Annotated in this window: 93 protein-coding genes and 8 pseudogenes (2 of these 101 cut by a window edge); 56 read left to right on the forward strand and 45 right to left on the reverse strand. The window is 57.0% G+C overall.

All coding sequences use genetic code 11. From position 1 onward, the window contains the following. From AC1RPZ_RS10560 to AC1RPZ_RS10595, 8 genes and pseudogenes are all read right to left on the reverse strand, one after another. Positions 1–705, reverse strand: the 5' portion of a protein-coding gene (locus AC1RPZ_RS10560; RefSeq protein WP_493137157.1) for a DEAD/DEAH box helicase. 1,467 nt of this gene lie to the left of the window's left edge; the window shows 705 of its 2,172 coding nt (coding positions 1–705); it begins with the start codon at positions 703–705; its stop codon lies off the left edge, out of view. 43 nt (positions 706–748) lie between these two features. Then, positions 749–2,044, reverse strand: a complete 1,296-nt coding sequence (locus AC1RPZ_RS10565) for an ATP-binding protein (protein WP_493136980.1) — start codon at positions 2,042–2,044, stop codon at positions 749–751. After that, positions 2,041–4,464, reverse strand: coding sequence for a tellurite resistance TerB family protein (locus AC1RPZ_RS10570; protein WP_493136981.1), 2,424 nt, complete (start codon positions 4,462–4,464; stop codon positions 2,041–2,043). Before AC1RPZ_RS10570 ends, AC1RPZ_RS10565 begins: the two co-directional genes overlap by 4 nt. 198 nt (positions 4,465–4,662) lie before the next feature. Further along, entirely contained in the window at positions 4,663–5,103 is a 441-nt protein-coding gene (locus tag AC1RPZ_RS10575; protein WP_493137158.1) for a hypothetical protein, read from the reverse strand. A 1,242-nt stretch (positions 5,104–6,345) separates the two neighbouring features. Further along, positions 6,346–7,131, reverse strand: a pseudogene (locus tag AC1RPZ_RS10580) (UvrD-helicase domain-containing protein); the annotation flags it as partial. Beyond that, a complete protein-coding gene (locus tag AC1RPZ_RS10585) occupies positions 7,083–9,338 on the reverse strand; it encodes an AAA family ATPase (protein WP_493136982.1) in 2,256 nt (751 codons plus the stop codon). The pseudogene AC1RPZ_RS10580 and the gene AC1RPZ_RS10585, both read right to left, overlap by 49 nt. 20 nt (positions 9,339–9,358) lie before the next feature. Next, the gene (locus AC1RPZ_RS10590; RefSeq protein WP_493136983.1) at positions 9,359–11,998 is read right to left on the reverse strand and encodes an AAA family ATPase; all 2,640 of its coding nucleotides are present in this window, start codon (positions 11,996–11,998) and stop codon (positions 9,359–9,361) included. Further along, complete coding sequence (locus tag AC1RPZ_RS10595; protein ID WP_493136984.1) at positions 11,995–13,119, reverse strand: metallophosphoesterase family protein; 1,125 nt, start codon at positions 13,117–13,119, stop codon at positions 11,995–11,997. Before AC1RPZ_RS10595 ends, AC1RPZ_RS10590 begins: the two co-directional genes overlap by 4 nt. Positions 13,120–13,653: 534 nt before the next feature. Between AC1RPZ_RS10595 and AC1RPZ_RS10600 the strand changes: the two are divergent. Further along, positions 13,654–13,884: pseudogene (locus tag AC1RPZ_RS10600) on the forward strand (transposase); the annotation flags it as partial. On the opposite strand, the gene AC1RPZ_RS10605 reads toward AC1RPZ_RS10600, so the two are convergent. Continuing rightward, the gene (locus AC1RPZ_RS10605; RefSeq protein ID WP_493136985.1) at positions 13,855–14,646 is read right to left on the reverse strand and encodes a Wadjet anti-phage system protein JetD domain-containing protein; all 792 of its coding nucleotides are present in this window, start codon (positions 14,644–14,646) and stop codon (positions 13,855–13,857) included. The pseudogene AC1RPZ_RS10600 and the gene AC1RPZ_RS10605 overlap by 30 nt on opposite strands. 201 nt (positions 14,647–14,847) lie before the next feature. Here AC1RPZ_RS10605 and AC1RPZ_RS10610 point away from each other — a divergent pair, with 201 nt between their 5' ends. Then, complete coding sequence (locus AC1RPZ_RS10610) at positions 14,848–18,375, forward strand: NACHT domain-containing protein (protein WP_493136986.1); 3,528 nt, start codon at positions 14,848–14,850, stop codon at positions 18,373–18,375. A gap of 265 nt (positions 18,376–18,640) precedes the next feature. Here AC1RPZ_RS10610 and AC1RPZ_RS10615 read toward each other — a convergent pair whose 3' ends face one another. The 5 genes from AC1RPZ_RS10615 to mblB form a co-directional block, all read right to left on the reverse strand. Continuing rightward, on the reverse strand, positions 18,641–19,546 hold the full coding sequence (locus AC1RPZ_RS10615; protein ID WP_493136987.1) for a hypothetical protein: 906 nt from the start codon (positions 19,544–19,546) through the stop codon (positions 18,641–18,643). Between the two features lie 194 nt (positions 19,547–19,740). Continuing rightward, entirely contained in the window at positions 19,741–19,965 is a 225-nt protein-coding gene (locus tag AC1RPZ_RS10620) for an MbcA/ParS/Xre antitoxin family protein (protein WP_493136988.1), read from the reverse strand. Between the two features lie 46 nt (positions 19,966–20,011). Then, entirely contained in the window at positions 20,012–20,827 is an 816-nt protein-coding gene (locus tag AC1RPZ_RS10625; RefSeq protein WP_493136989.1) for a hypothetical protein, read from the reverse strand. Between the two features lie 237 nt (positions 20,828–21,064). Next, positions 21,065–23,317: an anti-phage 6A-MBL system cap2_3 protein gene (gene cap2-3 / locus AC1RPZ_RS10630; protein ID WP_493136990.1), complete on the reverse strand. Its 2,253-nt coding sequence runs from the start codon at positions 23,315–23,317 to the stop codon at positions 21,065–21,067. Then, a complete protein-coding gene (gene mblB / locus AC1RPZ_RS10635; RefSeq protein WP_493136991.1) occupies positions 23,314–24,486 on the reverse strand; it encodes an anti-phage 6A-MBL system MBL-fold protein in 1,173 nt (390 codons plus the stop codon). Before mblB ends, cap2-3 begins: the two co-directional genes overlap by 4 nt. Before the next feature lie 343 nt (positions 24,487–24,829). Between mblB and AC1RPZ_RS10640 the strand changes: the two genes are divergently transcribed. The 7 genes from AC1RPZ_RS10640 to AC1RPZ_RS10670 all read left to right on the forward strand — a co-directional run bounded on the left by AC1RPZ_RS10640 (position 24,830) and on the right by AC1RPZ_RS10670 (position 38,011). After that, complete coding sequence (locus AC1RPZ_RS10640; protein WP_493136992.1) at positions 24,830–25,723, forward strand: helix-turn-helix transcriptional regulator; 894 nt, start codon at positions 24,830–24,832, stop codon at positions 25,721–25,723. A 6-nt stretch (positions 25,724–25,729) separates the two neighbouring features. Beyond that, entirely contained in the window at positions 25,730–26,515 is a 786-nt protein-coding gene (locus AC1RPZ_RS10645; RefSeq protein ID WP_493136993.1) for a hypothetical protein, read from the forward strand. Between the two features lie 787 nt (positions 26,516–27,302). Next, positions 27,303–28,769: a hypothetical protein gene (locus AC1RPZ_RS10650; RefSeq protein ID WP_493136994.1), complete on the forward strand. Its 1,467-nt coding sequence runs from the start codon at positions 27,303–27,305 to the stop codon at positions 28,767–28,769. Then, entirely contained in the window at positions 28,756–29,604 is an 849-nt protein-coding gene (locus AC1RPZ_RS10655) for a hypothetical protein (RefSeq protein WP_493136995.1), read from the forward strand. Before AC1RPZ_RS10650 ends, AC1RPZ_RS10655 begins: the two co-directional genes overlap by 14 nt. Beyond that, positions 29,582–35,353 carry a coiled-coil domain-containing protein gene (locus AC1RPZ_RS10660; protein ID WP_493136996.1) on the forward strand — a complete coding sequence of 1,924 codons (5,772 nt, stop codon included), beginning with the start codon at positions 29,582–29,584 and terminating at the stop codon, positions 35,351–35,353. Before AC1RPZ_RS10655 ends, AC1RPZ_RS10660 begins: the two co-directional genes overlap by 23 nt. Continuing rightward, complete coding sequence (locus AC1RPZ_RS10665) at positions 35,350–36,459, forward strand: hypothetical protein (RefSeq protein ID WP_493136997.1); 1,110 nt, start codon at positions 35,350–35,352, stop codon at positions 36,457–36,459. Before AC1RPZ_RS10660 ends, AC1RPZ_RS10665 begins: the two co-directional genes overlap by 4 nt. Positions 36,460–37,294: 835 nt before the next feature. Continuing rightward, on the forward strand, positions 37,295–38,011 hold the full coding sequence (locus AC1RPZ_RS10670; protein WP_493136998.1) for a tyrosinase family protein: 717 nt from the start codon (positions 37,295–37,297) through the stop codon (positions 38,009–38,011). Positions 38,012–38,080: 69 nt separating this feature from the next. Here AC1RPZ_RS10670 and AC1RPZ_RS10675 read toward each other — a convergent pair whose 3' ends face one another. The 4 genes from AC1RPZ_RS10675 to AC1RPZ_RS10690 form a co-directional block, all read right to left on the reverse strand. Then, positions 38,081–38,542, reverse strand: a complete 462-nt coding sequence (locus AC1RPZ_RS10675; RefSeq protein ID WP_493136999.1) for a DUF411 domain-containing protein — start codon at positions 38,540–38,542, stop codon at positions 38,081–38,083. Between the two features lie 124 nt (positions 38,543–38,666). Then, entirely contained in the window at positions 38,667–39,602 is a 936-nt protein-coding gene (locus AC1RPZ_RS10680; protein WP_493137000.1) for a copper resistance protein B, read from the reverse strand. Positions 39,603–39,711: 109 nt separating this feature from the next. Continuing rightward, positions 39,712–41,538: a copper resistance system multicopper oxidase gene (locus AC1RPZ_RS10685; RefSeq protein WP_493137001.1), complete on the reverse strand. Its 1,827-nt coding sequence runs from the start codon at positions 41,536–41,538 to the stop codon at positions 39,712–39,714. Positions 41,539–41,757: 219 nt separating this feature from the next. Next, positions 41,758–41,964 carry a co-regulatory protein PtrA N-terminal domain-containing protein gene (locus tag AC1RPZ_RS10690; RefSeq protein ID WP_493064072.1) on the reverse strand — a complete coding sequence of 69 codons (207 nt, stop codon included), beginning with the start codon at positions 41,962–41,964 and terminating at the stop codon, positions 41,758–41,760. 464 nt (positions 41,965–42,428) lie between these two features. On the opposite strand from AC1RPZ_RS10690, the gene copC reads away from it, so the two are divergent. The 4 genes from copC to map all read left to right on the forward strand — a co-directional run bounded on the left by copC (position 42,429) and on the right by map (position 46,551). Then, positions 42,429–42,812 carry a copper homeostasis periplasmic binding protein CopC gene (gene copC, locus AC1RPZ_RS10695; protein ID WP_493137002.1) on the forward strand — a complete coding sequence of 128 codons (384 nt, stop codon included), beginning with the start codon at positions 42,429–42,431 and terminating at the stop codon, positions 42,810–42,812. A gap of 3 nt (positions 42,813–42,815) precedes the next feature. After that, positions 42,816–43,754 (forward strand): copper homeostasis membrane protein CopD, encoded by a 939-nt coding sequence (copD, locus tag AC1RPZ_RS10700; protein ID WP_493137003.1) that lies wholly within the window; start codon positions 42,816–42,818, stop codon positions 43,752–43,754. A 1,389-nt stretch (positions 43,755–45,143) separates the two neighbouring features. Beyond that, the gene (locus tag AC1RPZ_RS10705) at positions 45,144–45,374 is read left to right on the forward strand and encodes a hypothetical protein (RefSeq protein WP_150641276.1); all 231 of its coding nucleotides are present in this window, start codon (positions 45,144–45,146) and stop codon (positions 45,372–45,374) included. A gap of 409 nt (positions 45,375–45,783) precedes the next feature. Then, positions 45,784–46,551: a type I methionyl aminopeptidase gene (gene map, locus AC1RPZ_RS10710; protein ID WP_493137004.1), complete on the forward strand. Its 768-nt coding sequence runs from the start codon at positions 45,784–45,786 to the stop codon at positions 46,549–46,551. Between the two features lie 105 nt (positions 46,552–46,656). Here the strand turns inward: map and AC1RPZ_RS10715 are convergent, their stop codons facing one another. The 6 genes from AC1RPZ_RS10715 to AC1RPZ_RS10740 all read right to left on the reverse strand — a co-directional run bounded on the left by AC1RPZ_RS10715 (position 46,657) and on the right by AC1RPZ_RS10740 (position 52,297). After that, the gene (locus tag AC1RPZ_RS10715) at positions 46,657–47,670 is read right to left on the reverse strand and encodes an isocitrate dehydrogenase (protein WP_493137005.1); all 1,014 of its coding nucleotides are present in this window, start codon (positions 47,668–47,670) and stop codon (positions 46,657–46,659) included. A gap of 368 nt (positions 47,671–48,038) precedes the next feature. Continuing rightward, entirely contained in the window at positions 48,039–48,869 is an 831-nt protein-coding gene (locus tag AC1RPZ_RS10720) for a universal stress protein (RefSeq protein WP_493137006.1), read from the reverse strand. Positions 48,870–49,072: 203 nt separating this feature from the next. After that, on the reverse strand, positions 49,073–49,834 hold the full coding sequence (locus AC1RPZ_RS10725) for a YoaK family protein (RefSeq protein WP_493137007.1): 762 nt from the start codon (positions 49,832–49,834) through the stop codon (positions 49,073–49,075). A gap of 364 nt (positions 49,835–50,198) precedes the next feature. Next, entirely contained in the window at positions 50,199–51,443 is a 1,245-nt protein-coding gene (locus AC1RPZ_RS10730; protein WP_493137008.1) for a malic enzyme-like NAD(P)-binding protein, read from the reverse strand. 413 nt (positions 51,444–51,856) lie between these two features. Further along, entirely contained in the window at positions 51,857–52,042 is a 186-nt protein-coding gene (locus AC1RPZ_RS10735) for a hypothetical protein (RefSeq protein WP_493137009.1), read from the reverse strand. Between the two features lie 24 nt (positions 52,043–52,066). Continuing rightward, positions 52,067–52,297: a hypothetical protein gene (locus AC1RPZ_RS10740; protein ID WP_493137010.1), complete on the reverse strand. Its 231-nt coding sequence runs from the start codon at positions 52,295–52,297 to the stop codon at positions 52,067–52,069. Positions 52,298–52,540: 243 nt separating this feature from the next. On the opposite strand from AC1RPZ_RS10740, the pseudogene AC1RPZ_RS10745 reads away from it, so the two are divergent. Beyond that, positions 52,541–53,451, forward strand: a pseudogene (locus tag AC1RPZ_RS10745) (SulP family inorganic anion transporter); the annotation flags it as partial. Positions 53,452–53,521: 70 nt separating this feature from the next. Here the strand turns inward: AC1RPZ_RS10745 and AC1RPZ_RS10750 are convergent. After that, complete coding sequence (locus tag AC1RPZ_RS10750; protein WP_077185744.1) at positions 53,522–53,707, reverse strand: ribbon-helix-helix protein, CopG family; 186 nt, start codon at positions 53,705–53,707, stop codon at positions 53,522–53,524. A gap of 232 nt (positions 53,708–53,939) precedes the next feature. Between AC1RPZ_RS10750 and AC1RPZ_RS10755 the strand changes: the two genes are divergently transcribed. From AC1RPZ_RS10755 to nahK, 5 genes and pseudogenes are all read left to right on the forward strand, one after another. Further along, the gene (locus tag AC1RPZ_RS10755) at positions 53,940–54,203 is read left to right on the forward strand and encodes a transposase (protein WP_493137011.1); all 264 of its coding nucleotides are present in this window, start codon (positions 53,940–53,942) and stop codon (positions 54,201–54,203) included. After that, positions 54,163–55,056, forward strand: a pseudogene (gene tnpC, locus AC1RPZ_RS10760) (IS66 family transposase); the annotation flags it as partial. The gene AC1RPZ_RS10755 and the pseudogene tnpC, both read left to right, overlap by 41 nt. A 3-nt stretch (positions 55,057–55,059) precedes the next feature. After that, positions 55,060–55,514: pseudogene (locus tag AC1RPZ_RS10765) on the forward strand (plasmid pRiA4b ORF-3 family protein). 157 nt (positions 55,515–55,671) lie between these two features. Then, positions 55,672–56,835, forward strand: a complete 1,164-nt coding sequence (gene nosP / locus AC1RPZ_RS10770; RefSeq protein ID WP_493137012.1) for a nitric oxide-sensing protein NosP — start codon at positions 55,672–55,674, stop codon at positions 56,833–56,835. After that, entirely contained in the window at positions 56,765–59,398 is a 2,634-nt protein-coding gene (gene nahK / locus AC1RPZ_RS10775) for a hybrid sensor histidine kinase/response regulator NahK/ErcS' (protein ID WP_493137013.1), read from the forward strand. The genes nosP and nahK overlap by 71 nt, the downstream gene beginning before the upstream one ends. A 19-nt stretch (positions 59,399–59,417) precedes the next feature. On the opposite strand, the gene AC1RPZ_RS10780 is transcribed toward nahK, so the two are convergent. The 5 genes from AC1RPZ_RS10780 to AC1RPZ_RS10800 form a co-directional block, all read right to left on the reverse strand. Next, positions 59,418–60,083: a response regulator gene (locus AC1RPZ_RS10780; RefSeq protein WP_493137014.1), complete on the reverse strand. Its 666-nt coding sequence runs from the start codon at positions 60,081–60,083 to the stop codon at positions 59,418–59,420. Between the two features lie 201 nt (positions 60,084–60,284). Then, complete coding sequence (locus tag AC1RPZ_RS10785) at positions 60,285–61,076, reverse strand: ABC transporter permease (protein WP_493137015.1); 792 nt, start codon at positions 61,074–61,076, stop codon at positions 60,285–60,287. Next, positions 61,073–61,828 (reverse strand): ABC transporter ATP-binding protein, encoded by a 756-nt coding sequence (locus AC1RPZ_RS10790; RefSeq protein WP_493137016.1) that lies wholly within the window; start codon positions 61,826–61,828, stop codon positions 61,073–61,075. Before AC1RPZ_RS10790 ends, AC1RPZ_RS10785 begins: the two co-directional genes overlap by 4 nt. Beyond that, positions 61,825–62,784, reverse strand: a complete 960-nt coding sequence (locus tag AC1RPZ_RS10795; protein ID WP_493137017.1) for a YVTN family beta-propeller repeat protein — start codon at positions 62,782–62,784, stop codon at positions 61,825–61,827. Before AC1RPZ_RS10795 ends, AC1RPZ_RS10790 begins: the two co-directional genes overlap by 4 nt. Before the next feature lie 30 nt (positions 62,785–62,814). Next, entirely contained in the window at positions 62,815–63,999 is a 1,185-nt protein-coding gene (locus AC1RPZ_RS10800) for an ABC transporter substrate-binding protein (protein ID WP_493137018.1), read from the reverse strand. A 399-nt stretch (positions 64,000–64,398) separates the two neighbouring features. Here AC1RPZ_RS10800 and pedF point away from each other — a divergent pair, with 399 nt between their 5' ends. From pedF to AC1RPZ_RS10910, 22 genes and pseudogenes are all read left to right on the forward strand, one after another. After that, a complete protein-coding gene (gene pedF / locus AC1RPZ_RS10805) occupies positions 64,399–64,860 on the forward strand; it encodes a cytochrome c-550 PedF (RefSeq protein WP_493137019.1) in 462 nt (153 codons plus the stop codon). Positions 64,861–64,863: 3 nt separating this feature from the next. Next, positions 64,864–65,739 (forward strand): substrate-binding periplasmic protein, encoded by an 876-nt coding sequence (locus tag AC1RPZ_RS10810; protein ID WP_493137020.1) that lies wholly within the window; start codon positions 64,864–64,866, stop codon positions 65,737–65,739. 210 nt (positions 65,740–65,949) lie between these two features. Further along, positions 65,950–67,725 (forward strand): PQQ-dependent methanol/ethanol family dehydrogenase, encoded by a 1,776-nt coding sequence (locus AC1RPZ_RS10815; protein WP_493137021.1) that lies wholly within the window; start codon positions 65,950–65,952, stop codon positions 67,723–67,725. Positions 67,726–67,878: 153 nt separating this feature from the next. Beyond that, on the forward strand, positions 67,879–69,399 hold the full coding sequence (exaC, locus tag AC1RPZ_RS10820; RefSeq protein ID WP_493137022.1) for an acetaldehyde dehydrogenase ExaC: 1,521 nt from the start codon (positions 67,879–67,881) through the stop codon (positions 69,397–69,399). Positions 69,400–69,655: 256 nt separating this feature from the next. Further along, complete coding sequence (gene pqqA / locus AC1RPZ_RS10825; RefSeq protein WP_003253598.1) at positions 69,656–69,727, forward strand: pyrroloquinoline quinone precursor peptide PqqA; 72 nt, start codon at positions 69,656–69,658, stop codon at positions 69,725–69,727. 54 nt (positions 69,728–69,781) lie between these two features. Beyond that, positions 69,782–70,696, forward strand: a complete 915-nt coding sequence (pqqB, locus tag AC1RPZ_RS10830) for a pyrroloquinoline quinone biosynthesis protein PqqB (protein ID WP_493137023.1) — start codon at positions 69,782–69,784, stop codon at positions 70,694–70,696. A gap of 154 nt (positions 70,697–70,850) precedes the next feature. Beyond that, positions 70,851–71,603, forward strand: coding sequence for a pyrroloquinoline-quinone synthase PqqC (pqqC, locus tag AC1RPZ_RS10835; protein WP_493137024.1), 753 nt, complete (start codon positions 70,851–70,853; stop codon positions 71,601–71,603). Then, complete coding sequence (gene pqqD, locus AC1RPZ_RS10840; RefSeq protein WP_493137025.1) at positions 71,600–71,872, forward strand: pyrroloquinoline quinone biosynthesis peptide chaperone PqqD; 273 nt, start codon at positions 71,600–71,602, stop codon at positions 71,870–71,872. The genes pqqC and pqqD overlap by 4 nt, the downstream gene beginning before the upstream one ends. Beyond that, a complete protein-coding gene (gene pqqE, locus AC1RPZ_RS10845; RefSeq protein ID WP_493137026.1) occupies positions 71,850–72,992 on the forward strand; it encodes a pyrroloquinoline quinone biosynthesis protein PqqE in 1,143 nt (380 codons plus the stop codon). The genes pqqD and pqqE overlap by 23 nt, the downstream gene beginning before the upstream one ends. Before the next feature lie 90 nt (positions 72,993–73,082). Next, the gene (gene ercA, locus AC1RPZ_RS10850) at positions 73,083–74,246 is read left to right on the forward strand and encodes an alcohol dehydrogenase-like regulatory protein ErcA (protein ID WP_493137027.1); all 1,164 of its coding nucleotides are present in this window, start codon (positions 73,083–73,085) and stop codon (positions 74,244–74,246) included. Next, on the forward strand, positions 74,230–75,957 hold the full coding sequence (locus AC1RPZ_RS10855) for a PAS domain-containing hybrid sensor histidine kinase/response regulator (RefSeq protein ID WP_493137028.1): 1,728 nt from the start codon (positions 74,230–74,232) through the stop codon (positions 75,955–75,957). The genes ercA and AC1RPZ_RS10855 overlap by 17 nt, the downstream gene beginning before the upstream one ends. Before the next feature lie 305 nt (positions 75,958–76,262). Continuing rightward, positions 76,263–76,466, forward strand: a pseudogene (locus tag AC1RPZ_RS10860) (cyclic pyranopterin monophosphate synthase MoaC); the annotation flags it as partial. A gap of 6 nt (positions 76,467–76,472) precedes the next feature. Further along, positions 76,473–76,625, forward strand: coding sequence for a hypothetical protein (locus tag AC1RPZ_RS10865; RefSeq protein ID WP_493137167.1), 153 nt, complete (start codon positions 76,473–76,475; stop codon positions 76,623–76,625). Positions 76,626–76,672: 47 nt separating this feature from the next. Then, on the forward strand, positions 76,673–77,116 hold the full coding sequence (locus AC1RPZ_RS10870) for a CopD family copper resistance protein (protein ID WP_493137029.1): 444 nt from the start codon (positions 76,673–76,675) through the stop codon (positions 77,114–77,116). Positions 77,117–77,233: 117 nt separating this feature from the next. After that, positions 77,234–78,580 carry an oxygen-independent coproporphyrinogen III oxidase gene (locus AC1RPZ_RS10875; RefSeq protein ID WP_493137159.1) on the forward strand — a complete coding sequence of 449 codons (1,347 nt, stop codon included), beginning with the start codon at positions 77,234–77,236 and terminating at the stop codon, positions 78,578–78,580. A 22-nt stretch (positions 78,581–78,602) separates the two neighbouring features. Continuing rightward, on the forward strand, positions 78,603–79,991 hold the full coding sequence (gene hemN / locus AC1RPZ_RS10880; RefSeq protein ID WP_493137030.1) for an oxygen-independent coproporphyrinogen III oxidase: 1,389 nt from the start codon (positions 78,603–78,605) through the stop codon (positions 79,989–79,991). A 159-nt stretch (positions 79,992–80,150) separates the two neighbouring features. Next, positions 80,151–80,954 carry a CbbQ/NirQ/NorQ/GpvN family protein gene (locus AC1RPZ_RS10885; protein WP_493137031.1) on the forward strand — a complete coding sequence of 268 codons (804 nt, stop codon included), beginning with the start codon at positions 80,151–80,153 and terminating at the stop codon, positions 80,952–80,954. Continuing rightward, the gene (locus AC1RPZ_RS10890; RefSeq protein ID WP_493137032.1) at positions 80,938–81,525 is read left to right on the forward strand and encodes a cytochrome c oxidase subunit 3; all 588 of its coding nucleotides are present in this window, start codon (positions 80,938–80,940) and stop codon (positions 81,523–81,525) included. Before AC1RPZ_RS10885 ends, AC1RPZ_RS10890 begins: the two co-directional genes overlap by 17 nt. A gap of 13 nt (positions 81,526–81,538) precedes the next feature. Then, positions 81,539–81,790, forward strand: a complete 252-nt coding sequence (locus AC1RPZ_RS10895; RefSeq protein ID WP_493137033.1) for a cytochrome C oxidase subunit IV family protein — start codon at positions 81,539–81,541, stop codon at positions 81,788–81,790. 119 nt (positions 81,791–81,909) lie between these two features. After that, positions 81,910–82,350 (forward strand): c-type cytochrome, encoded by a 441-nt coding sequence (locus tag AC1RPZ_RS10900; protein WP_493137034.1) that lies wholly within the window; start codon positions 81,910–81,912, stop codon positions 82,348–82,350. 3 nt (positions 82,351–82,353) lie between these two features. Beyond that, positions 82,354–83,781: a cbb3-type cytochrome c oxidase subunit I gene (locus tag AC1RPZ_RS10905; protein ID WP_493137035.1), complete on the forward strand. Its 1,428-nt coding sequence runs from the start codon at positions 82,354–82,356 to the stop codon at positions 83,779–83,781. A 77-nt stretch (positions 83,782–83,858) separates the two neighbouring features. Beyond that, positions 83,859–85,700: a nitric oxide reductase activation protein NorD gene (locus tag AC1RPZ_RS10910; RefSeq protein WP_493137036.1), complete on the forward strand. Its 1,842-nt coding sequence runs from the start codon at positions 83,859–83,861 to the stop codon at positions 85,698–85,700. A gap of 23 nt (positions 85,701–85,723) precedes the next feature. Here the strand turns inward: AC1RPZ_RS10910 and AC1RPZ_RS10915 are convergent, their stop codons facing one another. Both AC1RPZ_RS10915 and AC1RPZ_RS10920 read right to left on the reverse strand, forming a co-directional pair. Beyond that, on the reverse strand, positions 85,724–85,915 hold the full coding sequence (locus AC1RPZ_RS10915) for a protein DnrP (protein ID WP_493137160.1): 192 nt from the start codon (positions 85,913–85,915) through the stop codon (positions 85,724–85,726). A gap of 5 nt (positions 85,916–85,920) precedes the next feature. Beyond that, positions 85,921–86,604 (reverse strand): Crp/Fnr family transcriptional regulator, encoded by a 684-nt coding sequence (locus AC1RPZ_RS10920; RefSeq protein WP_493137037.1) that lies wholly within the window; start codon positions 86,602–86,604, stop codon positions 85,921–85,923. Positions 86,605–87,075: 471 nt separating this feature from the next. Here AC1RPZ_RS10920 and AC1RPZ_RS10925 point away from each other — a divergent pair, with 471 nt between their 5' ends. Then, entirely contained in the window at positions 87,076–88,266 is a 1,191-nt protein-coding gene (locus AC1RPZ_RS10925; protein WP_493137038.1) for an NnrS family protein, read from the forward strand. Positions 88,267–88,294: 28 nt separating this feature from the next. Further along, on the forward strand, positions 88,295–88,732 hold the full coding sequence (locus AC1RPZ_RS10930) for a hypothetical protein (protein ID WP_493137161.1): 438 nt from the start codon (positions 88,295–88,297) through the stop codon (positions 88,730–88,732). Between the two features lie 75 nt (positions 88,733–88,807). Here AC1RPZ_RS10930 and ytfE read toward each other — a convergent pair whose 3' ends face one another. Next, entirely contained in the window at positions 88,808–89,482 is a 675-nt protein-coding gene (gene ytfE, locus AC1RPZ_RS10935) for an iron-sulfur cluster repair protein YtfE (protein WP_493137039.1), read from the reverse strand. A gap of 154 nt (positions 89,483–89,636) precedes the next feature. On the opposite strand from ytfE, the gene norR reads away from it, so the two are divergent. From norR to ubiT, 7 genes are all read left to right on the forward strand, one after another. After that, positions 89,637–91,166 (forward strand): nitric oxide reductase transcriptional regulator NorR, encoded by a 1,530-nt coding sequence (gene norR / locus AC1RPZ_RS10940; protein ID WP_493137040.1) that lies wholly within the window; start codon positions 89,637–89,639, stop codon positions 91,164–91,166. Between the two features lie 97 nt (positions 91,167–91,263). Continuing rightward, entirely contained in the window at positions 91,264–91,911 is a 648-nt protein-coding gene (gene pdxH, locus AC1RPZ_RS10945; protein ID WP_493137041.1) for a pyridoxamine 5'-phosphate oxidase, read from the forward strand. A gap of 99 nt (positions 91,912–92,010) precedes the next feature. Beyond that, positions 92,011–92,565, forward strand: coding sequence for a molybdenum cofactor biosynthesis protein B (moaB, locus tag AC1RPZ_RS10950; protein ID WP_493137042.1), 555 nt, complete (start codon positions 92,011–92,013; stop codon positions 92,563–92,565). Further along, on the forward strand, positions 92,562–93,800 hold the full coding sequence (locus AC1RPZ_RS10955; protein ID WP_493137043.1) for a molybdopterin molybdotransferase MoeA: 1,239 nt from the start codon (positions 92,562–92,564) through the stop codon (positions 93,798–93,800). Before moaB ends, AC1RPZ_RS10955 begins: the two co-directional genes overlap by 4 nt. Before the next feature lie 132 nt (positions 93,801–93,932). Then, entirely contained in the window at positions 93,933–94,928 is a 996-nt protein-coding gene (ubiU, locus tag AC1RPZ_RS10960) for a ubiquinone anaerobic biosynthesis protein UbiU (protein ID WP_493137044.1), read from the forward strand. A gap of 10 nt (positions 94,929–94,938) precedes the next feature. After that, positions 94,939–95,829, forward strand: coding sequence for a U32 family peptidase (locus AC1RPZ_RS10965; protein ID WP_493137045.1), 891 nt, complete (start codon positions 94,939–94,941; stop codon positions 95,827–95,829). After that, positions 95,823–96,293 (forward strand): ubiquinone anaerobic biosynthesis accessory factor UbiT, encoded by a 471-nt coding sequence (ubiT, locus tag AC1RPZ_RS10970; protein ID WP_493137046.1) that lies wholly within the window; start codon positions 95,823–95,825, stop codon positions 96,291–96,293. Before AC1RPZ_RS10965 ends, ubiT begins: the two co-directional genes overlap by 7 nt. Before the next feature lie 259 nt (positions 96,294–96,552). Here ubiT and AC1RPZ_RS10975 read toward each other — a convergent pair. The 8 genes and pseudogenes from AC1RPZ_RS10975 to AC1RPZ_RS11010 all read right to left on the reverse strand — a co-directional run. After that, positions 96,553–96,723, reverse strand: a pseudogene (locus AC1RPZ_RS10975) (hypothetical protein); the annotation flags it as partial. Beyond that, on the reverse strand, positions 96,720–97,916 hold the full coding sequence (locus AC1RPZ_RS10980; protein WP_493137047.1) for a spermidine synthase: 1,197 nt from the start codon (positions 97,914–97,916) through the stop codon (positions 96,720–96,722). The gene AC1RPZ_RS10980 and the pseudogene AC1RPZ_RS10975, both read right to left, overlap by 4 nt. 47 nt (positions 97,917–97,963) lie before the next feature. Beyond that, the gene (locus AC1RPZ_RS10985; protein ID WP_493137048.1) at positions 97,964–99,268 is read right to left on the reverse strand and encodes an MFS transporter; all 1,305 of its coding nucleotides are present in this window, start codon (positions 99,266–99,268) and stop codon (positions 97,964–97,966) included. A 46-nt stretch (positions 99,269–99,314) separates the two neighbouring features. After that, complete coding sequence (locus AC1RPZ_RS10990) at positions 99,315–100,442, reverse strand: ThiF family adenylyltransferase (RefSeq protein WP_493137049.1); 1,128 nt, start codon at positions 100,440–100,442, stop codon at positions 99,315–99,317. 1 nt (position 100,443) lies between these two features. Then, a complete protein-coding gene (locus tag AC1RPZ_RS10995) occupies positions 100,444–100,716 on the reverse strand; it encodes a MoaD/ThiS family protein (protein WP_493137050.1) in 273 nt (90 codons plus the stop codon). 3 nt (positions 100,717–100,719) lie between these two features. Continuing rightward, complete coding sequence (locus AC1RPZ_RS11000; protein ID WP_493137051.1) at positions 100,720–102,165, reverse strand: TfuA-like protein; 1,446 nt, start codon at positions 102,163–102,165, stop codon at positions 100,720–100,722. Further along, positions 102,146–103,363: a YcaO-like family protein gene (locus AC1RPZ_RS11005; RefSeq protein ID WP_493137052.1), complete on the reverse strand. Its 1,218-nt coding sequence runs from the start codon at positions 103,361–103,363 to the stop codon at positions 102,146–102,148. The genes AC1RPZ_RS11000 and AC1RPZ_RS11005 overlap by 20 nt, the downstream gene beginning before the upstream one ends. 90 nt (positions 103,364–103,453) lie before the next feature. Further along, positions 103,454–103,630 (reverse strand): hypothetical protein, encoded by a 177-nt coding sequence (locus tag AC1RPZ_RS11010; protein WP_477766105.1) that lies wholly within the window; start codon positions 103,628–103,630, stop codon positions 103,454–103,456. 412 nt (positions 103,631–104,042) lie between these two features. On the opposite strand from AC1RPZ_RS11010, the gene AC1RPZ_RS11015 reads away from it, so the two are divergent. Together AC1RPZ_RS11015 and AC1RPZ_RS11020 are read left to right on the forward strand one after the other, a co-directional pair. Continuing rightward, a complete protein-coding gene (locus AC1RPZ_RS11015) occupies positions 104,043–104,258 on the forward strand; it encodes a hypothetical protein (protein ID WP_493137053.1) in 216 nt (71 codons plus the stop codon). After that, positions 104,210–104,434: pseudogene (locus AC1RPZ_RS11020) on the forward strand (IS4 family transposase); the annotation flags it as partial. The gene AC1RPZ_RS11015 and the pseudogene AC1RPZ_RS11020, both read left to right, overlap by 49 nt. 239 nt (positions 104,435–104,673) lie before the next feature. Here AC1RPZ_RS11020 and AC1RPZ_RS11025 read toward each other — a convergent pair. The 4 genes from AC1RPZ_RS11025 to AC1RPZ_RS11040 form a co-directional block, all read right to left on the reverse strand. After that, on the reverse strand, positions 104,674–105,081 hold the full coding sequence (locus tag AC1RPZ_RS11025) for a putative zinc-binding protein (RefSeq protein ID WP_493137054.1): 408 nt from the start codon (positions 105,079–105,081) through the stop codon (positions 104,674–104,676). Between the two features lie 85 nt (positions 105,082–105,166). After that, the gene (locus AC1RPZ_RS11030) at positions 105,167–105,844 is read right to left on the reverse strand and encodes a Crp/Fnr family transcriptional regulator (RefSeq protein ID WP_493137055.1); all 678 of its coding nucleotides are present in this window, start codon (positions 105,842–105,844) and stop codon (positions 105,167–105,169) included. An 86-nt stretch (positions 105,845–105,930) separates the two neighbouring features. Then, a complete protein-coding gene (gene narL, locus AC1RPZ_RS11035) occupies positions 105,931–106,578 on the reverse strand; it encodes a two-component system response regulator NarL (RefSeq protein WP_493137056.1) in 648 nt (215 codons plus the stop codon). Continuing rightward, positions 106,575–108,377, reverse strand: a complete 1,803-nt coding sequence (locus AC1RPZ_RS11040; RefSeq protein ID WP_493137057.1) for a HAMP domain-containing protein — start codon at positions 108,375–108,377, stop codon at positions 106,575–106,577. The genes narL and AC1RPZ_RS11040 overlap by 4 nt, the downstream gene beginning before the upstream one ends. Positions 108,378–108,681: 304 nt before the next feature. Between AC1RPZ_RS11040 and AC1RPZ_RS11045 the strand changes: the two genes are divergently transcribed. The 4 genes from AC1RPZ_RS11045 to narH form a co-directional block, all read left to right on the forward strand. Further along, positions 108,682–109,986: an MFS transporter gene (locus AC1RPZ_RS11045; protein WP_493137058.1), complete on the forward strand. Its 1,305-nt coding sequence runs from the start codon at positions 108,682–108,684 to the stop codon at positions 109,984–109,986. After that, positions 109,964–111,361 carry a NarK family nitrate/nitrite MFS transporter gene (locus tag AC1RPZ_RS11050; protein WP_493137059.1) on the forward strand — a complete coding sequence of 466 codons (1,398 nt, stop codon included), beginning with the start codon at positions 109,964–109,966 and terminating at the stop codon, positions 111,359–111,361. The genes AC1RPZ_RS11045 and AC1RPZ_RS11050 overlap by 23 nt, the downstream gene beginning before the upstream one ends. A gap of 69 nt (positions 111,362–111,430) precedes the next feature. After that, positions 111,431–115,204, forward strand: a complete 3,774-nt coding sequence (locus AC1RPZ_RS11055; RefSeq protein ID WP_493137060.1) for a nitrate reductase subunit alpha — start codon at positions 111,431–111,433, stop codon at positions 115,202–115,204. Position 115,205: 1 nt separating this feature from the next. Beyond that, positions 115,206–115,343: the 5' end (the start) of a nitrate reductase subunit beta gene (narH, locus tag AC1RPZ_RS11060; RefSeq protein ID WP_493137061.1), read on the forward strand. The gene runs 1,401 nt beyond the window's last position; only the first 138 of its 1,539 coding nucleotides appear in the window; it begins with the start codon at positions 115,206–115,208; its stop codon lies beyond the right edge, outside the window.

A 115,343-nucleotide genomic window follows, 5' to 3' on the forward strand; every position in this document is an offset into this window, starting at 1 on the left:
CTCCTGATCAGAGAGCTCAACGGGCTTCTTTTTGAGCTCGCTCATTGGCGGCTGGATATAACCGCGAACTTGCACCTGAAGTGTCTGGTTGGAGTTTTTTGACTCAATGACGGTAACCCCATCGGCATTTCCCGGACGCAAAAACTCCGACGCCATCTTCATATCGCCGAGTGTCGCTGACAGCCCTACCCTAGGGAGACGGTGCCCGGTGACAAGTTCTACCCGATGCATCAGTGACTGAAGTTGTTTGCCTCGTTCGCTACCGATGAACGCGTGCAGTTCGTCCACGACGATATAGCGCAGGTGCTGGAATACCCCGCCGAGACTTGAACCGCGGTTGACGAACAGTGCTTCAAGGGATTCAGGGGTGATCAGCAGCACCCCCTCAGATGACTTTAGGAAGCGGTGTTTTTTGCTTGATGAAATATCCCCGTGCCAAGCTACTACGGGAATCTCAAGCTGCTCACAGAGGCGGCTTAACCTGTCCCATTGATCGTTGATTAAGGCCTTGAGAGGGCTGATATACAACACAGCGCCAGGCGGGTCATCGTCGTTAAGCAAATTCGTCAGTATGGGAAGGAAGGCGGCCTCGGTTTTCCCCGCCGCTGTTGCTGCGGCGATGATGACATCCTGATCGGCATCCACCAGAACAGGCACAGCCCATTCCTGGGCGTCGCGCAAGGAAGTCCAGCCTTCAGCCCAAATCCATCGCTGGATTCGGGATTCTAGCTGGTCGAAACCCGATGAGTCAGAGCGTGAAGGTGGCAAGTTCATCGTCCGCGTCGACTTTCGTGTCGTCTTCGCCGCCCAAGTCCTTGGCGACCTCGACGCCTCCAAGCAGCGTCCGCCAATCGGCACCTGGGTTTTGCTCCAGAATGGCCAGCAGGTTGATGAATGCTGTGATCGTGGTGCGCGGTGTACGGAAGTAGGCTTCACCCAAGCGTTGGTTGCAGTGCGCCATGAACAGCGGGAGGGCCTCGTCAGGCAGTAAATATTTTTCAGCATCGCCGCCAGCGTATACGTGACGAAGCTTCTGAAGCAGTACGTAGAAGTCTTCCGGCGTAAGACTGGTGAGACGGATGACAGGCCCCGAAAGATCCACTAGCCCGGTTTTGGCAAACGAGTTCTCGGCCAGTCGGGATTGCAGGGCAGGGTAGCTGAATAGACCTCGGCGAGTGTCCATCAAAAACTCAGGCGTGCCACCCAATACGAAACCAAGTCCATCAGACGACCCCTGCAACGAGTCATTGAGGATGCGCAGAATCTGCTCGTAGTTGGCGTTACGAGCCTGTGTGTTTGCTAGCTTGTAGAGGTTAACCAGCTCGTCGAGACAGACCATCAGCCCACCAAACCCTGCGAGCCTGACGAACCTCGAAAGCAGCTTGAGCTGATCGTAGACGGAGGCATCATCGATGATGGTCCGTACACCCAAGGCCGCTCGGGCATCCGTCTTGGTGGTGAACTCGCCACGCAACCAACGGATCGCGTCGGCCTTGAGTTGCTCATTGTCTTCCTCGAAACCGCGGCAATACGCAGCAATCACTTCGGCGAAATCATATCCATTGACCATCTCGGTCAGCTCGCTCAGATGGGCGCGGATGGCAGCCTCGCTGTCAATACCTGCTGCCTTTGCTTCGGTTTTGGCTTGGGAGATGAATTTCTCAACGATGCCTTGCATGGCCCCGCCGTCGGGCTTCGTGCGCGTCGACATGTTCTTGGCCAGCTCGGAGTAAAGCGAGCGTGCCTGTCCCCCGGTGGCATGCAGTCTTCGATCAGGGTTCAAATCAGCGTGCATGGTCACGAGTTTTCGCTCCATAGCGATGGCTCGCACCAAGTTCAGAAAGAACGTCTTTCCTGCACCGTACTCACCAATCACAACCCGAAAGGCTGAGCCACTATCGACTAGACGACTGACGTCCTTGATCAGTGCGTCGAGTTCGCCCACCCGGCCCACCTGAATCAAGTGTTGGCCGACGCGAGGAACAACGCCGGCGCGCAGCGATTGAATGACCGCGTCGCGATCCTTGGCTCTGATCGTGCTCATAGGGCTAACTCTTCCAGAATGTCTGTATTGATCTCGACGGGGTCATCACCCTCAGTGACGGGCATGTCGAAACGTTCAAAAGCCATGTCGTTAATTTGTTCCAAGGCACCATCAAGCATCAGTTCCATGTCGCTGGCAGCGGCTTCAAGTTCGGAACGGCTCCACTCAGGACGTGAGATCAACAAACGAAGGAATGCAGAGTGCTCCAAATCGAGGCCCGCAACGTCAGCGCTCGACTCCGGCGCCGATTCTGTATTTTCAACGGGTTGCTCAGCCTCCTCGATCTGATCATCAGTGAATACCTGGGCAAGTAGGGCGGAGACCTCGGCCGTCTCTCGTTGCAGCTGCGCAATTCGATCATGATCGAGCACGAAGCCTTGTTTCGCATTTGCGGAGACCTGTGCGCCAGGTTCGGATTGGGGATAGCTGGTTGCTGGCTTAACGGACGCAATACTTGCTCCGGATGCTGCCCCATGGAGATCGCCGTAAAGCAGCTGACTATCCAGTTGCAACGCCTTATAAACTCGCTCAAGAAGCTTCACCTCCGACGGGCTGACGGTGCCATCGGCTTGCGCCAGGTGAGACAGGAAACTTGCGATTGTGCGCTTTGCTTCGACGGTCAAGGGATCGAGCTTTTTTTTCAGACTTGCGAGCGTTGGTGGTTGCTGGAGCTGGATTCGCAGATGTGCCTTGAGACGCTTGCGATGGGCAACGCTCAGGTGACTCCATGAGTCGATGTGCTGAGCAAGCAGTGTGACCTCCTCATTGGAGGTGTCACCATCGGCAGATGCCACTGCACTGGCCAGGTCAAGGGTTACTGATGCAGCGTTGTAAGCCGCAGAGGCCCGGAGTGATCCGTCTTCGGGCTGGGTCACGAACAATGCAACTCGGTCTTCAGCTTTTGGTGTCCTGCTGCCAGCCAGGACGTCGGGTTCCATACCGATATGAAGCGATTCCAGTGCGCGGGCAAGCGCGAGTACCTTGTCGCGAGACAACGCGCCTGCGCTCTTGAATCGACCCGCGAGTTCGCCAAAGCTCATGACAATCAGATCGTCGCCAATCTTAGATTGCAGCTCGTCCAACTCTCTACGTGCCGCCGCGGGCCAGAGGGTGACTGGAAGCTGCAGGAGGCCCTCAAGGGCTTCTGCGCTTTCAGGGTTTCGTCCCAAATAACGGCTGTAGGGCTCAAGCTCGCTGGTGCATAGCTCGACAAGCAGTTGCAAATTTTTACGTGTTCCTGAGGTTGCCATGACGTCAGGAAGATCACCCAGATTTAGCGTGGGTGCCTTTAACACCGCAGATGCTGGGCGGTAGCTGGTCTTAAGCTTGGTCTTGTTTTGCGCTAGGATCAGACCCGCAGGATGGAAGCTTGCGTATTTGAGCTTGAACAGTGTTGAGAAGACTTCTTTGCAGCGTGTCACCGGGGTGCGTTTACCGATGTTGGGGTCGGCTAGCGCCCATGCCAACGCCCAATCGGCATCCAGTGGACGCTTGTTGGAGGCGTGTTGCCCCAAACCTATGCGCAGCGGCAGTGGCATTTCGTAGCTTAAAGCAGCAGCTTCGGGAGGCTGACCAAGATAGAGATTTGGGTCAACAGCAGTGTTTTCCAGGTAGTCCAGTAAGCCGCCCGCATATCCCCTGAACGACCGGTTTTCCCCATAAATACTCAATAGGCGCTGGACTTCTTCGATTATCAAAGGAGTCTCAGCAATTACCTTGGGATTCTCTACGCTATCAACGAGTACCCGGCGCTCCAGTCCATAGAAAAACAAAAAGACGTAGCCGGTGTCTGCCAGTGGATCATTACGCCCACCTGCAAGCCATTGAAGGTATCCGCGCCGAGCCTCCGGTGTAATAGAATGAAAACTTGGCCAGTAAGACATCAGTTGCTCTTCAATATCGACGTATGTCTTGGCAATCCGGAGTTTTGGGTTGATCAGTGAGGGCTCTTGCGCGTCGTATCGGCCACCCAGCGTACTCCCGACATAGAACATACCGCCGGGAAGCGAAAAGCCAGAAACAGTGACAGACTCGCCTGCCGGCACCCAGCGGGCCTCAGACCTCTGTGAGCCTGCATCTGGAATTTTAAAGGAGGTGGAGGGGCGCGAGCCGAGTTGGACGGTATAAAACTCGGGACTTTCTTCAACGTCCATATTGCTCGTCGAAACCTCACGCATAGAGAACGTTAGGCCTGTACGTTGTGGCTCCTGCAGCTGAGTTGCTTCTGAAGCTGACGTTGGGATTGGATCGCGCTGTCGCTTTGCGCGATGAACCAGTAGCCATAGAATCGCGCCGATGCAAGCTATGACACCAATGGCGATCCAAGCACTCTTCGGGATCGCAGCGACTGCACTGAAGGCCAGCGCAAAAATAATCAGGATGCCGGTGCCACTGGAGCTTTTTGCCTTCTTCCTTGCCATGAGTCATTTCAACCTTGAAAAATGGGTGCTGGCGCAATGGCAGTATCCGACAATTTCAACGTTTGGGCCAAGGGCTTAGCAGTGCGAGTGATCGGAAAAATGAATAACCCCGCGGAGGCAGCGTCACCGATGCATGCCATGGCTGTCCGCCAATAGCCAGCAACAGTGCTTGCGAGGTCGTCCCCTCTCGCTCGCGTTCTATCGTTTTAGTAAATCAGCTAAAATCTCTGCCGACTCTCGCTCTTCACTGCTTTTTTGATTGGCTAGCTTGGTCAAGTCTGGAGTGAAAGTTACAATCATTCCGGTTACGGAGCAGGTAAGCGAGAGTTCTGCATTCAGATCAATGTGCAAGTCATCACCGCGTAATCCTTGCCATTGGACCAGATACTTCAGCGAGCCGAACTTCTCCATATTCTTTAGGGCTCGGGAGACGCCACCTTTCCAGTTGAGAATAGGCAGAGCCCCTGCTTTGCAGCGCTCAGCTAAATCAGGATCTTTACGGGCGAGGGTACGGCCATTTTCCCAACACTTGATCAGCCCTTGATCATGCTCGCGCCAGACCTGTTCATAACTCAGGCCTTGGCGATCAGGCTCGGAAAAAGAGTGATGAAGGACAGACGATCGCGTCGTCCGTTCCACAGCTCCTAGTCCTGCCGTCCTGTTCTCTGAACGATCAGCAGGAACTGTCTTGACCTCCGATTCCTCGAACCAACCTCCGGCCTTGATTTTCTTAAGCGCTTGCTCAGGACTTGATGACCAGAGCACTAGCGCGAGGCTTTCTCGTGCTCGGCTGCAGGTGACGTAAAGCAAGCGCAAAGTGCGATCAATGGACGTCTCCTTATTCTTCTCTACGTTGCTTAGGTCCGTATCGCTCAAGCGCTCCGCTCCGAAGAGTCTGTCATAAGAGAACAAGAAGCCACCGGCCTCTTGGTCATCCATGACCACTAGTACGTGCTCAAACTCGGAGCCTTTCACTACCTGATGAGTAGACAGATTGGACTGTCCTTCCAAGTAGTTCCGGTATCGTCCAACTTCATGCCAGCGGGCCTTGAACAGAGAATGCCAGCCACGTCTTTTTCGGTCTTCTGAGGGCTCGGTAACGCCGCGGCCAGGTGCTTCCGGAGGTGGCTCAGTGTCTCCAAAGGCCGCTGCAAGGCGATCATCTAACTTGAACAGTTCAGCGCGGATGATTGGATCAAGAATTTCTCTTACCGTGGACTCTGGTTTGGCGCATAAGGTTGCGAACTCTTTAACGGCACCGTTCAGCTTTGCAAGCTGTTCCTTTTGGATCTCGATGTCCGTTGATAGATTGCGCAGTCGATCAAATCGATGCAGCACCTCAATGACGGAGAACTCATCGACATCACGTTGGCCATCGAAGCAAGCTGCTAGCGCCATTGTTTCGCGCAGCAGTATTTGCACCGCCGCAGGGCCGGTGCTTTCGCCGCTTCCTTGAGGGCGAGTGGAGTCGGGGTCTATGAGCATTAGCGCATCGAAGACATCTAGGAAGTTACCCCGGCGGGCAGCAAGCTTGTGTTCAAGAGCTAGTACTTGATAACCCTGACGCGGACTACACCATTCGTGATGGTTTGAGACTGTGGCCATTTCCTGAGCACATAGAGCCTCACCTCGAATTTTCTCGTCAGCGGATAGGTTGGTATCACCAACAAAAATGCGTACTGTCCCTGCAGTTTTTTCTGTTCGCGGATGCTGTCTAACACCGGTCGCCGATTGTGTCCGGCCGTCCATTTCGGTTTCCCAGATATGGTTGATCAGGTCCACGATCCGCTTCTGGCTGCGGTGATTCATCTGCAGAGCAGGGCGAGCCCATGTATCAGGAATCAAGCTGGGTAAGTCTGGGTGACCGTCAGCGTAAATACGCTGACGGTGATCGCCGAGGAACCCTAGAGCCAGCCTTGTTGGAGCTTCTTCAGCTACTTTCATTAGCGCACCAAGCATCCCTTTCATGGTGTCTTGGGACTCGTCGATGAGAATCACAGGATGCTGATCCGCCAAGACCCGTCTTAGAGTTGGACGCTCCGCAAGCAGCCATTCCGTTATGGAGAGGACCTGCGAATGCAGCAGGGCTCCTTCGCCGTAAGTGTTACGGTCTGGGTGGTAGATAAACCGGGGAATGGTTTTGATAGCTTCTGCTTTATCCTGAAGCTCCTGGATCGTGCGCTCATCCTTGGCTGTCGGTCCCCTTACTCGTCCTGCGGCAGTCTGTTTTACCTCCTCAAGATTCTGAGTATTAATGCTTAACAATGCAGCTCGGATGTCGTCGTCGAATCCAGCAATCAGATCCCAGCAGAAACCGTGAATGGTGGATACTTTCGTAAGAACGTTTTCGCCAAGCCGGCCGTTAATCACGGCAACCGCATTTCTGGTGTAGGTGATGATACGAATAGACTGCCCACGAGATTGAAGTCGAGCTGCGAACTGAGCTCCAGAATCGTGTGGCTCCACACCAGTAAGGCGGCGCAGGGTCTCAACAAGTGTTCGTGTTTTGCCGGAACCGGCGCCGGCGAACAGGAAAAAACTACGAGATGGTGCTGAGGTCAGATAGCCAGTGATCTCCTCGACGACTCCCGCGTCACGATCATTTCCCTCCCTGAGCGTCATCGTTGCTCTCCTGGTGGAGTGGGGGTCAACTCCGATTCGAGCCATGCAAGTGCATCGGCAATGTAGCTCGGGCACGTGAGCTGTGCCCCCAAAGACAGGTGTTCAAACAGCGTTGCAGCGAAGTCACCTTTATTGAACGAGCCGCGGAGCATTTTGTGAAGCTCCTCATTCAGCACCTTGGGATCGGAGTGCTGCTCTGCTTCGCGAGCAGCTCTTCCTAGGGCACCCTTTTCGTCGCTTTTGGTTTTGAACCAGTCGAGATTGTTGAGAATGAAGGAGTCTTCGAAAGAGCTTGGCCAAGGTCCGCCGGCTGGGACTGGCACCTGCCAGGCGAAAAGGGTACGACCCCCCTTGGGGCAAGTCCAAACCTTCTTATCCTGATCGAGTTGGGCATAGTCCGAGAAGCTCGCGAGCTGAGGATGCCATTTAGTGAGGGTGTCATTCCCAGACAATAGCTTTGCTGAGTCGGAGATCGCCGTAGCGACCCAGATCACCTTGCCCTTTGCGCTTTTTGCTTCACTGACGGGATCAATGTCAGTGATCACCACTGTTGGGATTCCCAGTCGCTCCACGAGTGGTTTGAGCCTATGGGCATGACTGCCGCCGACTTCAAGGAAGGATAGATAACGACTGGATAGCTCCTTATGGTCTCGCTCGATGAAGAAGGGTACGAGCATCCGCTCAGCTGTACCCTCGACAAAAATTGCCGCATCTGCAAATAGCAAGTCGGTGTGTTGTACTTGGAAATATCTCTCCGCAAACGTGCGCGTGCTGTGGTCGTCGCCAAAGACATCCGCCAAGCTGATTACCTCGGCACTGGGCATTTCACCGGGGTTAGCGGCCTGGACACGACGAACATAGCGCAACCGAGTGAAGCTCCCGGCATGGGCCATATGGCTTGCATGGGTGCTGAGCAGAATCTGGCTGGATAGGTGAGCGTCACTACCTTGCTTGGGCGTGATCAGCTCAAGAGCTCTTTTGGGGAAGATTCGTTGAACCTGCACATGCAGGTGGGCTTCTGGTTCCTCTATGAGGACTAGGTGCACCGCTGTAGGTGCCCCTTTTTCTGGATTCAGCCGGTTCTCACGGAAGGACACCAGTTGGTAGCTGAGGGACTGGAGATTCTGGTAACCGAGACCGATCGCATGTTCAGGAAGGAACTCATTGGGTTGGCCATCTAGGCGGTACTGAACAGCAGTGCCGTGATCGAGCAGATCTGCTGTCTGGATTCGAGTGCGGAAGTGAATCTCCTGCGGGTCATGAAGCCCAGGGTAACCCAGCTTTCTAACATCCTTGATCGAGGGCTCTAGGGCGGTCCGAATTTTCTCATCGAGTTCGCTCTGAGCCTTAGCAACTGCCAAAACTAGTTCCGGGTGATGGTCTGTGCCGGGAGCAGAGCTGTTGAGGTGTCGGCGTGCATATCGCAGCATCTGGTTTGAGAACAGGCCGACTCGGTGTGGATCGGAGCCGGGTCGGCTATCAGCCTCCTCTGAGCCGAGCCCTCGCTGCGCAGCAATGAAGTCAACCCTAATCAGCGGAGCGAGATGCACGCGATCTGTCGGCATTGCATTGGAGGAGAGCTCTTGAGGTTTGTCTGTAGGATTCTCTGACAAGGGGCCTTTGGCCGGGTCTAATCTGTACAAGGCCACACGGCTCAAATCGCTGGGATGCCGTAGCCAGTAATCTAACAAGTCGGTTGGCCATGGCCTCGCAGCTACATCCAGGGTGCGGACTGGCTGACGGGCCTCACGATAACGCCAAGCGATTTTCTGTAAGTCATCAATGGTGGCCGCTGGCTCTAGCCGCAGACGAATCCCAACAGGTCCACCAGCCCACTGGAGTGAGGGCAGGAAGGGGCAAACGATATGGTATGCGCCAGGTAAAACATTGAACCAAAGATCCAGTGTTGGCATGGACCCAAGGAGTTCTTGGCGATACTGATCCCAGACTGCTGGGTTAGCCTCAGCGGGAGCGGGTGCTTCATCGAGAGCTTCCCAAGCCTCACCGAGCTTACGTAGCTTTGACCACTGATCTATGCTCAGGTCAAACGCACCGAAGGCCGGACTATCTGCGAGGAATTTCCGCAAGGCTTGTAGGATCGAGGTCTTTCCGCTGTTGTTGGCTCCGACCAGAATAGTGGTCTTGGAATCGATTTTGACCTGTACTGCTCCCAACCGGCGAAAGCGATTTATCTCGACGCAGGCTAATCGGACGTTGGGGGTAGATGGAGTTTCGTTGACATCAGCGATCATCTGGCAGCCTCAGGCAGTTATTAGGCGCTAACGTTGAGTGATTGCATGTCTCGCGGGGCAACGCCGAGGTCGCGCCAGTTCTCCGGATGACAGGTGAACAAAAGAATCTGATGCCGCTGCGCGGCGTCGAAAAGAATCCGCTTCATTTGCGCCAGGCGCTGCTGGTCGCTGTGCACCAGCGCGTCGTCGAGGATGATTAGGGTGGGGCGGCCGGCTTCCTTGAGCAGGTCGGCATATGCAAGACGGCTAATCAGGCCCATCTGCTCGCGGGCGCCGAAGCTGAGGGCGGTGAAGTCCCCGCGCTCTTCACTGCCGTTGCTGGTGCGAACCAGCTGTTCGGGCATCAGGTTCTCGTCCACGCTGAGGCTGGCCTGCGGGAAAAGCAGTTGCAGGTAGCGGTTAAGGTGGCGTTGCAGCGGTGCCTGAAGCCGGCGGGTCAATTCGTGACGCTTGGCCCTGAGCGATTCCAGCAGTAGGCTTAGGGCGGCGGCGCGGCGGGCGAGTTCATCGCGGCGACGGCTGGCAAACTGGAATTCTTGGGCCAATTCTGCGCGCTGTTCCTCCAGCCCTTGGGCGCCAAGAGTTTCCAGACTAGCTTGCAAGCGGGTTAGCTCCCGGTCACGCTCTTGGGCGGCCTTTTCCAGAGCGTCGGCGGTGCGGGTGAAGCGCTCGATGTCCTGACGGAGAACATCCGGGTTGGCGTCGTCGATCTGTTGCTGGCGAGTGGCTATTGATGTCTCCAAACCGGATTTTATGGCACGTAACTCGAGCAGTTGTGCGTTGAGCTGACTCTCGTGCTTCTGGCGAGTCGGGGACTGTATTTCGTCCTGGAGTTTTTGCCATTCGGTGTTGGCATTTTGTAGGGCTTGGTCGGCCAGGCTGAGTGCCTTCTCGAAATCGGTTGTCGCCTGTTCGGTGGCCTTGAGCTGTTCACTGGCAGTTTCCTGCTGGCCTTCCGATGTTGTTACGCTAACGTCTGTGGTCGCGGACTCCGGCAGACCTGCTAAGTGCGCTTGAAGTTCTTGCTGGCGCTGCTCGCCCAGTCGCCGCCTGCTGCTCAGCTCATCTACGCCGTCGGGTGCACAGTTGTTCAGCAGGAGTTCATTGCGGTGAATTTCTTCCTGGAGCGTCCGACACTGCTCGGCGCGTTCTTCGGCCTGCGCGAGACTTTCCACCCGAAGCTTGCCCAGCAGAGCGGTGATACTGTCCTGCAGGGTCTGCTGACGGCGGACCAGCTCGGCGATATCCTCGCCACCGGGTTGAATGCGTAGCTTGCCGATGCCAGCGATGTGCAGATCGGTAGGCTCCAGCAGCAAACGCTCGCCCTGGTCGGTGAGCAATTCGTTGTCGAGTTGCAGGCTCTGGCCCGGCAGCAGCTCGAATTGCAGCCGAGTTGCCACGGCTTGCTGGGCGATTCTGAGGTCGCTCAGTTCCCGATTGAGCTTTTGCAGTTGCTTGAGATGTTTGACATCGATTTGGTTAGCTTGCAGTTGTCCGCGCTGCTCCAGCAGCTGAGTGTGCAGTTCTCGGGCTTTGCTCAGGTTGCCGTCTATGTCGGTCAGTTCTTGGACTAGTCGGGCCAACTCACGGGCGAGTCCTGTTCGTTGCTCCTCCTGACGGGCCAGCTTGAGGGTTTCGCGAGCCTGCTGGTAGGCTGTTTGCGCCTGGCTTAGCTGGGTTTCAATCTGCTGCTGACGCGTTTGCAGGTCGCTCAGTGTGTTTTCCGCTTTCTGCTTGGCCTTGGCTCTTTGCTCCAGCTCCTCTTGCTGTTTAGCGAAGGTGTGCAGTTGATCTCGGCAGAGTTGCTGGCTGTCCTGGCAGTTGTGCAGATCCTTTTTTTCGCGTTGCTGCTCTTGTACCCAGCTTTCCACCTCGGTCAGACGCGCGTCGGCTTCCTTGGCCTGCCCACGGTAGATTTCCCAGGGCTTGGAAGTATCTTCCTGTTGCAGTTGACGTAGTTCTCCGAGGCGGTCCACCTGCTGGCGATAAGTGGCTATGCTGGCGTCCAGCTCACATAGGCGTATCTGGTGCGTGTCGTATTGCTGATTTATGCGTGCATAGTCGCCGGTGGGACGTCCAGTGCCAGTCAGTAGGGCTGCACGGTCCCGTTCGACTCGATTGATCAGCTCATCTCCTGCACTGCTGGCGACTTCACCTAGGCTTTCGCCTAATGCGGATTTGAGGTGATCGCCGGCATAAGTGACGGCTGCATGGATGTCCTGGCCTGAGCCTTGTTCGATCCACAGCAGGCCGGGTATGCCCCAGTGCTCGGCTTTGCTGGCGCCGCGTCCGGGGAATTGATAGCCGAGCAGATCCGCTAGCCGCTCCTCGGCTTCGTCACCATTGAGCGACTGACCTGCTATCTCGAGGTCGCAGCGCTTCTGTTTGAGGAAGCTTTTGGTAAGCAGCCAGCGTTCGTCCTGCCAGTCAAACTCCAATCGGATGCTGGGCGCCGCCGAGGAGTCCCCCCAGGGCTGCAAGTCGTCGACGCTGCTCGACCTATGGCGCTCAAAGAAAGCGGCGCGGATAGCTCGTACCAAAGTGCTTTTGCCGGACTCATTGGGGCCGATGAACAGATTGATGCCAGGCTCCAACTCGGCGACTTCTAGGGGCTGGCGGAACTGGCGAAGCTGTTCGATGCGCAAGCGACGAAGTTTCATGCTCGACCCTCCTGTGACAGACGTTCGCGTAGTAGGCCGGCCAGAATGGCTAGGGCATCGCGGGCGGTTTCTGCGCCTTCGCGCTGTTGACGCTCACGCAGCTCTGCGATGACTTCACCCAGATAACCGTCGGCATGCAGCGCGGCAACATCCTCGTCAGTAGGCTCCAGATGAAGATCAGCTAGGTCGGACTCCAGACTACGACAGCGGCCCTGTGCCATGGAGAGTGCCTGCTGGAGGCGTTGCTGCTCAGTCAGATCAATTTGCCCGGAAAGGGTCAGGTGGAGGACGGTAGTGGGAGGTAATTGCTCCAGTCGCTGGATCAGTTGCTCCAGGTCTGACTCGACTACCAATTGTTCAGTCCAGTGTTGCCAGTGGTATTGGCCAACAGATCTAGGCTCCACGAGGGGGGGCTGCCCAACGCCAGGAAGATCGATCAGCAGGACCTGGCCGGCACCATTGTCTTTGAAACGCTCCTGTTCGGGAGTTCCACTGTACCAAGTGCGTTCATCGATGCCCTTGAGGCCGTGCCAATCGCCCAGGGCCAGATAGTCGAGCCGAGCCCTCCGGGCACGGTCTGGGGCAATGGGATTGGGCGAGTCGATGTCTTCCGCGAGGATGCCTTGTACGCTGCCATGAGCTAACCCTATGCGCAGTAGGCCGGGCGCCGTTTCGGCTGTGTCGAACCAGTCGGTCAGGTCGCTGTAGGTCTGTCGCTGGGTTAGAGGCGCAGCCAGTAGCGCGAAGCCTTGCTGGGCGAACTCCAACACGTTCGGTTGCAAGGCGATATGGACATGGGCAGGAATGGCTGACAGGCGTTTAGCCCTACTCCAGACGCTTTCCTCTAAGGCCGCGTCATGGTTGCCTGGGATCATGATCCAGAGGCCGGCGAAGCCCTGCATTGCGTTGAACAGGCGGCGGATGGTGCGATCGGAAACAGTTTGTGCATCGAACACGTCACCTGCAACCAATACAGCCTGTACCTGCTCCTGATTGGCCAATGCAGCAATGCGTTCGATAGTCGATAGACGGGCTTCGGCCAGAGCTGCTGCGTCTTCTGGTGCGAAACGCCCATACTGGCGGCCGATTTGCCAATCGGCTGTATGCAGAATCCTTAGCATAGTAGTCCTTCCTTTGTCATCTCTATCTAGCGGACGGAAAAACATCTCACCTTGTTGGTTTCGCTTTTATTGAGCAGGTAGTCACTATCCAGTCGGGGGGCTGGTCAGTGATATGCAGCAGGACACCAGCAGGCCATCAGCGTGCTGGTTCTCGGCGATGGAAGTGTAGGTAATGAACGCATGTCCAGGGTGAAATCGTGCTGCTCTCGTGCACTGGTATTGGTCCACTCGATTTCCTGCATGCCTGCCCCGGAGTTCTGGTGACAAACGAAGTTGATCTGTGGTGCCAGATTGACTGTCAGCCCAACTCGGTGGAAGGGTTCTGATGAGAGCAAAGAGGGGGGGGCAGTTGATCCATGCGGAACCTCCATGTCAGGTGCCCGCCCCGATGGGCTGCCACCATTTCCAAAGCGGACATTCACCTGCGTCACATTTTCTAATGTGCGGCATTAACGTGCCATCACATTATCCCCATGCTCAGCTTAGGTGAAGCGATATGCCAACGCCAACATTCATCAAGCGCGTCTCGTTTGGCGGCTCGCCGCCACGTCGGAGTATCAGCGCTCTCGTGACGAGCGCAAAAAAGTCGAAATGCTGTTCGCCCACCTCAAACGAATCCTGAAGGTGGATCGTCTGCAGTTACGTGGGCTGAGCGACGCAACCGATGAATTCACGCTGGCGGCAGCGGTACAAAATCTGTGGTTTGCTCGGTACCGCGGAAATTATCGACGGGCGCTAGCGGGGGGGCAGATGGTATGGCGCTAACACGTCGACATCGCTCAGATCGCATCCAAGCGCTTCCTGATCAACAGCGCGCTGGAGGCACATGTTCGTAAGATGCGCCGTCTCCGGGGTTGCACCTCTTGGGGGGCGCTGACCATCCTTCTCAAAAAGCTTATGGTACGGGTGGTATAAAGTCCTGTTTCTAAGCTGCTCCTCCGTTGCTGTGTAGGCGGCACTCAATGCAATACTTGGGAGTTGCTGGCGCAGAGATTCGTAGATGCGTAACCCCTCGCGATCAAGATCACCCCAGAAAAACGCGGGCAATCGATCGAGTGCAGGTTGTAGGTCAACAGCCGTTCCATAGGCAGGGCAGGCGATTACATGACCTGCTGCCAAGCGGGCACCAAAATTCTCCATCGTTAAGCCATAGCCGTAGGCGGCAACTCCAATTGCCTTTTGGGCGTGAACAGATCGCGCGAACGCCGTAAAACTTCGGATATTCTCAATCAGCACGATAGCCGTTGGGTGAGCTGGCCCAGCGGTGAGGACGTAGAGTTCACCGCCTGGATATCCCGCGCAATCCAGACCAAGGGCGCGGGCAGGGCGACGTAGATTTTTGAGCGCTTTCGCCGGCCCCAAAATACTTGCGGCCGAAACAAAGACTGGGTCGCGATACCTGTCGGTTACTGTCTTGCACTGGAGCAGTCCTCGTACAACTCCCCCGATGTCATCGGAGGAGAGTCCTTCGAACAGGTCTGCGCAGTCGAGCAGCGGTGCAAGAGTTGTTTTAAGCGACGGATCCACGATGCTTTCGAGAACGATCTGCAGTTGCTCCGCAGCGGGACGACTAGTGAGCTGTGGGCTGATGAGGACGGCGCGGTTGTTGGTTGATGTGATGGTCTGTGTTTGAAGGACCTACGCCATCAACGATCTGGACGTCCTTGGCAACCGTCTGCATGAGTGGCACTCTTGCGCAGTTTTCAGAATGGAATAGATGTACGCGATATGCCCGAGAATGCGCTAGGGATTCAGAAAAGCCAGCGCGCCGGCGGAGCGGCCAACGCAGCGGGGATGCAATTTCAAGCCTCTGCCACGGCCTACGTCTGTGTTCGTATGCTTCAGGAAAAACCAGTTGTCTGGCTGGAGGACCTATGCGCTGAGGCGCCTGTGCCTGTTGCTGTCACCCCTGAGAGTGGCGGGCCTGGTGACGATATACGGATCGATTTCAAGGGTGGTTTCACTGCAGAAGTGCAAGTGAAAAAGGGGTTGAAGTCGCATGGCCGGCGGCTATGGGGACCCCTGGATGCTCTGGCCTTGGCAATTCACGAGGGGGCACTTGACTATGGGGTTCTCATCGTCGATCCGGAGTCGAGCAAATCGATCCGTATCAATCTCGCCCAGGACATTGTTCGCGTCGGCAAGGACCAGGATGTCTCATCGGGGGGACTTATTTGCACTTGGAAACGTCAGCTTGAATCCCAGCACATTTCTATCAAGTTGGTTTGCCAGCGGATCAGGATCAAGACATTCCACGGAACTCCGGAGAATAATGCGGGCGTCGAGTATGCGAGTGATGCCCTGAGTCAGTTGATGGCACCTGGTAATGCGTCCCAGCATGCGTGGCCCACGCTCCACGAAGAGGTGGAGCGTCAAATGGCATCTCGCGGCCGAATGACCAGTGACTCACTGGTTGATATGTTTACCCGTAAAGGGTTTGCTCTAAGTTCGAAGGCGTGTTCGGCGGCTCTGCACGCACAGTACAGGGACTGGGTGGAGAATCAGAATTCGACCTTTGCTTTGCCGGGGATGACGAAGGACTTGCCACTGCGTAGCCGGCTTCCAATACAGGTCTGCCGATACGAGCACTCCAAGCGCTGCAAGGAAAGTCTCCAGTCTGCACTGAAGCGCTATCGGGCGGGAGCCGAAGCTAAACGCTATGCCGAGAAATTTGCCATCGACTGGCTCGCTCGTTTCAAGAACCGAGCGGTCATTGTCGCGGGGCCGGGGCTAGGCAAGACCATGGCGTTGAAGGTGCTTGCACATCGCTACTCCGTGGATGGTTATTTCGTGCTATCCGTCCAGCTCAAACGGGTCGCCAAGGCACTAAACGAGGGCAAAACCTTCAAATCCGTATTGATCGAGATGGCCATGGGCAGTTCACGCCTCAGTCGCGAGGCGTTCTTGTTGATTGATCCGTGCCGATGGGTCTTGCTGGCTGACGGTCTGGACGAATGCGGCGGTGAGCACGACTCAGTGGCACGCGAGCTAGAGGCATTCGTGTCAGGCAATCCAGGCATGCGCGCCGTCATCACCACAAGGCCTGTGGGTTACGAAACCAGCCAGCTCGAAGCGTGGGCGCACTACGCGATCATTCCTCCTGCGAAGGAGGACGGGCCCGCCAATCTGGCGAAGCTGATGATAGCGGCGGCGGGCGACGATCAGACGCAAGAGGAGTGCGAACGGATCGCGAGTACTCAATTGCACAGATCTCCCGCATCTGACGCCATCAGCACCAGCCCACAGTTGCTTGGGATGTCAGCCTGTCTTCTGCTTCAATATAATGAACTGCCAGAGAACAGGACTGAGCTGTATGTTCAGTTTTTGCAGCTGTACGACAAGCTCCCGTCCGAGCTCAGTGTTGAAAACAAAAGAATCACCCGCACGGTATTGAACGCGCTCGGTTGGTACCTTCGTCAAAAGCCAGCGGCCGAGCGCTCCGAGCTGGAAGTTCGATGCGCCGAGGAATTGGTCCTTCTCGCAGGTCTTTCGCGTTTGGATGCAGAAACCAAGGTTGATATCGCGCTTTTATACTGGCAGAAACTAGGGCTGATCGAGGTCCTGACGCACAACAACACGGAGTTGTTGACCTTCACACACCTGTCTTTCGCTGAATTCCTCGCGGCACGACACCTGCTGGAGCAACAAACGCGACTGCTGGATGAGGTGGTGTATGACCCGCAATGGCAGGAAGTCCTGAGCTATGCAGTAGAGCTTGGTATGGCCCCGTCACTTGTCGACGATCTCTTGGCACGACATGACAAGGGTGAACCTGAGGCGCTTTATCATGCTTTGCTCTGGTCCTCAAAATTCGAGGCAGCAGCCAGTGACGCATCACTTGAGAGGTTGATCCACACCTCCATCGCTGTACTCGACAGCCCCACATCGCCACCTGATTCGCTTCATTTCAAAGTGGGCCATGGTCTGTGTGAAGTCGCTCCAAAGGCAAGCCGTCTTCTGGAGCCGTGGGTAAGCCGTCACCTTGAGTCTCCTGAACCCACCATCAGGTTGGTTGCTTGGAGCATCGCTTCACGATGTGCCATTGTGCTACCTGAAACGTTGCAGCCCCGTCTCGTTTTTTCCGAACTGCTGGCCATTCACGGGAAGCCTTCTGAAGGTCGCGATTTTTTCTCGAAACACGTGTGCTATGAAGCGTTGCTTCTCCAGGATGTTGCCCTGGTGGCACTCAAGTCCTGCTGTCAGGAGGAGATAGAAGCGTTCTCGGACAGCTTGTCAGCAGATGAGCGCTTGCAGAGGTCCATGGAGTTTCGGTTTCAGATTCTGAAGGTCCGCTATGATCACGGCATTCGAGAAAAAACCGGTAGCTCGGCTCAACCCTGGCGTGATTTATTCCCAAGACTGGAACCAGACCCTGAGGCGCTTAGACGCTACAGAGATCGCCAGCGTCGCATATCACGACTATTGGCGGATGCGTTTTGCAATGATGCTGTGCAGAAGCCCCTTGATGCCTTTCCTCAGTTCGCTGCGTTTATCTCGTCTGCTGAACTGGACCATTACAATCTGCGTGAAGAGTTTGGGGATCATGGGCCAGAAGATCTTGTGAGCCTCGGTCCGACCCTCAGAGATTTTGCGCTGTTTCAGGGGCTGAATCTGGCTGAGCTCGCAGGGGAAGCCAGGGAGGTGCTAAGGCGGCTCGAAACGGAGCCGCAGTTCTCGTTGTTCGATGACTTGCCCCTTGTGGACGTTGATAGCAACAGGGGATCCGGCAGCCCGATGCCTCAAGTGAACCTGGAGCACGCGAAGCTCAGTTTACTCGGGGGCTCCAAGAGAGTTCAGTTCATGGCCGCCGTGCTACTGCTGCACGCCCCTCTCTGCGAACAGGAGGTCTCTGAGTTACTGTACAGTGCTTCCGGCTCGGCATTTGTGTGTGCTAGCGTCTTGGTTGAGGTGAAGTGCCCTGACCGTGCGGTCGAACTGTTCATTCGTTATTTGCAAGATGTTGCTTGCGAGCAGGTTGACTGCATCCTAGAAAGCTTGCAGCGCCTAAGGGCTCCCCCAACAGCTGCACTTGAAGCCCTTATCATTGGTTACCTTACCAATGCCAATCTCGAAACAGTGATCAGCGTTATTGACCTTATTCAGGGCTGGGTGGAGGAAAAACAATTTTTGCAAACGCGGCCTATCGATTATGCGTTGGGGTACTGGAAGGACCGGTCCAGCATTTCTCATCGATCAGATCGGGATGTTTATTCTGAGCTGAAGCGGCTACAGGCCACTATGATCGGAGCCGCTTAGTTCGCCGAAGATCATTTCGACATGGCCTAGATCAACGTTGTAAGGTCAAACTCTAATAGAGTTGCTCCCAATTTATCCCTAATTACAGGCCGTACTCGATCGATCGGGAACGGGTATCTAGGCGGCAACCCAGTGTGGCACTTAGGACGCCTCTGAAAAAATAGCCAACTGCTTCAGTCCTTTGTGCACACCAATAGCAGAGATTGAAGGCCCTCCAAGAAACGTTGAAGATAGGATTGGCTACCAAGCAATTCTAGTCTGTTATCTAGCGCATACTTGGAAATTTGGGCGTATGGGGATCTGGTTCCGTGCTCGGGTGGGGACTGTTCTGATTTTTGAACTCGTTCGTAAATGGGGACAAAGATTTTCGATTCCGTTGGAAGTCGTGAGACAAGTTTTTTCTCTTGTGAAAATAATGTGCAAACTGGATAAGTTCGGCCAAGTCAGACATGGGCCAGTAAATACCATCTGCACTGGCGATCACGATTTTTATTGGATGCCCTTCTGCTCCATCCTCACGATGAGCAGTACATAAAGCAACAAGATAAGCTGCCATTTGCTCCAGCGATAAGCCGGCGTTGCTTCCCCATACTAGGTCTTTTACTTCACTGGGCGCGATGACTTCAAAATTATGAGCAGTAGAAGCTCGTTCTTTGCCCGTCAATGCATCGAAATAAGGTTGTGCGTACAATGTGGCTTCATGGACGGGTAAGAATCCGTCGTTCGTCCAGTGTTTTGAAGTTTCAGAAAGCTCAGGGTAGACAACAAAGTGACCGTTCCTCGAGAGTTCAAGGAATGGAATATGAAGTGGGTGGTCTGGATCTGCAAACTGCATCAGTCTTAGAATAAATTTTCCGTTCTCAGTATGAAATTTATTTCGACCTGACTTAAATTCGAGTAAGAAAAATCGATCATTATGGGCCGTTAACACATCCCCACTAGCTGATTCCGCATTACCATCAAGCTTTGCTAGAAGCGGAGGTGGGATTTTCAGCAACTCCTTAAGTCTTTCCGGTAGCTCTGGAATATGCTTGGCTTTGGCCAATTCCTGAACAAGCTGCCACACATCAGTGGAATTTATTTCTTGTTTTACGATCCACTGCAAGTCCCTGAAGGCTAATATGAGCGCATCTTCCCAAGGGTTGCTATTTTGAGTTTTTTTCTCAGTCACAATAGATCCTAATTTATAAGTTGACATTGCGTAGATTGTTGGAGTAGTTGGATATCTGGCAGATAATTGCTAGCGTCGCCTGACTGTTAGTTCGGAATACAGATTCCCGCCGATATTTTCAATTCTCTACCGCATCCAAATTCATGCCCTTGGATAAATAGCGGCATCGGCCATCTACATCGATAGGACTCTGACTAATGGGCGTATCCCTGATTGATTATCTCCAGTGTATCTTTGACGAATGCGTGCCCGGACTCGCTTGGGGCGAATTGCAGTGGCGTGAGTCCACCAAACTCTGTTTTTGAGTAGTTCAGCCAATCGTCCGCTTTTTGTTTGCTGTCAGGGATTTTCTCCGTTCGACGCTGAAGAAGAAGCCCGACATCAATCATGATTATAGAAAATCGGGTTACTGCAGACATAAGCCGCCTGGGCGGCTTATGTTTTGAGCTGTCGAACTCTCTTCAACTACTCCAGTGTCTCCTCGCGGCGTCTTCTGCTGATTTCACTGCGAGTTCTGATTTCTTCCTGGAACTGACGTTCCTGTTTGCGTTTTTCTTCGTCTTTGTCTTCAAGGGAGTTATGTAATGGTGGGCAATAGATCCATCGTTTTTCGTAGGTGTCATCGTGCAACGAATGGAATGCCATGACGGCGAAAACAGATAGGCCTAGCCAAATGTGTGTAGTCGTTGAAAAGTATGTAACGCTCATCTGGGCCAAGGTCTGCGCTTGGGGTGAGCTAGGTAGGCAGCAATTCAGTACGAGAAAGCACAGTGCACAAAATGCAAAAAATTCGACTCTTCGTTGGTTCATTTGCTCTTGCTTTCGAGTCGTGTCATAGGCGTTATAGAGCTGAATGAGGAAGTCGCTTTGTGTTTTGTGTGCTTCCTCTCGCAGCTCCCATGGACGAACACGATCACGTTCGCGTCTTTTTGGCCCTGTATAGTGTATGGGCTCATTATCCGGTTCTATCTTCTGCTTCAACCAAAAAAAGAAAGTATAGACCGTGGGAATATAGAGTTGGATTGATGCTATGTATAAAAAAGGAAGAATCATTGAAGCCAAACCTGAGAAAACCAGGAAGGTCAGGATCAAGGTGATGCCAACGGTTGAAGTGCTCAGGTTCGAAGTGCCGAATTCAAAGAGTCCGATGTGGTGAAAACGTACTAGCGAAGCGTCGAAGAGCAAAACGAAACTGAATATGAGCAAAAAGAACTGAGGCTTGACCGCTTTTTCAACCAGGGAAAATAATTCTTCTTTCGAAAGCTCTACTGATCCAGACATGAGATGACCTATTCGTTTGTTTAAGGTTCGATGCTTTTGAATTGTTTTGACGAGACCATTAGTTGATTTTTCCTTTCCTGGTTTCTCGAATTATTTGACCTACAAATTCGATACCAGCAGATCATTTCTCCCAGATTGAATGCTGTTTCCGCAAGCAGAGGGGCAACCTGCCACGTCCCTTTGGGTAGTGCCTTATAGGTACTGCATCGTGGGTGTTAAGGACGCCGCGCTGGCTGATCACTCGACATGGAGCGTGATCTCATACTCGCCCACGATGATCATGATGGAGGGTAACCCCTCACTGGACATCAAGCCCGCCAGCGACGTGATTAGTGTTCGATCATCGGCACTGGGGGTCGCTGGGTAACCATCAGGATGTGAATGCCATTCGCCCACGTAGTCGACGACTCGAGCCGTGCGTTCGTGTACGTCTGCTAATGCGGCTTCCTGACCGACCTTGCCTCGGATGAAGTGGTGGGGACTTGCTTGGCTGTCAGCGGGGGGTAGCAATGTGTCGACCAACAGGATGGTTTTAGACTTCAGATCTGTAACCCCAAGCAATACTCCACCCGTTTCGTTGGGAAGGGCTGCGCCACGAATCTGCTTGAGCTTGGTGATCAACGCATCGTCATAGGTAACGGTCCAACCATTCTGAGCGTGTGAGCTCACCGGATGGGGAGTGATTTCCATCGGGGTTACAGCTTCCGTCTCTTCGTCCACTGTCCACACGCAGATTCGCGCGCCATCGCCCAGAACACTTTTGCGCAGTTGCTTCGAAAGGATCGCTGCATGCAAGTGAATGCGCTCAAGCGGAATCCGAAACGAAATGTCACGGCAGCCACCACCTACCCATAAATCCCCCAAGTGACCTTGAAGGTGCGGTTTTCCCCAGGAGCTGTTGAGGATCGCTCGGTAATATTGTGCCTCCAATGCGGGGGAGCGCAGGGTGCGACTCGCGTCCTCCAACAGAATCACGCTGGCAAGGCCCGAAGGGGTGAGGAACACGCTGGCGGTGCGGGGGGCATTTTCACGCTCAGCCAAATCGCGAGGCGCGTCGAAAGTCGTCGTCGCATCGATCACTAAACTCGCTGAACCCAACGCGCTGATCACCTCTTCACTTTGGCTTGTCAGGCTACCCGCAATCGCTTTAGGTGCAGGTTCGTCGGGAAACACCATTTGGGCATGGTGCCGGACTACATCGACTTTCGCGTAGCCCACTTCACTGTCCAATCCGACATGTCGTGCTAGGTTGTGGGGAAGCAACTGATCCGGATCGATGTACGTCCAGCGACCCCAGCCTTCACGCAGCCAGATGTCTGCAAGTGTTCCGCCCAAAGAGCCTACGCCGGCGAGCACCCCATCGAAGTCAGCATCGTCAGGGTTGATCGCGGACATTTGGCGCCCGCCTTCGGCTCCGATCCCCCAGCGGATTTGCACTGAAAGGATTTCCAGATCTCGCCATGCGCTATCTTCATCGCTCTGTGCGGCATCGCCAATCAAGGTCGTGCGATGCCAGCGACGCTTTTCACTGTCGAAGTGCAACATACCGAATGCGTTACCGAGTGCTTGCAGCGAACTCTGGAGCGCATAGCCCAGCACGTCGTACCGTTCAATGCCATCCTTACCCGTGCGCGGCACCCAGACCAGGATAAGTATCGCCTTGATATCGCCAGCCTGTTCAGGGACTAACCCCTGATCGGTCACCGCATCAAACACGCTGCTGAACAATGGCTCCTTTAGCCCACTTCCACGGGAGACCAAGCGGTCATGGAGTTGACCAAGTGTCTGGGGGGCGGCTTCCACCTGTGATGAACCGACACCGTCGACAGACAGCTTCAGTGACTGCAGGCCCACACCTCGAGGATTGTTTGAGTCATCGAACTTCCCCCGCAAGGTAACCTGACGTCCCGGTGCTCCCGTGATTTCCTCGATAATCAGGTTTTTGCCGCTGTCCTCAGACTGCTTCAAATAATTTGAAGGCAGGATCAATTGGTAGCGACTGCTGTAAAACAGTTGTTCCAGTGGTTGATCGTCCCGATGCAGCCGTAGCTGAGACGTCTCGCGTAACCACCAGAACATCCGTTCCAAAAAGCGTTCTGGCGTCCAGCTACGTTCAACAGCGCTCCACACGATATTGTAGAGGCAGAGGGCGCGCGGTGTGTTCAGGTGTGTGCCGTGTTGATGGGAGTGTCCCGGGAAATCCTTGCGCAAGGTACGCACGACCACCGGGACATCGGTCTGGGGATTCACTGTAATCGCCAGGGTTTCTCGCCTGCGGATGCGACCCGGGTTGCTCGACTCGATGGTGCCATCACCCGCCTCAATGACGATGGCCTGCTCCGGCCCCAAACCTTCATCGACGATTCGGATGTCCAGCACCTCAATGCACGGATGATCCTGACAGGCCTGAATCAGGCCAAGCGTCATTGGATGTAGCGAATCCTTTTGTCCGTCATCAATCGGCGTTCCCCATTCGTAGATCTCATTCATGGGCGGCCCGCCCTTGGCGCAGCGGAGGCCACGGCACTAGCTCCTACCCCAGCAGCGACACCGGCGACAATTTTGGACACGCCAGTGGAGGTGATCTCGAACTCGATCGTTTCCGGGCGCTTACCGTCCCCCGTGCAATGGAAAATGCCATCCACTGGCCTCAAGATAGACAGGTATTCGCGCTTGGCCCGGATGCACGGCGGGTTGTCATCGTTGTCCAGTATCTTCTTGCTGCTCGCAACAATAGTTGCACCTTCTCGAGCCTGCCCGAGTGCGTTACGGGCTTCCTGGCAGAGCTCGGCGTCATTGCCGTAGGTTGACCAGCTGTCGACAGAAAGGGAGTGCCATGAGCAGTGGTGGGGCGCTTGAAGCAAATCGTATTCAAGCACTTCTGGAGTGTCTTCATACTTTTCCCACAGTCGTTTCCAGATGGCCACTTCTGCGTCCCCTCCGGTCAAGAACCTAACGCGCTTGGACGAGTAGATTGAAGCCTGCAGTTCAATGTTCAAAATGACGCTGGAGTGGTTTTTGGACAGCATTTCTTCAGTGTCATCGTCCTGCAGAGGAGCGGGCGCAAGCAGGTGAGCCGAGAACAGGAACGAGGACTCGCCATTGATCTGGGTAAATTTCTCACCAGTCTTGATCACGATGGGCAGTAAATCGTCGGTTTTGCCTTTCTCATCCTCACCCATGATTTTGATGCGGTCGCCTTCCACTGCAGACCGCAATGTGCGCCAAAGCCCAATCCTGCGATGGACTTCCTTATTGAAGGCGACGGCATCCAGGCAGAGCGTGTGGTGTTTCGAGCGCCGTCTAAACACCATCGGAGATGACCACATTTCGCGAATGACAATGCGCTTTTCATGCCACTGCAGATTGTCATCGGGGTAGTCATCGAGTGATCCCAACCAAAAGTGCTTCGCCAAGCCACTGATATGATCCTTGTCCGGGTGGCTCAGCAACAATGCGTCAACGTAAGGCCGTTTTTTTTGATCAAACCGAAGGCGCTTTCGCAGCTCCGTCGCAACGTCTGGAGTCGAGTCCGCTGGGTCATCGGCCGCGACACGAATGTTCATGTCGATCAGCAGCGTAGTGGCTGCCGTGTCGGCTAGCTGCACCAGCGTCATGTCGCCGTTGTCCACCGGGAAAAACGTAATTTTCGCTGACATTCAGTTCCCCAAAGCGTTGCTAGAAATTTGATCGCACGACAGAAGATACGCATAGAAATTATGCTAGTCTAGTTTTTATACGAATATTTTTTATACTCGATTTAGGGGCGGCGACCTAAGGGCTTGGGCTACGACCCATTGAGTGGATGAAAGGAGACCCGGCCTCAAGGGAATAGCGAGATAGTCGCCATGAGAGAGTGCGGGGCGAGACCAAGGGGAAGTAAGGGAAATCTTGCGCCAAACGGCTTGTGAGCTCAGGAATGTCGGCTGGACGAACAGCCATTAAACGCGTATATATTCAATACGAATAGTTTTTATATCCGTTTATTTTTTGGATCAGTCAATGCAACCGTCGTCTGTAAATACATCACCTTCCACAGAAACCAAAAGTCGAAGCTGGGGCGCGGATCGTCGTCTTCAGTTCATCGATTTTCGACTGCGCTGGGAAGGCCGTATCAATAGAGCTGACTTGACGGAATACTTTGGTGTGTCGGTGCCTCAGGCTTCGCTCGACATTGCCAAATACACTGAGTTGGCGCCGAACAATCTTGAATATGACCGCAGCTCCAAAACCTACGTGGCTACACAAGACTTCCAGGCAGTGTTCCCACAATCATCCGCTCAGCAGTATCTGACGGAATTGCTCGCTACCAGAACTGGGATCATTGACGCTTCGAGCAGTTTTTTAGGGGTGGTACCTGAAGCTGATTTTGTGCCCAGACCTGGTCGAACGCTGGATGAAACGATCGTTGCCGCCGTCATCAAGGCCATCCGCGAAAAGTTGTCGATTCATGTCAGTTACCAGTCGATGACTTCTTTGGAGGTATCCAAGCGTTTGTTGTCGCCCCATTCGCTGGGACATGACGGTTCCCGTTGGCATGTGCGAGCGTATTGTCACAACCGCAAACGGTTTAGCGATTTTGTCCTGATCAGGATCTTGAGCCTTGATGGGGTTGAAGAATGTTCTGTCGACCCGGCCCAGGATACCCAGTGGCATACCTATGTAACCTTGATCCTTGCCGCAAACCCCGAGTTGGAGACGCCCAAGAAGAGGGTGGTTGAGCGAGATTACGGCATGCGCGACGGAGAGGCCGAGTTGCCGTGCCGCCAGGCGTTTCTTCTCTACACGCTCAAAAGTCTTGGATTGCTGGACGAATGCCTCGACCCGAAGGTGCAGCACATCTATCTAAAAAATCGCACAGAAATTCAACCCTTCATCGATGAACTAAACCCATAGGCTTTTATGATCGCGATATTTGAATTGGTCAAAGACCCGTATGAGCGAAAAGCTCGGGTCATTCCGGGATTGCTGGTTTCGTTACCGTTACTCGTTCCCTTGTTGTGTGTTTACGGCGCAAAACACCCGGTACTGACCAGTGTCATTGGCTTACTTGGTGGATGTGGTGCCATTTACGCGCTCGCCAGCGTGGCCCGCGGGCGTGGGAAAAAGCTTGAAGAAAAGCTGGTCGCGCTATGGGGTGGGATGCCTACCACCTTGGCGCTACGCCACAGTGACAAATTTTTAGATCGCATCAGCAAGCAGAGGTATCACGCCGCGATCACTTCAAAGCTAGGCATTACTATGCCAACCGCGCAGGAAGAGGCGAGCGATCCGGCCAGTGCAGACGACATCTATATCGGTGCAACAAAACGACTCAGGGAGCTCACTCGCACCAACAAGCAATTGCTGCTCAAGGAGAACATCGCTTACGGCTTTCACCGCAACATGGTGTCCATGAAGGCTATCGGCATTTTTTCCTGCCTTTGCGGACTGGTTTATGGCTGTTTGATTGCCGGCGTTCTTCGTGTCAAACCTCCACAAATCGAGTTGATCCACTTTGCTGACCCTGGTCTTGCCGCTGGGCTTACCATTCTCATTTCGGGTGCCTTATTGCTGGCATGGCTCTTTTATTTCGACAAGGATGCGGTCAAGCGAATGGGTTTTGTGTACGCGGAGCGGTTGTTTGAATGCCTGGTGGCTATGCCGGCGCCAAGAGGGCGTAAGGCCAAAGTCGCCGCGGGAGAGTAGGGCAGGCCAGTGTTGCGAGCGGCTCTAACTGAGTTCAACCGGACCGTCTCGGTTGATGATGCTATCGCGGCAGCCAGCAGGCTCGAATGGGTTGTAGTTGCTATTAACAGGTATACGTATTGGTGAGCTTCGCTTTGCGACACCAAGTCAATTTGATCTGGAGCGAGGGCTCTGGATTATTCCGTCCGAGGTTTTGAAATAGTCACAGATGATGATGCGCAAGCAAAGCAAGCGGCCGCAAAATGTCCTCCTTACTCTGTGCCAGCCTTAGCCCAGGCCCAAAATCGTGCGTCACCTGCTTGGCGCGATGCGCTCTGGTCACGGCTATCTATTTGCACGCCGTGGCGGTCCGATTAAACCAATCGGTGAGAACACCCTAAGTCTAGCTTACCGGCCATGGTATCCGAGCCACGATCACAACAGCCTGGGTATCCCAAAGCCTGGATCGATGCCCAGCTCTCACATGCTGACACCAAAAGTGGTGGAGCTGTCTACAACCATGCAGAGTACGTTGAGCCGCGCCAGCGCATGATGCAGGTCTGGGCCGACAGTGTGCCTCAGTTGCAGGAGGGGGCACAGACAGCCCTCAGCCGAAACTGTTTGCGGACCTCCGGATCTTGGGAGGGACGGATGGCCTGACGCGCTTAAACCGCCTGAAGATTTTCCAGATCTGCTGTGCTGAGTAAGCAGTTTATCTTTGACATTTCAGCGCGATGGAGGCATATGAGGTAGCTGAGGGCGAACCTGGCCGGACCCTTCTGGGTAGAGGCATCGGAGGGTGTAAACAATGGATCTGTTTCAGGACGACGTGCCGGTGATGACACAAAATCTTTCTTTGAGCCAACTGGGCTCGTCGCCCGAGGCGTCATCTGAACTGCCAGCAGAGGTGAGACTGGTTGCGGCCGTTTCTCGGCTTATCGATTTCCACCAAACCCGCAGTAGTGGTGGGAGTATTTCGATCCCTGAGGTTCCTGAGTCCGCAGCAGGCAACCTTCATCTCGCAATCTCGTTGATCTCTGCGCTTGGTCGCTGGGAGCTGGAGCAAGGTCAGACTCTGGTCTCGATCAAACTCTTACAGCAGATCCTTAGCGAAGACGTGCAAGCCTTCGATGAGGCCGCGTTGGAACACTGCATCCTGTCGCTTTCCCGTCCACGAGAAATCCGCTACGGCGTCCAGACCACAGAGGGCATTGCCTACGCTCGCACCAGCGATACGACGCCGCTTCTGATCTTTGATAGCAGCTTGAGACAGGTTGGTCTTACCGATAACGCGAGACTGTTCATCCGTGTGGCTGAGCTAAAGGACAGCTGGTTGTACAGCGATCTAGATGCGCAGCGTCTGCTAGCCGCTCTCGAGCGGCGGCAGTTTGGGGATATCCCGCGCTTCTGCCGGGAGATGCTCCGAGATCTTGCGGCCAAAGCCCGTCAAATTTCGGATGTTTCGGAGCGACCAGCTTATACCGATCTGCGCGATGGCTTGATTCGCGAGGGCGTCACCATCAGCAATGCACTTCGGGATGCTGCAGACCTAGTGCATAAGGCGATGCAACACCTCTTCTCGCCACCTGTAGTAAGCGCCTTCGATCTATGGAAAGTCTCGAACAACATTTCGTATGAGCTGAGCAATCTCCAGGCGGAGATGGAAAACGTTCTTCAGGTGACGGAGAGTCTTTCCAGGAAATTCGTGCGCTTTCTGACCGATGCGCAGAAGGCGCAAACAGTTCGAAGCCCATCGGTAGGTTTTTTGGAGCTGGTCCACTCGCTTCATTCGCGACCAGATGGGTTCCTTGAGCAACTCGAATCTGCAACGACCGATTTTGTCCCCTGGTCCCCCGACCTGGCCTTCTTTAGCCCCGATCTCATAGCTGGCGAGATCAGCCTATCGAGGCTCTATGCCCAAAGTCTACCTGCTCCGCCCAAGCTCTCGTTCCGCCAGACCGATCAGGTGGATGATCGTGTTGAACAGGTGCATGAATTCCTGCTGCGCAATGCTGAGCTGATAATTGATTCGTTGAAGGTTGGCCCCAAGCCACTCGAAGAGCTCATGAGTCTTGACGGGTTGGTCTACGAAGGGGGTGAGGGGCTAGCCGACTTCACAGGTGTTTACTCCTACCCTGAGGTCTTCGAGGTGGGTAACCAGAGCATCCGAGTGGTGCATCAGGACGACCTTATTGAGGTTTCATCAGAAAGCTCCGTGCTGGTCACCAGTAATCCGATTCTGTCCCTGAAGGAAGTAGCTGATGTCCCCAGCTGAGCAAGGCTTCGTTTTCTCGATGCTACTTAAACACCGGGAACTCTCCACCCGTCCAATAGGGCGCTCGGCTTTTCCCGAAGAGATACGAACAGCTCGAATCTTGTACGACTGTGGGCAGACAGTACTTGATGACTTCGATGAATTTCTCTCCGGGCAAGGTCTTGGGTTGCGGATTCTTGATGGCATCGCAGACCTCGCTATTCCGGACCAGAGCGGGCGCCCGATTGTCTACTACATCCTGTGCCGTCGGTTCGGTGAGGAGGCTCCGTCCTATGTGGACGTCCGAGCATTCTTTTCGGATTTCCGCGACCGGCGTCGAGAGCGCAGCGCTGATGACGAAGCGGTGGAGTTGAACAAAACATCCTCGGTGTTTTGGATTGCGAGGCTTTGGTTGACCCTCCAGTACTTTTTTTACGATCGAATTGATCGGCCGGTAGGCAACCTCTACAACTGGCGCAACGCCATGGTGAAGGAGACAGATTTCATCACGCAACTGAAGACCGATGTCGAAACCATGGGAAACGCGGGTCGCCCTGATGGCGAGGCTGGGCTTCTTTGGGACGACTATTGGCAAAAGCGAGAGAGCATCCCTCAGATCGCTCGCCGGTTCTTCAAGCTCATGAAGCAGTACCGAATTATCGAGCCGACTGACCAGGAAGGAATCTGGCGTCAGACACTGGTAGCTGCCGTGGATATGTCTGGTATCGCTGACCGCTCTTTGCGCTACTTGATGCCCGCGGCCGATCAAGCGCTTTTGCATTGCTCCCAATCGCTCATTAACGGCTACGAAGAGTTTTCTGTAGGAGAGGAAGATGCCCCTGATTCACGCATTTGAGGTCTCAAACTTTCTGAATCATCGGCGAAAATCTCCTTGGATGCCCGACTGGCCCTGCAATCGCTTTCTGCTGGGTGGCTTCCATGCGGCGCTCAACATTCCGAACGGGCGCGGCAAAAGCACGATGATGTTGATGCTCCTGGCGATGCTGGCGGGGAAAACAAAAAAACTGAATCAACTTATGCGAACACACGGCGCGCCGGAGTTTACAGGTTCATTCACGCATCTGCGCGTCGAGATCACCCACCGCAATCCGGACCACGAAGACCTGCTGCTGGGGCTTGTTGGACCCAGCGATGGCGAAAGAATGGTGTTCGGTATCTATGGCAACGCGAGGGAAAACCGGGCATTCGACTTCTACGCCTATCGAGGGACGTTAGATGACTGCCCTCTGGGAGTGCAGATAGGGCCGGTCATCGACCTGTTCTCTCGTGAGGAATTTTTAGATTGTCTGAGGAAGCGCCCAGGTCTGTTTCCATCCAACCAGAAGGAGCGGCAGGACGAAGAGTGGCGGCGCTTCATCGCGGAGCACTTCGATTCGGCGGCAATTCAGCAGCAATATGCATATCAGTTGGCAAATGCTGCAGAGGGGGCAAGCACGTACTTTGATGTCGCCTCCAAGACCGGCAACTACAGCGCTGAACTGTTCTACAAGCACCTCGCCCCTGAGCTACTCGCAGACGTGATGGGGAGCTACAGCGAGGAAGATGAACGTGGCATCGAAGACACTATCCATGAAAAGGCCAGTAGCGTGGTGCGGGCGCGCAAGCGAACTCGGGAGACAGCGCGCGAGCTGGGAGAGGCTAATCGTGTTCTTGAGTGCTTGAGTGAGCTCGACGCTGAAGTGCAGCAGATTGAAGCGGCACAAGCCGATCTACATGCCACACGGCAGCCATTGATTGAGGAGCTTTGCGTTCTTGAGGACGCCGTCGTCACGAATCCGATCGCAGGTTCACCCAGGGTTCCTTCTGCAGATGATCCCGATCTGTATCTCTACATGCTTCTCCAGCGCAGCGAATGGTGGATCACCGATCAGGGGCTCGCATTCCTGCTGAATGAGTCTGTGAAAACTATTAATCAGCGAGCAATGAGGGCCTTGGTTGCACGCACCGACATCACTAGCGTCCAGAAATCGCAAGTCATTGATTTATATTGTGACCTTGCTCGTCGAACGCCTGATCGCGGGGGGCATTCAGCCAAGCTTTACAATCTGCAGGATGCTCTGACTGTCTGCTTCGACGCGATGAAAAATTGGTCGGGAGAGGACAGCGAAGCCGTTGTTTCGCAGTTGAAAGCGGCTTTTGCTTGGGCGAAGGATCAGGCAGATACCAATCCGGCTCGTCGCGAGATCCGAAAGGCTAATCTTCAACTAGCTGCTATCGCGGCGCAGAGCCGCGTTTTGGAAACGGAGAGCGCATCGCTTGATGAAAAAGCTTCCGAACTGAGGCAAGAGGAAGAAGGCCTTAAGAGCGGCGGCATGGCTTGGGAGGCGCTTCAGAAAAGCGGCTACTTCAGTGAACAAGAGCTAGCTGACCCAACAAACACTGCAGCAGCTGTCGAGTCTGAAGCCGCGCGCGCCAACCAGGGGGTCGATGACCACAACAAGCTCACGTCCGAACGTCGATTAGTTTTTTTGCAGTGGCAAGCATTCCAGGCCGAATACGGTGACGGCACCTCTCCAGGAGCGCTGGCGGAAGACCTGGAGCAAGAGAAGACCGTGGCAGAGCAACAGTCGAAAGACGCGGAAGGCCGCCATGCTACCCAGAAGGACTTGGTCTCGGGATTGTCTCGGGAACACGAACAGGCTAGATCCACCGTAGAGCAACTTCGCCACAGTCATTCCAAGGTGCTCCACCATCTCCCTGGCACCTACAAGTTCAAGGAGATGTTTGCGGGTGAACCCAAGGACGGGTTGGAGCAACTAGTTCGCAGCCAGCTAGATGATGCCAAAGCGAAGCAGAAGCGTTGCTCTGAAGATATGGGAGCACTCTTTGGAGCAGTCAAAGCGCTCAATGTATTCAATCAAGCGTATCCAAACAGTGACCCGGCTCAGTGGCTCCGTGCGCGAGAAGATGCGCGAAAGGAATTGATAAACCAAAATGCAGCCACTCGCATGGCATTGGGACGTTCGCAGGAGTTGCTGCAGCGCGCCGACAAGCATTGGCAGACAGCCATTCCATTTGAGCTGCGCTTCTCGGGATCCTCGACTGACGGGTTGGAAGCGAACGTTCTGAACGAGCTCCAAAGAGCGCAAGCGTCGCTCGACCAAGATGAGTCTGCCCTGCGCTCCATTCAGCCGGACTTGGCGGCGATTGAGCAGTTTCAGCATCGCTTCCCCAACATGCATCCTAGTGAATGGCTGGCAGACCGAGACCAGAGGTCGGCTCATGCGGCCGAGCAGATTTCTGCAAACAGGCCGCGATTGGAATCGTCACTTGCTCAGCACCAGGTCGTTTTGGAGCAGCGGGCTCAAGCTGAAGGATATGACACTTGGTTCTTGAATGAGGATCCGTACGGCCTAGCGGGCAAGGTCGTAGCACAGTTGGAGTCAGCAAGACAGCGGCGAATTGATTTTGCCAAAGCCCTGACTCACATCCAGGCAGAGCTTGATGCTGTCGATGCGTTTAGGGCCGCGGTTGCTGAGGTGGAGCCCGGTCTCTGGCTTGAACAATGGCGTGCATCTCGTTCTGACGTTGAGCATGCTCTGGCCGAGAAGCGCGGAGAATATGAGCGCGTCGCTGAGCGGCGCCGAATCCTCGATAAAGAGCCTGTAGTACCGAATGCAACGGCACGTGCGGCGACGGAAATAGCGGGGACTGCGGCTCAACCACTTTACGCTTTTATCGAGTCTCTAGAGCTCAATGAAGCTCGCAGGGAAGTGGTTCTATCGCTGTTCTCTGCTCTGATATTTGCTCCCGTGCTGTCCAACGTTGAAGCTGCTGCCGAGGTCGCTGTGCGATTGGCTGCAGCTGATATTGACGTGCCCGTATTGGTTGCCGGTCCGCTGGCCAAGTTTTGTCGCAGCGGATCAATTTCTTATCGAGATGGAGTGGCTGATAGCTGGCTAGTAGGAGTGAAGACCTGGCCGGTAGCTTGTCTGCTAGACCCTAATCTTCTTCTGCAAGAGCGCGCTAGGCTTAATTCTTTGCTCAGTGAGCTGCTGAGCCATGTTGGCGACCTGAAGACAAGCTACGAGCGGTTCGTGGCGCAGGAGCCATTTGCTCGTATTGCTGCGCGGGCCCAGGACGCGATTGAGCGCGGGATCCCTGATCGCGGAAGTGAACTCAAAGCCCAGATCCAACGGATCGACGAGGCCCTCCCAGCACTTGCGAATCGTGCCTCTGATGATGCTCAGCGAACGATTGAGTCTCGGATTGTTGTCACCGAAGTATTAGGCCTGGAGTCTGGCGCTAGCTGGGATTCCATTCTGCACTCCATGGCTGAATTGGATAGCCGAATCCAGGAGCTTCAATCCTGTATCAGTGAGGCGCAAACTATTCTTGCCGAGCTTGAGCGAGATGTGGACCAGGAAGCCAATGCGGCCATCGCTGCGAAAGCCATTGGTGAAGGCAAACCGTCTCAGGCAGAACAGCTGTGCGGATCCATTGCCCGCCTACGCTCAGCATTGCCCGGTTTTGAAGATAGGGTGTCGGATGAAGCTAGGTCTTCTATTCGCGCCATGGCAAGCCTTCAGGACTTGCTTGGACTCGCTTCTCACGCCTCCTGGCAGATCGTTTTGGAAGCACGGTCCAAGGTTGAAGAAGAGCAGGCCGTCCAGGATGCAAAGCTCCAGGAAATTTTCCAATCGATCGAGGAGTTGAACCAGTCTTCATCAATTGAGTCCTTCGCACGCGAGGCAGCCGCGGCCATCGAAAGCGGAGTTCCTGAGCGACATGCCGCATTGGTGTCGCTGAACATTGATCTTGGCCAAAGGATGCCTCTGCTTGAGGCGCGAGCTTCGTTCGATGCACTTACGTCCATTCGAGCCATGTGTGCTGTAGAGCAGGAGCTGCAGGGCAGATCGATTGATGAGTTGAGTCTTGCGATTGAAGCGGCGGATACCAAGCAAGGCGACCTCTCTGACGATCTCGCTACCAACCAGACATTGCTCCAGGAGCTGGAACGGCTGGGCAAAAAATGCCGGGAAAGACTTCTCCAAGCCTATTCACAGTACCATCAGATTGATGACCTCAGAGGTCTCCAAGCCTTCGCAGATCACACGGAATATGGGCCCGACTTCATGAGTAGGGCTGACGATACAAGCGTCCACCTTGAGCGTGCGCGAAACCATGCTCAGCGCAGAGTTGCGTTCGATTTTCAGGGCGTGACGCAGTTTGTGGAAAGCGGAGGAAGCGCTCGCCTGACGTCAATTCAGACGGAATTAGGGCAGGGAGAAAAGCGCCGGCTAGACATTGCCGAGGTGCTTAAGACCAATCTGACAACGCATGAACAACTACGGCAGGCCCAGGATCCGCTTCGAAGAGCTGCTCAGATCATTGACGAGTCAATTATACGAGTGCGACGTAGCTACCTAGAGCGCAAGAAAGTGATACCTGACGCCATCGCTCTGAGCCCCGAACAGCTCCGCAGCCACGAGCTTTATCAGGCGTTTCATCCTAAGGGCGATTTCTTGCTCATGGACCTCGCGCGCAGCATGGATCAAGCCTGTGAAAGACTAACGTCGGAGGAGGCTGAGCAGTTGCAGCAACGCTACAAAGATGCTGACCAGAATCTCCAGCGTCATACGGAGAATTTCATTAAGCTCATCGACAAGGCGCTGGGCGACTCTTACCTCAAGTTGCCTGAGGTGGCACGCACGCAGCTACGGCAGGCGCGACAAGATCCATCGTTAGTCACTGCGATGCTACAAGCGACCCAGGTGTCTTACACTGAGAACCTGAAGGTCAACACGATTGCTGATAATCACCTTACTGAGGAGCGTGCTGGACTCAGCAGCTGGCTTACAAACTTCACGCTTCGCCTGCCCGACAACCTAAAGACATTGCGAAGTATCTTCTCCCCCAAGGTGGACCCAGTCTCCAAGACTGTCCTTCGGGCTGGGTTCATCATCGAGGCAAAGGTTATCGACTCAGAGGGAATCCAGGCGTTGATCGAATCGATCATCCAGGATGTAGAGGATTACGAGGCAAATGATCAGGCTAAGGAGTCCTTCGTAAGGGATACCCTGAAGCGCTCGTTGAGAGACAATATCCGCGAGAACTTCTATCGGAAAGTCATCGTCACCCCGCGCATCTATCTCGTTCTGCCCGCGATGAGTGCGGTAACTCTCGAGATGGAACGCAACATGGCAAGCTCCGGCCAGGGCATCGCAATCACCTTCCTGTGGATCTTGCGGCTTTCTGAGTTCATCAGTGAGCGAGAAATCCGTCGACAAACCGTTGGGCGTGCACAACGTAAACGGATGCGCGATAGGTCCACAGGCTTCACCATTCTGGACGGTGCCTTCTCGCACCTGTCTTCGAAAAACTTGATCGCCGAAACCTTGAAGGGGATCGAGGATACGACGGGCCGCTTCCAACTGATTGTCACTGTCCACGATCCGGCCTACCAGAATGACTTCAACCGGTTCCCGGCCCTGGTTGTAGCGAGAGAGATGCAGGGGCATTACATGCGCGCCTGGTCTCATCTGAATGAAATTGGAGAAACAGACGCCTTAGGTCAGAACAGCCTTGCTACCTTCCAAGCCATACGGGTGATACGACCAGCCCCAATGGAGGATAGTCGGTGAGCATTGATGACCGGTTGCCGGAGCTACAAGATGCAATCTGGAAACGACTTGGGAAAGGTTCTTTTCTGAGGCCAACTGGGTTACTGGAAAAGCTTGGTAAAGACCTGGGAATTCACCCCGACGACGTCCGGCGTGGATTTATTCGTCTCAAGGAGCAGGGGTGGCTGGGAAACGTGGCATCCAACGGGATTCCGCTCGGCCAGGTCAGTATCCTGGCTCCTAAGCCAGCGGAAGCTGAACCAGCATCGCTATTAGCTTGGCGCTCGGCATTGCAGCGCTGCGCCTTGGATGAGGAGTCCAAAGCTCTGCTCGAGACAATACATTTGGTGACTGAAGGATTGTCTCCAGAGATGTTGGAACGTTTGGCGGCTGGACTTGGCCACTTGCGAAACGAGCTTAACCAACCCTCAACAGAGTCGATGTTTGTCATTAGCTCCAAGCACCTACTCGGGTCATCAAAAGTCATCGGCAAGCTTCCGGCAGCTACGTTGCGACAGTTCTGTCCCTCCCTGTTCGCCCAACCAGATCGCATTCCATATGTGGTGACTGCTGGTCCCGCGATGCCAGAGCGAGTTGTACTGATTGAGAATCCTTGGGCATTTGAGCGCGCCATTGAGGCGGGCCTGGCGAAGCGTCACGCATTGATTGCCACTTTTGGCTATGGGCTGTCCAAGAGCGGTGATGCCTATGGCAAGCAGTTGCAGAACCTACTTACAGGAAATTGGTCAGCCCTGATCCAATTGCGGAGAAACTCCGAAGTAGCCGAGATGAGTGAGTTGCTCACTCATCCTCGGATCGAGTTCTGGGGCGATTTTGACCTGGAAGCGTTTCGGATATACCGGAGTCTGCTTAAGCGCATTCCGCAGCTTGTTCTTAGTCCTCTTTACGGGCCGCTGCAATCCCTCCTTCAGGCAGGTAAAGGACATGAGTATCATCAGATCACTGGTAAGGAAGGACAGGCTCCTTTAAGCCCAGATGAGTTTGCTGACCTGCCAGAGATCCGACAACTTGCGGAAATGTGCGCCAAATGCGGCTTGGATCAGGAGTGTCTCTCGCTGCAAGAAATTGCCGCCCATGGCGAATCCGAACACCAATTTCCATGCTAAGTGGTGGAGAACGAAGCAGTGAAAGTCGAAGCTCATGAGTGATCTCAAGCGGAAGCCATGTCTAGTGAACCTGGATCTGTCTTTTTCGATGGGGACCCATCCCCTGTTGATCCTGACACCGCCGGCTTGATGATCGTCCGTCCGATTGGCTATGGGTAGAATCCAATAGCATAGCTTGGAATCACTCCTTCTTGGCCCTTGATACACCCCAAAAACAAGTCCAGAATTGAGTCTTTTCCTGCTTCAGCAAGAAAAGAAATCCCTTAGATTTCAATGGGTCGGACACCAGGTGCGAGTCTCGTTTCCCGCTCCAAATACAGAAAAACGCCACTCAATGAGTGGCGTTTTTTTTTGCGCGTTATTTTGTTGTCGACATTGAAAAAAGAGGCTTTTGCCTCTTTTTTGCGTTCCAGCATGCTCCACTTGAAACCACTACCAGCGACGATTTCTACTACATTAATCCGAAGACACCCAAGAAGTGGCCTTTCAGCATTGACGTGATTTAAAAACGTTGAGTTTGAGGGCGCGCCGGAGGTTGTATGCAAGATTGAACGTCGTGGCGCGCTGACTGGGGCGGAGAATTACTGAGCCCTGGTTAAATCAACTTTCGGGAGTGCGAGCGCCGAAGTAGGAGAGTGGGACCAATCCGCTGCCGACACTAGACAGTGTGGCAGTGCTTCGCCGAAGCGGGCGACAGAGCTGGGTGCCCAAGTTGAGATGTAGAACGCGCCTCTCATTCGCTTTTCATGGCCAGTTGACCCTTTGGGCCAAGCCGGTGATCAGTCGGTAGGCAAGTGCAACTCGTCCACGGTGTATCCCCTTCAAGGAGAATGTCATGGGTATCCGAAAGAATCAGAAGAACCTGACCACGACGGAATGGAAGGCTTTGATTGCCGCCATCGATGCCATGCATGGAGCCGGGGCATCGGCGCCTGCCTATCGCCGATTCGTATCACTTCACGTCGATGCCATGAGCATGGCCCATATGGATTGGAGTGTTCACTCGATGCAAATGGGGGGGGCGCGGAGCCCAGGAAAGAACTTCCTTAGCTGGCACAGACGATTCCTGAAAATTTTTGAGACCCGGATTCAGACCATCGACCCAACTGTTTCAATACCCTATTGGGATTCCGTTACCGACCGTAGCATACCGACTGCACTGGCTGATCCCGGCCTTCTCGCACGCTGGTCAGTGACACGCAACTGGGATGCGTCGCAACTAGCGGCAGCTTTGGACTTGGCCGCGATCAATACTTATCAGGGGACTTTCACCGGGTTTCAAACACTGCTTGAGAACACAGTGCATGGGGCGACACACAATGCTGTTGGTGGGGATATGGCTGGCTCCAGCTCACCTACCGACCCTTTGTTTTGGCTGCATCATGCATTTATCGACAAGACGTGGGCTGATTGGCAAGCGAGTTCAAACGGGAAGAACCCACCAACGCCTAGCCAGGTTCTGAAGCCCGCCGATATGGATGTTGGTACTCCATTTGGTGTGAAGGTCTCTTCACTGTTGAGCATCAATACGCTTGGCTACTCCTACGTGTAGACGGCAGTGTTGAGTCTCAAATTCCAATCGAACAGGCGCGGATGAACCGCCCCAGTACCTAAATTCAGATTAGGTTCCTGGGTATTCTGCAATGATCTGATCGGTGCCAGCTTTAGTCAGGCCGACAATCTGATAGGCGTCGTGCTTTCCATCGACTTCCATCCCTGGCGAGCCTGCTGGCATACCGGGCGCTGCGATTCCGACCAGGTCATCGCGCTTGCTCATTGCAATTATTTGCTCGGCAGGTATGTGGCCCTCAACAAACTTCCCGTTGATCACCGCGGTGTGGCACGACGAGAGTCGTGGAACAACACCGAGGTCCTGTTTAACCTCGCTCATGTTGGTTTCTACATGGTCAATGACGGTGAAACCGTTGGCCTCAAGGTGCTGAATCCACTTCTTGCAGCACCCGCAGTTTGCATCTCGATGAACATCGATGGTCAGGGCCTGAGCTGCGTGAGCAGTTGAACCAATGAACAGTGCCGCGAATGTCGCGATGCGTAATGCTCGCGGGCGGAAGTTACTTTGCATGGATATTTTCCTTGGTCTCGGCAGCGGTGTGAACCTTCGGCGAAGCAACAGAAGTCTCACCTGAGGTTTCGGCACTCACTGCATGGGCGTGCGTGATGTTGATGGTGTTGCTCAGGCAAATGCCTCAGAACCACATCCGAATACCGGCTACAAATCGAGCCTCATTGGTCTTTTGACCTTCGTCTTCGGCCAGGTCGGCGGTCTTACCGTAGGAGCGATTCCAGGTCACCCCGATATAGGGGGCAAACTCACGGACAATTTCATAGCGCAAACGCAAGCCCACTTCGGTATTCGCCAAGCCCGAGCCAATGCCGCGCTGAGGGTCGTTTTTCCCGTAGAGATTCGCCTCAGCGGTCGGCTGCAAGATCAGGCGATTGGTGAGCAGAATGTCGTAGTCACCCTCGAACCGAGCGGCAGTCTGGCCGTTCTCACCGATGTAAGCAGTCGCTTCGGTTTCGAAGTTGTAAAGGGCCATCCCCTGAATACCAAGAGCCCCCCATGTCTGCGGTGATCCGGGTTTGAAGTCTTGGCGTACACCGGTGACGACATCCCACCATGGACCGATCGAGTGCCCCCAAAGAGCTTGGAGTTCGGCGCTCTCGGTTACGCCGTTGGTACGTTCACCTTCCGAACGCAGCCACAGGCGATCAACGTCGCCACCGATCCATCCCTTTGCATCCCAGCTCAGTGCGCTGCCATTGTCAGCATCCTGGTACTCGAACTTATCAAGCAGGATGAAGGAGTTGAGTTTCTTGTCGTGGACGCCATGACCTGCCACCGGTGGAAAGGCGGCTGCACGATCAGCGTCGGTCAGTACGGGAATGGGGGTGCGACTCGTGGTGGTCGCTCCTGAGTCCATACTCTCCATACCGTCCATTTGGCCCCGGTCCATATTCATCTTGCTGTGATCCATGGTTCCCATCGAACCGTGAACCATCTCTTCAGCGGCGTTGGCCACGGCAAAGAAAGCAGGACTGACGGAGACCGCCAGTGCAATCAGGGCTGGGTGTAAAAGCTTACTGGTCATGATCTCAAGCTGCCTTTTTGGATTTTTGGTCATGACCCATCGACTCATGGTTCATCGTGTTGCGATCCATTGCCCCGTGATCAGGTCTGGACTCGCTCATCAGCGATTTACGATTTAGGTAAGTGCTCATAACCCGTCTCCTTTACTCATCAACCCGTACTTCGCGGAACATGCCCATTTCCATATGGAATAGCAGGTGGCAGTGATAAGCCCAGCGCCCCAGAGCATCGGCGGTGACTCGGTAGCTGCGTTTGGTTCCGGGTGGCATGTCGATCGTGTGTTTGCGTACCATAAATTTGCCATTCTCATCTTCAAGGTCACTCCACATGCCGTGGAGGTGGATGGGGTGAGTCATCATGGTGTCGTTTACCAGCGTGATGCGTAGACGCTCGCCATACTTGAGGCGCAACGGTTCGGCATCGGAGAACTTGATGCCGTTGAACGACCACGAGAATTTCTCCATGTGACCGGTCAGATGCAGCTCAATGGTGCGATTGGGTTCGCGGCCGTCAGGATCCTGGAAGGTACTTTTCAGGTCAGAATATGTGAGCACACGACGGCCATTGTTGCGTAAACCAATGCCAGGATCGTTGAGCTTCGGCGTTGGGCTCATGGCTTGCATGTCAACCAAGGGGTTGTTGGTTTCGGAGGCCGGGTGAGTCTGCATTTCTCCACCCATACCACTCATGCCGGCCATTCCCGACATATCACCATGGTCCATCCCAGCCATTTTGCTGTGATCCATGCCGGCCATGTTGGACATGTCACTGCTGTCCATGCCGGTCGTACCGCCCTGGTCCATACCGGTCATATTGCTGTGGTCCATTCCGGTCATGCCAGACATGTCGCCGCCCATTCCCATGTCATCCATGGTCAAAAGAGGGCGGGGATCGATCGCCGGTACCGGCGCCTTCAACCCTTCGCGTACCGCCAGGGTTCCGCGTGCATAACCGGTTCGATCCATGGATTGGGCGAAGATGGTGTAAGCCTCTTGGCTAGTAGGCTCCACGATCACGTCATAGGTTTCTGCAGTGGCGATGCGGAATTCATCGACGCTGACCGGGTTGACGTGTTGGCCGTCGGCAGCCACAACAGTCATTTTCAAACCCGGGATACGGACGTCGAAATAGCTCATGGCCGAGCCGTTGATGAAGCGCAGGCGCAGCTTCTCACCCGGTTTGAAAATGCCGGTCCAGTTGCCATTGGGGGCCTGGCCATTCATGAGATAGGTGTAAGTGTCCCCACTGACGTCTGCAAGATCGGTGGGGTTCATTTTCATTTCGGCCCACATCTTCCGATCGGCCACCGCCGCGGACCAGCCATGCTTGCTGACATCGTCGATGAAGTCGCCAACGGTACGTTTGTGGTGGTTGTAGTAGTCCGATTGTTTCTTGAGCTTGGCCATGACGTGACCAGGATCTTCATCGGTCCAGTCGGTCAGCATCACCACGTAATCGCGGTGGTATTGAAAAGGCTCAGGCTCTTTCGAGTCAATCACGATTGGACCGTAAACGCCTACCTGTTCTTGTAAACCCGAGTGGCTGTGGTACCAGTACGTACCGTTCTGATGAACCTTGAATGTGTACTCGTACATGCCATCGGGGGCGATGCCATGGAAACTCAAACCAGGTACACCGTCCATGTTGGCCGGCAGGATGATCCCGTGCCAATGGATAGAAGTATCCTGGTCCAGGCGGTTTTTCACCCGCAGTGTGACCGTTTCTCCTTCGCGCCAGCGCAGCAGAGGCCCGGGCAACGTGCCATTGATGGTCATGGCTGTGCGCGGCGAACCGGTGATGTTTACCGGTGTTTCACCAATAAACAGATCAAATTCGTTGCCGCTCAGTACGCTCGGCAGGCCCGGGCTGGTTACTGCCCATACAGGAGTGCGCCACAGGCCAAGGCCGCCAAGAATTCCACCAGCGGCCAGGCCTTTGACGAATGTCCGCCTAGAGGTTTTGGAGTGCATGCCGTTTATGTCCAATCAATCAAAAGGGGAGCTGTGCGATACAACCAGTGAGTTGCTCATACAGGTTGAAGGCACTCTCTCGGGAGTTCGTATTAGTCCCGGATAAGTTTCGCCCGCCGTTGCTAGAGACGAATTGATACGGCAAGCGAGCTCAGAAATTGCCACATTTGAACCACCGCAGCGATTACATTTCTGTCAGCTTGGAATGCACCAAACCATTCAGCAATTCTTGTGGTCCATCTCTTTGGTTTTGCTTTCTGCGACGGGAGGTTGGGTGCCTTGGGTTTGGGCTACTTGGTACGCTTGCATTGAGTTCTGTCTGGCAGCTTCCATGCGTGCGAATACGCGATCACTGCCGCCTTCGGCCATCGCCAGAGAAGAGACAGTCAAGGCAGCGATGATAAGCAAGGTTTTTACAGAGTTCATTTGGGTATCCTTGGATGAGTTTTGTTTACCCCTTTGAATATCAGGATGATGATTCTTGGGGTTGAGCGTTAGGCTCGATACAACTTTAAAACTCGCCCCCTGTCAGAAGCCTTAAGTGAGCATTACCGTTGTGTCAGGTTGCAACTTCCTTCTTGAACATAGGTGTAAGCAGAATGCAGGTGCACGTCATGATGCCCAGCCTGGATGGCTGGGAAGTCCTTATTCAGGGCAAAGAGCCACTCCAAAGCTGACTGAAATGTAATCGCACGGCCTGCATTCATGTGGCATCGTGTAGTCGCACTATAACGCTGGCGTCTTGGCCAAGTTTTCCGTGTTCAGTACGTACCAGAACGTGGAATACGCTGAGTATTCGTCTGTGTTTTTAACAAGAATCAAGAAGCAAAAACTGGATCTTCCCCCCCACCAAACCTCGAACCAACAGCTCATGCTGTGAGGAGTCTTGCATGTCATTCCTTAAAACCACCACCGTAGCTGCTGCACTAACCGCTGGTTTGCTTCTGAGTGCAGTTGCTCAAGCACATCCAAAACTTATTTCCTCCACTCCAGCAGAAAGTTCGGATGCGGCGGCCCCATCGAAAATTGAGCTGCACTTTTCCGAGAACCTCACGACTCAGTTCTCCGGTGCAAAACTGATCATGACCGATATGCCTGGCATGCCGAACTCTCCAATGGGCGTCAAGGCCGGCGTCGCGGGTGGCGGTGATCCGAAAACGATGGTTATTACGCCCGCATCGCCATTGACCACTGGTACTTACAAAGTCGAATGGCGTGCCGTCTCCTCGGACACTCACCCGATTACCGGCAACTTTTCTTTCAAAGTGAAATGATTCATGAGCGACTCAATAACTATCGTGGTTCGCTTTGCTCTTTATTTCGACTTGATGCTGTTATTCGGATTGGCAATTTTTGGCTTGTACAGCCTCAGGGGAAAGGAAAGAGTATCGGGCACGGCCTTGAATTTTGAGTCGCTTCTTTATGGTACTTCTGTTGCAGGTGTAGCCCTGTCCCTTGCCGCCATGTTGTTGCTTGCGAAAGCCATGAGCGGTGTGTCGGGGCTTATGGAGCTGCATCACCATATTTTTCAAATGGTCCTCATGGGGACTGACGTCGGGTTGACCTGGATGGTCCGAATAGCTGCTCTGGTGATGGCAATTATTGGCGTCGCATTGAATAAGCGCCTCCCGACACTCAGCCTCTGGATCGTCACCGCATGTGGAGCCATTGCACTGGCCACCCTGGCGTGGACAGGACATGGTGCTATGGATGAAGGTAGCCGTCGTTATTGGCATTTCATCAGCGATATCTTCCATCTTTTAGCTGCAGGTGGTTGGTTGGGTGCTCTCGCGGCGTTCGCTCTACTGCTGCGTTTGAAATCACTGAAGGGCGAACAAGAGGCGCGAATTCTTGCTCGGGTACTGACTGGATTTGAATCGGCTGGCGCGGTGATCGTAGTGATCCTGAGCATCACCGGTGTAGTGAATTACCTTTTTATCGTAGGTCCAACCCTCGATGAGGTGATGCTGAACACTTATGGGATATTGCTGTTCCTGAAAGTCCTGCTATTTTCCGGAATGATCGTACTGGCCATTCTCAATCGTTTTCATTTAAGCCCGCTATTAGAGCGATCAGTTCGAAATGGAGAGTATTCAGTTGCGGTCAACGCTTTGCGGCGTAGCATGATCTTTGAGTTCTCAATGGCAGTAGTCATAGTGTGTCTTGTCGCTTGGTTAGGTACTTTGAGCCCGGAGATGAGTATGAAATCTGAATAGAGCTAAAAACCGCATGGTAATAGAGAATGCAGTAGCCCATTTTTTTGCTTTTCCTGCCCTTGATCTACCCTTCGAGCAAGTCCAGAGTTGAGTCCATTCCTGCTTCAGGAGCAAAAGAAACCCCTTAGACTTCAATGGGTCGGTCAGAGGGTCTCGTTTCCCGCTCCAAGCATTAAAAAATGGATCACTGAAAAGAGGTCCATTTTTTCGTCAAAAGAAAAGGGCAGTCAGCGCCGCGCTAGAACATTCCTTACCGCCGTCTTTCTCTCCCTGGGGGACTTCAGGCTGCCCGAAAATCTGCTGAGCATCGGGCGGGTTTGTAGAAGCCCATCTTGATGTTCGACCGGAATCCACTCATCAGGTCAGAGTTACAGCTCGTAAAAAGAACCGCAGCCTCCGGGAGCGAATGGGAGCGGTTGTGCAGCAACGCGATACCTTGCCAGCCCTACTGCCAGAATCATGTTGCCGAATTGGAGTGGGCGCTTTCGAGCCCCAACGTTGTGCCACTTGGGCAGGCGAAGAAAATCAGTAGTGAGCAGTCAACTGCATGCGTCTTGATTTACCGCGATAGATCAGAGCCGTATTTATCGCCAGACAGTCTTTAGCCCAGTTCTTAGCGTTGATACAAAGGTCTCCAATGAAGGATCTTTCTCAGCATTTTGCTTATGCCTGCCGATGAAAATCCACTCATCTTCTGCCCAAAAAATTCGAATTGTTTTGGGTGATTTGCAGTCGAATACAACTTGGTAGATTCTCGTTTCTCGCTGCTGGACGACGACGCATCGCTCAAGGCAAACCAACAGTCGTTGCCCTGGCTCCAGGGTCGGAGCATTGAGAGGGAGGCGCTTCTCAATTTCTGTTTTCCGCATGATGACTGTCGTCCTTAAAATTCAGAAAACCGTACGCGTTGAATCAAAAGCAAGTGAGATCCGCTGTTAGGTACTCATCTGGAGCCATTGCGTATGACGCCATATGTGCTCTTCAAGGTGGTAATCATCACGGTCAAGTAAGTCATTTTGGAGCCTGTGCAGACAATCACGTTCAAGGCCCTGAATTGATAGCTCGCTACTTATTGTGAGAGTCCTTTGGTCCACTTATTCTCGATCTGGCCGGCAAATCCTGTTATCGCGGGAAACCGGCCGCATGGTCGTGCGCCTTCAAAGCCATGGCATTGGGCGGACCCACTCGGACCCACGTGGCTCAGGTGCTTCGACAGTCCTGCTCATGACTAGCCTCCAAGGGCTCATATGTGCATAATATTATCATGCAGTGATAATAGAAAGGCAATCTAATCGCCCTTGCTTCAGGCAGGGGCGAGGTCTTTTGATCAATTGCCGAGAGGCAAAGACATGCATGAGAACAGCAATGCGTGAGCGCTTGGAGACCCGTATGAAACGTGAGGACGTAAAAACCAAACACGCTGAAGGCATTCAGTTTGATACCCATTTGATTGCCAACCCGGCCAACACCCAGGAGTGGATCGCCTTCTTTAAAAAGGATGCAGGAAGAAGCTTCTTCCTGGTCAATGACAACGAAGAAATCGAACCCTTTCGGTACCTTGATGATTTGATTCATGAGCTGCGAGAAATTGGTATCAAGGTTGCTGAAATTCATTTTTGAATTCTTTTCCTTGGGGTGTCGTCATGTCCGTCAGAATCGAGCATCTGTCTAGTCAGAGTGAAGATCTATGGTCCGTGTGTATTGGAACCAGGCGCATTCAATTCCGCAATGAGCAGGGTGCAAAAGATTACGCAACAAAGCTAAAAGAGCGTATTGAAGCTCCGCACTCATACCCTCGTGCATTGCCGTTCGCCTACAAGCGCGGTTGCAGTAAGTAATAATGGTTAATGACTTTCTATTAACGCTAAAGTTACGGTAACAAAGCATTGTTTCTTCCGTAGAGTGTTATGGAACTTAGTAAGTTGAATTAATTTTCATGCTGCTGCGTTCCTGTAATTGCACAGCATTCGGCGAATGAGCACCCGCCCAACCAGTCCCTAATGTTCATAATGAGGGTAAAAGTACCACTATGAAGCCTGCACTAATTGCCATGTCACGAACTGCGGGAAAGTTGGCTGCGGAGGTTCTGAGCATGATTGCGCCTCACGTCAGACCCGGTGTTTCGACCAATGAGCTTGATAAGCTCTGCCATGACTATATTGTCAACGTGCAGAAGGCCACTCCAGCCAATATCGGTTATCACGGTTTCCCCAAAACCTTGTGCACCTCCATCAATCATGTCGTATGCCACGGAATCCCGTCAGATAAAGAGCTCTCGGATGGCGATATCCTCAATATTGATGTCGCGGTGCTCAAGGATGGTTGGTTCGGTGATACAAGCCGCATGTATTTTGTCGGCGAGCCAAGCGCAGAGGCTCGTCGGCTGGTGGACACGACCTATGAGGCGATGTGTGCCGGCATTCATGCAGTAGGCCCCGGTGCCACGCTCGGTGATGTCGGTCACGCCATTCAAACCGTGGCGCACCGTGAAGGGTATAGCGTAGTGCGTGACTACTGTGGACATGGCATTGGCATGGTTTACCACGATGAGCCACAGGTCCGTCATTATGGCAACCCTGGTGAAGGTATGAGACTGAAACCGGGCATGATCTTCACAATCGAGCCAATGCTCAATGCTGGAACGCACGGTGTAAGAACGCTGGGGGATGGCTGGACCGTGATCACCAAGGATCTTTCGCTCTCGGCCCAGTGGGAGCATATGGTCTTGGTCACCCGCGATGGCTTTGAGGTGTTGACTGCGTGGCCGGATCAGCCCGTGGAGTATAAGAAGATTTAATCCAGCAGACTGTCCTACTGCTAGGTCAGTGGAGCACGCGTAGAAAGTTGCCAGCTCGTACTGAGCTGGCGACTCGAACGGAGCGCGTGTTTCTTGATTCTCTATTTAGTCACGCAAGTAGGCCACCAAGGCGTCAGCGAAGGACTCAGTTGTACCGGTCCCCCCCATATCCGGTGTCACCTGGTTACGCGAACTTCCCAGAACAGCGCGGATAGCTGTACGAATGCGTGTCCCCTTGTCCACCATGCCCAGGTAATCAAGCATGTCTGCGGCAGCCAACAACAATGCACATGGGTTCGCGATGTTCTTGCCGGCGATGTCCGGTGCCGAGCCGTGGACCGCTTCGAAGATGGCCGCATCGGCGCCGATGTTGGACCCAGGCGCCAGGCCCAATCCCCCCACCAGGCCTGCGCACAAGTCTGAAAGGATGTCGCCAAACAGGTTGGTGGTGACAATGACATCGAATTGATGGGGATTCATTACCAGCTGCATACAGGCGTTATCGACGATCATCTCGTGGAATTCTATTTCCGGATAACCTGCGGCGACCTCACGCGCCACCTCAAGGAACAAACCGGAGCAAGACTTGATGATATTGGCCTTGTGCACCGCGGTCACTTTTTTACGGCCTTTGCTACGAGCCAGCTCGAACGCATACCGCACGATGCGTTCGGAGGCAGTGCGTGTTACACGAATGCTCGCCAGAGCGACTTCGCCGTCCTCCGAAATACTTTGTCCTTCTGGCAGGTACGCCCCTTCGGTATTTTCGCGCACCGTGATGATGTCGATATCTTCGAAGCGCGAACGGGTGCCTGGGAAACTGATCGCTGGTCGGACATTGGCGTAGAGATCGAAGTGGCGGCGAAGGTGGACGTTGATTGAGGAGAAGCCGCGACCAATCGGCGTTGTCAGAGGGCCTTTGAGTGCGACACCATGTTTGGCGATCGTCTTTATGGACGCGGGCGGCATCAGTTGCCCATGCTGCTGCAAGGCCTCCAAACCGGCCTCAACGAAGTCGTACTGAAGATTGCAGTCAAGGGCATCGAGTACGCGTAGCGTCACTTGCATGATCTCAGGTCCGATGCCGTCACCCTTGATGATTGCGATGGTTTTGCTCATGGTCTCTTCCTTAACAGCGCTTTGTCAGCCTGCTGTATTGATTGGGTCATTGAGACTGGCGTCACGAGTCTGCTGATTGGCATTGACTGTCTGACGGCTTTCACCGTGGCAGAGTGCCGTGTTTCATCCTTCGCGCCGTGACTGCGCAGGTCATCGCGGATCAATTGACGAGCGACCTGAGTGGGTGTCAGTTCTCGCGCCGCACAAAACTAGTCAAGGATGCGGCTGTTACGGGCGAGCGCCCGGATCAAGCGTGCAGTCATTTGTTCCATCAATGACGTGCATAATATTAACATGCAATGTTAATCGAATGCGGTGGCAAGGAACGTTTTCATCTTGAGGCGTTAGGGTGTTTGAACGTCTGTGTGTTACATGTTGAGGTGGCTTTTAGGCAGGAATAAAAGAGGACGAGTTGTGGCTCGGATCATTCTTGAAGTCGTACTGCCGAGCCAAAATCGGCGGACTCGCGAATGACCAAAGGCGCCCATAACCATCAGGTCGATATCGTGTTCGGTCTGATAGGACTGTAAGGCGAGTTCCACTCTCCCGCCACGGATCGCAGTCCGAACGTCACACCCGGCGATTTGCAGAATGGCGCTGGCCGCATTGAGTCGTTCCAGATTCTTCGACGTGTTGGCTGCGACCATGACCAGGTGCACGGGCAGCTTTGTGAGAACTGGACTCGCTGCCAGCATTTTCACCCCCTTGTGCGTGTCCTCACTCCCGTCATAAGCAAGCATCAGGCTTCGTGGTGGGTTGAAGGAACAAGGGGTGACCAGGATCGGCTTGTGCAAAGCATGGATGATGGTTTCGAGCTGGTTGAGTCGGGGACAGAACGAGCTTTGTTTTCCCATGACTAGCCAGCGCATGTCAGTTTCCATCTCGAGTAACCGACCCAACAGTTCTCCGTCGCTTTGACGAAGTTCCGGCTGTATTACGCCATCCGCGATGGTTCTTTCTCGAGCGTTTTGCAGCATTATCAAGCCTTGCTTCAACGCCTGCGCATGGCGCTTTTCGTCCAGCGACATAGCTTCTAGCATGTGCGCCAGGCTGCCGGGCCGTATCTCTACGCCAGCGGGGCGGTCTACAACATTCAGGAGGGTTAACGGCAATACAAAGTTGAGACTGGCCCAGGCGGCGTAGTCGCAGACGGCCGGAGATGTAGTTGAACTGTCGATACAGGCCAATATGTGGGTCATCGCAACCCTCATCTCGATGATCTTGAAGAGCCGATCACCACGCGGGCTAAAAACGAAAAATACCCGCTCGGCGAGGGCGCCGCTTTTAGCGTGCCAGCGAGTGGGATCAGTCGCTGGACACTTGGCACGTCATAAATAGAAACGATCAACGTAGTGAAAATCCAGTATAGCAACGCCTGGAAAGCTGCTTGCAGGCAAGCTGTTCACTTTCGCATGACGCGGCGGACAAAAAGCCTGACATCGTCAACGGCAGGCACGATCGCCAGCGTCACCAGAACCATCGCGAGCGGTACCGTTGAGATGTAGCCAACGTGCTTGAACCCAAATGCACCCACCACGCCGCCAAAGAAGAAATTCAACGCGAGCAGTATCAGTATTTTGAGCCGGGTCCGATTGGCGAGAACTTTTGGATGCGTCGATGTGCTGACGGCATTCCAATAAAAGAGTTTTCCAAACTCAATACCGATATCCGTGATGATGCCGGTGATGTGCGTCGTTCGGATTTCGGCTTTGGAAATCTTGGTGATCACAGCGTTTTGTAGCCCCATGATGAAACACAGCAGCATCACGGTGACGGACACGAATAGACCATCCACGGTGGATAGCCGAGCGCCCAGAAAGCCAAAGCAAATGAGCAGAAAGGCTTCAAACAAGAGCGGTACTGCAAACTCACTGTGCAGCCGTCTGCGCCGGGAGTAATTGACCATGATCGCCGAGCATGCAGCCCCAACCAGAAAGGACAACAAGGCCCCGGTACCACTGAGCACAAGGTCGTAGGCCCCCAGCACACTGTTATCTGCCATTGAGGAGACAATGCCCGTCATATGTGAGGTGTACTGATGTACTGCCAGGAAACCACCGGCATTGATTGCCCCCGCTACGAAGGCCAAGGCAAATCCTAGGTGGCGGTTTGCATCTGTGGTGCGTCTTCGCCCGGTGAGGCTCCTAACATATTTGATCGGCATTCATTCACCCCTGTCCCAGGCGTATGAGGAGCAAGAAAGCCAACCGATTATGCACATCAGATATCACTAGGTCCTCGCGATTTAGGCTGGTCTGCTCGTTGAGTGTTAAAGCCGCTGACTGTCGTTTTTTCTGATCGGTGATCAGGATTGCCTGAGATGGCAACTCTGTGTGGTGATTACTTGCTGGGGGAGCAGACGGGGATCCCGAACGCTTCACCCCGCGAACAGCCAAGAGTGGATGATCTTGCAAATGGCGGGCTGTCGATATTCAGAAGGTGCAGCGACTGGATAATCCCAAGTGCGGCAGCTGCCAACCGTGAAAAAGGTCGTACAGCTGCGACACGTCAGCATGATGGACGTCAGCTTAGAGCGGGTAGTGCGCCGGGTAATGCAGCTTCGCAACGCCGGTGTCGATTGCGGCCTTGGCCACTGCGCCGGCTATTGCTCCGAGCAGGCGAGCATCGAGCGCTTTGGGGAGGATGTAATCGCGCCCAAACTCAAGCTTATCGACGTTGAACGCTTGCAGCACTTCCACAGGCGTTGGCTCTTTGGCCAATTGGCGCAGTGCTTCCACCGCCGCAATTTTCATCGCTTCGTTAATCCGGGTTGCCCGAACATCCAACGTCCCTCGGAAGATGAACGGAAAGCCCAGTACGTTATTCACCTGATTCGGGTAATCAGAGCGACCGGTCGCCATGATCAGATCATCACGTGTAGCCATGGCCAGCTCGTAGCTGATTTCAGGATCCGGGTTCGAGCAGGCAAACACGATCGGATTGGGAGCCATTGCTGCCAGCGCTTCTGCCGGAAGGAGATTGGCTCCAGACAGACCGACAAACACATCGGCACCGTTCATGGCTTCCATCAGTGTACGAGGGCCTCCGTCGTTAACGAACTGTGCTTTGTATTGATTGAGGTCTTCCCGTGCGGAGTGGATGACACCGGTGCGGTCGACCATGTACAGATTGCATTTTTGGGCGCCCAGACTAAGCAGCAGGCGCATGCAGGCTGTGGCGGCGGCACCAGCGCCGAGGCAAACAATTCTCGCGTTCTCCAGAGTTTTGCCCTGAATCTCCAGCGCATTGAGCATACCGGCCGCGGTGACGATGGCAGTACCGTGTTGGTCGTCATGGAAAACCGGGATGCTGCATTGTTCGATCAGTGCTTCTTCGATTTCAAAGCACTCAGGGGCTTTGATGTCTTCCAGGTTGATGCCACCAAAGGTGTCAGCAATGCGCACGACTGTGTCGATAAAGGCCTGGGAACTCTCAACATTGACTTCGATATCGATCGAGTCGATGCCGGCAAAACGCTTGAACAGCAACGCTTTGCCTTCCATGACCGGTTTACTGGCCAAGGGACCTAAGTTGCCGAGACCCAGAATGGCCGTACCGTTGGTGATCACGGCCACCAGATTCCCTTTTCCAGTAAAGCGATAGGCGTTCTCCGGGTCCTTCGCGATTTCGCGAACGGGCTCGGCTACGCCTGGGCTGTAGGCCAGTGCGAGTTGGGCAGCGGTGTCGGCAGGCTTGGTCAGCGCGATGCTGATTTTTCCTGGGGTAGGGAATTCGTGGTAATCCAGTGCAGCCTTCTTGAAGTCGGTAGTCATGCGAGCCCCTAATTAGACATTGATTACAATAACATGTTAACACTATTATAATGCAAGGCAATGAGGTCCTGACCCACAGACCAGGGTCAAATTGCCGGCTTGAACGCTGCTGATGAAGGGGTTTGTCAGTCAGCGGACCGTCTCTATTGGCCTTAAGACTTCAGGGCAGGCCTGTATCTGTTGGTCAATAGAGATCCTCCTATGCTTGAACCCGTCTTAGGCCACCTCGTGTGGCCATTTTTTTGCGTGCTCAAATGTCGCCAGCGGAGCCACGCCCTAAGCGCGGCACATTGGGATTCAGAGTTTTCTCATCGCTTCTTGGATTTGATCCGCGTACTTCGACAATTGCGTGAGTTCGTGACCCAGTTGCGTAGAGGCCTCTGCGTGGGTCATTAAGTTCAGATCAGCGTTGATCAGTGGTCTGGGTTGGGAGCGTGGTGAATTCGCGGAAATGTATGCGGTGCGTCGATTCTTTCTTTGAGTGTGGCCGCATAGTCCTTCGCCCCTTGCTCGGTACGAAATTGAATGCTGCGGCTACCGAAACAAACAGACCAAAGCTCTTCGCTTTGACCGGACAAATGCTCAATTTTTACTGACATGGTCAAACTCCCTGAGTGCAACTATCAGAAATGAACTTCGGCGGACTTGATACCCAGCTCGCGAAGCTCATGGATCAGATCATCGAGGTGTCCAAATGACTCAATCTCCTCGTTGTCATTGACCAGAAAATAGCTTCTCCCTGCATCCTTTTTGAAAAGAATGATCCACTCGTGCGTGTTGGCCGGGTTGGCTATCACATGCGTGTCGAAGTGCATGCCTTCACCGTGTTTGGTTTTGACGTCTTCGCGTTTCATGCGGGGTCTCCGAGCATAGGGTTTAGCTCTCTGAGCACTGAATCTACAGCGTCGCAGGTGTCGTACCGAGGCTAGGCCAATTGCTTTTCTATTATCACTACGTGTGAATAGTATGCACATGACACCAGAGCGAGGCTAGTCATGATTGCGATACGAGAAGCTTGGAAAGCGGGCTTGTTAGGGCGCGAGCACTGGCTTCGAAATATCGTCTCAGGGGGCATCGTCGGCGTCGTGGCGCTGCCCTTGGCCATGGTCGTTGTGACGGCATTGCATTCCTATTTTCAATTCGACGGCGTGGCCACGATCGGGAGTGCATTTGGGGGCATTCCTCAAGGGCTTCCCAAAATAGGCCTTCCTGAAATAACGCTGCCGCAGGTCATTGAGTTGATTGGCCCTGCGTTTGCGATCGCGATGCTGGGGGCGATCGAGTCGCTGCTCTCTGCTACTGTTGCCGACGGGATGGCCGGTACCAAACGTGACTCCAATCAGGAGTTAATCGGCCAAGGCATTGCTAACCTGGTCACTCCTCTGTTTGGTGGCTTTGCTGCGACAGGCGCGATCGCTCGAACAGCAACCAACATCCGCAATGGTGGCAACAGTCCAATCGCGGGTTTTGCACACGCCCTCACTTTGATTTTACTGATCTTCTTCTTGGCGCCTTTGGCTTCGGATATCCCGCTGTGTGCATTGGCTGCGATCTTATTCGTGGTCGCTTACAACATGAGCGAACTGAAGCACTTCAAACGCATGGTCGAGCGAGCCCCTAAAGCCGACGTCGCCATACTGCTCATCACCTTCACGCTGACCGTTTTCAGTGATTTAACGATAGCGGTGAACATCGGTGTCATTCTCGCCATGCTGCAATTTATGCGTCGGATGGCATCTTCAGTCGAGGTGCAGCAAATGGTCGAAAAAGAACTGGAGGTTGAGTTGCGGATCAATGGTCATGTTCATCTTCCGCCTGGCGTTTTGGTTTACACCATTGAGGGGCCGCTCTTCTTTGGCGCAGCGTGAAGTTGTGTGAAGCCAACGAGAAAGTCCTCGGCAAGCTCGACAGGGCCGGGATTCTTCAGGCGCTCGGCTCAGAGCATTATCATGCCGACTTCAGTGGCGCGCTGGGCAGTTATGTCGAGATCGACAAGACCCAAGGCTAGAGATGGGGGGCAGTAGGCTAAGAAGGAGCGATGAGCAGGCATTCGTCGTGCCCGCTCATGCGCAGACGAATCACTTACCATTGGCTGCAATTCTGCTTTTGGTCGAGTAGGACACGCCATGCGTCTCCAGGTAGTCCCGAATAAGCTGACGAACGACCTGAGAAGGCGTCAGATCCTGAGACGCACAAAGCTCCTCAAGGGCTTTTTTCTTGACGGGATCAATGAGCACAGTTAATCGTGCAGTCTTATTTTCCATGGAGTTACCGGTACCCTAAAACGATTGATGATAATCAAATTATAATAGGCAGAGGGTTATTTGTCACCGGTAAGGTTCGTTACAGCTAGCTAGATTGACCGTGATCAAAAAGTGGCGACGGTACGTCAACCAGAAACGGGTAAAAGAAGGGATAGATAGACGGTAACCGTCCGGCCAGCATCCACTCCTGACAGCTCTCTAAATTAGCAAAAATAGTGTCCATCTTTTTTTAGTGAACACTATCTTGGATACAGCTCCAGCCCGTCGCGCCGGTCGCCGTCCCAACTTCCCGACAGAGTTCAAGCGCAAAGTCATCGAAGCCACCCACCAGCCTGGCGCCTGGGTGTCGTTGATCGCTTGTGAACACGACGTCAATGCCAACCTGGTCTTTCGTTGGCGGCAGCAATATCAAGAAGGGGTCTTTGGTCCGGTCCATCGGGGTGCAACGCTTTTGCCAGTCCAGCCAATTGCTCAGGCCACTGATCAACGCACTTGAGCGTTACGTCATGAGTGGTCATAAAGTTCACGCCGACGACACACCGATTGGCGTGCTCGCACCGGGCAATGGAAAGACCAAAACGGCTCGCCTATGGACGTACGTTCGGGATGACCGACCTGCCGGTTACTCAGTACCGGCGGCTGTATGGTTTGCCTACTCGCCGGATCGCAAGGGGCAACATCCCCGCATTCATCTCAAGCGTTTCAGCGGGATCTTGCAGGCTGACGGCTACGCCGGTTTTGCTCAACTGTATGCCACAGGCACCATTCAGGAAGCCGCGTGCTGGGCTCATGCCCGCCGCAAGTTTTACGATGTCTACAAAGACCTGGCCTCACCACTGGCCGCCGAGGCACTGCAACGGATTGCCGCGCTGTATGCCATCGAGAGCGAAATTCGAGGGCAGCCGCCAGACGTGCGAAAAGCGGCTAGGCAAAGCCGAGCCAGTTCGCTGCCTGAACAATTACATAGCTGGCTTAACCAGACGTTGACTCAGCTGTCGAAGAAGTCGGCGTTGGGTGGTGCGATCCTCTATGCCCTTAATCGGTGGCAGGCGCTGACGCGCTACTGCGATGACGGCCGGATCGAGATCGACAACAACGCCGCCGAGCGGGCGCTACGCGCCGTCGCTTTGGGGCGTAAGAATTATCTGTTTGTCGGTTCCGATACCGGCGGAGAACGAGCGGCTGCAATTTACAGCCTAGTGGGCTCGGCCAAACTCAACGACCTGAACCCGCAAGCCTATTTGACCTATGTTCTGGAGTGCATCGCCGACCACCCAGTCAACCGGGTGAACGAACTGCTGCTCTGGAACGTTTCTCTCACACTGATAGAACTCTGCGAGGCTGCCTGACCCATGGCCAAAAATGTTCGCTTGTTAAAACCCGAGCCTGAATTGCTGTTACTGCACATTGAATTGAAGTGGGTCGAACCGGCCATCTGGCGCCGCGTGGTGGTGCCCGAAAACATCACCTTGGGCAACATCAGTTTGAAATTGCCGGTGAAAACTACGGCATTCCGGATCCCGATGGGTGGGGGCCGCCCATCAACACGGAAGCCCGCAAGACCCTGATCAAGGCGTTGTCCGGGAAAAAGACGTTTAGCTATCTCTACGACTTTGGCGACGGCTGGGATCATCGGATCAAAGTCGAAAAGAAACTGCCCGCTGGAGTGTGTCCTTAAATGCCGTACTGCATCGACGGTGCCGACGCTTGCCCATCGGAAGATATCGGTGGGGCACCGGGGTATGCCGACTTCCTTGAAGTGATGGCTGACCCCAATAATCAGTGGTTGAAGGACATTAAGGTCTGAGTTTCAAGGGGGTGTAGCTCGGACGGTTACGAAAATAGAGGCTTCGGTCTCTTTTTTCATCCCATGGAAGCGGCTACCCCCTACCCAAGTAGCATTCGTGGCGCCCGGCAGGCTTCGTACACTCAGGCCTCATACCGCGCACCGGGAGGAGGCGAAGATGCAGCAGGCCCAGAATGAGGGTGTTGTCAGTGCAATGTCCCAGGCGACCGATGCCCGGTTGGTGGCCCAGGAACTGGCGCGGCAGCTGTTGCATCCGCACCTGGGGTTCGTGCTGTTTTTCTGCTCTGCCGAATACGATCTGCAGGCACTGGGCGAGGCCCTGGAGCAGAGCTTCGGCGGTATCCGCCTGGTGGGTTGCACCAGCGCCGGGGAAATCACTCCCCTTGGCTACGGCCGCAATTGCGTGACGGCGGTGGGTTTCGATCATCGGCACTTTTCCATCGCCACCGAACGGATCGATGAAATGGAACGCTTCAGCCTGATCGACGCCCAGCAGATGGTCGAGCGGCTGGTCAGCGACTGTCGCAGCAACACCCTGGCGCCGATCAAGGGCAACAGCTTCGCCCTGACCCTGCTCGATGGCCTGTCCAGTCGTGAAGAGATGGTCCTGGCTGCACTGAGTGCGGCGCTGGGAGACATTCCGCATTTTGGCGGCTCGGCCGGCGACGACAACTACCTGACCCACACTCATGTCTATTTCGGCGGTGAATTCCACTGCGGCGCGGCGGTGGTGGTGCTGGTCAATACCTGGCTGGATTTCGAAGTGTTCACCACTCACCACATCCTGCCCCGCGAAGAGAAACTGGTGGTGACCGGCGCCGACAGCGCCCAGCGTCGGGTCTTCGAGCTTAACGCCGAACCCGCCGCCGAAGAGTACGCGCGCCACATCGGTGTGCCGGTGGCCGAACTCGATCACCGGGTATTCGCTGCCCACCCGCTGGCGGTGCGGATCCACGACCAGTATTACGTCCGGGCGATCCAGCAAGTTCATCCGGACCTGAGCCTGAGTTTCTACTGTGCGGTGGAAAACGGCATCGTTCTCACCGTCATGACCCCCGGGCCCATGCTGCCGAATCTGCAACATCTGTTCGACGGTTTGCAGGCGCGTCTCGGCGCGCTGCTGCTGACCATCGGTTGCGATTGTTTTCTCCGGCGTCTGGAGCTGGAAGACCGCGATGGCCTGGAACAGATCGATGCGTTCTTGCGCGAGCAGCGAGTGATGGGTTTCAACACCTACGGAGAACAGTTCAATGGCATGCACATCAACCAGACCTTCACCGGCGTTGCCATTGCCCGGAATCGAACACCTGTCAGCCGTTGAACTACAGCAGCAGGTCACCCGACTGCAGCATGAAAACCGCAAGTTACAGCGCATCAATGACGCGCTGATCGAGCGCATCGAGTCCGGGGTGACTCGGGGCAACGACCCTTACGCGGCGTTTCAGCATTCGGTGGTGCTGGCCGAGCAGGTCCGCGAGCGCACCGATGCGTTGAACCAGGCCATGGCCGAACTCAAGGCCGGCAATCACTTGCTCAGCGAAGCCCGGCTGCGGGCTGAAACCGCTCACCAGTATCTGATCGACGCTATCGAGAGCATCTCCGATGCCTTCGTGCTGTTCGACGAAGACCAACGCATTGTGCTGTTCAACAGCCGGTTCAAGGCGTTCTGGGCCAACAGTCGGGTGCGGATCATCGCCGGCATGCGCCTGGCCGAGGTCAAGCGACTGATGAGCGCCACCGGGCTGTTCAACGAAGAACCTCGGGGCCATGCCGACGAACATCTGCTCTATCGGTTGCAGAGCGGTCGCTGGCTGCAAGTCAGCGAGCGACCGACCCGGGAAGGCGGGCGGGTGATGCTGTTTACCGACATCACCGAGGTCAAGCTCAGCGAAACCGTGCGCCGCGAACAGGCCATCGCGCAGAAATCCCATCTGTTGCAGCGGGCGGTGGACAACCTGTCCCAAGGGGTGGCCATGGTCAGCGCCGAGGGCATTCTGGAGTTGTGGAACCGACGCTTCCTCGAACTCAGCGGCCTGGCGCCGGTGGCCGCCCACCGGCCCTTTGCCGAGGTGATCGGCGACAGCGAATTGCACCTGCTGACCCCGGACAGTCGCGACTCCAACGGGAGGACCATCCACGAGTGCGAGCAGCGTCTCTACGACGGACGGGTACTGGAAATCCGCACCCATCCGCTGCCCACCGGCGGCTTCGTCAACACCTTCACCGACATCACTGAACGCTATCAGCATGCCGAGGCCCTCAGTGAGAGTGAGCGCTGGATTCGTCTGATCACCGACCACGTGCCGGCGCTGATCGCCTATCTGAATGCCGATCTGGTCTACGAGTTCACCAACAAGGTCTATGAAGAGTGGTACTGCTGGCCGCGGGGCGTGATGCTCGGCCAGAGTCTGCGTGAGGTGCACAGCGAACAGCATTATCAGCGGCTGGAGAGCTATGTGGCGCGGGCCTTGGCGGGCGAGAGCGTGACCTTTGAAGTGGCCGAAACCAACATCAATAATCAGGAGCGCTACATGCTGCGCTCCTATGTACCGAATCGCCTGGCCAGCGGCGAGGTGGTGGGGATCTTTGTGCTGATCCGCGACATCACCGAGCGTCGCAGAACCGCGGAGGCGCTGCACCAGGCCTATCAGAACCTGGAGCTGCGGGTGCGCGAGCGCACGGCCGAACTGACTACCCTCAATGACCAGTTGCTGCGCGAGATCGACGAACGCAGCCGGGTTGAATCGCGCTTGCGCGAGGCCAAGCTGGAGGCCGAACAGGCCAACCTGTCGAAAACCAAATTCCTCGCTGCCGTCAGTCACGACCTGCTGCAACCGTTGAACGCGGCGCGGCTGTTCACCAGTGCGCTGCTCGAGCGCCGCGAGCCGGTAGCCAACGCCACACTGGTGCGCAATGTCAGCAATTCCCTGGAGGACGTGGAAAACCTGCTGGGCACACTGGTTGATATTTCCAAACTCGATGCCGGGGTGATCAAGGCTGATATCGCGCCGTTCGCCCTCAGCGAGCTGATGGACAACCTGGCCACCGAGTACGCCCAGGTAGCCCGCAGCGAAGGGCTTGAACTGCACTTCGTGGCCTGTTCGGCGCTGGTGCGTAGCGACATTCAGCTACTGGCGCGGATCCTGCGCAATCTGTTGAGCAATGCCATCCGCTACACCCGCAGCGGCCGGGTGGTGCTGGGCTGCCGACGGCATCACCAACGCCTGTCGATCGAAGTCTGGGACAGCGGCATCGGGATCGCCGAGGAGCGTCTGGAAGAGATTTTCCAGGAATTCAAACGCGGTGATGTGCAGCGCCCGGACCAGGACCGTGGGTTGGGCCTGGGGTTGGCCATCGTCGAGAAGATCTCCGGCATCCTCGGCCACCGGATTCGGGTGCGCTCGTGGCCGGGCAAGGGCTCGATGTTTGCCGTCGAAGTTCCCCTCAGCGCCACCGCGCCCAAGGCACCGCCGAGCCTGGCGATCAGCGAGCCGATGCTCGAACGCCTGCGCGGTGCGCGGGTTTGGGTGCTGGACAACGATGCGGCGATTTGTGCCGGCATGCGCACCTTGCTCGAAGGCTGGGGCTGCCAGGTAGTCACCGCCTTATCGGAAGAAGACCTGGCGCGCCAGGTGGACAATTACCATGCCGAAGCCGACCTGCTGATTGCTGACTACCATCTGGATAACGACTGCAATGGTGTCGATGCCGTGGCGCGGATCAACGCGCGTCGGGCCCTGCCGATACCGGCGATGATGATCACTGCCAACTACAGCAACGAACTCAAGCAACAGATCCGCGAGCGGGGCCACACCCTGATGCACAAGCCGGTGCGGCCGATGAAACTCAAGACCGCGATGAGCCATCTGCTGGGTCGGCCTTGAGGGCTTTCACCACAAAAACCTAGCGCCGCAGATAAGCGCCGAAGTCGATGTCCCCGGCACTGAGGATCGCCTGCACCCGGTTGTGCACGTTGAGCTTGCGCAGGATCGCCGAGACGTGGGCCTTGACTGTGGTTTCGGCGATGTCCAGGGTGTAGGCGATCTGCTTGTTCGACTCGCCCTTGGTCATGCGTTCGAGCACCAGCAGTTGCTTGCGGGTCAGGGCCTGGAGCAGTTCGGGAGGAAAGCTCGGGGTTTCGCTCATGCGTCGAGTGGAGCCGCTTTTTTGCGTGCGGATGATGTCCGGCGGCAGGTAGACGTTGCCGTTGAGGATCTGCTCGATCGCCTCGGTCATTTGCGCGCGCGGCGAAGACTTGGTGATAAAGCCCACGGCGCCATAGGTAATGGCTTGCAGCACCACTTGCTTGTCCTGCTCGGCAGAGACGATCACCACCGGAATGGTCGGCGCCTCGTTGCGCAGATTGATCAGGCCATTGAGGCCATGCATGCCGGGCATGTTCAAATCCAGCAGGATCAGGTCCAGGTCGTCGTGCTGCTGGGTCAGCGTCAGGGCGCTGTCCAGATCGGCGGTCTCCATCACCTCGCTGCCCGGAAAGCCGTCGCTGATAACGTTGTGAATGGCTTCGCGAAACAGTGGGTGATCGTCGGCAATCAGAATTTTATACATGGCCTTTCACCTCGTTATTGTGATTAGGGTGGGGCAAGGGTTCTCAGGCTGTGGCGTCAGGGAAAGGGGCTGCCGGAACGCAAGGCACTCGGCACAGGCTCTCATCCTGTTTGTCATGGACCCATTACATGCCAGGGACGGTGCTTTGTGAATGCGACCATAGATAGGAAAACCAATACTAAAGTAGGTCGAGGTGGTTCGTTATCCTGCTTTGCGTAACGCCGCATGCTGGGGATTGAAGGTCAGCACCGCAAGCGAGCTGAACAGCAGGGTCAGCCCCAGGCACACCGCCAATGCCAGCGGATTGAGGCGTTCGTACAGGGCAAAACGCACCAACTCCACCGCGTGGGTGAACGGGTTCAGGGCGCAGAGCCAGTATAGCCACTGACTGGCCTCGAGCATCTTCCACAACGGATACAGGGCCGATGACAGGAAGAACAGCGGGAAGATCACGAAATTCATCACCCCGGCAAAGTTCTCCAGCTGGCGGATCGCGTTGGACAGCAGCAGCCCCAGGGCGCTGAGCATCAGGGCCACCAGCAGCAACACCGGTAACGCCAGCAGCAGTCCCGCCGCCGGTGGTTGCACGCCATACAGCCAGGCGATGGCGAGGAAAGCATAAACCTGCAACAGGGAAATCAACGAGGTGGCCAATAGTTTGCTGCCCAGCAGAAAGGCTCGCGGCAGAGGGCTGGTCAGCAGCACCCGCATGCTGCCCATCTCCCGGTCGTAGACCATCGACAGCGAGCCCTGCATGCCATTGAACAGCAGGATCATGCAGGCCAGACCCGGGATGATGTACACCTCATAGGGAATGTAGGTGTCGTAGGGTTCGATAATCGCGATACCCAGGGCGGCGCGAAACCCTGCGGCGAACACCAGCAGCCACAATAGCGGGCGCACCAGGGCGCTGAGAAAGCGCGTGCGTTGCAACACGAAGCGCAGCCATTCGCGCAGCACGATACCGCTGAAACACCGCCAGTATGCGTTCATCGGGTGCTGACTCCTGTAGTGGCCGAAATGCCGGGTGAAGGGGTGAGGCGGGCGAAAGCGGCGTTGAGGTCGCCGCCGTGCTCCAGGCTCAGCGCGGCCGCCTGTCCGCTGGCGACCAGCCGGCCCTGATGGAGGATCAACAGGTCATCGTCGGGGAGCACTTCGTCCAGCAGGTGGGTGGTCCAGAGCGCACTGATCTGTTGCTCGTGACACAGCGTGCGAATGTGCCGATTAAGCGCCAGGCGGCTGGCCGGGTCGAGGCCGGCACTGGCTTCATCCAGTAGCAACAAGCGCGGTTCGTGGAGCAGGGCGCGGGCAATTTCCACTCGCCGGCGATGCCCGCCATTGAGTTCGCGAACCCGTTCGTGCCGCCGCTCGGTCAGGCCCTGGCGCGCCAGTTCGGCATCGACCCGCCGTTGGCTCTGGCATCGCGACAAACCCTGTAACGCGGCGTGATAGCGCAGGTTCTGTTCAATGCTCAGGTCCAGATCCAGAGTGCTTTGCTGGAACACCACCCCCAATTGGCGCAAGGCCGGGCGCGCGGCGTTGCGCAAAGAGCAGCCGCCGACTCGAATATCGCCGCGTTGCAGGTCATAGAGCCGGGTGAGCAGGGCGATCAGCGTTGACTTGCCCGCGCCGTTGGGCCCCAGCAGCGCCGCGAAACGCCCGGGCGCCAGGCTGAAACTGACCTGTTTCAGCGCCTCTCGCGGGCCGTAGGCGAAGCTCACTTCGCAGACATCGAGCGCGTTCATGGCGTCACCACCACGCCCCATGGGTAGCGTCCGACCTTCACCGATTTGATGACCTTCAGGCTGTTCACATCGATCACCGAGACATCACCGCTGACCCCGTTGGTGGCCAGCAACTGGCGCTGGTCCGGGGTAAACGACATCTGCCAGACGCGTCGCCCCACCAACAAGTAGTCGAGGATCTCGAAGGTTTTTGCATCGATGACCGCCACATGGTTGGCCGGGCCAAGTGCGACGAAGGCGTACTTGCCATCGGCGCTGAGCTTGACGCCGACCGGTTGCACCTTGTCCGGGTGCACGCCCTTGATCTGGAACTTCAGCGTCTTGAGGATCTTGCGTGTCGCCACGTCGAGAATGGTCACCGTGCCGCCGATCTCGGCGGAAGCCCAGAGTTGCGAACCGTCCTGATTGAACTCGACGAAACGCGGCCGCTGATCCACCAGGGTGCTGTCGGTCAGGGTCTGGGTGCTGGTGTCGATCCAGTGCAGCATGTTGGTGGTTTCACTGGTGTTGACCGCCCACTTGCCGTCGGGGCTGACCGCCATGCCTTCGGGTTCGACGCCAACATTGACCTGGCCCAGGACCTTGGCGGTTTCAGTGTCGATCACCGTCACCAGTGCATCGTCCTCGTTGGAGACGTACAACCAGCGGTTGTTGGGGTGCAGGGCGAATTGCTCCGGGTCCTTGCCCGAGGGCAGCTCCTTGATGATCTTGCGGGTGGCCACATCCATCACCTGGACCCGGTCCGAGTCGCTGGCGCAGATGTACAGCAATTTGTTGTCGTGGGACAGCAACAGTCCGCGCGGGCGCTGGCCCACGGGCAGGGTCTCGGTGACTTGCAGGGTCTGCATGTCGATCAGGCTCAGGCTGTTGTCTTTCTCGTTGGAGACCCAGGCGGTACTCGCCATGGCTTGCCCGGCGGCGAGCAGGAGGGCGCAAGTGGGCAGGGTGCGGCGCATGGCGGATTCCTTATTGTTGTGGTGGCGTGATCAGGGATAGCGGCAACTCACTTCAGGTTTGTCGAAACCCAGGCTGTCCATTTCATTAGTGGGGTGTAAAAAGCCGTCCTGGGGCGAGGTGCTGACCAGCGCTCGCGGCTGGACGATGGGGATCGGCTGGCGCAACTGGCCGTTCCATGGGCGATAGCTGAGTTTGCGGCCCTTGAAACCATCCAGTGGCAACTGGTCACTGAGTTCCAGTTGGCGAATGGCAACCGGGTCGGTCTGGCGCTGTTTGCTCACCGCGTTGGCGATGCTGCGCACGGCGACCCAGGCGGCGAAGTCGCGGTCGTTCATATAGCGTCCGGCCAGGGCTTCGAAGCGTTTCTGCAACTGGGCGGCCCCGTAGGTTTCCACGGTGTGGTGCCAGCCGGTTGGGGTCAGTCCCTGAGTGCCGGCCACGGGGCGCGGGTACCAGGTCTGGTAGGGGACGTATTCACCGAAGTCGCCGCGCTCATCCGCCACCAGCACCACGTCGTATTCGGCGGTCTGGGTGAACAGGGGCATGTCGGCCTGGGCGCTGCGGCGCTGGTCATTGTCGAACGTCCAGGGTTTCTCGGCGACGATCTTTAGCCCGAAGCGTTTCATGGCTCGTCGCAGAGCGGCGGCATAGGCCTGGTCTTCAGGCGTCTGACCGACGATCAGCAACGCCCGCTGCCATTTGCGCACCACCATGAACTGCACCAGTGCATCGGCCAGCATGGCGCGGCTGGGCAGACTGTGCAGCACGTTGGCCAGGCAGTCGGTGCTGCGCAGGCTGTCATCGGCACTGCCGGCATTGAACAGCAGGCTGTCGGGCAGGGCGGCGCTGAGTTGGCGCAGACTGTCCAGCGGCACATTCACCACGAACAATCGCAGGCCTTGAGCGTGCTGGACTCTGGCGGCTTCAAGCAACGCCTCGGGGCTGTCAACGACAGTGCTTTGCAGGTGATAGTCGTGTTTGAGGAAGCGTCCGGTGCTGTTGCTGTCGATGATTGCCAGCTCGGCACCTCGCAACCCCGCATCTGTGGGTTCGGGAATGACAGTGGAGAGCAATGGCCCGGGGTCGGGACGATAACCCAGGTAGCCGATGCGCACCTGCAACGGGCCGTCGTCAGCCTGGCTCTGGGTGGCCAGCAACGCGGAGCAGGTAATCGCCAACAGATAGAACAGGGCGTAACCAATAAGCTGGCGCATAAGGCACTCCACTTCGTATGGCGCCAGCATAGGAAGTCCGGGAGGGCAGCGAAATATGCAGAAAGTATCAGTGAGCCAGTACCAAGGTCGTAACTTGCCGCGCGCCCCGCCGATCGATCACCGCCTCGCCACAAGCCCTACTACCAAGGGATGAGCAGGCGGCCACCAAAGCAGCATTCGGATCGTGCAGCGGTATTCCTAAGATGAGCCCGTAGCCTCTGTAGCAGGCCGTGTGAAAACTACTGCGCTCGACAATACTGCGTTAAAAACAGGCTCGGAATGCTCATTTACAGCCCGTAAACTCCGCTTCCTCGCCTGTTTTTGCCTTGTCTTGTCTTCGCTCGCTACGTTTTCACACGGTCTGGTAGAGGTTTTGCGTGCAATCTTGAGGGCAAAACAATGACAACAAAACGCAACGCCTTGCTCGCTGTAGGGCTGCTGACCGGTCTGTTCGCTGCCGGTGCGACCTGGGCCCATGGCAACGTGGTCCCCCAGGCGGTGGAAACCAAGGGCCTGACCCCGATCAAGGAGGCCGGCGTGCAGATCGATGCCGATGGCTGGGCTGCGGCGAATCCCTATCGAACCTCCCCTGAACATGACCGGGCCCTGGAAATCGGCTCTTCGGCCTACAATCAGAACTGCGCCGCCTGCCATGGCCTGGAAGCCAAGTCCGGCGGTATTGCCCCCGACCTGCGCCTGCTGGATGTCGGCGAAGCGGGCGATGAATGGTTCGTCCAGCGTGTCCGTAATGGTGCGGTGCGCGACGGTCGGGTCTACATGCCGAAGATGGCCGACTACCTGAGCCAGGAAGCGCTGTGGGCGGTGCGCACCTATCTCGACAGCGTGCATGTCGAGCAATGACCCATGCGCCTGCTCGCGGTGTTCATCAGTGCAGTGTTGCTGTGTTGCCAGGCGGTGCAGGCGCAGGTCCGCACCTTTGACCAAATGATCGCCGATGGGGAGCTGAAGGTCGCGGTCTACAAGGATTTCGCTCCCTACAGTTTCGAAGACGCGGGCAAGGCACGAGGGGTCGATGTCGAGCTGGCCCAGGCCTTGGCCAAGGCACTCGGCGTACGTCTCACGCTGATCTGGGCGCCGCCGGGAGAAAAGCTCGACGATGATCTGCGCGACTACATCTGGCGTGGCAGCCAACTGCGCAACCAGCAGTTGGCTGACCTGATGATGCGCGTGCCCTACGACCGCGACTACTCACAAAAGCGCAACGAGCTGGGTGAATTGGAGAACGGCCATGTGGTGATGTTCGGGCCTTACCAGAACGAGCAATGGCAAGTCGCTTACGACCGTCGTCGACTGGAGTCGGTAGGCAGCGTTGCGGTGTTCGAACATCACCCCATCGGGGTTGAGGTCGACAGCGTGCCGTCGTTCTACCTGACCTCGGTGTTCAACGGCATGCTCAGGGCCAGTACTCACCACTATCCGGGCGTGCCCCAGGCCTTTGCCGCGATGAAGGCCGGCGAGGTCGACGCGGTGATGGCGATGCGCGGTGAGATCGACTGGCAGGTGCACGAGGCGGCCGATCCGCAACTGGCGCTGGCAGAAAACGCCTACCCGAACATGGGCAAGCAGCTCTGGGAAATCGGCATGGCGGTGCATGAAAGCAACCGTCAGCTGGCCTATGCGGTGGAGGAAGCGCTGGAAGGCTTGATCCGCGACGGCACGCTCAAGGCGATCTACGCCAGCTATGGCCTGCGCTATGACGTGCCGGACATGTACCAGTAGGCGCGGGCGATGACATGGACATTGCGTTGGCTGTTGCGCTGCTGGCTTGCGCTGGCAGCACCGGCACTGGCGCCCCTCACATCCTCGATATGTACTAAGGAACTAGCAATCTCCGCACTGCGGGCAATTGTTGCGTCGGCGGCGGCGCCCAAGAATCTGCGTCAGACCGGAAAAATTTCCGGCTACAACAATAACGCAGAGGTAGCCGTCATGACCCACCCCGTACGTCGTCAACCCTTCGCCCTCAGTGTGCTGCTCAGTGCCATGTTGCTGTCCGGCTCGGCCCTGGCCGCCGTCACCGATCAGGACATTCTCCAGGACCCGAAAAACCCCGGGCAGGTCGTCACCAACGGCCTCGGCGTCCAGGGACAACGCTACAGCCCGCTGGATATCCTCAATGTCGATAACGTGAAGGAACTGCGCCCGGTCTGGGCCTTTTCGTTCGGCGGTGAAAAGCAGCGTGGTCAGCAGGCGCAGCCGATGATCAAGGATGGCGTGATGTACATGACCGGTTCCTACTCGCGGGTGTTTGCGGTGGATGCCCATACCGGCAAGAAACTCTGGCAGTACGATGCACGCCTGCCGGACGACATCCGGCCGTGCTGCGATGTGATCAACCGGGGTGTGGCGCTGTACGACGATCTGGTGATTTTCGGCACCCTGGACGCCAAGCTCGTGGCCCTGAACAAGGACACCGGCAAGGTGGTCTGGAGCAAGAAAGTGGCCGACCACAAGGAAGGCTACTCCATCAGCGCCGCGCCCCTGGTGATCAATGGCAAGTTGATCACTGGCGTTGCCGGCGGCGAGTTCGGGGTAGTGGGCAAGATCGAGGCCTACAACCCGAAAAACGGTGACCTGCTGTGGACCCGGCCAACGGTCGAAGGGCACATGGGTTACGTCTACAAGGACGGCAAGGCCGTCGAGAATGGCATCTCCGGGGGGGAAGCCGGCAAGACCTGGCCGGGAGACCTCTGGAAAACCGGCGGTGCCGCGCCCTGGCTCGGCGGCTACTACGATCCGGAAACCAATCTGCTGTTGTTCGGTACTGGCAACCCGGCACCGTGGAACTCCCACCTGCGCCCTGGCGACAACCTTTACTCATCATCGCGTCTGGCGCTGAACCCGGACGACGGCACCATCAAATGGCACTTCCAGAGCACTCCGCACGATGGCTGGGACTATGACGGCGTCAATGAGCTGATCTCGTTCAACTACAAGGACGGCGGCAAAGAGATCAAGGCAGCGGCCACCGCTGACCGCAACGGCTTCTTCTACGTGCTGGACCGCACCAACGGCAAGTTCATCCGTGGCTTCCCGTTTGTCGACATGATCACCTGGGCCAGCGGCCTGGACAAGGACGGCCGGCCTATCTACAACGAAGCCAGCCGCCCGGGCGCGCCGGGCAGTGAAGAAAAAGGCAGTTCGGTGTTTGTCGCGCCGGCTTTCCTCGGTGCGAAGAACTGGATGCCCATGGCCTACAACCAGGACACCGGGCTGTTCTATGTGCCGTCCAACGAATGGGGCATGGACATCTGGAACGAAGGCATCGCCTACAAGAAAGGCGCGGCGTTCCTCGGCGCCGGTTTCACCATCAAACCGTTGAATGAAGACTACATCGGCGTGCTACGCGCCATTGACCCGAAAACCGGCAAGGAAGTCTGGCGGCACAAGAACTACGCGCCGCTCTGGGGCGGGGTGCTGACCACCAAGGGCAACCTGGTGTTTACCGGCACGCCGGAAGGCTTCCTGCAGGCCTTCAACGCCAAGACCGGGGAAAAGGTCTGGGAGTTCCAGACCGGCTCCGGCGTGCTCGGCTCGCCGATTACCTGGGAGATGGATGGCGAGCAGTACGTCTCGGTGCTGTCCGGCTGGGGCGGTGCCGTCCCGTTGTGGGGCGGCGAAGTGGCCAAGCGGATCAAGGACTTCAACCAGGGCGGCATGCTCTGGACCTTCAAACTGCCCAAGGACCTGGTGGCCAAGCATTGATCTGAACCGAGGGGGCTGAATACCCCCAGGGCAAAACTACGACCAAATGACGAGAGTCCCCCTGCCAACGGCGCATTCGTCCGGGCTGTGGGGCTCTCTACTATCGGTCTATCGCCTGTTGACCGACAGGCCTCGACCCAGCAGAGGTTCATCATGATCTACGCTCAACCCGGAACACCCGGCGCCGTCGTTTCCTTCAAGGCGCGCTACGGCAATTTCATCGGCGGTGAGTTTGTCGCCCCGGTCAAAGGCCAGTACTTCACCACGACTTCACCGGTCAACGGCCAGCCGATCGCCGAGTTCCCGCGCTCCACCGCCGAAGACATCGACAAGGCCCTGGACGCCGCCCATGCGGCTGCCGACGCCTGGGGCAAGACCTCGGCTCAGGATCGCTCCCTGGTGCTGCTGAAAATCGCCGACCGCATCGAGCAGAACCTCGAAGTGCTCGCGGTGACCGAAACCTGGGACAACGGCAAGGCTGTGCGCGAAACCCTCAACGCCGATGTACCGCTGGCGGCCGATCATTTCCGTTATTTCGCCGGCTGCATCCGCGCCCAGGAAGGTGGCGCCGCCGAGATCAACGAATTGACCACTGCCTACCATTTCCACGAACCGCTGGGCGTGGTCGGGCAGATCATCCCGTGGAACTTCCCGCTGCTGATGGCCGCCTGGAAACTCGCCCCGGCCCTGGCCGCCGGTAACTGCGTGGTGCTCAAACCGGCCGAGCAGACGCCGCTGTCGATCATGGTCTTCGCCGAGTTGATCGCTGACTTGCTGCCGCCGGGCGTGCTGAATATCGTCCAGGGCTTTGGTCGCGAGGCCGGCGAGGCCCTGGCCACCAGCAAGCGTATCGCCAAGATTGCTTTCACCGGCTCGACTCCGGTGGGTTCGCACATCATGAAATGCGCTGCCGAGAACATCATCCCGTCCACCGTGGAGCTGGGCGGCAAGTCGCCGAACATCTTCTTCGCCGACATCATGCAGGCAGAGCCCGAGTTCATCGAAAAAGCCGCTGAAGGCCTGGTGCTGGCGTTCTTCAACCAGGGCGAAGTCTGCACCTGTCCGTCCCGTGCGCTGGTGCAGGAGTCGATCTACGAACCGTTCATGGCCGAGGTCATGAAGAAGATCGTCAAGATCAAACGCGGCAACCCGCTGGACACCGAGACCATGGTCGGCGCCCAGGCGTCCGAGCAGCAATACGACAAGATCCTCTCGTACCTGAAAATCGCTCAGGAGGAGGGCGCCGAGCTGCTGACCGGCGGTGCGGCTGAACGTCTTGAAGGCGACCTGTCGAGCGGCTATTACATCCAGCCGACCCTGCTCAAGGGCCACAACAAAATGCGTGTGTTCCAGGAAGAAATCTTTGGTCCGGTGGTGGGCGTGACCACCTTCAAGGACGAAGCCGAAGCCCTGGCCATTGCCAACGACAGCGAATTCGGCCTGGGTGCCGGCCTCTGGACCCGCGATATCAACCGCGCCTACCGCATGGGCCGGGCGATCAAGGCCGGTCGCGTGTGGACCAACTGCTATCACCTGTACCCGGCCCACGCCGCGTTCGGTGGTTACAAGAAGTCCGGCGTCGGTCGTGAAACCCACAAAATGATGCTCGACCACTACCAGCAAACCAAAAACCTGCTGGTGAGCTACGACATCAACCCGCTGGGTTTCTTCTAACCCGCAAAAACGCCACAAACCCTGTGGGAGCGAGCCTGCTCGCGATGAGGCCAGTACAGTCGATATTGATGTTGACTGTTAGTCCGCTATCGCGAGCAGGCTCGCTCCCACATTGGTTTTGTATGGTTCCAATATCTGCGCGACACCCCCTACCAAGGCACCCCGCCACCTCCTTCGAAAGTAGCATTCGGGCGCCAGTCCTCGCGTGTGTTAATGCCTCTACCGGAATGCCCCGGCACAAGAAGAGGATTGACCTATGTGGACTAAACCCGCGTTTACCGACCTGCGTATTGGCTTCGAAGTGACGATGTATTTCGCCAATCGTTGATGCTTCGTCCGGCCATCGGCACGGTGGCCGGGCCTCTTGTCGGGAGCACTGCCCATGCATATCCGCGTTCTCGGTTCCGCCGCTGGCGGTGGTTTTCCGCAATGGAACTGCAACTGTCGCCAGTGCAGCGGCGTGCGTAATGGCCGCCTGAGGGCGCAGCGCCGTACCCAGTCGTCGATTGCCTTGAGTGACAATGGCGTGGACTGGATCTTGTGCAATGCCTCACCGGACATCCGCACCCAGCTCGAGAGCTTCGCACTCCTGCAACCGGCACGCCGCTTGCGCGATACGGCGATTGCCGGGGTCGTGCTGCTGGACAGCCAGATCGACCATTGCACCGGTTTGCTCAGCCTGCGCGAAGGCTGCCCGCATCAGGTCTGGTGCACCGAGCGGGTCCATCAGGACCTGAGCAGCGGTTTCCCCTTGTTCAACATGCTTAGCCACTGGAACGGCGGTTTGCAGTGGCAGCCCGTCGGGCTGGACAGTCAGCCGTTCCGTATCGCGGCCTGCCAGAGTCTGCAATGGCGGGCGATCCCGTTGCGCAGCAACGCGCCCCCGTATTCGCCCAATCGTGGCAACCCGCAACCGGGCGACACCATCGGCCTGTTCATCGAGGACCTGCGCAGCGGCGCGAGCCTGTTCTATGCCCCGGGCCTGGGCGAGGTCGATGCCGACGTGCTGGGCTGGATGCAGCGCGCCGACTGTCTGCTGCTCGATGGCACGCTGTGGCGCGACGATGAAATGCGCCGGTGCGAAGTCGGCCAGAGTCTGGGCAGCGAGATGGGCCACCTGTCACAAAGCGGCCCCGGCGGCATGCTCGACGTGCTGGAAGGGTTTGCCCGTCAACGCAAGATTCTCATCCATATCAACAACACCAACCCGATCCTCGACGAAGACTCGGCCGAACGCGCCGAACTGGTACGGCGCAACGTTGAAGTGGCCTATGACGGCATGAGTATTTTGCTGTAGCGGATGCCCTCATCGCGAGCAAGCTCGCTCCCACAGGGGTTCGAGTCGGACCCGATTTTCTGCGCACAGCAGGTCTATTGTGGGAGCGAGCTTGCTCGCGATGAGGCCAGAGCAAACACCACAGAATCCAACGGTTATTTCCCGGAGAACCGAGATGACTGACACACCACTGCCGCCCGCCGAGTTCGAACAGGCACTGCGCGCCAAGGGCGCCTATTACCACATTCACCATCCGTTCCATCAGGCGATGTACGCCGGGAGCGCCACGCGTGAACAGATCCAGGGCTGGGTCGCCAATCGTTTCTATTATCAGCTCAACATCCCGCTCAAGGATGCGGCGATTCTGGCCAACTGCCCGGATCGCGACGTGCGTCGGGAATGGCTGCAACGCATTGTCGATCACGACGGCGTGCCCGGCAGCGAGGGCGGGATCGAGGCCTGGCTGAGGCTGGGGGAGGCGGTGGGGATTGCGCGTGAGCGGATGCTGTCCCAGGAAATGGTCCTGCCGGGGGTGCGCTTTGCGGTGGATGCCTACGTCAATTTTGCCCGTCGCGCCTGTTGGCAGGAGGCGGCCAGCAGCTCGCTCACCGAACTCTTTGCACCGCAGATCCATCAATCCCGACTCGACGCCTGGCCGCAGCACTACCCGTGGATCGACCCGGCCGGTTACGAGTACTTCCGCACACGTCTGAGCCAGGCGCGGCGTGATGTCGAACATGGCTTGCGCATTACCCTGGCGCATTACATCACGCTTGAGGGTCAGCAGCGGATGCTGGAGATTCTGCAATTCAAGCTCGACGTACTGTGGAGCATGCTCGATGCCATGAGCATGGCCTATGAACTGGAGCGCCCGCCGTACCACAGCGTCACCCTCGAGGCGGTCTGGCATCAGGGGATCGTCCTGTGAACGGCATCGAACGTCACCTGTCACTGGCGCTGCGCCGTGGCTTTCGCCTGCAGTGGGAAGCACGTCAGGATTGCCATGTGCTGCTCTACCCGGAAGGCATGATCAAACTCAACCGCAGTGCCGGCGAGATCCTCGGCCTGGTGGACGGTCAGCGCAATGTGGCGTCGATCATCGAGCAGTTGTCGGCGCGTTTTCCCGGGGTGCCGGGAATCGATGAAGATGTGCTGGCGTTTCTGGAGGTGGCCCATGCTCAATTCTGGATCGAATGATCCGCGTCCGGGCCCGCCGCTGTGGCTGCTGGCGGAACTGACCTATCGCTGCCCGTTGCAGTGCCCGTATTGCGCCAACCCGCTGGACTTCTCCCGGCACGGCGAGGAACTGAGCACCGCCGAGTGGATCCGCGTGTTCCGCGAGGCACGGGACATGGGCGCTGCGCAGCTGGGATTTTCCGGTGGCGAGCCGTTGGTCCGACAGGACCTGGCCGAGCTGATCAAGGCCGCCCGGGACATGGGCTATTACACCAACCTCATCACCTCGGGGATCGGCCTGACCGAGCACAAGGTGCGCCAGTTCAAGGAGGCCGGGCTGGACCATATCCAGATCAGCTTCCAGGCTGCCGACGAGGCGGTCAACAACATGCTCGCCGGCTCGCGCAAGGCGTTCGTCCAGAAGCTGGCGATGGCCAGGGCGGTAAAAGCCCAGGGCTACCCGATGGTGCTGAACTTCGTCACCCATCGGCACAACATCGACCAGATCGGACAGATCATCGAGCTGTGCCTGGAGCTGGAGGCGGATTTCGTCGAATTGGCCACCTGTCAGTTCTACGGTTGGGCCGAACTCAATCGCGTCGGCCTGTTGCCGACCCGTGAGCAGTTGCAGCGTGCCGAACGCATCACCAACGAGTATCGCCAGCGTCTGGAGCAGCAGGGCCACCCCTGCAAGCTGATCTTCGTCACCCCGGACTATTACGAAGAACGCCCCAAGACCTGTATGAACGGCTGGGCCAACCTGTTTCTCGATATCACCCCGGACGGCACTGCGTTGCCGTGCCACAGTGCCCGCCAGTTGCCGGTGCAGTTTCCCAACGTGCGCGAACACAGCATCGAGCACATCTGGAACGACTCCTTCGGTTTCAATCGCTTTCGCGGCGATGAGTGGATGACCGAGCCCTGTCGCTCCTGCGATGAGAAACACCAGGATCTGGGTGGCTGCCGTTGCCAGGCGTTCATGCTCACCGGCGATGCCGCCAATGCCGATCCTGTGTGCAGCAAGTCACCGCACCATGGCAAGATCCTCGAGGCCCGCCGGCAAGCCGAAGCGCCGGGGAAGGGGATCGAACAGCTGACCTTGCGCAACGAGAAGGCGTCGCAGTTGATCTTTCGTGGCTGAGGCGGGGGCTACCCTTTGGTCTGATTGCATTCGCAGCGGGATGCTTTAGGCTGGACATTACCTTCCAAAACAATAAGAACAGGCTTTCCAATGAGCCAGAGTCTCAGCCAGCTGCGTAAATTCGTTTCGCCTGAAATCATTTTCGGTGTCGGCTGCCGGCATAACGTCGGCAACTATGCCAAGACCTTCGGTGCGCGCAAGGTGTTGGTGGTCAGCGACCCCGGCGTGATCGCCGCCGGCTGGGTCGCCGATGTCGAGGCCAGCCTGCAGGCCTTGGGCATCGACTACTGCCTGTACAGCGCCGTGTCGCCCAACCCCCGGGTCGAAGAGGTCATGCGGGGGGCCGAAATCTACCGTGAAAACCACTGCGATGTGATCGTCGCCGTGGGCGGCGGCAGCCCCATGGACTGTGGCAAGGGCATCGGCATCGTCGTCGCCCATGGTCGCAGCATTCTCGAGTTCGAAGGGGTGGACATGATCCGCGTACCGAGCCCGCCGCTGATCCTGATTCCCACCACCGCCGGCACCTCGGCGGATGTTTCACAGTTCGTGATCATTTCCAACCAGCAGGAGCGGATGAAGTTCTCCATCGTCAGCAAGGCCGTGGTGCCAGACGTGTCGTTGATCGACCCGGAAACCACCCTGAGCATGGACCCGTTTCTGTCGGCCTGTACCGGCATCGATGCCCTGGTGCACGCTATCGAGGCATTCGTCTCCACCGGTCATGGCCCGCTGACCGACCCCCATGCGCTGGAGGCCATGCGGCTGATCAACGGCAATCTGGTACAGATGATCGCCAACCCGAACGACATCGCCCTGCGCGAGAAAATCATGCTCGGCAGCATGCAGGCCGGCCTGGCATTCTCCAACGCGATTCTCGGCGCGGTGCACGCCATGTCCCACAGCCTGGGCGGTTTCCTCGATCTGCCCCATGGCTTGTGCAACGCGGTGCTGGTGGAGCATGTCGTGGCGTTCAATTACAGCTCGGCACCGGAGCGTTTCAAAGTGATCGCCGAGACCTTCGGCATCGACTGCCGTGGCCTCAATCATCGGCAGATCTGTGGGCGTCTGGTGGAGCACCTGATCGCTTTGAAACACGCCATCGGCTTCCACGAAACCCTGGGCCTGCACGGCGTCGGCACGTCCGACATTCCATTCCTGTCCCAGCATGCGATGGATGATCCGTGCATTCTCACCAACCCCCGCGAGTCGAGCCAGCGTGATGTCGAGGTCGTTTATGGCGAAGCCCTCTGACGAGCAACAACGGGCGCTGACCGGTTTACTTGGGCTGGGCAATCATTCGGCGCGCAAGAGTCACTACCCGGAGCTGGCGACCCGTCTCGACGAGCTGGAAGCCGAACGCAACCGCTACAAATGGTTGTTCGAAAACGCTGTCCACGGAATTTTCCAGGCCAGCCTGCAACAGGGCATGCGCGCCGCCAACCCGGCGCTGGCGCACATGCTGGGTTACGAGACCCCTCAGGAGGTGCTGTTCTCCCTGGCCGATCTGGCAAGCCAGTTGTTCGTCGGCGGGGTGCAGGAAATGCAGGACATCGGTGAGGCCCTGCAAGGTCAACGCAGCCTGCTGGGCTATGAAACCCAACTGCGACGCAAGGACGGCAGCCACATCGATGTGTTGATGAACCTGCTGCTCAAGCCGGATCAGGAGGGACTGGTGGAAGGTTTCGTCGCCGATATCACTGAGCGCAAACTGGCCCAGCAACGCTTGCAGACGCTCAACGATGAACTGGAACAACGGGTCACTGCGCGCACCGATGAACTGCTCGAAGCCAACCGCAACCTGCAACAGCAGATCGCCCAGCGCGAGCAGGTCGAACAGGCCTTGCGCGATGCCCGGGATGCGGCGCAGGCGGCCAACAACAGCAAGGACAAATACCTGGCCGCCGCCAGCCACGACCTGCTGCAACCGTTGAACGCGGCCCGCTTGCTGATCGCCACCTTGCGCGAACGCCCGTTGCCCAGCGTTGAACAGGTGCTGGTCGAACGCACCCATCAGGCGCTGGAAGGTGCCGAAGACCTGCTCACCGATCTGCTGGATATTTCCCGGCTCGATCAGGCAGCGGTCAAACCGGATATTGCCCTGTATCGTCTCGATGAACTGCTTGGCCCGCTAGTCTCGGAGTTCCAGTCGGTGGCCGGAGCGGCCGGGTTGAACCTGCGGGTACACATGGGCAATTTCGCCATCCACACCGACCTGCGGCTGATGTCGCGGATCATGCGCAACTTGCTCAGCAATGCCTGTCGCTATACCGAGCAGGGCAGCATCCTGTTGGGGGCCAGGCGACGTGGCAAGAGCCTGCGCCTGGAAGTCTGGGACACCGGTTGCGGTATTCCGGCCGACCGCCTGGACTCGATCTTCCTGGAGTTCAACCAGCTGGACGTCGGACGTGCCGCCGACCGCAAGGGCGTGGGGTTGGGGCTGGCCATCGTCGAGCGTATCGCGAGAATTCTCGACCACAAGGTCGAGGTCCACTCATGGCCGGGACGCGGTTCGATGTTCAGCATTCAGGTGCCGCTCGGCGAGCACGTGCCGCTGCCCATCCATCAGGCGGTGCCGCAGCCGAGCACCGGCAACCCTTTGCCGGGCCGTCGTCTGCTGGTGCTGGACAACGAAGTGAGCATCCTCGACAGCATGAGCGCATTGCTCGGCCAGTGGGGCTGCGAGGTGGTGACGGCAACCGACGAGAGCGGTGCGCTGCAGGCCTTGCAGGGGCGGGTACCGGAATTGATTCTGGCGGATTTCCACCTGGACCATGGGGTCATCGGCTGCGACGTGATTCGGCACCTGCGCGAGCATTTCGCCGCCGCCATTCCCGCCGTGATCATCACCGCAGACCGCAGTGATCAGTGTCGACGCGCCTTGCAACGACTCGGCGCGCCGCTGCTGAACAAGCCGGTCAAACCCGGAAAACTGCGTGCGGTGTTGAGTCAGTTGCTCGGGTAGCGCCCGCGAAACACCCGAATGACCCATACAACCCGGGCTGACTCACCGTATGGGTTTTTTATTGTCGCCTCGGTGTGACGGTCCGACAAAGGCCAGGTGGTCGGCGTTATCAGCGAACGCAACACCGCCAGGCGCATCCGGGATTTGCGAGTTTCTTGATTGATGTCAACCGTATGGGACGACCGGCTCTGTATTCTCGGGAGAAACCGACAGCTTGAAGGGCGGGGCTGTTTTCCCGAACGTGTCCAGCCCTCTAGTGCGAAGTACAAGGCTTATTGCTCATGGGTGAAGTTACGCTGACCCACCTCGACTCACTGGGATGCGCGCGGATGGTTGATGTCACGGATAAAAGCGTGACGTCGCGAGAAGCGCTGACCGCCGTCAGTGTGGCCGCCTTGACGCTTTACGACATGTGCAAGGCAGTGGACCGGGGCATGAGTATCGAATCTGTGCGGTTGTTGGAGAAGCGAGGCGGCAAGAGCGGTTGTTATCAGGCTCAGGAACAATGAAGCTGAATGTTTTGTGTTTTTCGCGGTACCGCGAAACGCTCAGGCAGCTTCGACCCCAGCGCCGAAATCAACACCCTGCACGCGTTGAGCCTGAGTGTTGGCGTCGTGGTGAGTTTTGTCGGGTATGTGCGTGACTTCAACGTCGGAATTGAGGTTTAACTCGCTGTGAGTGAATCGTGTTCAGCTGAATTGAGGGCAAGAATCCCATGCTCTATCCGCTGTTTCTGACATTGCATCTGTTTGCCGCTTTGATTTTTATCGGCACGGTGTTCTTTGAAGTCCTGTTCCTGGAAAACATCCGTAAACAGATGCCCGTAAAGATAATGCTGCTGGTCGAGCAGGGCATCGGTCGACGAGCCCGCACCCTGATTCCATGGGTTCTGCTGGTGCTGTTCGGTGCGGGGCTGGGCATGGTCTGGCTACGCTATCTGCCAAACCTTGCGTCACCACTGGCCTCACCGTTCGGCACATTGCTGATGGTGAAAATCCTTGTCGCCGTTAGCGTACTGCTGCATTTTCTGGTCGCCATGTTTTTGTTCAAAAGCGGCCGAATGAGCGCTCGATACCTGCATTTCATCCATGGCAGTCTGTTCTGCCATATGGTCGTCATCGTACTGCTGGCCAAGGGTATGTTTTACCTGACGTGGTGACCGGCCATGACCGAAGGCTTGTCCTGCAAGCACTTGGCTGGTGCTTGATACAAATCAAGGAGCATTGATCATCAATCCCGGACACTGTTGATCCGCAGCCCGTCTCGGAGACCCGTCATGCTCGATTTATTTCACAACCCCGGCGAGCTGAGCGTTCGGCACGATCAAGGTGTGCTAGACCCCAACGGCCATGTCGACACTCAAAAGTTTCATGACGCAATTGGCTCTCTGGATTTGCTTCGTGCATTGCGCGTCAGTCGGCAGAAGCGACGTCCGCTGTCCCTGAACGTGCAGTTACCCTTTAACCTCAAGCCTTCCTTTTGTTCCCCTCGCGATATTGCATGCAAGCACAGCGGTATCGAACACTATCTTCAGCATCTGGAACATGAGATCGACCTCGTCGGTTGCCACCTGAGTACGGAACAACGGGTCGAGCAGTTTCATCTGGGGGGCGGAACACCCGCCATCGCCCATCTGAAGCGGCTGATGAATCATCTGCGTGATCGGTTCAACTTTCTCGAGCATGAGTGCGGCGACTACAGTGTTGAGGTGGACCTTCACCATACCGATTGGTCGACCATGGGCGTGCTGCGAGACCAGGGATTCAACCGTGTCAGCATCGGTGTTCCGGACATCGGTGCGGACAGAGAAATATCAGTGGCCTGCTACCAGAACCCGGCACCGATCCATTCGCTTATCGATGCCGCTCGAACCTTTGGCTATCGATCCATCAATGTTGATCTGGGGTTTGGTCGTGCCTGGCAGACGCCAGAGAGTTTCGCGCTGAAACTGACGACGATTATCGAACTGGAACCGGACAGGCTACTGGTGTTTGACTACGCTCGGCCACCACAACGCTATCGACCGGTGACTGGGGACAAAATCAGCGAGCTGTGCTGCCAGGATGACAAAGGCGCGATGCGCCAGATCAGCTTTGATCAGTTGATTTCAGCGGGTTATCACTACATCGGCCTAGGGCAGTTTGTCCGGCCCGATGATGATCTGGCGATGGCTCAAGAGCGAGGTCGGTTACGCCGCAACTGTCAGGGGTTTACCAGTCATGGGTATTGCGATCATGTCGGGTTCGGTCTGGGTGGTATCAGTCAGATCGACAATTTGTATACACAGAATACCGACGCACTTGAACGCTATCAGCAGCAGCTCGACATGGGTCAACTGCCGACGTGTCGTGGCTGGCGCTGTGAGTCGGGGGATCAGGTCAGGCAAATGGTCGCGGAGCGACTGGCGTGCGATCTGGAACTGGATATCCATGCCATCGAGATGCGCTATGGACTGATTTTTCTCCAGTACTTCTCATCCGTCTGGCCGTTGCTGGAGCAATTGAGTCGTGATGGGTTGATTGAGCTATCGGACCGTTTCATCAGCATTCTTCCCGCCGGTCGGCCGAAAGTAGATGCCATTTGCAACCTGTTTGAAAAGGATTTGAGCGGTGCGAGGCATTAACCCAACTGCGAGTTGATTGATCATGAAGCCTGCATTCGATTTCAATCGCGCCCTGGTCGAAAAGTATGACCGCCCGGGGCCGCGCTATACCTCTTACCCAACCGCGCCGCAGTTTCATCAGGCGTTTGCCGTCGATGACTATCAACATGCCGCCTCCGACAGCAACCTGGCGGCTGTGCCCAAGCCACTGTCGGTGTATATCCACATTCCGTTCTGCAAGAGCCTTTGTTACTACTGCGCCTGCAACAAAATCATTACCCGGAAAACCCATCGTGCCGTCGAGTATCTGGGGTACCTCAAGCGTGAAATCGTCATGCAGGCCGCCTTGTTCGACAGCACGCGCAAACTTACGCAACTGCACCTGGGCGGTGGCACGCCCACCTATTTGACCCGCGAGCAACTGGCTGACCTGATGGACTGCCTGCACCAGGCGTTTGACATGGATGACAGCGATGATCATGAATTTTCCATCGAGGTCGATCCCCGTACCATCACCACCGAGCAGATCCAATCGCTACGCCAATTGGGCTTCAATCGTCTGAGCTTTGGCGTACAGGACTTCGATCCCGACGTGCAGGCCGCGGTCAATCGCCAGCAAAGTGAAGAGCAAATTTATGCGTTGGTCGCTGCGGCGCGCCAGGCGCAATTCAAGTCGGTCAGCGTCGATCTTATTTACGGTTTGCCACTGCAAACCGTGAACAGTTTCGACGTCACCCTCGGCAAAATCATCGCGCTGCGTCCGGACCGGATTGCGGCGTACAGCTACGCCCATTTGCCGGAGCTGGTGCGCGCGCAACGGCTGATTCGTCCGGCAGACATGCCGCCACCGGAGCGCAAACTGGAATTGCTTGAACTGACCATCCGCCGTCTGACCGAGGCCGGTTATGTCTATATCGGCATGGACCATTTCGCCTTGCCGGACGATGAGCTGGCGTTGGCTCGCACCAATGGCACGTTGCAACGCAATTTTCAGGGGTATTCAACCCATGCCGACTGCGACTTGATCGGCCTTGGCGTGTCCTCGATCGGCAAGGTCGGCGACAGCTACAGCCAGAGCGTCAAGGAGCTTTCGCAGTACTACGCCCGTCTGGATCAAGGCTTGTTGCCGGTGCATCGAGGTTATCGCTTGAGCGCCGACGACCTGCTGCGACGTGAAGTGATCAGCGATCTGATGTGCCATGGTCGAATCGATTTCGGCAAGTTCGAAGCACGTCATGGCATTCGCTTTACCGAGTATTTTGCCGATGCGCTGGCGCAACTGGAGGAGCATGTTCGAGATGGATTGCTGCAGATTCACCACGACGAATTGGTGCTGTTGCCCCAAGGGCATTTGATGATGCGCAGTGCGGCCATGGCGTTTGACGCCTATCTGGGGGATGAACAAAAAGGCCAGTTTTCACGCACTGTTTGAGGCGTTGGTGTGTGCCTCGCCGGCATGCCCCATTCCGGTGATCTGTAGCGCTTGGTGCCGTCGCTTGACGGCGATCAAGTTTGCCGGTCGTGTGACTTGCCTGGGTATCACAGGCACCCGTAGCGTGTTCCTTGAATCCGCTCTTGAATCAGGTAGCCCATGGACCGTACCCAGTCTTGCGAACACAACGCCGAACCCTTTTACCAACCACTGAATAATGAGCAGGTGCTGTTCGAACAAGCCTGGCGACACGGCATGCCGGTGCTGATCAAAGGCCCGACGGGATGCGGCAAAACCCGTTTCGTCCAGCACATGGCCCATCGGCTGAAACTGCCGCTGTATACCGTGGCCTGCCACGACGATCTGAGCGCCGCCGACCTGATCGGCCGTCATTTGATCGGTACCCAGGGCACCTGGTGGCAGGATGGTCCGCTGACCCGTGCGGTGCGTGAAGGCGGCATCTGTTACCTCGACGAAGTGGTCGAGGCGCGCCAGGACACCGTGGTGGTGCTGCATCCGCTGGCCGATGACCGTCGGGAACTGTTCCTGGAACGCACCGGTGAAGTGTTGCAGGCGCCGCGGTCATTCATGCTGGTGGTGTCTTACAACCCCGGTTATCAGAACCTGCTCAAAGGCATGAAACCCAGTACCCGACAACGTTTCGTGGCGATGCGTTTCGGCTATCCGCCAGTGGCCGATGAAGAGCGCATTGTCGCCAGGGAGGCTCAGGTGGACAGCGCACTCGCGGCGCAAGTGGTCAGGCTGGGGCAGGCCCTGCGGCGACTGGATCAACACGATCTGGAAGAGGTCGCATCGACGCGGCTGCTGATTTTCACGGCGCGCATGATTCGCGCCGGCATGAGCCCGCGTGAGGCATGCATGGCTTGTCTGGCCGAGCCGTTAAGCGATGATCCGCTGACCGTTGCGGCGCTGATGGACGTGGTTGATGTCCACTTCGGCTGAAACCCGGGGCATTTCGCGTGGCCACCTGCCAGGCGATCTGGCGATGTGGTTTTTCATTCTGGCCGAGCTATCGGTGTTCGCCATCCTGATTCTGGCGTTCGCCGTGACCCAGGCGCTCAAACCCCAAATGTTCGGCGAAAGCCGTCAGTTGCTCAACACCTCTACCGGTCTGGCGATGACCCTGAGTCTGCTTACCGCAGGGTTGTTTGCCGCGCTGGCTCAGGAACGGGTCAGGCAATCACGACCCCGCCATGGCGCGATCTTTCTGCTCGCGGCGTTGCTCGCCGCCAGTGTCTACGTGGTGCTGAAACTCACTGAATACCGACATTTGCTGGGTTCCGGGTTGGGTATGGAGCACAACACGTTTTTCACCCTCTACTGGATTCTCACCGGTTTTCATTTTCTCCATGTATTGCTCGGCATGTTCATCCTCGGATGGCTGGCCGAGCGTTGCCGTCGTGGCCTGTACAACGCCGCCAACTGCAGCGGGCTTGAATCGGGTGTGCTGTATTGGCACATGGTCGATCTGATCTGGGTCGTGCTTTTTCCGCTGGTCTACGTTTTGAATTGACCAAGGGTGTCTTATGTCAGCTTCCAGGTTTTTGCTCGTCTGCTGGGCAGCGCTAGCAACCTTAAGTGTCTGCACGGTGGTGCTGGCACAGGTGGGCGCGACATGGCGGCTTTCCATTGCCATCTTGCTGGTGGCGGTCGGCAAGGCCTGGCTGATCACCGATGGATTCATGGAGCTGCGCCGGGCGCCGCGACTGTGGCGACGGTTGATGCTGAGCTGGGCGCTGGCGCTGGCCGTGTTGGTGGGCTTGACCCTGGTCCTGTGACGCCGCTGCCGGTCTGGACGAATACTTGACTAAAACCATCGGAGTTTCTTGATCGCCATCAAGCAGGATTCAACCCTGCGCTTCCTAGAATGGACAGGCCAAGCAAAGAGGAAGCGACCATGTCAGAGACCTTCACCAAAGGCATGGCCAGGAATATCTACTTCGGGGGAAGCGTGTTCTTCTTCCTGATATTCCTGGCCTTGACCTATCACACGGAACAGACCTTTCCCGCCCGCAGCAATGAAGCGCAGCTAAGCGAATCAGTGGTGCGCGGCAAGTTGGTCTGGGAGCAAAACAACTGCGTCGGCTGCCACACATTGCTGGGCGAGGGCGCCTACTTTGCGCCTGAACTGGGCAATGTGTTCCAACGTCGCGGCGGGGAGGAGGGGTTCAAACCCTTTCTGCATGCCTGGATGAAGATGCAGCCCCTGAACGTACCAGGCCGGCGAGCCATGCCTCAGTTCAACCTGAGCGACCAGGAAGTCGACGACATCGCCGAGTTCCTCAAGTGGAGTTCGAAAATCAATACCAATGGCTGGCCGCCAAACAGGGAGGGCTGAGAAATGAGTGTTGCCAATCCACATCTGAAATTCGCCTCGCAAGCCGTGGCTAAACCTTACTTCGTGTTTGCCCTGATCCTGTTCCTCGGCCAGGTGCTGTTCGGTTTGATCATGGGCTTGCAATACGTGGTCGGGGACTTTCTGTTCCCGGCCATTCCCTTCAACGTGTCGCGGATAGTGCACACCAACCTGCTAATCGTATGGCTACTGTTCGGCTTCATGGGGGCCGCGTATTACCTGATTCCGGAAGAGGCCGACCGTGAACTGCACAGTCCGAAGCTGGCACTCATCCTGTTTTGGGTATTCGCCGCCGCTGGCGTGCTGACCATCCTGGGCTACCTGCTGGTGCCTTATGCGGGGCTGGCCAGACTGACCCACAACGAGCTGCTGCCGACCATGGGCCGCGTTTATCTGGAACAGCCGACCATCGCCAAGATGGGCATCGTGGTGGTGTGTCTGGGCTTCCTCTACAACATTGGCATGACCCTGCTCAAAGGTCGCAAGACCACGGTGAGCATGGTCATGATGACCGGGCTGATCGGGCTCGCCGTGTTCTTTCTGTTTTCCTTCTATAACCCCGGAAATCTGGCCCGCGACAAGTTCTACTGGTGGTGGGTGGTGCATCTTTGGGTGGAAGGTGTATGGGAGCTGATCATGGGCTCGATGCTGGCTTTCGTGCTGATCAAGATCACTGGGGTAGACCGGGAAGTGGTCGAAAAATGGCTCTATGTGATCATCGCCATGGCGCTGATTACCGGGATCATCGGCACGGGTCACCACTACTTCTGGATCGGTGCGCCTGAGGTCTGGATATGGGTGGGTTCGATCTTCTCCGCACTGGAGCCGCTGCCCTTCCTGGCCATGGTGATATTCGCCTTCAGCATGGTGAAAAACCGCCGTCGGCAACACCCGAACCGCGCCGCCACGCTGTGGGCCAAGGGCACCACGGTGACCGCCTTTTTCGGCGCTGGCGTCTGGGGGTTTCTGCATACCCTGGCTCCGGTCAACTACTACACCCATGGCACGCAGTTGACGAACGCTCACGCCCACCTGTCGTTCTACGGTGCTTACGCGATGATCGTGATGACCTTGATCAGCTACGCCATGCCGCGCTTGCGCGGGCTGGGTGAAGCCGCCGACGAGCGCTCGCAGACCCTCGAGATCTGGGGCTTCTGGTTGATGACCCTGTCGATGGTGATGATCACGCTGTTCCTCACCGCTGCCGGTGTCGTACAGATCTATCTGCAACGCTGGCAGGCCGACGGGATTGCCTTGCCGTTCATGGCCACGGTTGAACATTTGACGGTGCTGTTCTGGGCCCGTCTGGCCAGTGGCGTCGGTTTCCTTGCAGGGCTGCTTTGTTACTTGCTCAGCTTCAGGCAGCGGGGGCGGGCAGCCTTGCGTGCCCCGGCCGCGGTTGTTCCTTCATGAGCCGTTGCTACGGTTAGAAAAGGTCGGCCCGGCTGATACAGCGGGCCGTTTTTTGGTTTCCCCAAAGGGCAAAAGCGATGGCCTTTACCGTTGAGCTGGAAGAGTGGGTAGGCAGTGTCTGGCATCGCTTCATCACCCGGCGCGCCAGCCCGGATTTCCCTGAAGCGCGCGTCGAACTGGTCAACCAGCAACGCCCGCTGGCGCTGTTGTTCCGCGCCATGGGCGGTGCCAACGGCATCGGTGTGGAAGCGGCCAGCGACCGTGATCTGCTGCTGCGTCGCAACGTACTGCAGCAGATCGCCGGCACCTGCAAACAAGTGCCGTTGGCGTGGTGTGACGAGAATAGCCTCAGGCTGCCGTCGAGCCTCGCGGTTTTCCCTGAAGTAGCACTCAATGAGGAACTCTACCGTTGGCTTGCGTTGCTGGCAGCGCAGGCCGGTCAGATGCGTCACTGGGGTCGTGACAATCAACGCTGGACGCAACTGCTGTTGCGGCGCTATCCAGCGCTGCGTACCCGCTATAAACGCCTGGTCGATGCCCATCTGCAATTGCGCCCGGATCCGGCATCGTTGAACAGCAATGAAGCGGCACTGGAACGGGCGTTATGCCAGGCGCTACGCGAGCCGGGCAGTGTCGAACATTTTCCCCGTAGCGAACGGGCGGCCTGGCCGCTGCCGCTATGGTTGTACCCGCCGCAAAACCTCGCCAGCCCACAGGCTGCCGATCTGGGTGAAGAGTCGGAAGAGTCTCTGGCTACGCCGCCCGGCGAGCAGAAAGACGGGCGCAAGCGCGCCCGCCGGATTGACGAAAGCACCCGCGCAGGCGGGCTGTTGGTGGTGCGTCTGGAGAACCTGTTCAGCTGGACCGAACACATGGACCTGGATCGCTGGTCAGACGACAGCGAAGACCCGGACGCCGCCAGGGTCGCCGATGATCTGGACGAATTGACCCTGTCGCGCACACGGCTGCGCAAGGGCGGCGGTCTGAAGCTGCACCTGGATTTACCGCCCGCCGATGTCGACGATATTCCCCTGGGCGAGGGCATCAGGTTGCCGGAGTGGGATTATCGCAAACAGCAGATGCAGGACGCGTTCGTCAATCTGCAAATGATGATACCCCGTGACTGCGTGGCGCAGCCGTTGCCGCCACGGCTGAAGGCCTCGGCGCACCGATTGCGGCGTCAGTTCGAGCACCTGCGCAATGACCGTCAGTGGTTGCGCCAGCAACCCCAGGGATCAGAGCTGGACATGCAGGCCTGGCTGGACTTTCACGTTGAGCGCGAGCATGGACAGTGCGCTGAGCGAGGCCTGTTCATGGAGCAACGGCAGACTCGCCGCGACCTGGCGTGCCTGTTGCTGGCCGACGTGTCGATGTCCACCGATGCCCACCTGAACGATGAGCATCGCATCATTGATGTCATCCGGGACAGCCTGCTGCTGTTCGGCGAAACCCTGTCGGTGCTCGGTGATGATTTCGCCCTGTACGGGTTTTCCTCGCTGCGTCGTCAGCAAGTGCGCATGCAGGAACTCAAATCATTCACCCAGCGTTATGACGACACCACCCGAGGTCGTATCCAGGGGCTCAAGCCGGGTTATTACACACGCATGGGCGCCGCCATTCGCCAGGCCACGCAACTATTGGGCACGAGCAAGCGGCGCAGCAAACTGTTGCTGCTGCTGACGGATGGCAAGCCCAATGATCTGGATCTGTATGAGGGACGCTACGGTGTTGAAGACACTCGCGAGGCTGTGCTGGAGGCGCGGCGTCAAGGGCTGACGCCATTCTGTATCACGATTGATCGCGAGGCCGGGGATTACCTGCCGTACATGTTCGGCGCCAATGGCTACACATTGATCCGCCAGCCCGAACAACTACCCCTGCGTTTGCCGCAGTTGTACCGCCAACTGACTCAGCCTTGAGCTCGGGTTTGAATAGCGCAGCATCAGCTGATGCTGCGCGGCAGCCAGAAAAACATCGCGACGCAAAAGATCGTCAGGCCGATGCAGAACCACATGAATCGGCGCTGCCGACGTTCATCTGCGCGTTCGGCCAGTATCGGCAGGGGCATGCCGCATTGGCAGCACTCGGACGCTTGTGATGGGTTAGCGTGTTGGCAATACAGGCAGACGGGCATGGCGCTCACTCGAACTGTTCCAGGCGCAGACGATCAAGAATGGCGATCTGGCGGCCGTCCTGTGTGATGATTTTTTCATCGATCAGACGGCGGATGATTCGCGAAAACGTTTCTGGCTGAATCGACAGATGTCCGGCAATCAGTTGCTTGGCCATCGGCAGTTCGAATTGGCTGTCAATGGTTTGCAAACGCACCAGTTGCGTCAGTAGATAACGCACGACCCGGTGGGTGGCGTTTTTCAGTGACAGGGTTTCGATTTCGTTGACCCGTTGATGCAAGCGAACGCAGAGCTTGCCGAGCAGCGCAAAGGTCAGCCGGCTGTTGCTCTGAAGCAGGTGCATGTAGGTGCTGTTGGATATCCGATAGAGCTGAGTGGGGCAGATCGCCTCCGCCGAGGCCACATAGTTCGGGGTGTCCATCAACATCATTGCCTCGGCGAAGGTTTGCCGATCGCCGATGACTTCAAACACTTTCTCCTGCCCATCAGGTGTCAGACGGTAGATTTTCACCGCCCCGGCAATCACGAAATAGAACGAGTCGGCAGGTTCGCCCTGACGAAACAGCGGTTCGCCTTTGTCGATGTTCAGCAGGTGACTGGTACTCATCAATTCATCCAGCTGTTCTTCGTTTAACGGCTCGAACAAATGATGACTGCGCAAAATTTGGTGATGGACGCGATGAAGCACCATAAAAATTCATCCTGAGGGTTGAGGAGGGAATGGCTATCCAGTCAAACGAGGCCCAGAGAGACGCCGCTGGCCAGGGCCAGAATTGAGCTCAACACCACAAACCAGGCCAGTGGCTGGATGACTTTTTTCATGACGGCTCCGGGTAGTCGAGAGGGATCAACGTTTTTTTGATTTCCAGACGCATGAGCAAGACGCGGGCCATGCCTGCAAGCCTTGATTTACAGGAGGTTTGAGAACGCAGGGTTAAAAAGACCATGTGATATAGGGTTTAAATAACCATTAAGTGGTCATTTTTACCCTTGGTAGGAGCACTTTGTGGCGCTCGGCCAGGGATCGGCTTCGGGCACGTCCCTTGCACACTTGATCTGCGACAAATGCGTTTGATCGCAAATCCCCGATCATTGCCCCACGGATGTACCTCGACACTTGCATGTGAGTGTCAGGTCCGCAACAAGGCAGAGGAGTGGCTTTATGCAAGTGCTTGAGCGCCGTAAAGCGATGGCGATTCCACCGCTGTTACGGCTGGCCTTTCGGCCATTTTTCCTCGCGGGCTGCCTGTTGGCGGTGCTGGCCATACCGCTTTGGCTGGCAGCCTTCAGTGGTGGGATTTCCGGCTGGCAACCGGCAGGCGGTTGGCTGGGCTGGCATCGGCATGAGCTGTTGTTCGGCTTCGGGCTGGCGATTATCGCAGGCTTTCTGCTAACGGCCGTGCAGACCTGGACCGGTCGACCCGGAATCAGCGGGACACCGCTGGCGGCTCTGGCGCTGCTGTGGTTGTGCGCGCGCGTGGCCTGGCTGGCCAATGTGCCGGTGCCGTTGCTCGCGGTGCTGGAACTGGCGTTTCCGTTGGCGGTGGCGGTTCTCATGGGCTTCACCCTGTGGAAGGTGCGGCAGAAACGTAACTACCCGATTGTGGTGGTCCTGCTGTTGTTGGCTGTGGCCGACGGGCTGTCCATGTATGGCCTGGTTGAAGGTCATGAAGGTTGGCAGCGCCAGGGCGTGTTGACCGGTATCTGGCTGGTGGCAGCGATGATGGGGTTGATCGGCGGACGGGTCATCCCGTTCTTCACCCAGCGCGGCCTCGGCCGGGTCGATGGCGTTGCCCCTTGGCCCTGGCTGGATTGGCTGCTGTTGGTGGGCTCGCCGCTCGTGGCGTTGTTGTATGCCGCAGGACCTGCACTTACCCCCAACGTCTGGGTTGGCCTGCTGTTCGCCGTGTTGGCCGCAGGACATCTGGTGCGCCTGGTTCGCTGGCATGATCGGGGACTCTGGCGCGTGCCGTTGCTGTGGTCGTTGCACCTGGCTTATGGCTGGTTGGCGGTGGCGTGTTTCGGAATGGCGCTGTGGCATTTCGGCGTGCCGGTGAACCCGAGTCTGGCGGTGCATTGCCTGACAATAGGTGCGATAGGCGGCCTGGTTCTGGCGATGATCGCGCGGGTCAGCCTGGGGCATACCGGCCGTGCGTTGGAGCCGCCGTCGGGCATGACCCTGGCGTTCACTTTGCTCAACCTGGCGTGTTTCAGTCGGGTCGTGTTGATCATCTTCTTTCCCTTGCCGGCGTTGTGGCTGGCCGGTCTGTGCTGGGCGCTGGCGTTCGCGCTGTACGCCTGGCGTTATGGGCCGATGCTGCTGCGAACCCGGGTTGATGGTCATCCGGGATGAGCCAGCGAACTGATGGAGGCTACCGGTGATGTATCCCTTTTTACTGGTGACACACCTGCTGGCGGCGATTGCCTTCATCGGGACGCTGTTTTTCGAGGTAGTGATCTGGCATCGCACCCGCCAGCAGTTGACGGACGCGACGCAATTGACGGCGGATCAGGCTATTGCGGTGCGTTCGCGCAAAGTGCTGCATGGCGTGGTGTTGCTGTTGTATGGCGCCGGCATCGGCCTGGCGTGGCAATACCGAGGTGCATTGAGTCAGCCGCTGGCCAGCCGTTTTGGCACGTTGCTAAGCCTGAAAATCCTGTTGGCCCTGAGCATCATTGGCCATTACTTGTTGTTGGCGTATTGGCTGAAAAGCGCGCGACTGACCACGACCCGCGCGAGCTGGATTCGCCGTAGCATCCTCGGCCACATGGTGTTGATCGTGATCCTCGCCAAGGCCATGTTCTATTGGCATGGCTGATCGCAAGTAGTCTCTTGCAAACAAAACCCGCGTCAACCGGTCGGCTGGCACGGGTTTGGTGTGAGCGGCAATCGATCAATGGCGAGGGATCAGGGCGTTAATGAACAACACGTTGTTTTCCAGATGGATGTGCTGCATCAGGTCGTCTCGAAACTCCAGCAGCCCGCGATAAAGGGCACGCCAGGTGTTACAGGCATCGGCTGGCGGGGTGATGTGGTTGGTCAGTGCGAGCATCTTCTCCAGCGCTTCGCCATGTTGATCGTGTTCGAAGCGCAGCACCTGGATCGGTGGTGCGGCCTGGGGGCCGATGCCTTGTTGCAGCATCGGGAAGAGCACTTGTTCTTCCTTGAGCATGTGGCCTTCGAGTTCTTGTTGCATGTCTGTCAGGAGGTCGGCCAAGCCGTTGGGGCAGCTGCTGCGCGCCCCGTGGACTTGCTCGACACGGCGGGCCAGGCGGATCAGTTCCGGCAGTTGCTCGCGGTGGCGGGCGTGATAGCGCGCCAGCAGGTGGGCGATCAACAGTTCCGAAGGTTCGTTGCGCCAATCGTGCTGGGTTTCGCCGGCGTCTTGCAGAGTGTGCAGGGCATCGGCAATCAGTAGCGGGTCGAGTCCTTTGCCAAGGGCCGCTTCACGCAGGCTTTTGTGCCCGCCGCAGCAGAAGTCCAGTTTGAAGGTGTGAAAAATCCGCGTGGCACCGGGTATGTCACAGGCCAGTTGGCCGAGGCTTTGTTCCAGTAGGGTCTGGCTCATCAGGGTTCCTTGATTGGATTTCAACGGTTCCCCAGGCTCATTGCATCCGGCATGCCATAGTTAAATGATTGATAAATATTGATTAATTTTTAGTTGTGGTGATAAGCACCCTGACGCTTTAGGGTGAATCCAACCATAGAGGGTAATTACTACCATGCTGCGTGAAAGCCTGGCAGCCGACCTGATCGTCGAGTTGCCCAACGCCGTACGTTTGCAACGACTTGTCCAGACCTTGCGCGAATACTTCAACAGTGGCGCCGTGGGATTGCTGCGTCTGGATGACGACAGTCTCAGACCTGTCGCGACAGTGGGGCTGGTTCATGAGGCGTTGGGGCGCCGGTTTGTCATTGCTCAGCATCCTCGGCTGGCAGCGATCATGGCGTCGCGCGAGCCGACCTGGTTCGAGCCTGACAGCCGCCTGCCGGACCCCTATGACGGCTTGCTCGACAACCATGTCGGCGAACCGTTGCCGGTGCACGACTGCATGGGCGTGAGCCTGTATGTGGAGGGGCGGATCTGGGGCGCGATCACGCTCGATGCGCTGCACGCCGGAACCTTCGACAGCCGTGCGCGGGAGGAACTCAAACGTAGTACCTTGCAGATCGAAGCCGCTGTGCGAGTCACCCGACTTGAACAGGAAATCCGCAGCTTGCGTATGTCCCGCAGCGATCTTCAAGAGCTGCGGATGCCCGCTGATGAAGGCGAAATACTGGGGCAGAGTGAGGTGTTGCACCAGTTGCTCAATGAGCTGGATGTACTGGCCGACGCCGATCTGCCGGTTTTGCTGTTGGGCGAAACTGGCGTCGGCAAAGAGCTGTTCGCCCGACGGCTGCATCGTCTTTCACGGCGCAGCCACAAGCCGCTGGTGCAGGTCAACTGCGCTGCCTTGCCGGAGTCTCTGGCAGAGAGTGAGTTGTTCGGTCATGTCAAAGGCGCCTTTTCCGGCGCCACGAGTGACCGTGCCGGACGTTTCGATGCCGCCAATGGCGGAACGCTGTTTCTCGACGAAGTGGGTGAATTACCGTTAAGCGTTCAAGCGAAGCTGCTGCGCACCCTGCAAAACGGCGAGATCCAGCGACTGGGAGCCGACAAGCCATTGCATGTCGATGTGCGAATCATTGCCGCGACCAACCGGCATCTGCCAGACAGTATCCGCGACGGCTTGTTTCGTGCCGATCTGTATCACCGGCTCTCGGTGTACCCGGTGCCCATTCCGGCCCTGCGTGAGCGCGGTCACGATGTGTTGATGCTGGCCGGGCATTTCCTTGAACTCAATCGGGCACGGCTTGGTCTGCGCGGTTTGCGTTTGTCACCAGCGGCCGAGCGGGCCTTGCTGGCGTATACCTGGCCGGGCAATGTGCGCGAACTGGAGCATGTGATCAGTCGAGCCGCGTTGAAGCAGCTCAGTCGCGGTACGAGTCGCACGCTGATCATGACGCTGGAGCCTGACATCCTGGATCTCGACAGTGCGATGGGCGCGCCGGGGGCGATCGTCGAGCGGCCACTGGACGCCACGTCTGATGTGCCGTTCCAGGCGATGGGCGACGCCGTCGACGATTGTCAGCGACAAAAAATTCTCCATGCCCTGAGTCTTTCCGGGGAGAACTGGGCCAGCGCCGCACGGCTGCTGGAAGTCGACCCCAGCAATCTGCACAAACTGGCCCGGCGTTTACGGCTCAAGTAAAACGGGCGCGCCTCTTCAATGCTCGGTGTTGATGGTGGTCAAGGTTGTGTAGCGCAGTGTCTCGCACACTGCGCAGAACCTTCCGGAGATCACCCTCATGCCCCTTTCCCTGGCTCAAATGCGTCGTCACTACACCCTTAATGGCCTGCAGGATGATGCTGCACTGGACGATCCCCTGGCCATGTTCCGACAGTGGATGCAACACGCACGGGATACCGAGTGCGCACCTGTCGAGGCCAACAGCATGATCCTGGCGACGGTCGACAGTGACGGGCGCCCGCACGCTCGGGTTCTGCTGCTCAAGGGCTTGAGCGACGACGGCTTTACGTTTTTCGGCAATTACCTGAGCGACAAAGGTTTGCAGCTGGCCGCCAACCCGAATGCCGCCATGACTTTTTTCTGGCCGGGGCTGGAGCGTCAGGTTCGTATTGAAGGCCAGGTGTCCAGGCTCGACCCGCAGCTCTCGGATGCGTACTTCGATTCCCGCTCGGTGGCCAGTCGCTTGGGCGCCTGGGCTTCACCGCAGAGCCGGCCGCTTGCCAGTCGGGCAGTGCTTGAATCGCTGTTGGCAGAAACCATCAAGCGTTTCGTTGGCCAGACTGTGCCGCGACCCGAGCATTGGGGTGGCTACTGCCTGCACCCTGAACGTCTGGAGTTCTGGCAGGGGCGTGCCGATCGCTTGCATGACCGTCTCGATTACCGCCTGCAGAACGGCGTGTGGTGTCGCAGCCGTATCGCGCCTTGAGGATCCATTCGCTCCGTCGAGGTACCTCCTTGGAGGAATAGGCCAGGCCGGAATTCCGGTTCAGGCTTGGCCTACCCTCATCTACGGGAAGGCTTGGATATGGCCCATCTGGCGCAACGCACTTTTGAATCCCTTCACATCGCCGTGCTGACCATCAGCGATACGCGCACCTTTGAGACCGACACCTCGGGACAGACACTGACTGATTTGCTGCAAACGGCCGGGCATGTGTTGATCGATCGTGATCTGGTCAAGGACGATATTTATCAGATCCGCGCAAAGGTATCCCACTGGATCGCCGACCCTGAAGTGCAAGTTGTATTGATGACCGGCGGCACCGGCTTCACCGCTCGCGACAACACACCGCAAGCGGTCTTGCCATTGCTGGACAAACATGTGGAAGGCTTCGGCGAACTGTTCCGTCAGGTGTCCCTGGCGGAAATCGGCATGTCCAGTCTGCAGTCACGGGCATTGGCCGGGATGAGCAACGGTGTGCTGGTGTGTTGCGTTCCGGGCTCGCCGGGAGCCTGCCGAACAGCCTGGAACATGATCCTGCTCGAACAACTGGACAGTCGCACCGGTCCGTGCAATTTCGCCCCGCATTTGAAACCCCAGGCGCAGCGAATCAGTGACGCTTGTGAGGCACGCTCATGACCGGCAGGGTGTGTGACAGCGGTAACCTGATGCCCGTGGACGAGGCCATCGGCCGTCTGCTGGACCAGGCTCCGCCGCCGCCCCTGGTGCAAATGATCCGTCTGGATCAAGCCATGGGGCGGGTTCTGGCGGCGGACATTCATTCCCCGGTGAACCTGCCGGCCTGGGACAACAGTGCCATGGATGGTTATGCCCTCAGAGCGGTTGACCTGCCGCTGGCGGGTGGCTGTTTGTCGATTGGCGGACGAATCGCGGCGGGGGATCAGGCGCGCGCGCCCTTGCTCGCGCAGCAGGCGGTGCAGATCTTTACCGGCGCACCGTTGCCTCCGGGTGCCGATACGGTGGTGCCACAAGAGCAATGCCGAATCGAGGGCGAGTACGTCTGGTTCCCGCCCGTGCGCGGCGGCGATCATGTGCGCAAGGAGGGCGAGGAAGTTCGCCGGGGGCACCTGTTGCTCAAGGCTGGCAAGCGCCTGCGCGCACAAGAACTGGGGTTGCTCGCCGGCGCAGGCGTGGCGCGGGTCGAGGTCTATCGACCGTTGCAGGTGTGCTTGCTCAGCAGCGGCAATGAACTGCGTGAGCCGGGCGATCCATTGGCGCCAGGACAGATTTACAACAGCAATCGCTATTGCCTCTCGGCGTTGTTGCGCGGCTGGGGCGTCGAGGTACACGACTATGGCGTCATGGCCGATGAGCTGGCGGCCAGTCGGCATGCCTTGAGTCTGGCGTCTTCGGAGTGCGACATGCTGCTGAGCTCTGGTGGCGTCTCGGTGGGCGAGGAGGACCACCTCAAACAGGCGATCGAGGAACTGGGCAGCGTGGATTTCTGGCGGTTGGCGATCCAGCCCGGTAAACCGCTGGCCTTCGGCGAAGTGCTCGGTAAGCCCTGGATCGGCATGCCGGGAAATCCTTCGGCGGCGTTGATTACCGCGTTGGTGGTGGTGCGTCCGTTCCTGCTCAGGGCCCAGGGCGTGAGAGACGTGATGCCGGTGCCGTTGGCCGTCCCGGCCGGGTTCGACTGGTTGCAACGCAACAAGAAGCGCCGGCAGTACCTGCGGGCAAGGTTGACGCCTGGTGCCAATGGCCAGTTGAGCGTGGAACTGCACCCTCAGCAAAGCTCGGCGATGTTGACCGCTGCCTGCTGGGCCGACGGGCTGGCGGTGATCGAGTGCGAGCAGCAAGTGCTCAAGCACGACAACGTGATGTTCCTGTCCTTCGCCGACCTGATGCATTGATGGCAATTGATTGCCGTCAAGGCCGTGCCTGCCGGTCTCGCTAGACTGGCAGCGCCTTTTTCGATCGCCCCGGACCCTTGCGTCACGGGCATCAGACGACGGTCGAAACGCTTTTTTTCATGAGGACTTCCCATGCAACTGGTCTGCCCGGCAGGGAACCTGCCTGCGCTTAAAGCGGCGGTGCGCCAAGGCGCCGATGCTGTCTATGTCGGATTTCGCGATGACACCAATGCCCGACATTTCGCGGGGCTGAACATGGACGACAAGCAGTTCGACGCAGCGGTCGCCCACATCCGCCAGCATCAGCGCAAACTCTATGTCGCGGTCAACACCTACCCTCAGCCCAAGGGGTGGGAGCGCTGGCAGCGAGCGGTGGATCGTGCCGCCGATTTCGGCGTGGATGCGCTGATCGCCGCCGACCCCGGGGTGCTCAACTATGCCAGCCAGCGACATCCGCAACTGGCGTTGCACCTGTCAGTCCAGGGCTCGGCGACCCATGCTGCGGCGCTGGAGTTTTATGCCCAGCGCTACGGCATTCGGCGTGCGGTGCTGCCACGGGTGTTGTCGTTGGCGCAGGTCCGTCAGGTCGCCGCGAGCAGCCCGGTGCCCATCGAAGTGTTTGGCTTTGGCAGCTTATGCATCATGGCTGAAGGGCGTTGCCACTTGTCTTCCTACATTACCGGCGAGTCGCCGAACCTGTGCGGTGTCTGTTCGCCGGCCAAGGCCGTGCGCTGGAGCGAGGACGCCCAAGGCTTGAACGCGCGACTCAGCGAAGTGCTGATCGACCGCTACAGCCCTGACGAACCGGCTGGTTACCCGACCTTGTGCAAGGGCCGCTTCCTGGTCGACGGCAAACGCTTTCATGCGCTGGAGGAACCCACCAGCCTCGACACCCTGGACTTGCTGCCGGAATTGACGGCCATCGGCGTCGAAGCGGTAAAAATCGAGGGCCGACAACGTAGCCCGGCCTATGTCGAACAAGTCACCCGCGTCTGGCGGGCGGCGCTGGATGCCCATCGTGGTTCACCGGGCAGTTTTCGGGTCAAGGATGAATGGCGTCAGGTGCTGGCCAGCTTGTCCGAAGGCAGCCAGACCACCCTGGGTGCTTATCATCGATCATGGCAATGAGGGACGGAACATGAAACTCAGCCTGGGACCGGTCCTGTTTTACTGGGACAAAGAGCAACTCAGTCACTTTTACGCCGAGATGTCGGCCTTGCCCCTGGATGTGATTTATCTGGGGGAAACCGTGTGTTCTAAACGCCGGGCATTTTCATTGGATCAATGGCTGGGTCTGGGGCGCGAATTGCACGAGTGCAGCCAGGCGCAGGTGGTGCTTTCCAGCCTGACGCTGATCGAAGCCGCCTCCGAACTCTCCAGCCTGCGCCGACTCTGCGATAACGGCCAATTGCTGGTGGAGGCCAACGACATGGGAGCGGTGCAGTACCTGGCCGAGCGCAAATTGCCTTTCGTTGCAGGTCCCGCTCTCAATCTGTACAACGGGCATGCGCTGGCGCAATTGCTGGACTGCGGAATGACCCGCTGGGTGCCGCCGGTTGAGTGTTCGGCGGCGCTGATTGGCGATGTGCTCGAGCAAGTGCGCGAACTCGGTCAAAAGGTGCCGGAGGTGGAAATTTTCGCCTATGGGCATTTGCCGTTGGCCTATTCCGCCCGCTGCTTTACGGCCCGGGCGGAGAACCGGCCCAAGGACGACTGCCAGTTTTGTTGCATCAACTACCCCGATGGCCTGGCACTGACCAGCCAGGAAGGGCAACCGTTGTTCACCCTCAACGGTATTCAAACGATGTCGGCCGAGGTGACCAATCTATTGGCTGACTATTCCGGGCTGGTGGCCTGCGGTGCTGACTTGTTGCGTTTGAGCCCTCGCGCTCAGGGCATGGCCGAGGTGGTTGCCGCCTATCAACGGGTTCGTCTGGGCGAGACACCACCGCTGTTCGTCGAAGGTTGCAATGGCTACTGGCATGGCCAGGCCGGCATGTTGCGCGTCGAGGAGGCCGGCCTGTGTTGAATCGAAAAAAGTGGCTGTTGAAAGGTGCCGATCGATTACTGCCGTTGGTACGCCGGGTGCCTTTTGCCGTGCAGCGACTGGCGTTGCAGCAGGCGCTCAATCGCTGCCTCGCCGAGCCGTTGCGCGAGGGTGAGTTCGAAGTGTTACGCGGGCGTTGGCTGTGCCTGCGTATTCCGGACCTGGGCTTGTCCTGGTACCTGACCTTCAGTTGTGAGGGGTTGCGAATTGCCGCGCAGGCCAAAGCGCACGTGACCATCAGCGGCAACTGGCGAGAGTTTCTACTCCTGGCCAGCCGTCAGGAAGATCCGGACACGCTGTTTTTTCGCAGACGCCTGGTCATCGAGGGCGATACCGAACTGGGGCTGGCGCTGAAGAACCTGATCGACAGCCTCGACCCCGACGTCTTGCCTGTCTGGCTGTGGCGCAATCTGGAGCGGGCGGGGAAGGGCTTGGCGGCGGTGTGAGAATCCTGCGAAGGCGGCCTGACAGCCGGCCTGTCTCCTGCGGATGTACACAGATCTCCTGTGGATCTGCCGCAGGCTGCGATCTTTTGGTCTTGCTCTTCGGCATCTCCGAAACCGCCAAAAGATCACAGGCTGCGCCAACTCACCGACCGCGTATCCCGCAATAACCTTGTAAACGCGAAGCCCGTTGGAGGAGGTATGCGCTCCACGAACGCCCCCTACCGAACGATGCAATTCCCGTTTGCCATGACATCTCTGGCTCAGCGGTATCGATCAACGTCATGCCCAGTTCGATGTCTTGGCGCAGGGCCGCGACTTCCCGCTTGTGGGCCGAGCGATCTTCGCCCATGCGCCAGGTGCCCTGGCCAATGACCGGGACAGTGACGCCCGCCAGTTCGCGGGTACGCCTGAAAGCCTGAAGGTGTTCTATGGTTTACGTGTGGCAGCGTAAGCGCTTGTGGGTTCATTATCGCTGGGCGTGAGGGAAACACTCGGTGACAATCGGGCTAGCGCCCGTCGAAAACCTTCCACTTTGGACACATCTCCCCGGGTTCTGTGGGTAATGACGCCATAGGCGTAAGGGAGTAAACCCTCCAGCCAGTCTCGTGGGTGGATCTCGACGCTGTTCTCCAGTGTCGCGACGACCCAGTCGGGGAGCCATGACATATCGCGGTCCGAGAAGTTGACTTCGCCTGCGATCAGCAACGCTAGGGTGGTACGCAGCGACGACTTGTCCTTCAATAATCGCTCTTGCAGCGCTTGGCAAGCGTCCGGGTCATCCAGTAACACACGAAGATCGTTGGGCTTGCTCAGCTTCAGCGAGGCCGGAAGCAGTGCAGACAAGGCCGGTAACGAGTCCATCCAGCGTTTTTGCACCTCCAGATCAATCCCGACGAAGTCCAGCGCCGGGGGCACAAGCGGTGCGTGACGGATAACCGTGGGTGTCAGGTAGCGCAGGCGAAGGCTCATGATGTCCATAAAGAGCCGGTCACTGGCGCATAAACACTCCACGGCTGGTGAGGTGCCCAGTATGGTTGATGGCGGTGGGCCGATAATGAACGTCGCATTGCGTCGGTGGGGCAGGTAATGAATGTCGCCCCAGCTGTCGTTCAGGCAGTGGGCGAGCCAAGCCTGGGGCGTAGGGCCGTTGAACGGGTCCAGGTTCATGGGAACGCCAAAACCGTTGAACACCACGTGACCGAGGGGATTGAGGCGGCTCTTCAATAGTTGGTGGAATCCGTGATCAAACACGATCGGGGCATAAGCGCTCTGGGTGTAGAGGTCGACAATAATGACGTCGTACCGGTCAGGAGTGACGACCAGGAAGTGCGCGGCATCGGCGACCACGCTGTCAAAGTCGATATGCTCTGCAAGTCGGTTCCGGTTGTCGAGGCTGCGCACGAGTGCGGTCTCGTCCAGATCAACGGCCAACAGACTGGCCACTCTGGTGCTGGCTGCGATCGGCGCCAGCGCCACACCGTCCGAAAGCCCCAGCATCAGAACCGAGATTCGATCCTTGGACGGGTCCCCCAGAAAACCGGTACAGCTCATGTCGTCATAATATTGGCCGCAGAAGATCTGTTCATGTCGAGCAGATTCAGGTCGATCCTTGAAGTCCGGCATGGTGAAAGGCAACTCCGTTTGTAAGAGGCGGGGTACGGCGAGGCACGTCAGTGCGCAAACGCTTTGGGATATTTGTCCAGATAGGCATCATTGAGCTGCGTATCCTGGGAACGCATGAAAGTTTTGAAGTCGGGTACCAGAAAGACCAGCAGAGACAACAGCAGCACCATGACGCCCAGCAGGGTGATTGTCAGTGCGACCCCCAGATAGGCGATCAGGGTGTTCATCGCGAAACTGCCCAAGGGGCTGGCCGCTGCAGACAGAAATGAAACCGTGGCAAAAATCCGGTTGCGATGGAGTTTTGGCGTTGCCAGCAACCTCACAGCAGAGGTGGGGATGTTGATCAACATCAGGCCGACGCCGCCGCAGAAAAAGGCCGCGGGCACGATGAACGACGATGAAACGGTCCCGACCACCACCAGGTTGCACCCCAGTAATGCAAAACCTGCGGATACACACATGTCACGGGGGACCCGGTCGGATAACCAGCCGATGATCTTGTAACTGCCCGCCAGAATGCCCAGCCCGAAGCACGAATCCAGAAGACCGATGTAAGTGACCGGGTACTGGATGACGTCCTTTACGTACAGTGGGATCAGGATGGTGAAGAACGGAAACAGGGCAAAGTTGATCAGCATTGCAATGATGGCCAGGTAAAACTCGACTTTCACTCCGTAAACCACTTTGAAGCCGGAATAGATCATGCTGAAGCCGCTGGCACCCGGGGCTTTTTCGCCTTGGCCAGTGGCACCGATGCGGCTCGGGATGGTCGCGATCAACGCCCCGGCGATGAGAATCGCAAAAAAATCGGCGGCAAAGGCGAATGTGATACCGAACCCGTAAATCAACCCGCTAGCCAGTACCGGCCCCAGCAGAATGGAAAAGGACGACATCACGCTTTTGGTCCGAAAGGCCAGGGAGACTTTATCGTCGTCTGCAAACAAAGGAATGATCGACGCCTGGAGAGGGTCGCGTACGCCGACGATCGCACTGCTGATCATCATCAGCGCGCCCACCGTCCAGGGGTTGAACGACCCCGTGGCGGACAGCACCACCATCAACAGTGCTGTCAGCAGGCTGATCCATGAGGCCAGCTTGATGATCAGGATTTTGTTGTACTTGTCCCCCAGCCATCCCAGCAGAGGTTTGGCTAACACTTCCGCCGCGATGGAACAGGCAATCATGTTGGCGAAATAGAGCGCAGAGCCTGTTTCCTGCAAGGCCCACCAGGCCACCGCCAGTTGATTGCACCGTCCCCCCAGAACCATCAGTAAAAAGCTGAATTGCACTTTCAGCAGACGTCGGTCGATGCCGGGAAAGCCCCACGTAATGCCTGAAAAATTTGCACTCATTGACGTACCTTTGATCCGAATAGGGTGACTGCACAATCAGGGGGGTTCAAGAAACGACGGGGTGACGCTCATCAGGGTAAATCGCCAGATATCGCTCGATGCCACCCTCAAGGCTATAGAGTTCCGCTTCCTGGCTGACGCTGCGAACTGCCAGCAGGGCCGCCTTGCTCCTGACGCCGGATTTGCAATAGAAAACGATACGGCGGGTGGTATCGAGTTCTTCCTGGCGCTTGATGATGTCTTTGAGCGGAATCAGTTTGCCGCCCAGCGAGCCTTGCTGATGCTCGCTGACGTCGCGCACATCGACCAATTGGAATGGCGCTTGTGTCGCTATCCAGTCATGCAGTGTGTTGGGTGACAGCCAGTCGCTGTCGCGCCACGCAGACGTGGTCGTAGCGCCAAGCGTTTTCGCAGGGGGCCGGTCCCGTGTTTTTTTGTTGATGTTCAACAGGTGGAAAGTGTTGTCCAGGCAATCAATAGACAACAAATGCCCGCTCAAGGGCTCCCCGGCACGGAGGATGAGCTTGAGTACTTCATTGGCCTGAAAGCAACCAAGCAAGCCAGGTATGACGCCAAGAACGCCCGCTCCCGAGCAGTTTTGTGTCAAGTGCGGTGGCGGCGGTGTTTCGAACAGATCCCGGAAGCACGGCCCCCGTTGTTGGGTGTCCCGGTTGTAATAGTTAAATACCGACACCTGTCCCTCGAACTGACTGATCGAGGCATAGACCATCGGTTTTTCACACTCGATACAGGCGTCACTGATGAGGTATTTGGCGTCGAAGTTATCAGTGGCGTCGACGATGATGTCGTATTCCGCCAGCAGCGACAGGACGTTGTCCGGGTTCAGCGTCGTGGCAACGGTGTGGACGACGATGTCGGGGTTCAACTGATTGATGCGACGTTTGGCTGCCAACACTTTCAGGTCGCCTACATCGGCAATCGCATAGAGAATTTGTCGGTGCAGATTGCTCACGTCGACGATGTCGTTATCAACGATGCCGATCGTCCCGACGCCAGCACCTGCCAGGTACAGGAGTACCGGGCAGCCCAGCCCCCCGGCGCCGACCACCAGCACCTTGCTGTCGTTGAGGCGCTGCTGCCCCTGAGCGCCGACCTCGCTGAGGATGATTTGGCGGGCGTAACGGGAGGTGTCCGTTTTCAGGTTGCATTGCATGTCAGCCACCTGCCACTGCGTTGATCAGAATCAATTGCGCATTACTGTCCAGGGGACAACGGCGGTCATGCTCACTGGTCACGGGCATGCCGTCGACGAACAACCCCACGAACGGCAGCGGGTACAGGTCCTCAGAGAAGACCGGGCCAATCAGGTCGGGAAACCGTGCGGTCAGATTGTTCAGTACATCGCTGACACACAAGCCCTCAATGGCGTGTGTTTTATGCTGATCGGTGTAGGACATGAACTGCCGGGGAAAATGTACGACTGCCATGGGTCATCCTTGAACGGCGTCAGTTGTCAGGTCGCTGGAAAACGCATCCAGCCTGGAGGTGATCAGTTTTCCGATTTCGGACAGTTCGGCCGAAGCCTGGAGAGTGGCCAGACTTTTGAGGAAGTACTGGTGCAAGTAGTCAAGTCGTTCGGGACGAGCTCGCACGGAACCGCTGGCCAGCAACCGCTGGTGGTAGTTCACGGCGCTGACCGCAAACAGGCAAGCCAGCAAGACACCCCTAGGGTTCTTGCCGCCGGTTCCTGATGGCAGTATGTAGTCGTTCGAACTGTCCTTGAGCTGGAAGTCGTAAATCTCAGCGATCAAACTGGACCAGATATGGGACAGTTCATGCACCAGTAACTCTTCAAGGTCCGTCATGCTGGTAAACGCGGCTTCGCCCAGAAACATTTGTTGCGGCAGTACGGGATTGGTCAGGCTGACTTGTTGAGTCAGCAACTTATGTATATTAACCGGCAGGTCCAATAATCTGGTCCATTCCGGCAGCAAGGCTTTGAGGTTGCTCTTCGCTTCGGCCAACATGATCTGCTCGGCGTTACCGAGCGCTTGATGGGGCGGAAATGCGGGCGCACCTTCGACGTGCCGGTTATACAGGGTAGTGGCAAAGTCTGGTTGCAAATAGGTGGTTAAAGGTAACTCGCCTCCCTCGATATTTTTACGTACAACGGCGACGAGCGTTAAAAGTTTTTTGCTATTGAACATGGGGTTCACAAAGGGCAAACCATTTATTTCACACAGTATCTCTGATGGCGACATTCTGTTTACCGTCCTCGTCCATGGTTGCAGTTTGAGAAAGTCGATCAAGTCCAGGCTCTTTATTCTGTAGGCGGAAAAGTTGGCCAGGGCGTTGTCTATTTGTTTCTCCGCGACAGGGAGTGCCAGCAAGGCTTCTCTCAAACAATTTAGTGTTCGATGTCCGTACCACATGTTTTTCAGGTAGTGAAGTAGGTGTTGTTCTTGTGCTGACGTAATGATCTGTTCAGTCGTCCACTGTCTTAAAAACTGCCTGATATGAATAAGTGGTTCGCTGAGTGAAAGAAAGGGCTCTTGTGCTTGATGTATCAGGGTCACTTCGTCGTCGGACATGTCCGGATCGCTGGCGAATTGTCGATACACTTCACCAAAGCCTGTCATTCCCAGCGTATCCATTTCACAAGCGCGAATGGCACCCATGGACGACAATCCCCAAATACGCCAACCCGCGCCCAGGGCGTCGAGTATCTCGGCATGGCCGACGGCAGGGTGTGCATGGAACACGCCATCGACAATGGCGAGGTTCGAAGGGGGCGATTGCGCCACCAGGCGTTCGATATCGCCGCGTTTGACGGGCGGGCGTAACACCAGGCCATCACCGCACAGTAATTGACTGTCTATTCCTTGCAGGGAGGGGCCCGCAAACAGCGTGCATGCCTCAAGCGCTTTGTTTGACATACGTAAGTAACCTCGGACCGACCCTTTTCAAACCGGGTTCAAAGGCTTCAAGCCCCGGAATAATGATTCTGACCACGGTGATGTCGTCCGTCGCTTTACTGAGCAAAACCCTTAGCACGGTACTGAGCCCGACGCGCTGCAACCGCTCAATGAGCAACTCCCAGGCCGATTCGATCGTGGGGATCGCGGCTTCCTGGCAGTCGATGGAGGAGTAATCGATCATCTGGTCCTGGGAGGTGGCCACGGTACGCAAGCGTGAGATGGCCTGAAGTTCGGCCGAACGGCCCTTCTTCTCGAAGTATTTGACGCGCTCGATGATGTCGTCCCGGCCTCCGTGGATGTGGCTTAAACGGCTTTGGGCCGCCTCGCAGATGGCCCGGATCAAGGCGATTTCCTTGATGGGATGCAACCCTGAACCGGTGGCCACAGAGATGGGCGCCTGGGAGGACTCTTCCATGATAAAAGCCTGAAAGTAGGCCAGGCCAAAACAGTTCTCGGTGTAACGAACCGACAGGCTCAACCCCGCGTCATTGATTTTATTGATCAGGGCGTCGGTTTCTGCGCTGTAGCGGTCCAGATTGACGAGGCAGGAGCGGTCATGCAGGTGATTAAAGGCTTGAACATCGCGCTCCATGAGTTCGCAAACAGCGTGTACCGAGGCTTCCACCAAGTCATTGCCTGAAGCCAGGCCACTGGAGCTTTCCCCGAAGAGTCGTTGCCCAGGGTTTTCGGGGTAGGGAATGAACACCAGTTCGGCGGGTGCAAGCACCTTTTGCTTGCGCAATACATCTTCAACTTCGATGGCCATGATGGGCGAGTCGGCGTCGGCAGAGAAGCCGTACAACATGCAGAACTGATTGAACGCTATTCGTCCTTCGTGGCTTTCAATGAGTTGTCTCGGCGTGGTCTTTAACAGTTTCAGTTGCGCGGTGTTGTATTGCGCAAGGCTGAACTCGATGGCTTCCATGTACGCGCCTATCTTGGCTTCTGCTGATCTGAGGCCTTTGCCAGCGTTTACGCACAGCGAACCCTTCAATGCATCAGGTCGTATGCTGGCAAACACAGGAATGCCTATGCGGTCCAGCCAGGTTGTGTCGGTCACCCGGGTAATACCCAATCGCGGGGCTATATCGTTGACGATAATCTTTAATGTTTCTTCGGCACTGCGGCGACGAAGGCTCGAACTAAGCCTTTTCATAAGGGGTTACCTTTGACTGATGAAAGGTATAAGCAAGCATCATGTTCGACACAATAGAAAACGGGAGGGAATTACTTCCCTCCCGTTTTTTCAGGCTGCGATTTTTACGTCTTCAGCCAGAGCCAGCGTCAACACGTTGTTGTTCGACTGATGCGCCACAAAACCGGCGTGCATCAGGCTTTCATCGTTCAAAATGACGGAGAACTTCTCCGCGGTTTCTGCGTCCAGTTCAAGCTCAAAGGTTACATCATTAACTAGAAAGTCCATTTTATTTATCCTGCCAATAGTATTGCGTTTGAGAAAGTTTGTTGCGCAACGCCTATAAGGTTTTGCAGATGATGGAGCTCACGTCAAATCAATGCTAGTTTCAAAATGTTGCGATTTTATATGTCCGCGAAGTGCTAGAAAGTTGCTTGAAACATTAGTCGCAATGGTTGTAGGAATGGGCTTACAGATTCTTTGGATAAGTATCTTGCTGTCCTAGGATCGACCTTCGAAATTTCCGTAAGTAATTTCTGAAATTTTTTAAGTTCTTGACGCATTGTCTAAGCCAAGACTAGGTTTGCAGTGTCGGTTGAGCTGACTTCAAAAAAATCCGAATGAAGAATGGCAGTCCCTTCGGTCATTTATAAAGCGGTATGCATTCAGAAGAGTTTCCGAAGGGGCGCGAACATGGGGAATGATCAATTCAGGCCGAAATGGCAAAGTATATGGGCCAAAAATAATGTTTTTGTCGAAGCTGGTTTATTACGTTGCCGCCACCATGGATGGCTACATCGCCACTCAACAGCACAAGCTGGACTGGTTAGAAAGTTTCACGCTGGGTGATGACGCCACACCGATTGTCAACGCCAACACCCGTGCGAGCTTTTGTTTTCGAGCATCGTTGAGCTGATGGCCCTTGTCTCATTGGGCTTATGCCCTTCACTGCATGCCGCTGCGAGGCTGATGGATGACTTTCCGGTCAGCTTGGCAGCGCTCCATGACAAGGTCAGTCGGACCGAACCTGCTTTGCTTCGAGTGTTAGTCGCTGGCAGTGCAGAGCGTCTGACCCCGACCATAAAAGCGCTGAGGCAAGCGACAAGCGAAGCGTTGCGCGTCCTCGAGAGTGCGTGATCAGCCGCTACCTTCTGGGAGCGTGGCTTGCCCGCTATCGGGTCGGGCTGCGTTCGGACGAAGCAGTCGTAAACCGGCTCATGCTTTCTAACGGACATACCGCGGATACCGGTTTTAGGACCGCTTCGCGGTCCAACGGGGGCAAGCCCCCTCGCCACAGTTTCGGTGTTTGACACTAGGACCTGCTCGTCTTCTCAAGCCGTTTCGGTAACCTCGATCAGGCAGTTCTCTTCCTGAAGATCCCCTCCACCAAGCAACCGTCTAACCTCCTCAAACAACTCATCACTCTGCTCCTCAGTGCAGTCCTCGCCATAGCGTTTGCGCAGGCCGTGATGGCTGAGGATCAGGTGCACATCGGCGTGCAGGCCATGCTGTTTCAGGCAGTTTTCGACGCATTGCAACGGGCAGCCGTCCAGCGCCAGGATCCGCCGTCCCGAGCGCGCTTTGTTGACCAGTGCAGCGACATGCCCGCCGACACCGACGATGCAGGACATTTCGGCCAGGCCTGCGCGATCCAGGCGCAAGGCCAGGCTGTTGGCCAGTTGGGCGACATTGGAACAACCGGAGCAGGAGTAGACCAAAGGCAGGGTTGAATCGGGCATGAGGGTTCTCCACTGATGGACTCTGCCAGTGTGCAAGGCTGGCAGTATTGCGCCTTGACCATGGTCAAATCCGAGACTGGCCCGGCTACTGTTGGTACGTGGCCAGATCCTCTTCAGCGAGGATGCAGATATGGCGTCGCTCCATTGCAATCAGGCCGCACTCCACCAACCGATGCAAAATCCGCGAAAAGGTTTCTGGCTGGATCCCCAGTTTCGACGCCACCAGGCGTTTGGACACCTGCAAGACAATCTGGCCGGTGACCGGGTTGCGCTCCTGGAACAGGAAATTAATGACCCGACGGCTCGCACTTACCATGGTCAAGGTATCGATGTCCCGCAGACGCTGGTGCAGGTGAATGCTCATGCTCGTCAGGATTGCCAGGCAGACTTTTGGCTGGTCTTCCAGGGCTTTGCGGTAATGGCTGCCCTCGATACTCACCAGCACGCTGTCCTTCAGGGCGGTCGCGCTCACCGGGTAGAGTCGGGCCTGGCTGAACAGCAAGGCTTCGGCAAAGGTTTGGCCAGGCTGAATGATCTCCACCACATTCTCCTGACCTTCGCCGGTGAGCCTGTACAGTTTGATCTGACCGCTGACCAGCAGGAAAAAACGCTTGGCCGGATCCCCTTGATGCAGGAGTGTGCTGTGACAATTCAGGCGCTTGAGCATGGCCAGGCTACAGACGTCCTCAAAGACCTTCTCAGGCAATTGGCTGAACAAATGATGACGGCGCAAGATTAAAACGATGGAAGGGTGGGTCAGCATGGCGTACCTCCGCTGACGCTTATAGTAGAGAGCGCAGGCCGGATGACCTATGCCTCTGCTGGCCTACCTCCAAAGAGGGATGCCCGTCAGCCCGCACTGCGCAGATGCTCCATGGCCCACACCGCCGCCTCGACCCGCGAGCGTAATCCGAGTTTGTGCAGCAGGTTCTTGACGTGAACCTTGACCGTCCCTTCGGTAATGCCCAGCTTGTGCCCGATGACCTTGTTGCTGAAGCCGCTGGCGATGGTTTTCAACACCTGACGCTCACGCTCGGTCAGTTCCACCACGGCCTGGCGTGGCGGTGAGCGCAGCGCCTGCGCCATGACTTGAGTCAGCCCCGGGCTGATCACCAACGCGCCGTTCAGTGCATCACGGATGTACTGAATCAACAGTTCGGGCTCCATGTCCTTGAGCAGGTAACCGTCAGCATCCAGACGCAGTGCGTCGCGAATATCGTCTTCGGCGTCCGACACAGTGAACAGCAACACTTTCCCGGTGTAGTGCATTGCCCGTAATCGGCGCAGGGTTTCGATGCCATTCATCTGCGGCATGTTGTTATCGAGCAAAACCAGATCCGGTTGCAGCGGTTCAATGAGGCTGAGAGCTTCTTCGCCGTTGCCAGCTTCGCCGACGATCTCGAAATCATCTTCGAGCTCAAGCATCTGGCGGATGCCGTGACGCATCATCGGATGGTCGTCTACCAGCAGGATCGTGTGTTGCAGGGATGGATTCATGTGACGCTACCTTCTGTGTGCTGTCCGAGAAATTCCGGTTGGAATTCCAGTTGGACGCGGGTGCCTTGCGGCTCCCTGGAAAATATCTGCAGTTGGCCGCGCAAGCTGCGCGCACGTTCATCCATGATGTTCAGGCCGTGGTGTTCGCGCTGGTTGACGTTGCCGCTGAACCCACGCCCGTCGTCTTCGACGATGAGCCTGACGGTTTCGCCGTCCTGGCGTAGTTGCAGCCAGGCGTTTTGCGCATGGGCGTGGCGCAGGCAATTGGAAAGCGCCTCGCGGGTGATCTGCAAAATGTGGATCTGCTCGCTGGCCGAGAGCTGAAAGGCCAGCGTGTCGACGTGCAGGTGCACTTGAAATTCCCCACGACGGGAGAACTCCTCAGCCGTGTCCTTGAGCTCCTGCACCAGGCCCGCATCGTGAATTTGCAAGCGAAAGGTGGTCAGCAGTTCGCGTAACTGGCGGTAGGCATTGTTCAGCCCCTCGCGCAATTCGGCGGTGACGGTTTCCAGGGTTTCGACCGGTTCGCCACGGCGCATCAGGGTCTGCATGCGGCTGACTTGCAGCTTCATATAGGACAGGGCCTGGGCCAGTGAATCGTGCAGCTCGCGGGCAATGATCGTGCGCTCTTCGAGCAGCAACAGGCGATGATCCTGTTCCCGTTGGCGTTTGAGCGAGAGCGAGGTGCCAATCAGGTTGGCCAGGGCCTGGATCAACTGGGTTTCCCAGGCTTGCGTTGGATGCCCGTCGACAAAGTGCGCCTTGAGCTCACCCAGTTCGCTGCCCTGGTTGCTGATGCTGAAGGTTTGCGGGTTGGCCTTATGGTGCTTCTGGCAAGTAGCGCAATCGCTGCTGGCGCAGACATCCCGGACGTTTGCGCCATGCAGGGCGAGCAACTGCTGGGCAGGCGCCTGCAAGTGTCCTTGTAGACACAGCGACAGACTCAAGCCGGGCAGGCGTTGCTGGAAACGCCGGATCAACTCATCCAGCCCTTCGGCATTGGCCAGGCGTGTGGCCAGGCTTCGGCTGCTTTGGTACAGCAGCTCCAGGGCGGCATTGGCTTGTTGCAGGTTCAGGGTTTTTTGCTGGACCTGACTCTCCAGGGTGCGATGCGACTCTTCGATCGTCTCGGCCATGGCGTTGAAGCTCATGGCCAATTGGCCCAGTTCGTCCTGGGACTGATGGTTGACCCGCACCTTGAATTCGCCGCGACGAAAGCGCTGGGTGGCGTCCACCAACTCTTTCAAGGGCGTGACAACGCCGTACTGCAGTTCGTATAGCCCAACCAGCAGGACGATCAGGGTGGTGAACAAGGCCAGGCCCTGGATCGCCTGTTGCCAGCCTTGCTTTTGTTCGCTTTGGTGTTGCAACAGGCTGACGAAGTGGTTCAGTTGTTCAATGAACGGCTGGGTCTCGGCTTGGAAAGCGGTGGTATCGCCGCGCTGCAGAGTCGGGAGCAAATCCTCGTTCCAGTATTGCTGGATTTGCCCATAGCTGATTTGCAGAGCGGTGGTCGGCCCATCTTCCAGTACTGCTTTGAGTGACTGGCTGTTCAGGCGGGTTTGCAGGCTGTCGGTGATGCTGGCGATTTCTTCGCCGGTTGCGCCAGCGGCCAGTTTCCAGCTCAGGTGGTAAGTCTCCATGCGCACCGAGCCGGCGGTGTTGATAGCGGCAGCATCGCCCTGGCTGAACCAGGCGATCAGTCCGGCGCTCAATGAACTGGCGAGGGCGAGTACGGCGATCAGGATCACCGCCAGCCCGGCGCGGGCGGGCAGGGAGCTGCGCAACCAGCGCATCATCGGTGCTGATCCGGGGAGAAGGCAGGAAAACTGAGCATGCGGCGCCCCAGAATGCGGTTTTGCATCCCGTCCCGGGTGCGCTACCTCTAAAGAGTTGTCGACGTCTCCCTGTCAGCAATGGCGTTGCTGGAAAACCTTAAGAGGCTGATAAATAAATGGTTTTTAGGTTTTCCTGAACTACCTCCTTAGAGGTAGACCGCATAAGCATAGGCCTATGCCCCCATGGGCTTCGTTGACATGAATCAAGTTTTTGCGGGGTTTGTCTCTCTAGTCTGCCGCCATGGCTAACTGACTGGAGAGCATTGTGACCCAACCGCGTGTAAGACAAGGCTTGGTGCTGGGCATGAGCACGCTGGCCTTCACTGTGTGTTTCATGGTCTGGATGATGTTTGCCGTGCTCGGGGTGCCGATCAAGGAACTGCTCCAGCTCAACGAAACCCAGTTCGGCCTGTTGGCCGCGACCCCGGTGCTGACCGGCTCGCTGATACGTTTGCCGCTGGGCCTGCTGACTGACCGCTTTGGCGGACGCAGCGTGTTCTTCCTGCTGATGCTGGCCTGCGTGACACCGCTGTACCTGATCAGCCACGCCACCGCCTACTGGCAGTTCCTGGTGCTGGGTTTGTTCGTCGGCCTGGCCGGTGGTTCGTTTTCAGTGGGGATTGCCTACGTCGCCAAATGGTTCGACAAGGAGAATCAGGGTTTTGCGATGGGCATCTTCGGTGCGGGCAACGCCGGGGCCGCGGTGACCAAGTTTCTCGCGCCGGCACTGATCGCTGCCGGCAGTTGGCAGCTGGTACCAAAAGTCTTCAGCGCCATCCTTTTCATCACCGCGCTGTTGTTCTGGTTCCTGAGCGCCGAGAACCAGGACCACCGCAGTGCCACGGGCGCCAGTTTGCGTGAGCAACTACGAGCGCTGGAGGACCCTGCAGTGTGGCGCTACTGCCAGTACTACTCGATCGTCTTCGGTGGCTACGTCGCCCTCGCATTGTGGATGACCAAGTACTACGTGCAGGAATACGGTTTCAGCTTGCAAAGCGCGGCGCTGCTGGCGGCCTGTTTTTCCCTGCCCGGCGGTGTACTGCGTGCCGTCGGCGGCTGGATGTCGGATCGTTGGGGCGCGCAAAGCGTGACCTGGTGGGTGTTGTGGGTCAGCTGGATCTGCCTGTTCCTGCTCTCGTATCCCCAGACCCAACTGCAAGTGCAGACCCTCAACGGTCCATTGAATTTCCACATCGGCCTGAATCCCGCGCTGTTCACCGTGCTGCTGTTCGTCATGGGCATCGCCTTCGCGTTCGGCAAGGCCTCGGTTTTCAAATACATCGCCAATGACTACCCGAAAAACATGGGCGCCGTGTCCGGCATCGTCGGCTTGGCGGGCGGCCTGGGTGGTTTCGTGCTGCCGATCCTGTTCGGCGCCCTGGTGGACCTCACCGGCGTGCGCTCTTCCTGCTTCATGTTGATGTACGGCGTGGTCTGGGTCTCCCTCACCTGGATGTACTTCAGCGAAATACGCAAGAGCCCGGTGTTTGGTAAAGCGCTGCCGGTGACCGCTTCCCCGTTTTCCAGCATTGCCCAAGGAGAAGAATATGTCCGTTCTGCAAAAGCCTGACAAAGGCCCGGTCATTCATGACTGGCGCCCCGAGGACCCCGCGTTCTGGGGTCGTAGTGGCAAACAGACCGCCACTCGCAACCTGTGGATTTCCATTCCTGCGCTGCTGTTGGCCTTTGCGGTGTGGATGGTCTGGAGCACGGTGATCGTGCGTTTGAACGCCATCGGCTTCAGTTTCACCACTGACCAACTGTTCTGGCTGGCGGCGTTGCCGGGGGTGTCCGGTGCGACCCTGCGCGTCTTCTACTCGTTCATGGTGCCGATATTCGGTGGCCGGCGCTGGACCGCCCTGAGTACCGCATCGCTGCTATTGCCCTCGATCTGGATGGGTTTCGCCGTGCAGAACCCGAGCACCTCTTACAGCGTGTTCGTATTGATTGCCTTGCTCTGCGGTTTTGGTGGCGGCAATTTTGCCTCGAGCATGTCCAATATCAGCTTCTTTTATCCCAAATCCCAGCAAGGTACCGCCCTTGGCCTCAACGCCGGGCTGGGTAACCTGGGTGTCTCGGTGATGCAGTTCTGCGTGCCGCTGGTGATTACCTTCGGTGTGTTCGGTTTCATGGGTGGTCAACCGCAAGCGCTGCCGGACGGTGGCCAGTTGTGGCTGCAAAACGCCGGGTTCATCTGGGTGCCGTTCATTGTGTTGGTGACGGTACTGGCTTGGTTCGGCATGAATGATCTGTCCAGTGCTCGCGCTTCGTTCAGCGACCAGGCCGTGATCTTCAAGCGCAAGCACAACTGGCTGATGTGCTGGCTGTACCTGGCGACTTTCGGTTCGTTCATCGGCTTTTCCGCGGCGTTTCCGTTGCTGATCAAGACCTCCTTCCCGGACGTCATCGCCTTGAAATTCGCCTTCCTCGGTCCGTTGGTGGGTGCGCTGGTACGCCCATTGGGCGGCTGGCTGGCGGACAAACTCGGTGGCGCGAAAGTGACCTTGTGGAACTTCATGCTGATGATCGTGATGGTCTTCGGCGTATTGCACTTCCTCCCTCAGAACGGTTCGGGCGGCAACTTCTACGGCTTCCTTGGCATGTTCATGCTGCTGTTCATCACCACGGGTGTCGGCAATGGCTCCACCTTCCGGATGATCCCGGTGATCTTCCGCACCCTGCATGAAAAAGCCTCCGTCGGAAAACCACCCACCGTGCGCGAACAAGCGCTCAAGGATGCCGGCAAAGAGTCGGCCGCCGTCCTCGGCTTCAGTTCGGCCATCGGCGCCTTCGGTGCGTTCTTCATTCCCAAATCCTTCGGCACTTCGATGGCCCAGACCGGAGGGCCGGAGATGGCCTTCTACATGTTCGTCGGTTTTTACCTGAGCTGCATCGTGGTGACCTGGTGGTGGTACGCACGTAAAGGCGCCGCGACCCCCTGCTGAGACGACCCGAATCCAACCATTGCGTGGGCGGGGCACAGAACCCCGCAGCAAGCCTGAGAGGACTACACCGTGAGTCATTTACTGGATCAACTGCGGTTTTTCAACCGCAAGCAAAACGAGTTTTCCGACGGTCACGGAGAGACCCGCAAAGAGTCTCGCGACTGGGAGAACGTCTACCGTTCGCGCTGGCAGTACGACAAGATCGTGCGTTCCACCCACGGGGTGAACTGCACCGGGTCCTGCTCCTGGAAAATCTACGTCAAGAACGGCCTGATCACCTGGGAAACCCAGCAGACCGACTACCCGCGCACCCGCAACGACCTGCCCAACCATGAACCGCGCGGCTGTCCGCGTGGCGCCAGCTACAGCTGGTACATCTACAGCGCCAACCGGCTCAAGTACCCGAAAATCCGCAAGCCGTTGCTCAAGCTCTGGCGCGATGCACGGCAGACTATGGCACCGGTCGAAGCCTGGGCCAGCATCGTCGAGGACAAGGTCAAGGCCGACTCCTATAAAAGCAAACGCGGCATGGGTGGCTTCATTCGCTCCAGTTGGGAAGAAGTCAACGAGATCATTGCCGCGGCCAACGTCTACACCATCAAGCAATACGGCCCTGACCGAATCGTCGGTTTCTCACCGATTCCGGCCATGTCGATGGTCAGCTATGCCGCGGGTGCCCGTTATCTGTCGCTGATCGGCGGCGCCTGTCTGAGCTTCTATGACTGGTACTGCGACTTGCCACCGGCCTCGCCGATGGTCTGGGGCGAGCAGACCGACGTGCCGGAATCGGCCGACTGGTACAACTCCAACTACATCATTGCCTGGGGCTCCAACGTCCCGCAGACCCGTACCCCGGATGCGCACTTCTTTACAGAGGTCCGTTACAAGGGCACCAAGACCGTGGCGATCACCCCGGATTACTCGGAAGTGGCCAAACTCACCGATCTGTGGCTCAACCCCAAGCAGGGCACCGATGCGGCGCTGGCGCAGGCGTTCAACCATGTGATCTTCAAAGAATTTCACCTGGACAAACCGAGCGCCTATTTCACTGAATACGCCAAGCGTTTCACTGATTTGCCGGTGTTGGTGCTGCTCAAACAAATGGCGGATGTGGCGCCGGGCGCCGGCTACCAGCCCGACCGCTTCTTGCGCGCCAGTGACCTGACCGACAACCTCGGCCAGGAGAACAACCCGGAATGGAAAACCATCGCCCTGGATGTCAGCGGTGAACTGGTCTCCCCCCAAGGCTCCATCGGCTATCGCTGGGGAGAGAAGGGCAAGTGGAACATCCTTGCTCGTGAAGGCGGCGAAGGACGTGAGATCGACCTGAAACTCAGCCTGATCGGCGATGACGTCGCCGAAGTGGCGTTCCCGTATTTTGCCGGCGAGTCCCACGAGCACTTCCAGCACGTGGCCGGCGATGCCGTGCAATACCGCCGTGTGCCGGTGCATAGCATCGTTCTGGCGGACGGCAGCGTGGCCAAAGTCGCCACCGTGTTCGACCTGTCGGCCGCCAATCTGGCGATCGATCGCGGTTTGGGTGGCGCCAACGTTGCCAAGGATTATGACGACGCTTCGGTGCCCGGCACCCCGGCCTGGCAGGAGCAGATCACCGGCGTGAGTCGTGAGAAAGCGATCCAGATTGCCCGTGAGTTTGCCGACAACGCCGACAAGACCAAGGGCCGCTCGATGATCATCGTCGGCGCGGCGATGAATCACTGGTACCACATGGACATGAACTACCGCGGGCTGATCAACATGCTCATGCTTTGCGGGTGTGTCGGTCAGACCGGTGGCGGTTGGGCGCACTACGTCGGTCAGGAAAAACTCCGCCCGCAATGCGGCTGGTTGCCACTGGCGTTCGGTCTGGACTGGAACCGTCCGCCACGTCAAATGAACGGCACCAGCTTCTTCTACGCCCACAGTTCGCAATGGCGTCACGAGAAAATGAGCATGCACGACGTGCTCTCGCCGCTGGCCGATAAGTCGCAATTTCCCGAGCATGCGCTGGACTACAACATCCGCGCCGAACGCGCCGGCTGGCTGCCCAGCGCGCCGCAACTCAACACCAACCCGCTGCATATCTGCCGCGATGCCGCCGCGGCCGGCATGGACCCGAAAGACTACGTGGTCAAGTCGTTGCAGGACGGCTCGCTGCGGTTCTCCTGCGAACAGCCGGACAGCCCGGTGAACTTCCCGCGCAACATGTTCATCTGGCGTTCCAACCTGTTGGGCTCTTCGGGCAAGGGCCACGAGTACATGCTCAAGTACCTGCTCGGCACCAGGAACGGCGTGATGAACGAAGACATCGGCCAGGTCGGCGATTGCAAACCCGAAGAAGCCGAATGGGTGGACGAGGGCGCGATCGGCAAGCTTGATCTGGTCACCACACTGGACTTCCGCATGTCCTCGACCTGTGTCTATTCGGACATCGTGTTGCCGACCGCAACCTGGTACGAAAAAGACGACATGAACACCTCGGACATGCACCCGTTCATTCACCCGTTGTCGGCGGCCATCGACCCGGCATGGGAATCGCGTTCCGACTGGGAAATCTACAAAGGCATCGCCAAGGCGTTTTCCAGCATGGCGGTCGGGCACCTGGGGGTTGAAAAGGATCTGGTGACCATCCCGTTGATGCACGACAGCGTCGGCGAACTGGCCCAGCCATTTGGCGGCACCGACTGGAAAAGCGCCGGCGTGGCACCGGAGCCGGGCAAGAACGCGCCGAACCTGCATGTGGTGGAGCGTGACTACCCGAACATCTACAAGCAGTTCTCCTCACTGGGTCCATTGCTGGAAAAACACGGCAATGGCGGCAAGGGCATTAACTGGAACACCGAAGACGAAGTGAAATTCCTCGGTGAACTCAATCACCACGAAGGTGACGCCGGGATCAGCCACGGTCGGCCGAAAATCGATACGGCGATTGATGCCGCTGAAGTGATTCTGTCCCTGGCACCGGAAACCAACGGTCATGTAGCCGTCAAGGCCTGGGCCGCGCTGTCGGAATTCACCGGCATCGATCACAGCCACCTGGCGCTGTCCAAGGCCCACGAGGCGATTCGTTTCCGCGACATTCAGGCCCAGCCGCGCAAGATCATTTCCAGCCCGACCTGGTCGGGTCTCGAAGACGATCACGTCAGCTACAACGCCGGCTACACCAACGTTCATGAAGCGATTCCATGGCGCACCATCACCGGTCGCCAGCAGTTCTATCAGGATCACCCCTGGATGCAGGCGTTCGGCGAGCAACTGATGAGTTATCGGCCGCCGGTCAACACCCGCACCATCGAAGGGGTGAAAGGCAAGCGTAGCAACGGTGAGACCGAAATCGTCCTGAACTGGATCACTCCGCACCAGAAATGGGGCATTCACAGCACCTACAGCGACAACTTGCTGATGCTGACCCTCAGCCGTGGCGGACCGATTGTCTGGCTCTCGGAGATCGACGCGAAACGTGCCGGCATTGAAGACAACGACTGGATCGAGTGCTTCAACGTCAACGGTGCGTTGACCGCCCGGGCGGTGGTCAGTCAGCGAGTCAAGGAAGGCATGGTGATGATGTACCACGCACAGGAACGGATCGTGAACGTGCCCGGTTCGGAAACCACCAAAACCCGTGGCGGCCACCACAACTCGGTCACCCGGGTGGTGCTCAAGCCAACCCACATGATCGGCGGCTACGCCCAGCAAGCTTACGGTTTCAACTATTACGGCACGGTCGGTTGCAACCGCGATGAATTCGTCGTAGTGCGCAAGATGGCCAAAGTCGACTGGCTCGATGGTTCGTCCGGCGATGACCTGCCGCGTCCCCTGCCGACCGATATCGAGGAGAACTGAGATGAAGATTCGCTCACAAATCGGCATGGTTCTGAACCTGGACAAATGTATCGGTTGCCACACGTGCTCGATCACCTGCAAGAACGTCTGGACCAGCCGCGAAGGCATGGAATACGCCTGGTTCAACAACGTTGAATCG

The sequence above is a fragment of the Pseudomonas sp. GW822-FHT02D10 genome (assembly GCF_058802345.1).

What these genes read in the sequence shown, in the direction of transcription:
- AC1RPZ_RS10565 (WP_493136980.1), bottom strand. Translation starts at nt 2,044, where the DNA reads ATGAGCACGATCAGAGCCAAGGATCGCGACGCGGTCATTCAATCGCTG.
- AC1RPZ_RS10570 (WP_493136981.1), bottom strand. Translation starts at nt 4,464, where the DNA reads ATGGCAAGGAAGAAGGCAAAAAGCTCCAGTGGCACCGGCATCCTGATT.
- AC1RPZ_RS10585 (WP_493136982.1), bottom strand. Translation starts at nt 9,338, where the DNA reads ATGATCGCTGATGTCAACGAAACTCCATCTACCCCCAACGTCCGATTA.
- AC1RPZ_RS10590 (WP_493136983.1), bottom strand. Translation starts at nt 11,998, where the DNA reads ATGAAACTTCGTCGCTTGCGCATCGAACAGCTTCGCCAGTTCCGCCAG.
- AC1RPZ_RS10595 (WP_493136984.1), bottom strand. Translation starts at nt 13,119, where the DNA reads ATGCTAAGGATTCTGCATACAGCCGATTGGCAAATCGGCCGCCAGTAT.
- AC1RPZ_RS10610 (WP_493136986.1), top strand. Translation starts at nt 14,848, where the DNA reads ATGCCCGAGAATGCGCTAGGGATTCAGAAAAGCCAGCGCGCCGGCGGA.
- AC1RPZ_RS10620 (WP_493136988.1), bottom strand. Translation starts at nt 19,965, where the DNA reads ATGTCTGCAGTAACCCGATTTTCTATAATCATGATTGATGTCGGGCTT.
- AC1RPZ_RS10625 (WP_493136989.1), bottom strand. Translation starts at nt 20,827, where the DNA reads ATGTCTGGATCAGTAGAGCTTTCGAAAGAAGAATTATTTTCCCTGGTT.
- cap2-3 (WP_493136990.1), bottom strand. Translation starts at nt 23,317, where the DNA reads ATGAATGAGATCTACGAATGGGGAACGCCGATTGATGACGGACAAAAG.
- mblB (WP_493136991.1), bottom strand. Translation starts at nt 24,486, where the DNA reads ATGTCAGCGAAAATTACGTTTTTCCCGGTGGACAACGGCGACATGACG.
- AC1RPZ_RS10640 (WP_493136992.1), top strand. Translation starts at nt 24,830, where the DNA reads ATGCAACCGTCGTCTGTAAATACATCACCTTCCACAGAAACCAAAAGT.
- AC1RPZ_RS10645 (WP_493136993.1), top strand. Translation starts at nt 25,730, where the DNA reads ATGATCGCGATATTTGAATTGGTCAAAGACCCGTATGAGCGAAAAGCT.
- AC1RPZ_RS10650 (WP_493136994.1), top strand. Translation starts at nt 27,303, where the DNA reads ATGGATCTGTTTCAGGACGACGTGCCGGTGATGACACAAAATCTTTCT.
- AC1RPZ_RS10655 (WP_493136995.1), top strand. Translation starts at nt 28,756, where the DNA reads ATGTCCCCAGCTGAGCAAGGCTTCGTTTTCTCGATGCTACTTAAACAC.
- AC1RPZ_RS10660 (WP_493136996.1), top strand. Translation starts at nt 29,582, where the DNA reads ATGCCCCTGATTCACGCATTTGAGGTCTCAAACTTTCTGAATCATCGG.
- AC1RPZ_RS10670 (WP_493136998.1), top strand. Translation starts at nt 37,295, where the DNA reads ATGGGTATCCGAAAGAATCAGAAGAACCTGACCACGACGGAATGGAAG.
- AC1RPZ_RS10675 (WP_493136999.1), bottom strand. Translation starts at nt 38,542, where the DNA reads ATGCAAAGTAACTTCCGCCCGCGAGCATTACGCATCGCGACATTCGCG.
- AC1RPZ_RS10680 (WP_493137000.1), bottom strand. Translation starts at nt 39,602, where the DNA reads ATGACCAAAAATCCAAAAAGGCAGCTTGAGATCATGACCAGTAAGCTT.
- AC1RPZ_RS10685 (WP_493137001.1), bottom strand. Translation starts at nt 41,538, where the DNA reads ATGCACTCCAAAACCTCTAGGCGGACATTCGTCAAAGGCCTGGCCGCT.
- AC1RPZ_RS10690 (WP_493064072.1), bottom strand. Translation starts at nt 41,964, where the DNA reads ATGAACTCTGTAAAAACCTTGCTTATCATCGCTGCCTTGACTGTCTCT.
- copC (WP_493137002.1), top strand. Translation starts at nt 42,429, where the DNA reads ATGTCATTCCTTAAAACCACCACCGTAGCTGCTGCACTAACCGCTGGT.
- copD (WP_493137003.1), top strand. Translation starts at nt 42,816, where the DNA reads ATGAGCGACTCAATAACTATCGTGGTTCGCTTTGCTCTTTATTTCGAC.
- AC1RPZ_RS10705 (WP_150641276.1), top strand. Translation starts at nt 45,144, where the DNA reads ATGAAACGTGAGGACGTAAAAACCAAACACGCTGAAGGCATTCAGTTT.
- map (WP_493137004.1), top strand. Translation starts at nt 45,784, where the DNA reads ATGAAGCCTGCACTAATTGCCATGTCACGAACTGCGGGAAAGTTGGCT.
- AC1RPZ_RS10715 (WP_493137005.1), bottom strand. Translation starts at nt 47,670, where the DNA reads ATGAGCAAAACCATCGCAATCATCAAGGGTGACGGCATCGGACCTGAG.
- AC1RPZ_RS10720 (WP_493137006.1), bottom strand. Translation starts at nt 48,869, where the DNA reads ATGACCCACATATTGGCCTGTATCGACAGTTCAACTACATCTCCGGCC.
- AC1RPZ_RS10725 (WP_493137007.1), bottom strand. Translation starts at nt 49,834, where the DNA reads ATGCCGATCAAATATGTTAGGAGCCTCACCGGGCGAAGACGCACCACA.
- AC1RPZ_RS10730 (WP_493137008.1), bottom strand. Translation starts at nt 51,443, where the DNA reads ATGACTACCGACTTCAAGAAGGCTGCACTGGATTACCACGAATTCCCT.
- AC1RPZ_RS10735 (WP_493137009.1), bottom strand. Translation starts at nt 52,042, where the DNA reads ATGTCAGTAAAAATTGAGCATTTGTCCGGTCAAAGCGAAGAGCTTTGG.
- AC1RPZ_RS10740 (WP_493137010.1), bottom strand. Translation starts at nt 52,297, where the DNA reads ATGAAACGCGAAGACGTCAAAACCAAACACGGTGAAGGCATGCACTTC.
- AC1RPZ_RS10750 (WP_077185744.1), bottom strand. Translation starts at nt 53,707, where the DNA reads ATGGAAAATAAGACTGCACGATTAACTGTGCTCATTGATCCCGTCAAG.
- nosP (WP_493137012.1), top strand. Translation starts at nt 55,672, where the DNA reads ATGCAGCAGGCCCAGAATGAGGGTGTTGTCAGTGCAATGTCCCAGGCG.
- nahK (WP_493137013.1), top strand. Translation starts at nt 56,765, where the DNA reads ATGGCATGCACATCAACCAGACCTTCACCGGCGTTGCCATTGCCCGGA.
- AC1RPZ_RS10780 (WP_493137014.1), bottom strand. Translation starts at nt 60,083, where the DNA reads ATGTATAAAATTCTGATTGCCGACGATCACCCACTGTTTCGCGAAGCC.
- AC1RPZ_RS10785 (WP_493137015.1), bottom strand. Translation starts at nt 61,076, where the DNA reads ATGAACGCATACTGGCGGTGTTTCAGCGGTATCGTGCTGCGCGAATGG.
- AC1RPZ_RS10790 (WP_493137016.1), bottom strand. Translation starts at nt 61,828, where the DNA reads ATGAACGCGCTCGATGTCTGCGAAGTGAGCTTCGCCTACGGCCCGCGA.
- AC1RPZ_RS10795 (WP_493137017.1), bottom strand. Translation starts at nt 62,784, where the DNA reads ATGCGCCGCACCCTGCCCACTTGCGCCCTCCTGCTCGCCGCCGGGCAA.
- AC1RPZ_RS10800 (WP_493137018.1), bottom strand. Translation starts at nt 63,999, where the DNA reads ATGCGCCAGCTTATTGGTTACGCCCTGTTCTATCTGTTGGCGATTACC.
- pedF (WP_493137019.1), top strand. Translation starts at nt 64,399, where the DNA reads ATGACAACAAAACGCAACGCCTTGCTCGCTGTAGGGCTGCTGACCGGT.
- AC1RPZ_RS10810 (WP_493137020.1), top strand. Translation starts at nt 64,864, where the DNA reads ATGCGCCTGCTCGCGGTGTTCATCAGTGCAGTGTTGCTGTGTTGCCAG.
- AC1RPZ_RS10815 (WP_493137021.1), top strand. Translation starts at nt 65,950, where the DNA reads ATGACCCACCCCGTACGTCGTCAACCCTTCGCCCTCAGTGTGCTGCTC.
- exaC (WP_493137022.1), top strand. Translation starts at nt 67,879, where the DNA reads ATGATCTACGCTCAACCCGGAACACCCGGCGCCGTCGTTTCCTTCAAG.
- pqqB (WP_493137023.1), top strand. Translation starts at nt 69,782, where the DNA reads ATGCATATCCGCGTTCTCGGTTCCGCCGCTGGCGGTGGTTTTCCGCAA.
- pqqC (WP_493137024.1), top strand. Translation starts at nt 70,851, where the DNA reads ATGACTGACACACCACTGCCGCCCGCCGAGTTCGAACAGGCACTGCGC.
- pqqE (WP_493137026.1), top strand. Translation starts at nt 71,850, where the DNA reads ATGCTCAATTCTGGATCGAATGATCCGCGTCCGGGCCCGCCGCTGTGG.
- ercA (WP_493137027.1), top strand. Translation starts at nt 73,083, where the DNA reads ATGAGCCAGAGTCTCAGCCAGCTGCGTAAATTCGTTTCGCCTGAAATC.
- AC1RPZ_RS10855 (WP_493137028.1), top strand. Translation starts at nt 74,230, where the DNA reads ATGGCGAAGCCCTCTGACGAGCAACAACGGGCGCTGACCGGTTTACTT.
- AC1RPZ_RS10865 (WP_493137167.1), top strand. Translation starts at nt 76,473, where the DNA reads ATGTTTTGTGTTTTTCGCGGTACCGCGAAACGCTCAGGCAGCTTCGAC.
- AC1RPZ_RS10870 (WP_493137029.1), top strand. Translation starts at nt 76,673, where the DNA reads ATGCTCTATCCGCTGTTTCTGACATTGCATCTGTTTGCCGCTTTGATT.
- AC1RPZ_RS10875 (WP_493137159.1), top strand. Translation starts at nt 77,234, where the DNA reads ATGCTCGATTTATTTCACAACCCCGGCGAGCTGAGCGTTCGGCACGAT.
- hemN (WP_493137030.1), top strand. Translation starts at nt 78,603, where the DNA reads ATGAAGCCTGCATTCGATTTCAATCGCGCCCTGGTCGAAAAGTATGAC.
- AC1RPZ_RS10885 (WP_493137031.1), top strand. Translation starts at nt 80,151, where the DNA reads ATGGACCGTACCCAGTCTTGCGAACACAACGCCGAACCCTTTTACCAA.
- AC1RPZ_RS10890 (WP_493137032.1), top strand. Translation starts at nt 80,938, where the DNA reads ATGTCCACTTCGGCTGAAACCCGGGGCATTTCGCGTGGCCACCTGCCA.
- AC1RPZ_RS10895 (WP_493137033.1), top strand. Translation starts at nt 81,539, where the DNA reads ATGTCAGCTTCCAGGTTTTTGCTCGTCTGCTGGGCAGCGCTAGCAACC.
- AC1RPZ_RS10900 (WP_493137034.1), top strand. Translation starts at nt 81,910, where the DNA reads ATGTCAGAGACCTTCACCAAAGGCATGGCCAGGAATATCTACTTCGGG.
- AC1RPZ_RS10905 (WP_493137035.1), top strand. Translation starts at nt 82,354, where the DNA reads ATGAGTGTTGCCAATCCACATCTGAAATTCGCCTCGCAAGCCGTGGCT.
- AC1RPZ_RS10910 (WP_493137036.1), top strand. Translation starts at nt 83,859, where the DNA reads ATGGCCTTTACCGTTGAGCTGGAAGAGTGGGTAGGCAGTGTCTGGCAT.
- AC1RPZ_RS10915 (WP_493137160.1), bottom strand. Translation starts at nt 85,915, where the DNA reads ATGCCCGTCTGCCTGTATTGCCAACACGCTAACCCATCACAAGCGTCC.
- AC1RPZ_RS10920 (WP_493137037.1), bottom strand. Translation starts at nt 86,604, where the DNA reads ATGGTGCTTCATCGCGTCCATCACCAAATTTTGCGCAGTCATCATTTG.
- AC1RPZ_RS10925 (WP_493137038.1), top strand. Translation starts at nt 87,076, where the DNA reads ATGCAAGTGCTTGAGCGCCGTAAAGCGATGGCGATTCCACCGCTGTTA.
- AC1RPZ_RS10930 (WP_493137161.1), top strand. Translation starts at nt 88,295, where the DNA reads ATGTATCCCTTTTTACTGGTGACACACCTGCTGGCGGCGATTGCCTTC.
- ytfE (WP_493137039.1), bottom strand. Translation starts at nt 89,482, where the DNA reads ATGAGCCAGACCCTACTGGAACAAAGCCTCGGCCAACTGGCCTGTGAC.
- norR (WP_493137040.1), top strand. Translation starts at nt 89,637, where the DNA reads ATGCTGCGTGAAAGCCTGGCAGCCGACCTGATCGTCGAGTTGCCCAAC.
- pdxH (WP_493137041.1), top strand. Translation starts at nt 91,264, where the DNA reads ATGCCCCTTTCCCTGGCTCAAATGCGTCGTCACTACACCCTTAATGGC.
- moaB (WP_493137042.1), top strand. Translation starts at nt 92,011, where the DNA reads ATGGCCCATCTGGCGCAACGCACTTTTGAATCCCTTCACATCGCCGTG.
- AC1RPZ_RS10955 (WP_493137043.1), top strand. Translation starts at nt 92,562, where the DNA reads ATGACCGGCAGGGTGTGTGACAGCGGTAACCTGATGCCCGTGGACGAG.
- ubiU (WP_493137044.1), top strand. Translation starts at nt 93,933, where the DNA reads ATGCAACTGGTCTGCCCGGCAGGGAACCTGCCTGCGCTTAAAGCGGCG.
- AC1RPZ_RS10965 (WP_493137045.1), top strand. Translation starts at nt 94,939, where the DNA reads ATGAAACTCAGCCTGGGACCGGTCCTGTTTTACTGGGACAAAGAGCAA.
- AC1RPZ_RS10980 (WP_493137047.1), bottom strand. Translation starts at nt 97,916, where the DNA reads ATGCCGGACTTCAAGGATCGACCTGAATCTGCTCGACATGAACAGATC.
- AC1RPZ_RS10985 (WP_493137048.1), bottom strand. Translation starts at nt 99,268, where the DNA reads ATGAGTGCAAATTTTTCAGGCATTACGTGGGGCTTTCCCGGCATCGAC.
- AC1RPZ_RS10990 (WP_493137049.1), bottom strand. Translation starts at nt 100,442, where the DNA reads ATGCAATGCAACCTGAAAACGGACACCTCCCGTTACGCCCGCCAAATC.
- AC1RPZ_RS10995 (WP_493137050.1), bottom strand. Translation starts at nt 100,716, where the DNA reads ATGGCAGTCGTACATTTTCCCCGGCAGTTCATGTCCTACACCGATCAG.
- AC1RPZ_RS11000 (WP_493137051.1), bottom strand. Translation starts at nt 102,165, where the DNA reads ATGTCAAACAAAGCGCTTGAGGCATGCACGCTGTTTGCGGGCCCCTCC.
- AC1RPZ_RS11005 (WP_493137052.1), bottom strand. Translation starts at nt 103,363, where the DNA reads ATGAAAAGGCTTAGTTCGAGCCTTCGTCGCCGCAGTGCCGAAGAAACA.
- AC1RPZ_RS11010 (WP_477766105.1), bottom strand. Translation starts at nt 103,630, where the DNA reads ATGGACTTTCTAGTTAATGATGTAACCTTTGAGCTTGAACTGGACGCA.
- AC1RPZ_RS11015 (WP_493137053.1), top strand. Translation starts at nt 104,043, where the DNA reads ATGATCAATTCAGGCCGAAATGGCAAAGTATATGGGCCAAAAATAATG.
- AC1RPZ_RS11025 (WP_493137054.1), bottom strand. Translation starts at nt 105,081, where the DNA reads ATGCCCGATTCAACCCTGCCTTTGGTCTACTCCTGCTCCGGTTGTTCC.
- AC1RPZ_RS11030 (WP_493137055.1), bottom strand. Translation starts at nt 105,844, where the DNA reads ATGCTGACCCACCCTTCCATCGTTTTAATCTTGCGCCGTCATCATTTG.
- narL (WP_493137056.1), bottom strand. Translation starts at nt 106,578, where the DNA reads ATGAATCCATCCCTGCAACACACGATCCTGCTGGTAGACGACCATCCG.
- AC1RPZ_RS11040 (WP_493137057.1), bottom strand. Translation starts at nt 108,377, where the DNA reads ATGATGCGCTGGTTGCGCAGCTCCCTGCCCGCCCGCGCCGGGCTGGCG.
- AC1RPZ_RS11050 (WP_493137059.1), top strand. Translation starts at nt 109,964, where the DNA reads ATGTCCGTTCTGCAAAAGCCTGACAAAGGCCCGGTCATTCATGACTGG.